At 47.6% G+C, this 115,343-nt stretch carries 87 protein-coding genes (2 of these 87 cut by a window edge); 74 read left to right on the top strand and 13 right to left on the bottom strand.

What is annotated here, in order from left to right; all coding sequences use genetic code 11:
- The 4 genes from FHS17_RS06090 to FHS17_RS06105 all read left to right on the top strand — a co-directional run.
- Window positions 1-1,748 carry the 3' portion of a sensor histidine kinase gene (locus tag FHS17_RS06090; RefSeq protein ID WP_167276661.1) on the top strand. Its footprint begins 1 nt before the window's first position, so only the last 1,748 of its 1,749 coding nucleotides appear in the window; only part of the start codon is in view: it crosses the left edge, with 2 bases visible at window positions 1-2; it ends in the stop codon at window positions 1,746-1,748.
- Window positions 1,741-3,381 (top strand): response regulator transcription factor, encoded by a 1,641-nt coding sequence (locus FHS17_RS06095; RefSeq protein ID WP_167276664.1) that lies wholly within the window; start codon window positions 1,741-1,743, stop codon window positions 3,379-3,381. Before FHS17_RS06090 ends, FHS17_RS06095 begins: the two co-directional genes overlap by 8 nt.
- A gap of 110 nt (window positions 3,382-3,491) precedes the next feature.
- Window positions 3,492-4,922, top strand: coding sequence for a glycoside hydrolase family 43 protein (locus FHS17_RS06100; protein WP_167276667.1), 1,431 nt, complete (start codon window positions 3,492-3,494; stop codon window positions 4,920-4,922).
- Window positions 4,923-5,004: 82 nt separating this feature from the next.
- Window positions 5,005-5,862 carry an AraC family transcriptional regulator gene (locus tag FHS17_RS06105; protein WP_167276670.1) on the top strand — a complete coding sequence of 286 codons (858 nt, stop codon included), beginning with the start codon at window positions 5,005-5,007 and terminating at the stop codon, window positions 5,860-5,862.
- Between the two features lie 155 nt (window positions 5,863-6,017).
- Here the strand turns inward: FHS17_RS06105 and FHS17_RS06110 are convergent, their stop codons facing one another.
- Window positions 6,018-7,178: an alpha-galactosidase gene (locus FHS17_RS06110; RefSeq protein WP_167276673.1), complete on the bottom strand. Its 1,161-nt coding sequence runs from the start codon at window positions 7,176-7,178 to the stop codon at window positions 6,018-6,020.
- 286 nt (window positions 7,179-7,464) lie between these two features.
- Between FHS17_RS06110 and FHS17_RS06115 the strand changes: the two genes are divergently transcribed.
- From FHS17_RS06115 to FHS17_RS06145, 7 genes are all read left to right on the top strand, one after another.
- Window positions 7,465-8,991 (top strand): glycoside hydrolase family 43 protein, encoded by a 1,527-nt coding sequence (locus FHS17_RS06115; protein WP_167276677.1) that lies wholly within the window; start codon window positions 7,465-7,467, stop codon window positions 8,989-8,991.
- Between the two features lie 3 nt (window positions 8,992-8,994).
- On the top strand, window positions 8,995-10,008 hold the full coding sequence (locus FHS17_RS06120) for an endo-1,4-beta-xylanase (protein ID WP_167276680.1): 1,014 nt from the start codon (window positions 8,995-8,997) through the stop codon (window positions 10,006-10,008).
- A gap of 311 nt (window positions 10,009-10,319) precedes the next feature.
- On the top strand, window positions 10,320-11,045 hold the full coding sequence (locus FHS17_RS06125; protein WP_243865256.1) for an ABC transporter ATP-binding protein: 726 nt from the start codon (window positions 10,320-10,322) through the stop codon (window positions 11,043-11,045).
- A complete protein-coding gene (locus tag FHS17_RS06130; protein ID WP_243865220.1) occupies window positions 11,008-12,066 on the top strand; it encodes an efflux RND transporter periplasmic adaptor subunit in 1,059 nt (352 codons plus the stop codon). Before FHS17_RS06125 ends, FHS17_RS06130 begins: the two co-directional genes overlap by 38 nt.
- A gap of 48 nt (window positions 12,067-12,114) precedes the next feature.
- Complete coding sequence (locus FHS17_RS06135; RefSeq protein ID WP_167276691.1) at window positions 12,115-14,982, top strand: ABC transporter permease; 2,868 nt, start codon at window positions 12,115-12,117, stop codon at window positions 14,980-14,982.
- A 3-nt stretch (window positions 14,983-14,985) separates the two neighbouring features.
- On the top strand, window positions 14,986-15,876 hold the full coding sequence (locus FHS17_RS06140) for an ABC transporter ATP-binding protein (RefSeq protein WP_167276695.1): 891 nt from the start codon (window positions 14,986-14,988) through the stop codon (window positions 15,874-15,876).
- 68 nt (window positions 15,877-15,944) lie between these two features.
- Window positions 15,945-18,620 carry an endo-1,4-beta-xylanase gene (locus FHS17_RS06145; RefSeq protein WP_167276699.1) on the top strand — a complete coding sequence of 892 codons (2,676 nt, stop codon included), beginning with the start codon at window positions 15,945-15,947 and terminating at the stop codon, window positions 18,618-18,620.
- Between the two features lie 124 nt (window positions 18,621-18,744).
- On the opposite strand, the gene FHS17_RS06150 is transcribed toward FHS17_RS06145, so the two are convergent.
- The gene (locus FHS17_RS06150) at window positions 18,745-19,500 is read right to left on the bottom strand and encodes a helix-turn-helix transcriptional regulator (RefSeq protein WP_167276703.1); all 756 of its coding nucleotides are present in this window, start codon (window positions 19,498-19,500) and stop codon (window positions 18,745-18,747) included.
- 259 nt (window positions 19,501-19,759) lie between these two features.
- On the opposite strand from FHS17_RS06150, the gene FHS17_RS06155 reads away from it, so the two are divergent.
- From FHS17_RS06155 to FHS17_RS06200, 10 genes are all read left to right on the top strand, one after another.
- Window positions 19,760-21,157 (top strand): ABC transporter substrate-binding protein, encoded by a 1,398-nt coding sequence (locus FHS17_RS06155; protein WP_341805782.1) that lies wholly within the window; start codon window positions 19,760-19,762, stop codon window positions 21,155-21,157.
- A 92-nt stretch (window positions 21,158-21,249) separates the two neighbouring features.
- Window positions 21,250-24,150: an extracellular solute-binding protein gene (locus tag FHS17_RS06160; RefSeq protein WP_167276706.1), complete on the top strand. Its 2,901-nt coding sequence runs from the start codon at window positions 21,250-21,252 to the stop codon at window positions 24,148-24,150.
- Between the two features lie 17 nt (window positions 24,151-24,167).
- Window positions 24,168-25,133, top strand: coding sequence for a carbohydrate ABC transporter permease (locus FHS17_RS06165; protein WP_167276710.1), 966 nt, complete (start codon window positions 24,168-24,170; stop codon window positions 25,131-25,133).
- On the top strand, window positions 25,130-26,008 hold the full coding sequence (locus FHS17_RS06170; RefSeq protein ID WP_167276714.1) for an ABC transporter permease subunit: 879 nt from the start codon (window positions 25,130-25,132) through the stop codon (window positions 26,006-26,008). Before FHS17_RS06165 ends, FHS17_RS06170 begins: the two co-directional genes overlap by 4 nt.
- 89 nt (window positions 26,009-26,097) lie before the next feature.
- Window positions 26,098-27,480, top strand: a complete 1,383-nt coding sequence (locus tag FHS17_RS06175; RefSeq protein ID WP_415639855.1) for a hypothetical protein — start codon at window positions 26,098-26,100, stop codon at window positions 27,478-27,480.
- Window positions 27,461-28,096 carry a YIP1 family protein gene (locus FHS17_RS06180; RefSeq protein WP_167276722.1) on the top strand — a complete coding sequence of 212 codons (636 nt, stop codon included), beginning with the start codon at window positions 27,461-27,463 and terminating at the stop codon, window positions 28,094-28,096. The genes FHS17_RS06175 and FHS17_RS06180 overlap by 20 nt, the downstream gene beginning before the upstream one ends.
- A gap of 224 nt (window positions 28,097-28,320) precedes the next feature.
- A complete protein-coding gene (locus tag FHS17_RS06185; RefSeq protein ID WP_167276727.1) occupies window positions 28,321-30,873 on the top strand; it encodes a DUF5696 domain-containing protein in 2,553 nt (850 codons plus the stop codon).
- Window positions 30,870-31,784 carry a carbohydrate ABC transporter permease gene (locus tag FHS17_RS06190; protein WP_167276731.1) on the top strand — a complete coding sequence of 305 codons (915 nt, stop codon included), beginning with the start codon at window positions 30,870-30,872 and terminating at the stop codon, window positions 31,782-31,784. The genes FHS17_RS06185 and FHS17_RS06190 overlap by 4 nt, the downstream gene beginning before the upstream one ends.
- A 16-nt stretch (window positions 31,785-31,800) precedes the next feature.
- Window positions 31,801-32,745 carry a carbohydrate ABC transporter permease gene (locus FHS17_RS06195; RefSeq protein WP_167278159.1) on the top strand — a complete coding sequence of 315 codons (945 nt, stop codon included), beginning with the start codon at window positions 31,801-31,803 and terminating at the stop codon, window positions 32,743-32,745.
- 91 nt (window positions 32,746-32,836) lie between these two features.
- The gene (locus FHS17_RS06200; RefSeq protein ID WP_208420250.1) at window positions 32,837-34,096 is read left to right on the top strand and encodes an endo-1,4-beta-xylanase; all 1,260 of its coding nucleotides are present in this window, start codon (window positions 32,837-32,839) and stop codon (window positions 34,094-34,096) included.
- Between the two features lie 179 nt (window positions 34,097-34,275).
- Here FHS17_RS06200 and FHS17_RS06205 read toward each other — a convergent pair whose 3' ends face one another.
- On the bottom strand, window positions 34,276-34,794 hold the full coding sequence (locus FHS17_RS06205; RefSeq protein WP_167276734.1) for an RNase H family protein: 519 nt from the start codon (window positions 34,792-34,794) through the stop codon (window positions 34,276-34,278).
- Window positions 34,795-34,998: 204 nt separating this feature from the next.
- On the opposite strand from FHS17_RS06205, the gene FHS17_RS06210 reads away from it, so the two are divergent.
- The 18 genes from FHS17_RS06210 to FHS17_RS06295 all read left to right on the top strand — a co-directional run bounded on the left by FHS17_RS06210 (window position 34,999) and on the right by FHS17_RS06295 (window position 60,337).
- A complete protein-coding gene (locus FHS17_RS06210; RefSeq protein WP_167276737.1) occupies window positions 34,999-35,799 on the top strand; it encodes an aldo/keto reductase in 801 nt (266 codons plus the stop codon).
- 6 nt (window positions 35,800-35,805) lie between these two features.
- Complete coding sequence (locus tag FHS17_RS31200) at window positions 35,806-35,967, top strand: aldo/keto reductase (RefSeq protein ID WP_424992009.1); 162 nt, start codon at window positions 35,806-35,808, stop codon at window positions 35,965-35,967.
- Window positions 35,968-36,057: 90 nt separating this feature from the next.
- Window positions 36,058-36,627 (top strand): SF0329 family protein, encoded by a 570-nt coding sequence (locus FHS17_RS06220; RefSeq protein ID WP_167276743.1) that lies wholly within the window; start codon window positions 36,058-36,060, stop codon window positions 36,625-36,627.
- Between the two features lie 301 nt (window positions 36,628-36,928).
- Window positions 36,929-38,926, top strand: a complete 1,998-nt coding sequence (locus FHS17_RS06225; protein WP_167276747.1) for an ABC transporter substrate-binding protein — start codon at window positions 36,929-36,931, stop codon at window positions 38,924-38,926.
- A gap of 119 nt (window positions 38,927-39,045) precedes the next feature.
- Window positions 39,046-40,044: an ABC transporter permease subunit gene (locus FHS17_RS06230; RefSeq protein ID WP_167276750.1), complete on the top strand. Its 999-nt coding sequence runs from the start codon at window positions 39,046-39,048 to the stop codon at window positions 40,042-40,044.
- 3 nt (window positions 40,045-40,047) lie between these two features.
- Window positions 40,048-41,193, top strand: coding sequence for an ABC transporter permease (locus FHS17_RS06235; RefSeq protein ID WP_167276754.1), 1,146 nt, complete (start codon window positions 40,048-40,050; stop codon window positions 41,191-41,193).
- Window positions 41,194-41,226: 33 nt separating this feature from the next.
- The gene (locus FHS17_RS06240) at window positions 41,227-42,300 is read left to right on the top strand and encodes an ABC transporter ATP-binding protein (RefSeq protein WP_279590335.1); all 1,074 of its coding nucleotides are present in this window, start codon (window positions 41,227-41,229) and stop codon (window positions 42,298-42,300) included.
- Window positions 42,275-43,294, top strand: coding sequence for an ABC transporter ATP-binding protein (locus FHS17_RS06245; protein WP_167276758.1), 1,020 nt, complete (start codon window positions 42,275-42,277; stop codon window positions 43,292-43,294). The genes FHS17_RS06240 and FHS17_RS06245 overlap by 26 nt, the downstream gene beginning before the upstream one ends.
- Window positions 43,284-43,859, top strand: coding sequence for an HAD family hydrolase (locus FHS17_RS06250; RefSeq protein WP_167276762.1), 576 nt, complete (start codon window positions 43,284-43,286; stop codon window positions 43,857-43,859). The genes FHS17_RS06245 and FHS17_RS06250 overlap by 11 nt, the downstream gene beginning before the upstream one ends.
- Before the next feature lie 18 nt (window positions 43,860-43,877).
- Window positions 43,878-44,924 (top strand): LacI family DNA-binding transcriptional regulator, encoded by a 1,047-nt coding sequence (locus tag FHS17_RS06255; RefSeq protein ID WP_167276766.1) that lies wholly within the window; start codon window positions 43,878-43,880, stop codon window positions 44,922-44,924.
- Between the two features lie 286 nt (window positions 44,925-45,210).
- The gene (locus tag FHS17_RS06260) at window positions 45,211-46,281 is read left to right on the top strand and encodes an alpha/beta hydrolase (RefSeq protein WP_167276769.1); all 1,071 of its coding nucleotides are present in this window, start codon (window positions 45,211-45,213) and stop codon (window positions 46,279-46,281) included.
- Window positions 46,282-46,336: 55 nt separating this feature from the next.
- Window positions 46,337-48,133, top strand: coding sequence for a cache domain-containing sensor histidine kinase (locus FHS17_RS06265; RefSeq protein WP_167276772.1), 1,797 nt, complete (start codon window positions 46,337-46,339; stop codon window positions 48,131-48,133).
- A 71-nt stretch (window positions 48,134-48,204) separates the two neighbouring features.
- Window positions 48,205-49,812 carry a response regulator gene (locus tag FHS17_RS06270; RefSeq protein ID WP_167276774.1) on the top strand — a complete coding sequence of 536 codons (1,608 nt, stop codon included), beginning with the start codon at window positions 48,205-48,207 and terminating at the stop codon, window positions 49,810-49,812.
- A 203-nt stretch (window positions 49,813-50,015) separates the two neighbouring features.
- Window positions 50,016-51,383 (top strand): ABC transporter substrate-binding protein, encoded by a 1,368-nt coding sequence (locus FHS17_RS06275; protein ID WP_167276777.1) that lies wholly within the window; start codon window positions 50,016-50,018, stop codon window positions 51,381-51,383.
- A 78-nt stretch (window positions 51,384-51,461) separates the two neighbouring features.
- On the top strand, window positions 51,462-52,346 hold the full coding sequence (locus tag FHS17_RS06280; RefSeq protein WP_167276780.1) for a carbohydrate ABC transporter permease: 885 nt from the start codon (window positions 51,462-51,464) through the stop codon (window positions 52,344-52,346).
- Between the two features lie 91 nt (window positions 52,347-52,437).
- The gene (locus tag FHS17_RS06285) at window positions 52,438-53,175 is read left to right on the top strand and encodes a carbohydrate ABC transporter permease (RefSeq protein WP_243865221.1); all 738 of its coding nucleotides are present in this window, start codon (window positions 52,438-52,440) and stop codon (window positions 53,173-53,175) included.
- Window positions 53,176-53,224: 49 nt separating this feature from the next.
- Entirely contained in the window at window positions 53,225-58,462 is a 5,238-nt protein-coding gene (locus FHS17_RS06290) for a cohesin domain-containing protein (protein WP_167276784.1), read from the top strand.
- Window positions 58,463-58,558: 96 nt separating this feature from the next.
- A complete protein-coding gene (locus FHS17_RS06295; protein ID WP_167276787.1) occupies window positions 58,559-60,337 on the top strand; it encodes an S-layer homology domain-containing protein in 1,779 nt (592 codons plus the stop codon).
- Window positions 60,338-60,495: 158 nt separating this feature from the next.
- Here FHS17_RS06295 and FHS17_RS06300 read toward each other — a convergent pair whose 3' ends face one another.
- Together FHS17_RS06300 and FHS17_RS06305 are read right to left on the bottom strand one after the other, a co-directional pair.
- Window positions 60,496-62,250, bottom strand: coding sequence for a sensor histidine kinase (locus FHS17_RS06300; protein WP_167276790.1), 1,755 nt, complete (start codon window positions 62,248-62,250; stop codon window positions 60,496-60,498).
- Entirely contained in the window at window positions 62,247-63,803 is a 1,557-nt protein-coding gene (locus tag FHS17_RS06305; protein ID WP_167276793.1) for a helix-turn-helix domain-containing protein, read from the bottom strand. The genes FHS17_RS06300 and FHS17_RS06305 overlap by 4 nt, the downstream gene beginning before the upstream one ends.
- A gap of 167 nt (window positions 63,804-63,970) precedes the next feature.
- Here FHS17_RS06305 and FHS17_RS06310 point away from each other — a divergent pair, with 167 nt between their 5' ends.
- The 3 genes from FHS17_RS06310 (at window position 63,971) to FHS17_RS06320 (ending at window position 67,149) form a co-directional block, all read left to right on the top strand.
- On the top strand, window positions 63,971-65,326 hold the full coding sequence (locus tag FHS17_RS06310) for an extracellular solute-binding protein (protein ID WP_167276796.1): 1,356 nt from the start codon (window positions 63,971-63,973) through the stop codon (window positions 65,324-65,326).
- 77 nt (window positions 65,327-65,403) lie between these two features.
- On the top strand, window positions 65,404-66,330 hold the full coding sequence (locus FHS17_RS06315) for a carbohydrate ABC transporter permease (protein ID WP_243865222.1): 927 nt from the start codon (window positions 65,404-65,406) through the stop codon (window positions 66,328-66,330).
- The gene (locus tag FHS17_RS06320; protein WP_167276799.1) at window positions 66,331-67,149 is read left to right on the top strand and encodes a carbohydrate ABC transporter permease; all 819 of its coding nucleotides are present in this window, start codon (window positions 66,331-66,333) and stop codon (window positions 67,147-67,149) included.
- A 70-nt stretch (window positions 67,150-67,219) separates the two neighbouring features.
- Here the strand turns inward: FHS17_RS06320 and FHS17_RS06325 are convergent, their stop codons facing one another.
- The 5 genes from FHS17_RS06325 to FHS17_RS06345 form a co-directional block, all read right to left on the bottom strand.
- Window positions 67,220-68,128, bottom strand: a complete 909-nt coding sequence (locus FHS17_RS06325) for an aldo/keto reductase (RefSeq protein WP_167276803.1) — start codon at window positions 68,126-68,128, stop codon at window positions 67,220-67,222.
- An 85-nt stretch (window positions 68,129-68,213) separates the two neighbouring features.
- Entirely contained in the window at window positions 68,214-69,119 is a 906-nt protein-coding gene (locus FHS17_RS06330; RefSeq protein ID WP_167276806.1) for an RraA family protein, read from the bottom strand.
- 33 nt (window positions 69,120-69,152) lie between these two features.
- Window positions 69,153-70,538 (bottom strand): mandelate racemase/muconate lactonizing enzyme family protein, encoded by a 1,386-nt coding sequence (locus tag FHS17_RS06335; protein WP_341805783.1) that lies wholly within the window; start codon window positions 70,536-70,538, stop codon window positions 69,153-69,155.
- 47 nt (window positions 70,539-70,585) lie between these two features.
- Window positions 70,586-71,329, bottom strand: a complete 744-nt coding sequence (locus tag FHS17_RS06340; RefSeq protein WP_167276812.1) for an SDR family NAD(P)-dependent oxidoreductase — start codon at window positions 71,327-71,329, stop codon at window positions 70,586-70,588.
- The gene (locus FHS17_RS06345) at window positions 71,326-72,123 is read right to left on the bottom strand and encodes an SDR family NAD(P)-dependent oxidoreductase (RefSeq protein ID WP_167276815.1); all 798 of its coding nucleotides are present in this window, start codon (window positions 72,121-72,123) and stop codon (window positions 71,326-71,328) included. Before FHS17_RS06345 ends, FHS17_RS06340 begins: the two co-directional genes overlap by 4 nt.
- A 249-nt stretch (window positions 72,124-72,372) precedes the next feature.
- Between FHS17_RS06345 and FHS17_RS06350 the strand changes: the two genes are divergently transcribed.
- The 7 genes from FHS17_RS06350 (at window position 72,373) to FHS17_RS06380 (ending at window position 79,618) form a co-directional block, all read left to right on the top strand.
- Complete coding sequence (locus FHS17_RS06350) at window positions 72,373-73,026, top strand: FCD domain-containing protein (RefSeq protein ID WP_167276818.1); 654 nt, start codon at window positions 72,373-72,375, stop codon at window positions 73,024-73,026.
- A 52-nt stretch (window positions 73,027-73,078) separates the two neighbouring features.
- Window positions 73,079-74,218 carry a helix-turn-helix domain-containing protein gene (locus tag FHS17_RS06355; protein ID WP_167276821.1) on the top strand — a complete coding sequence of 380 codons (1,140 nt, stop codon included), beginning with the start codon at window positions 73,079-73,081 and terminating at the stop codon, window positions 74,216-74,218.
- Between the two features lie 57 nt (window positions 74,219-74,275).
- The gene (locus tag FHS17_RS06360) at window positions 74,276-75,268 is read left to right on the top strand and encodes a mannonate dehydratase (protein ID WP_167276824.1); all 993 of its coding nucleotides are present in this window, start codon (window positions 74,276-74,278) and stop codon (window positions 75,266-75,268) included.
- A 185-nt stretch (window positions 75,269-75,453) separates the two neighbouring features.
- Window positions 75,454-76,407, top strand: a complete 954-nt coding sequence (locus FHS17_RS06365; RefSeq protein WP_167276827.1) for a carbohydrate ABC transporter permease — start codon at window positions 75,454-75,456, stop codon at window positions 76,405-76,407.
- A complete protein-coding gene (locus FHS17_RS06370; RefSeq protein WP_167276830.1) occupies window positions 76,404-77,240 on the top strand; it encodes a carbohydrate ABC transporter permease in 837 nt (278 codons plus the stop codon). The genes FHS17_RS06365 and FHS17_RS06370 overlap by 4 nt, the downstream gene beginning before the upstream one ends.
- A gap of 48 nt (window positions 77,241-77,288) precedes the next feature.
- Window positions 77,289-78,614, top strand: coding sequence for an ABC transporter substrate-binding protein (locus tag FHS17_RS06375; protein WP_167276833.1), 1,326 nt, complete (start codon window positions 77,289-77,291; stop codon window positions 78,612-78,614).
- A 125-nt stretch (window positions 78,615-78,739) separates the two neighbouring features.
- The gene (locus FHS17_RS06380) at window positions 78,740-79,618 is read left to right on the top strand and encodes a nicotianamine synthase family protein (RefSeq protein WP_167276835.1); all 879 of its coding nucleotides are present in this window, start codon (window positions 78,740-78,742) and stop codon (window positions 79,616-79,618) included.
- A 188-nt stretch (window positions 79,619-79,806) separates the two neighbouring features.
- Here FHS17_RS06380 and FHS17_RS06385 read toward each other — a convergent pair whose 3' ends face one another.
- Window positions 79,807-80,883: a LacI family DNA-binding transcriptional regulator gene (locus FHS17_RS06385; RefSeq protein ID WP_167276838.1), complete on the bottom strand. Its 1,077-nt coding sequence runs from the start codon at window positions 80,881-80,883 to the stop codon at window positions 79,807-79,809.
- Window positions 80,884-81,301: 418 nt separating this feature from the next.
- Between FHS17_RS06385 and FHS17_RS06390 the strand changes: the two genes are divergently transcribed.
- Genes FHS17_RS06390 through FHS17_RS06405 form a run of 4 tightly spaced genes read left to right on the top strand, consistent with a single transcriptional unit; the run spans window position 81,302 to window position 88,562 of the window.
- Window positions 81,302-82,231, top strand: a complete 930-nt coding sequence (locus tag FHS17_RS06390) for a glycoside hydrolase family 43 protein (protein ID WP_167276841.1) — start codon at window positions 81,302-81,304, stop codon at window positions 82,229-82,231.
- Between the two features lie 21 nt (window positions 82,232-82,252).
- Window positions 82,253-84,799 carry a glycoside hydrolase family 38 C-terminal domain-containing protein gene (locus FHS17_RS06395; RefSeq protein WP_167276845.1) on the top strand — a complete coding sequence of 849 codons (2,547 nt, stop codon included), beginning with the start codon at window positions 82,253-82,255 and terminating at the stop codon, window positions 84,797-84,799.
- A 37-nt stretch (window positions 84,800-84,836) separates the two neighbouring features.
- Window positions 84,837-87,887 (top strand): alpha-mannosidase, encoded by a 3,051-nt coding sequence (locus tag FHS17_RS06400; protein WP_167276848.1) that lies wholly within the window; start codon window positions 84,837-84,839, stop codon window positions 87,885-87,887.
- Between the two features lie 3 nt (window positions 87,888-87,890).
- Entirely contained in the window at window positions 87,891-88,562 is a 672-nt protein-coding gene (locus FHS17_RS06405; protein WP_167278164.1) for an SGNH/GDSL hydrolase family protein, read from the top strand.
- Window positions 88,563-88,650: 88 nt separating this feature from the next.
- On the opposite strand, the gene FHS17_RS06410 is transcribed toward FHS17_RS06405, so the two are convergent.
- Both FHS17_RS06410 and FHS17_RS06415 read right to left on the bottom strand, forming a co-directional pair.
- A complete protein-coding gene (locus FHS17_RS06410; protein WP_167276851.1) occupies window positions 88,651-89,733 on the bottom strand; it encodes a Gfo/Idh/MocA family protein in 1,083 nt (360 codons plus the stop codon).
- Window positions 89,734-89,735: 2 nt separating this feature from the next.
- Window positions 89,736-90,722 carry an MTP-1 family protein gene (locus tag FHS17_RS06415; protein ID WP_167276854.1) on the bottom strand — a complete coding sequence of 329 codons (987 nt, stop codon included), beginning with the start codon at window positions 90,720-90,722 and terminating at the stop codon, window positions 89,736-89,738.
- Window positions 90,723-90,866: 144 nt separating this feature from the next.
- Here FHS17_RS06415 and FHS17_RS06420 point away from each other — a divergent pair, with 144 nt between their 5' ends.
- The 21 genes from FHS17_RS06420 to FHS17_RS06520 form a co-directional block, all read left to right on the top strand.
- Complete coding sequence (locus FHS17_RS06420) at window positions 90,867-91,724, top strand: helix-turn-helix domain-containing protein (protein ID WP_167276859.1); 858 nt, start codon at window positions 90,867-90,869, stop codon at window positions 91,722-91,724.
- A 443-nt stretch (window positions 91,725-92,167) separates the two neighbouring features.
- Window positions 92,168-93,082 (top strand): ABC transporter permease, encoded by a 915-nt coding sequence (locus FHS17_RS06425; protein WP_167276863.1) that lies wholly within the window; start codon window positions 92,168-92,170, stop codon window positions 93,080-93,082.
- A gap of 13 nt (window positions 93,083-93,095) precedes the next feature.
- Window positions 93,096-93,992 carry a carbohydrate ABC transporter permease gene (locus tag FHS17_RS06430; RefSeq protein WP_167276867.1) on the top strand — a complete coding sequence of 299 codons (897 nt, stop codon included), beginning with the start codon at window positions 93,096-93,098 and terminating at the stop codon, window positions 93,990-93,992.
- 115 nt (window positions 93,993-94,107) lie between these two features.
- On the top strand, window positions 94,108-95,748 hold the full coding sequence (locus FHS17_RS06435; protein WP_167276871.1) for an extracellular solute-binding protein: 1,641 nt from the start codon (window positions 94,108-94,110) through the stop codon (window positions 95,746-95,748).
- Window positions 95,749-95,783: 35 nt separating this feature from the next.
- Window positions 95,784-96,548, top strand: a complete 765-nt coding sequence (locus tag FHS17_RS06440; protein WP_167276875.1) for a sugar phosphate isomerase/epimerase family protein — start codon at window positions 95,784-95,786, stop codon at window positions 96,546-96,548.
- Window positions 96,549-96,791: 243 nt separating this feature from the next.
- Window positions 96,792-98,786 carry a discoidin domain-containing protein gene (locus FHS17_RS06445; protein WP_167276879.1) on the top strand — a complete coding sequence of 665 codons (1,995 nt, stop codon included), beginning with the start codon at window positions 96,792-96,794 and terminating at the stop codon, window positions 98,784-98,786.
- 27 nt (window positions 98,787-98,813) lie between these two features.
- Window positions 98,814-100,856, top strand: coding sequence for a discoidin domain-containing protein (locus FHS17_RS06450; protein WP_167276883.1), 2,043 nt, complete (start codon window positions 98,814-98,816; stop codon window positions 100,854-100,856).
- A gap of 5 nt (window positions 100,857-100,861) precedes the next feature.
- Window positions 100,862-102,442 carry a galactose-binding domain-containing protein gene (locus FHS17_RS30445; RefSeq protein WP_243865223.1) on the top strand — a complete coding sequence of 527 codons (1,581 nt, stop codon included), beginning with the start codon at window positions 100,862-100,864 and terminating at the stop codon, window positions 102,440-102,442.
- A gap of 140 nt (window positions 102,443-102,582) precedes the next feature.
- Window positions 102,583-103,035 carry a signal peptidase II gene (lspA, locus tag FHS17_RS06460; RefSeq protein WP_167276888.1) on the top strand — a complete coding sequence of 151 codons (453 nt, stop codon included), beginning with the start codon at window positions 102,583-102,585 and terminating at the stop codon, window positions 103,033-103,035.
- 192 nt (window positions 103,036-103,227) lie between these two features.
- Window positions 103,228-105,249, top strand: a complete 2,022-nt coding sequence (locus FHS17_RS06465) for a beta-galactosidase (protein ID WP_167276892.1) — start codon at window positions 103,228-103,230, stop codon at window positions 105,247-105,249.
- 148 nt (window positions 105,250-105,397) lie between these two features.
- Complete coding sequence (locus tag FHS17_RS06470; RefSeq protein ID WP_167276897.1) at window positions 105,398-105,973, top strand: LysE family translocator; 576 nt, start codon at window positions 105,398-105,400, stop codon at window positions 105,971-105,973.
- Between the two features lie 24 nt (window positions 105,974-105,997).
- Window positions 105,998-106,777: an AraC family transcriptional regulator gene (locus tag FHS17_RS06475; RefSeq protein WP_167276902.1), complete on the top strand. Its 780-nt coding sequence runs from the start codon at window positions 105,998-106,000 to the stop codon at window positions 106,775-106,777.
- 418 nt (window positions 106,778-107,195) lie between these two features.
- Window positions 107,196-108,836: a type 2 periplasmic-binding domain-containing protein gene (locus tag FHS17_RS06480; protein ID WP_243865224.1), complete on the top strand. Its 1,641-nt coding sequence runs from the start codon at window positions 107,196-107,198 to the stop codon at window positions 108,834-108,836.
- A 27-nt stretch (window positions 108,837-108,863) separates the two neighbouring features.
- Window positions 108,864-109,826, top strand: coding sequence for an ABC transporter permease (locus FHS17_RS06485; RefSeq protein ID WP_243865225.1), 963 nt, complete (start codon window positions 108,864-108,866; stop codon window positions 109,824-109,826).
- Between the two features lie 13 nt (window positions 109,827-109,839).
- The gene (locus FHS17_RS06490) at window positions 109,840-110,715 is read left to right on the top strand and encodes a carbohydrate ABC transporter permease (RefSeq protein ID WP_167276905.1); all 876 of its coding nucleotides are present in this window, start codon (window positions 109,840-109,842) and stop codon (window positions 110,713-110,715) included.
- 6 nt (window positions 110,716-110,721) lie between these two features.
- Window positions 110,722-112,110: a hypothetical protein gene (locus FHS17_RS06495; RefSeq protein WP_167276909.1), complete on the top strand. Its 1,389-nt coding sequence runs from the start codon at window positions 110,722-110,724 to the stop codon at window positions 112,108-112,110.
- A 15-nt stretch (window positions 112,111-112,125) separates the two neighbouring features.
- Window positions 112,126-112,977 carry an NAD-dependent epimerase/dehydratase family protein gene (locus FHS17_RS06500; protein WP_167276913.1) on the top strand — a complete coding sequence of 284 codons (852 nt, stop codon included), beginning with the start codon at window positions 112,126-112,128 and terminating at the stop codon, window positions 112,975-112,977.
- Entirely contained in the window at window positions 112,974-113,702 is a 729-nt protein-coding gene (locus FHS17_RS06505) for an SDR family NAD(P)-dependent oxidoreductase (RefSeq protein WP_167276916.1), read from the top strand. Before FHS17_RS06500 ends, FHS17_RS06505 begins: the two co-directional genes overlap by 4 nt.
- Before the next feature lie 20 nt (window positions 113,703-113,722).
- Window positions 113,723-114,505, top strand: coding sequence for an alpha/beta hydrolase (locus FHS17_RS06510; RefSeq protein WP_167276920.1), 783 nt, complete (start codon window positions 113,723-113,725; stop codon window positions 114,503-114,505).
- Between the two features lie 21 nt (window positions 114,506-114,526).
- The gene (locus tag FHS17_RS06515; RefSeq protein ID WP_167276924.1) at window positions 114,527-115,147 is read left to right on the top strand and encodes a ThuA domain-containing protein; all 621 of its coding nucleotides are present in this window, start codon (window positions 114,527-114,529) and stop codon (window positions 115,145-115,147) included.
- A 153-nt stretch (window positions 115,148-115,300) separates the two neighbouring features.
- On the top strand, window positions 115,301-115,343 hold the 5' end (the start) of the coding sequence (locus FHS17_RS06520; protein ID WP_208420251.1) for a glycosyl hydrolase. The gene runs 1,349 nt beyond the window's last position; only the first 43 of its 1,392 coding nucleotides appear in the window; it begins with the start codon at window positions 115,301-115,303; its stop codon lies off the right edge, out of view.

The following is a 115,343-nucleotide window of genomic DNA, read 5'->3' on the forward strand; positions in this document are numbered from 1 at the left end:
TGTTTAGACTGCCAGCTCATTCATGGCGCAATGCACTGTTTGTCAGGCTGATTATCACGAATCTGATTGTGATCCTGCCGATTATTTTACTAGGAGTTTATTTGTATAACTGGAGTTATACAAATGCGAGCAATGAAATATCGAAAAACACAACTGCCCAGCTTTCCTATTATCTGGAAGACTTGAATCATGAGATAGAATGGCTGGAAATTCAACAATATGATATTTTGCAGGACACGGACATGGTTAAACTAGCGGTTACCTGGGATTTGATGGACAATGCCGACAGGAAAGAAAGCATCGATTATTTGCTCCACCGTTTTACTTCCATTAAAAACAGCAGCTCTTACATTAAAGATATTTATGTGCATGTACGTACCATCCAGAAGACTATCTCATCCAGTAATGGAGTTGACGATTTCAATCAACGCAGCTTTGACTATTTCCGTACAGAAGTGGATAAGAAGCAGGTACGCCTGATCCGATGGGATAATTCGCTTCATTTAAGTGCTGCCAAATATGGCGGCAAGGAAGGAGATCCTTTATTTATTGTTCAGATTGAGCTGGATATGGACAAGCTTAAGGAATCCTTGCAGCAAATCAGTGTCTATCCCGAAAGCGGCTCTTTTCTAATCTCGAATAAAACCGGCTTTACACTAGCCAGCAACGATGGCACATCAGACGCCTTAGAGAGTTATGTATTTGCTGCGCTTCGTTCCAAAGATAATACAATGGTCACGCGGTTAAATAATCGTAATTATCATCTGGATAAAGCCTACTCTGAGCCGCTCGGATTATCTGTCATCACCTATCTGCCTGAATCGGTTGTGAAGAAGCCGCTGAACGGATTTAATAACTGGGCTTGGGTGTTCGCACTGACCTCTTGCTGCGCAGTCGTTATTTATGCTTTATCTACCTATAAGTTTGTTCATAAGCCGCTGCTGCTGCTTGTACAGAGCTTCAGAAAGATGGAAGGAGGTGCATTGGACATTCATATTGACCATGAGCAGAAGGATGAATTCGGCTATTTGTATAACCGGTTCAACCAGATGATTAGGAAGCTGCAGACGCTGATCGACCAAGATTTCAAGCAAACAATGATGATGCAAAAGGCAGAGCTCAAGCAGCTTCAGTCCCAAATTAAACCACACTTTTTGTACAACAGCTTTTTTATTCTGAACTCATTGGCAAAAACAGGGGATTTAGAGCGCGTTGAGCTTTTCACGAATATGCTTGGTGAGTATTATCGGTTTATTACCCGCAACGGCGAGGATAATGTTCACTTATCGGAAGAGACTCGGCATTCCAGAATGTATACCGAAATTCAAAAGCTCCGATTCTCCAGAAGAATTAAGGTAGAATTCGATGAACTGCCTAAGGAGATGGAGCGGATTCGGGTGCCAAGACTGATTATACAGCCGATAATCGAAAACGCTTATGAGCATAGTCTCGAGAAAATGACAGATGAAGGCTTGCTCCGTGTATCTTTCGCTATGGATCAAGAGGAAGCAAGAATTGTGATTGAGAATAACGGCGATAATCCGATCAGCGATACTCAGATTGAAGCCCTTCAAGCAAGATTAAACAGCAGAGGAGAATCCGGTGAAATGACCGGCATGATCAACATCCATCGGCGTATTATGTTGACCTATGGAGAAGACAGCGGTCTGTCTCTGTCCAGAAGCGAGTTAAATGGCCTGAAGGTTGAGATTAGAATCAGGCTGAAAGGGGCCGGTGACATTGTATAGACTGCTGATAGTTGATGATGAAGATATTATTACGGACTCACTGTACGAGGTTTTTCACCGGCTGATCCCAGAGAAGCTGGATGTCTGCAAAGCCTATTCAGCCAAGGAAGCTTTGCAGTGGATGTCACGGACAAGGATAGATATCGTCCTGACTGATATTAGCATGCCAGGGATGAATGGTCTCGAGCTTTCCGATGAAATTCAAGCCTTCTGGCCCAGATGTAAAGTCATCTTCCTGACGGGATTCAGTGAGTTTGACTATGCCTATAAAGCGATTCAAATGCCGAAGGTCAGATATTTGCTGAAGACAGAGGGCTACGATAAGGTTACGGCAACGGTGCAAGAAGTGATTCAGGAGATTGAGCATGAGAATCAGATGAGCAAAATGCTGGAGCAGTCGCGGGAGCAGCTCTATGCCCTAGAACAGATGGCACAAGGAGATTACATCCGTCACTTGCTTCAGGAAAGCTTAAATCTAGAAGAGACTCGGCTGATAGATGAATTCCGTAAAATGAACATCGGCCTTAATCCGGAATTGCCTGTGCTTCTGGTCATCGGACATTTATGTTATCCGGATGGTACTACTTATATAGAAAAAAGCAGCTTGCTTACAAACGCAAGAATGATCTGGAATTCGTATTTGTCGGAGAAAACAAGGCATATCGGTATCCTAGATAAACAGGGTGATCCCTTATGGCTGCTTCAGCCTTCCGAGTCTGTCGATGAGAAGTTCTACAATCATCTAGTCCGTTATTTGGAAGGCACGCTGGAATTGATTCAAGAGACTTGCCTGCAATCTCTTGGACTGCCAATTGCCTTTACGATAAGCGGCACTCCCTGCGCCTGGAATGCGATGAACCGGCAGTACGAACGGCTCCGTCAGTTGCAGTTAATGAAGATTGATGGAGATGGAATGACCATTATTCTGACAGACCGCGGCGAGCAGTTAGAGGACTCCATAGAGCAGCTTCAAAGGAAAGAGGAGTGGCAAATCTCCTCTAAAGCAGAGATGCTTGCTGCATTTCTGGAAGCAGGCAAAGCAGACAAATTTGGGGAAATATTCGAAGAATTAAGCAAGAGCATGCTGCAGGTTAACAGTCCTGTCAAACGAACCATTGAAGTGTATTATTCTATTGCCCTGGTTCTGCTCTCTTATATCAACCGTTCGGGGCTATGCCGTGAGATTCATGATTACAGCAAGCTGATGCGCTTGGATGAGCACTCTTCAATGAAAGAGGCAGTTTACTACTTGAAGCAGGTCAGTGATCAGCTGTTTCAAGTGAAAAGCTCAGAGAAGAAGGAAAACACATCCAGCGTCATTGGTAACATATGTGAGTATATCAATGAACATTTAAGCGAAGATCTGTCGCTTGTCCGGCTGGCAGAGATCAATTATTTCAATCCGTCTTATTTGTCCCGGTTTTTCAAACAGGAGTGCGGCGTCAATTTATCTGAATTCATAGATAATTGTCGTGTGAGAAGAGCAAAGGAGCTGCTGAAAGAGGATGACCTGAAGGTGCGGGAGGTTGCCGCTCTGGTTGGCTATGAGGCTGCCCACTCCTTTACAAGATTTTTTAAGAAGGCTACCGGCATGACACCGCAGGAATATCGGGACGCACTTACTCAAACTTGATCATATCCCATCATTCGAAACGAATCAGCTTATGCTTACGATGCAAGAATCATCACGAATCGTCTAATCCTGACCATTTGTGTGATTATACTTTTAAGGAGGAATTACTAATGGAAGAATTACAGGTTAAATTGACCAGCGCAGTAGGTAAAATATCGCCTCAAGGCAATCCGCTTGTCTCGCACAAGTTTGGAGCAGACCCATACGCTCTTGTATATGATGGACGTGTCTATCTGTATACGACAAATGACGTGCTGGAATACAGCGAGGATGGCGCCGTGAAGGATAATACATACGGAAACATTAACAAGATCGGTGTTATTTCCTCTGCGGATCTAGTGAACTGGACGGATCATGGCATTATTAATGTTGCAGGTCCAGATGGAGCGGCTAAATGGGCGACACAATCCTGGGCGCCTGCTATCGCTCATAAGGTCATTAATGGACAAGACAAGTTCTTCCTTTATTTTGCGAATAATGCAAGTGGAATAGGTGTACTCGAGGGAGACAGTCCAACAGGCCCTTGGAAGGATCCAATTGGTAAAGCGCTGATATTAAGATCGACACCTGGAGTTGAGAAGGTTACCTGGTTATTTGATCCGGCCGTGCTCGTGGACGATGATGGCAAGGCTTATATCTACTTTGGCGGAGGAGTGCCGGAAGGCAAGGATGAAAGACCGGATACAGCACGAGTCATGCAGCTCGGTGAAGATATGACCAGCGTAGTGGGCGAAGCACAGGTTATCTCGGCTCCGTTTATGTTCGAGGATGCAGGCATCAACAAATATAACGGCACTTATTACTATACGTATTGCTCAAACTTCTATAACGGCGTTCGTCCGGAGGGAAGCCCTCCAGCAGGAGAGATCGCCTATATGACCAGTGACAATCCAATGGGACCATGGACATATCGGGGAACGATTCTAAAAAATCCGGGGCATTTCTTCGGAGTAGGCGGCAACAACCATCACGTCATTTTCGCGTTTAAGGATGCCTGGTATATTGCCTATCATGCTCAGACTTTATCAAAAGCGATGGGGGTTCCGAAGGGTTATCGTTCCACGCATCTGAATGAGGTCAAATTCCAGGATGCCGACCAGTCCATTCAAGAAATTACGGCTAATTACGAAGGTGTTTCGCAAATGCAATCTTTCAATCCATTTGAGCGCGTAGAAGCGGCAACGATTGGATGGAGTGCTGGAATTGCAACGGAGGCTTCTTCTGACGGCAGTGTGGCTGTAACAGATATTGACAGTGGCGATTGGCTCGCATTGTCCAAGGTTGATTTTGACAGCAACGGCGCTTCCGGGTTTTCTGCATCTGTATCGGAATCAAGCTCGGCTGCAGTTATTGAGCTGCGGTTGGATGCGGCAGATGGCCAGTTAATTGGGACCTTGCAGATTCCTGCTGCAAAGATGGAGGCAGCTGAATATCACACTGAGGTAACTGGTGCCAATGGTATTCATGATTTGTACTTACTGTTCAAGGGCAAGCCTGGCAGCAAGCTGTTCAAGCTGCATAGCTGGCAGTTCAGCCAATAAGTATGGTTTTGTGAAGCAGAGGATCGCGGCAAGAAAGAGCCGCGGTCTTTTTTGCAGGCCGGAAAGGATACGGATGTTGATTATGAAGCAGATTCGAATCTTTGATACCTTTAACAGTAGTCAGTTGATTTGCACCTACAGCGGTTATAAACCTGCCAATAGGCATAAGTGGGGGCCGGGCGTACGTGATATTTATGCTTTGCACTTCATTGTAAGCGGGAAGGGAACGCTGGAGACGCATAATCAGCGGTATCTGTTAACAGCAGGCGACAGCTTCATGATCTTTCCGCAAACGGAGATTCACTACTATCCGGATCCGGAGGATCCTTGGGAGTATGTATGGATTGAGTTTAAGGGGGATGAAGCGAAGCGTTTAGTGGCGATGACGGAGCTTGAGCCGGATAAGCCAGTAGTCACTGTATGTAAGGTTGATTTAAAGCCGTATTTCCCTGTGGTGCCAGGTGCTGAAGCGAGACCTTTTGAGAAGATGAGAACAGAGGCGCAATTACGTTTACTGCTCTCTTATTATGTGGAATTTTATCCAAGAGAATCTCCTTCGATCAATTACGTCCAGCTGGCGAAGGAATATATCATGATTAATTATTGGCGGACAACCTTAACCGTATCAGATATTGTCCATGCTGTCAGCCTGGAGCGCAGCTACCTGTTCCGCCTGTTCAAGGAAGCGGAAGGGATGTCTATATCAAGCTATTTGACTGCATACCGGATTGAACGAGCCTGCGAGCTGCTGAGGTCACCTGGATTGTCCATCAAGTCGGTCGCATGTTCGGTAGGTTACAAAGATCAGCTCTACTTTTCCAAGATATTTAAGAAAGCAGCGTCATATACGCCATCTGAATATATGACGCTGCATAGCCAAGACACGAATGCTTTAGCGGAAGAGGACGCAGTTGCCGGATTCCCGGAAATATCGAATTAGCTTCTCGATAGGCTCACGTCCGCAGTCTAGTTTGACCCCCAAACAATCAATGCATAAAAAGTGCTGAGCTGTTCTGGAGACAAGCTTCATATAGATCGCTCTGTCATCTGCCTGAAGGGGAGCCTGACAGGCCTTGCAGTCTTTACTATTCATCTTTATTTGACAAGCTTCGCCCGTACAATCAGGCAGTCATGTGCCGGCACAACGGGAGCGAACCGTTCCTTGAACACGCCAAGCTCCTTATGCTCCCAGCAGTCGTACATAGATAAGGAGAACCCGGAAGCGTAGGGAAGGCCGATATCCCAGAATTGCAGCGACAACTCTCGTTGACTATCGCTCAGATTAAAGAAGCCGATCGCTACGTCACCGTCTGTAAGTACTTTTACCAGCATAAAGACATCCTCAGCATGGAACCATTGCGGCTCTGGCTTGATCCGGTAAGCCCCACGGCTCTCGATATCTTGATTAATGGCGATTAAATCCGGGTTCAACAGTATATCTTTTGTCGCTTGATTAGCCGTACGGATATCGCAGCCGATCATGAGCGGAGAACCCATTAAGCTCCATAATGAGAAATGAGTTTTGTATTCATTGTCGTTGCAGCCGCCTATCTTACTGCCAATAAACGAGTTATTGCTGCCTCCATACATGCCAACAACGAGCATATCCATATCGTTATGACAGAAGGATCCGGTGTAGCATTCTTTGTCCAGCTGAGAGAGAGCAAGATTTTTGATAGAGTCCCAATGATCCTGAATATCGCCTGTTGACCGATACATATGGGCACCGGACTCACGTATCCACTGATAGACATTGTCCTCGCCCCAATTGCAGGCAGAGAAGAGGATTTCTCGTCCGCTGTTTTTCAGGGCAAGACTCATTCGTTTGTACAACAGTTCACCAGAGATATGCCGGGGCTTGAAGCAGTAATCGTACTTCAAATAATCGACGCCCCATTCGGCGAATAATTGAGCATCTTGAAATTCATGCTCAAAGCTGCCGGGATAACCCGCGCAAGTATGGGTGCCAACGCAGGAGTACATGCCGAATTTCAAGCCTTTCGAATGAATATAATCGGCGAGTGCTTTCATTCCGCTCGGAAACTTGGCAGGATCTGCAATAAGATTCCCTTGCTGGTCACGTTGTTTCAAGCTCCAGCAATCATCAATGACGATGTATTCATACCCTGCGTCCTTATAGCCCTCCGTTACGAATAGATCGGCAACATCACGAATTAACTGTTCGTTGATGTCCCAGGTGAAGGTATTCCAAGAATTCCATCCCAAGGCGGGAGTAAGGCCAAGCTGCTTGTCCACTAGTCATACATCCTTTCTTATGCCGAGAATTAAGAGTTTAATGAAAAGAGCTGTTTGTATTACAACATAAGCGTGCCTTATCAGCCTATAGCCTAATGATGCTTTTATATGGATTGTTGTTGTTTCTGATACAGCTATCATTCTAAAAGCTATTAACCTATAACTTGGCAGGTAATAAATCCGCAATCCAGCAGGTTGCTGGAGCCGTCGGCTAGAGCTACACTGTCCTTGTTGCGCCAATAAACAAGGGATAGCAATACCTTGATGAATGGAGAGGGAACTGCACATGAGCAGCATTGTTATAACGAACCCTATTATTTGGGCGGATGTACCTGATATTGATATGATTCGCGTAGAAGATACCTTTTATATGGTTAGCACTAGTATGCATTCGATGCCAGGGTGTCCGATTATGAAGTCTAATAATCTGAAGGATTGGGAGATCGTAAATTATGTTTTTGATACGATCGAAGATAATGATGCCCACAATCTATCAGACGGTAAAGGCATTTATGGGCAAGGCTCATGGGCTTCCAGCCTGCGCTATCATAACGGAACCTATTATGTATGCTTCTCCTGCAATGATAGTCAGCAGTTCTATATTTACCGGACGCTGGATATCCAGCACGGCACATGGGAGCGCTCGGTTATTAATGGGCTTCTGCATGATCCTGGACTACTGTTTGATGAAGATCGTGTCTTTGTATTCAGCGGCAACGGGAATATCTATATTACCGAATTAACAGCTGACGCTTCCGAGATCAAGCCTGACGGAATCCGTCAGCTATTAATTGAAGGGGAGCGTGAAGGCATGGGGCTGCGGATAGAGGGCTGCCATGCTTATAAGCTGAACGGTTATTATTATTTATTCTTCATAGATTGGCCGCGAACCGGTCATGGACGCCGCCGAGAGCTGTGTTACCGTTCGAAGGAGCTTCTTGGACCTTATGAACATAAAGTCATTCTCGATGATGATCTTGGCTATCACAACAAGGGAGTTGCGCAAGGCGGTATAATCGATACGCCTATTGGTGAATGGTTTACCTTCTTATTTCAGGATCATGATGCTGTTGGCCGGATTCCATGCGTGCTGCCGATGTCCTGGGAGGATGGCTGGCCGGTTATCGTAAATGATGGTAAAGCGCCAATCTCCTTCGAAGCAAATCTTCCGGAATCGGTTTCCAAGCCGATTGTCATCAGCGATGAATTCGACTATCAAGAGAACAAACTCGCTCTGAACTGGCAATGGAACCATAATCCCGACAACAAGCGGTGGTCAGTTACAGCCCGGCCGGGTTATCTGCGTCTGGAGACTAGTCAAATCACTGATCGTGTCGTGCTTGCCCGTAATACGTTGACCCAGCGGACGGAAGGTCCGGCATGCAGCGGGAAAACGGTATTTGATTTGTCCTATATGAAAGCTGGTGATCATGCTGGTCTTGTCGCCCTGCAAAGCGGATATGGTACGGTTGGCGTTCAAGCAGAGGATAACGGCGAACGTTATGTCGTAATGGGGATTAATCGTGGCGACGGCGGTATGGAAACGGTGGAAAAGCACCGGTACGAAGAAAGCCAAATTCATGTGAAAATTAATTTTGATTTCCGCGACAGCATTGATCTTGCCTATTTCTATTATTCAACTGACGGATTGGAGTGGACGCAGATCGGCCGTCCTCTGCAGATGAGATACACACTGGATCATTTTATGGGCTACCGGATTGGTCTGTATAACTATGCCACGAAGCAACCCGGTGGCTATGTCGACTTCGATTATTTCCGTTACAGCAAGTCAATTGAAGAAAAGGGGATATGATTCATGACATCAGATCAAAAACAGCTGCAAACAGAGGTTTCGTTAGCTAAAGCCTTCCAGGATGATTTTCTTATTGGAGCAGCAGTAAATAAACGGACAATCGTCAGTCAGAGTGATCTTTTGAAGGAGCATTATAACAGCTTAACCGCAGAGAACGAGATGAAGTTCGAAAGCCTGCATCCGGAGGAGCATCGTTATACCTTTGAGGAGGCTGACCGGATTGCGGGGTTCGCGCGCGAGAACGGCATGAAGCTGAGAGGACATACGCTTGTATGGCATAATCAAACGCCAGACTGGGTATTTGACGATGGCAATGGCGGGAAGGCTGGTCGTGACTTGCTTCTTGACCGAATGAAGTCACATATTGAGACTGTAGTATCGCGTTACAAGGATACGATCTATTGCTGGGATGTTGTGAACGAAGCGGTAACGGATGAGGGAGCAGAATGGATGCGTCCAACCAAATGGCTGCATGGCATTGGTGAGGATTACATCGAGCAGGCTTTCAGGTTTGCACATGAGGCCGATCCGCAAGCGCTGTTATTTTACAACGATTACAATGAGTGTAATCCCGGCAAACGTGAGAAAATCTACTTCATGGTCAAATCACTGCTGGAAAAAGGTGTTCCTGTTCACGGGATCGGACTTCAGGCGCATTGGAATCTGTATGATCCATCTCTCGGCCAAATACGTGAAGCCATTGAGCGTTATGCCTCACTAGGCGTAAAGCTGCAAATGACGGAGATGGATGTGTCTATGTTTGCTTTTGACGATAGACGGACGGATCTGACGGAGCCTACGTCGGAAATGATGCGTCTGCAGGAAGTAAGATACAAGCAGTTCTTCGAACTGTTCCGGGAATATAAAGAGGTCCTGACCAGCGTAACCTTCTGGGGGGCGGCAGATGATTATACCTGGCTGGATCATTTCCCTGTTAGAGGCAGGAAAAACTGGCCGCTCTTATTCGATACCGATCAGCGTCCGAAGGATGCGGTCAAAACCATCATCGGACAATAACAAATAGAGAGAAACGCGTTCCCTACGGGAGCGCGTTTTTTCGAATTCTAAGAATTTATAAGTTTCATTCTATAAACAGGGCTTAGAATTCTCCGGAATGAAACGCGCCCCGCTGCCAAGGACGGCGAAGCCGTTTCACCTTGTGTGAAAGCTGCCAGCGGTCATCCGGTTATTTCTATAGCTTGGCGGGTGTTCTACCAAAGAGCGACAGGTTGTTGCCTCTTTCTGTAAGCACTACACTTTTTAAGAAAGCAATTGCGGGGGTGTTGGCCATTAGGAAACAACGCATAGAGGAAAGGGAAATAGCTGTGCTGGCACTGGAGGAAGAGCAAATAGAAGCAGGTGGTCAGGCGCTTCTTACGGCAACGGGGATTAAGCGGGTATTCGGAAAAGGTAATACCGCTGTTACCGCGTTGTCTGATATTGAGCTTGATGTACCTGCCGGCTCGATGGTTGCCCTGAAAGGGCGGTCGGGCTCGGGCAAGACAACATTGCTCAATATTTTAAGTGCGTTGGATGAGCCGACAGAAGGCCAGGTTTTTTTTCGTGGTAAGGAAATTACCGGATTATCTGGTAAGGCGAGGAATGCATTGCGGCGTAAAGAGATCGGGCTGGTGTTCCAATCCTTTGGTTTGATCCCGCTGATGTCTGCTTACGAGAATGTTGAGTTCGGTCTTCGCATTGCGGGGACACCGGTCAAGGGCAACCGTGAAGCTGCGGAACGGGCGCTTGAACGGGTAGGAATGCGCGAGCGGATGAAGCATCGTCCAATGGAGCTGTCGGGTGGTGAGCAGCAGCGCGTGGCTATAGCCCGTGCAATTGCACATGAACCGGCGCTGCTAATTGCTGACGAGCCAACTGCTGAGTTGGACAGTCGAATGGGTCTGCAGGTGATGCGGGTATTCAGGGATCTAGTCAGACATGCCGGTATGACCATTCTTCTTACTACCCATGACCCGGGAATGATGGAGCTCGTTGATTATGTTATTGCATTGGAGGATGGGAAAATTGTTTCCAAAACAGCGAATCAATTCTAATTGGAAGTCGTTTGCAAAGCGGACTGCGGTCGTGGCATTCACAGCGATTGCCTTGTCCGGCTGCTCGCTTCTTCCCCGTGAGGAAGCGGCACTGCAGCCCCCACTAATTCAGCCGGTTCAGGAAAAGCTGGATCTGGTTGCTGTAACCCGAGGCAATATACAAACCTCACTGAAGGGCACGGCAACCTTTGTCTCCTCGAATGTGAAGACGCTGTCATTTATCGAATCAGGCGGACAGCTGAAATCCGTTAACGTTAAGCTTGGACAAGAGGTAAAGGCCGGTGAACTATTGGCTGAGCTGGAGACAGAGGATCTGGCACTGCAGGTTCGACTGCAAAAGCTAAGCGTAGAGCGAGTGCAGCTTCTGTATAAAGAAGCCGTGCAGGGCGGAGTGTCCGGGACGGAGAAACGGCTGAAAGAAATTGACCTTGAAAGGGAACAAATATCGCTGCAGGCGATGGAAGGCAAGCTTAACAAGTCGCAGCTGTACTCGCCAATCTCGGGAACGGTTATATACGTCGATTCTATTAAAACTGGCGACCGTGTAAATGCCTATCAAACGATTGTAACGGTAGCTGACCCTTCCAGCATGCAGCTGACTTATGTGGCATCGGATGCCAAAGATGTTCTTGGTATTGAAGCTGGCATGCCCATCAGCTTGAAGTATAAGGGGAAGGACTACACTGGTAAGGTGCTGCAGTCTCCATCGAGTGCACCTGTCAGTACAGATCAGTCAAAGGCTGACAGCAATGCTATAACAATCGTAATGGGGATAGATCATCCGCCGGAAGGGATTCAAATCGGCCATAGCGCCGACATGATGATTGATCTTCAGAAGCGGGAAAATGTCATCGTGCTGCCGCGGAAAGCGATCCGCTCCTATATGGGACGCAATTATGTGCAAATTGCAGACGGTGAACGTAAAAAAGAAGTCGATGTTGAAGTTGGCCTGACGACGCCAACTGAAGTGGAGATTGTAAAAGGCCTGGAGGAAGGACAACAGGTTATTCTAAACAACTGACGGTACTATGAAAGCCCGGGTGACAGGGCGCAAGAATGAGGTGTACGCATGGCATTATGGACAATGATTCTCCGCAAGATGGCAAATAACAAATGGCTGCAGTTGAATTTATGGTTTGGTCTTACCGTTTGTGTAGCTCTGTTCAGCTCAATGCCGCTTTATTCGGATGCCATCTTGCAGAGGACTTTGCAGAAGGAACTTCAGATGGTTCAAAGCAAGAACTCCGAGTATCCGGGTTATGTGCGGGTCAGCACATCGGTCTCCTCTTCCAAGATAGATCAGAAAACAGTAGAGGCGATTGGACGTGCGGACCGATTCATACAATCGATTCCTGAGCGCATGGGGCTGGAGGATCTATCTTTTTATCAACAGCGCTTCACCCAGAAAATGAAGGTATATGGAGCGGATGCATCGGAGCAGGAAATCAAGACACAGAAGACGACAGGCGGCTTCAAGTCACTGTCTGATATGGAAAAGCGGGTTCGTCTCATTGATGGCCGGATGCCGGTTGACCGTTCGGATGGTCTGTTTGAAGCGCTGGTAACGCAAAAGTTTCTTAACTCTACCAAGCGCGATCTGGGAGAGGAGCTTCTGGCAGAATCGGCGGATAAGCAATTGTTTCGAGTCATTCCTGTTGGGATTATTGATACGGACCCGTCAGCAGATCCGTACCTGCCTTTTTTGGTGACAGATGAACCAGACGGTTTTATGATACCCTTCCAGCAATTCGAGCGCGAATTCATTACGAAGGATGGCAAAGTAAGGGTATCCGATCTGGAATGGCGTTATGCAATGGACTATAAGCAGATGAGTATTGATAAGATCGAGGAATTTAATGAAGCCAACCGGGCGATCCGAAGCTACTTCCGCGGACGACTTGGTTCGGCAGAGGTTAATATTCCTGCGAATGAAACCATTGCTTCCTATCAAGGCAAGAAAGAAAAGCTTGATGTCATGATGCTGTCGCTGTATTCCCCCGTTATGCTCATGCTGGCATTCTATTTGTTTATGGCGGCTAATCTCGTAATTGAGAGGCAGAAAACGGAAATATCCGTGCTGCGAAGCCGCGGAGCCAGCCGGCTGCAGATCATGACTGCGTATACCTTGGAAAGCATGCTGCTTGGTGCAAGCGCACTTGCGGCTGGTCCGTTTATTGGGGTTACCTTTACCAAAGTGCTCGGGGCATCCAACGGATTCCTTGAATTTGTTCAGCGCTCGGCACTGGAGGTCAGTCTTAACAGCAGTGCATACAAAGTCGCTGTTACAGCAGTAGTTGGAGCCATTGTACTTATCTTGATACCGGCTTTTTTGGCGACCAGGGTATCGATTGTAAGTCACAAGCAGCAGGCGGCAAGGCTTACCAAGATGTCCTTTTGGCATAAGACGGGCATCGATATTGTACTTGTCGGTCTGGCATTATATCTACTCTATAATTTCAATAACCGGCAGGAGGATTTGAAGCGTCTGGCGCTGGATTCAGATGCCCTGCAGGTGGATCCGCTGCTGTTCCTGATGCCTGCTCTCTTCGCGTTAGGGGCCGGACTATTGGTACTTCGAATTTATCCATGGTTTATCCTGCTTGTTTATTGGGCGGGACGCAGGTGGTGGCCGCCAGCACTATACAACACGCTTATACAAATCAGCCGTTCATCAAGGCAGTATCTAACGATTAAAGTGTTTCTTGTGCTGACGGTGTCTACCGGCTTGTTCAGTGCCAATGCAGCCCGGACGATTAACGATAATATGGAAAGTAAAATCCAATATAACATTGGGGCAGACATAACCTTGACCACCCGCTGGGAAAGCGATGCACCTCCGCCAAGCCTGCAGGGGGGAGAGCCTCAGACACAGGCGGCGCAAGGCACGGGTGACAAACGGGTGCAATATACCGAGCCGCCGTTTCAGCCATTCCAAAATCTGAAAGGCATAGAAGCATCAGCTAAGGTATTCCGGAAGGATGGGGCAAGATTTAGTGCAGGCAGCAAAAATACATCCGGAGCAACTACTCTGGTAGGCGTCGACACCATGGCATTTGGTCAAACCGCATGGATGAAAGATGGTCTGCTGGATCATCCGATCAACAGTTATTTGAATCTGATAGCAACTAATCCGAAGGCCGTATTAATCTCGCGGTCGTTGGCAGACGCATCCAAGGTGAAACCTGGAGATCCGATTCGTATTTATTGGGATGGATTAGATGAGGCCATATTTACCGTTTACGGCATTATCGATTATTGGCCGGGCTGGAATCCACTGCCAGTTACCGCGGATGGAGAGGAGAAGGCCTCCAAGCCTAATCTAATCGTGGGCAATCTGAGCACCATTCAGAACAGGCTGGCTGTTGAACCATATGAGGTATGGCTTAAGCTGAAGGATGGCATTTCCAGCCAATCCATTTATGATCAGCTGACCACAGCCAAAATCAATGTTACCGGACTTCAAGATGCAAAGCAGGAGCTGATCACGTCCAGGAACGATCCGTTCCGCATGGCGATTAATGGCGTCATGACGCTGGGCTTTGTAATCTCCATGCTGATCAGCTTCTTTGGATTTCTTTTATTCTGGGTTCTGGCCTTGTCAGGCAGAACGCTGCAGTATGGTGTTCTTCGGGCGATGGGGATTCCGTTCCCACAAATTATCGGTATGCTGCTCAGTGAGCAGCTGCTTACCTCCGGCGCAGCAGTTATTATCGGTGTGCTGATCGGCAACATGACGAGTGAACTATTCGTACCCTTATTCGAAATGTCATTTGCAACGGCAGAGCAGGTTCCGCCATTCGAGATTGTATATAAGCTAAGCGATTATGTGCAGCTGTACACCATTATTGGCCTGACACTAACCATAGGTCTGCTTATTCTTGGATATCGGTTGTCTAGGACCAAAATTGCTCAAGCCTTAAAGCTGGGGGAGGAGTAAAGCATGATCAGATGCGAGGAACTTGTGAAAATCTACAAAACGGCCGATCTCGAGGTTGTTGCTCTTCAAGGGCTGGATATGCAGGTGAACGATGGAGAGTTAATGGCGATTATCGGCAATTCAGGAAGCGGGAAATCTACGCTGCTGAATATGCTGGGCGGATTAGATAAGCCGTCTGCAGGCAAGTTGTTTGTTGATGGTAAGGATTTGCTTTCGTTCGGTGAAAAGGAGCTTGTGAACTATAAGCGTGAAACGGTTGGTTTCGTATGGCAGAATAATGCCCGCAATCTGATTCCTTACCTGACCGCACTAGAGAATGTGGAGCTTCCTGTTCTCCTGAAGGGCAGAAGGTGCAGGGCGCGTGCCATCGAACTGCTTGAGGCAGTAGGTCTTGGCCATCGGTTTAAAAATAAGCTCAGTGAGCTGTCTGGCGGCGAGCAACAGCGGGTCGCTATCGCCATCGCATTGGCAAACGAGCCTAGGCTTCTTCTTGCAGATGAACCAACAGGTTCACTGGATACGAAGACCTCCGATCAGGTACTAGATCTGTTCCGTACCCTGAATCAGACGATGGGGATAACGATTGTGATCGTCACACATGATCCGCTGCTCGCCCGTAAGGTAGACCGGGTTGTCCAAATCAGGGATGGTAAAACCTCTGCTGAAATGATCCGCAGAGAATCCTATGCCGATGAGCTGGCAAGGCTTGATGCCGAGGATGCGATGTCTGGTCAGCAGGAGAGCCACATTGAGTACGCCGTGCTGGACAAAGCTGGCCGGCTTCAAATTCCGGCTGGCTATCTGGACGCAGATGGTTTCAAGGACAGCAATAAGGTGCGGGTGGAGATGGAGGAAGGCCGTATTATCCTCTATCCGCAGGAAATGATGCCATGATCCGCCCCGTAAGGGGTGTTTATATGGAATATTCAAAAAAAAGGGAAAAGTGAGGTGTATTAATGTTAATGAAGAAACTTGGATGGAAGCGTTCACTATCAGGCGTTTTGGCCGCTGTTGTAATGCTCGTGTCTTTGTCGCTTAGCGTACTGCCGAAACAAGCAGGGGCGGAAGCGGGAACAGAGCGAATGGCAACGGACTTTGAGGATGGCACGATTCAAGGATGGACTGGACGCGGGGGGAATGAAGTGCTGACTGCTTCGGAGCTTGCGGCCCACTCAGGTGCATACGGACTGCAGGTAACAGGAAGGTCGCAAAGCTGGAATGGTCCACAGCTGGATGTGACCTCCATTATGGCGGAAGGAAAAACCTATGTGCTTACCGCATGGGTCAAGCTTCCGGCAGGATCAGCAGCCTCATCCGTATCGATGACTGTACAGCGTACAACTGATGGCACGACTAATTATGAAGGGGTCAATGCCGGGAATGCAACTGCGGACGGCTGGGTGAAGCTTAGCGGTCAATATCTATTGAAGCAGCCGGTTCAGAGTCTCTCTGTTTATTTTGAAGCATCAGCAAACCCTACATTGGACTTCTATGTCGATGATTTCTCCATTGAGAGGCTTCCGGATCCGGAGCCGATTGTCATTGAGCAGAATATTCCTTCTCTCAAAGACGTATTTGCCGATGATTTCAAACTCGGTACAGCTATTCTCGTTAATGAGATTGAAGAGCAGAGCGGACCCGATGCACAGCTGATTAAGAAGCATTTCAACAGCTTAACGGCTGGCAATGAGCTGAAATGGGATGCTACGGAGCCACAGGAAGGTCAGTTCAACTTTACACGTTCGGATAAAATCGTTGATTTTGCCGTTGAGAATGGTATTGCCATGCGTGGTCATACGCTGATCTGGCATTCTCAAACCCCGAACTGGGTGTTCTACGATGAGAATGGTAACCTTGCAAGCAAAGAGCTGCTGTTTGCTAGGATGAAACGTCATATTGAGACTGTGGTTGGACGGTATAAGGGCAAGATCTACGCATGGGATGTTGTTAATGAAGTACTTGAGCCAGGTGATAATCAGCCGGGCGGTCTCCGCAACAGCTTATGGTATAAGATTGCAGGTGAAGAGTTTATTGAGAAGGCATTCGAGTATGCGCATGAAGCAGATCCGGATGCGAAGCTCTTTATCAATGATTACAATACGAATATACCGGATAAGCGGCAGGATTTGCATGACTTGATTAAGAGGCTGAAAGATAAAGGCATTCCTGTTGACGGCGTTGGTCATCAGACACATATCGGCATTGAAAATCCACAGGTTCAAGAGCTTGATGATATGATTCAAGCCTTTACTGATCTGAACATTGAACAGCAGATTACAGAGCTTGATATGAGTGTATACACCAATGACAATGATGCCTATGAGACATTCCCGCTAGACCTGCAGATTAAGCAGGCGAAAAGGTATAAGGAAATATTCGATGTGTTCAGAAAACATGCGGATCAGTTAACGGCTGTTATTTTCTGGGGCAAGGATGATCTGAATACTTGGCTGCGAACCTTCCCAGTCGACCGCAACAACTGGCCGCTGTTGTTTGATGAGCGGCTTCAAGCGAAATATGCTTATTGGGCATTGGCAGACCCGAGCAAGCTGCCTGTGGACATTCAAAATACAACAGCAGCGAATGCAGGTGCTGACATTGATGGTAAGCTGGAGGATGCTTGGAGCAAGGCTTCTGCCGTATCCATATTAAACGAAGGTGCAGCTGTAGCGAAGTTCAAGACCTTATGGGATACAGACCATCTTTATATTACAGTTGATGTATCGGATGCGAGCACAAACGGAAATGATGCAGTAGAAGTATTCATTGATGGCAATAACGGTAAGACAACAGCATACGAAGCGGATGACAAGAAATATACCTTCCGCCGGAGTGGAGCAAATCCCGGTAAGCCTGCTGCTTATAAAGTGATTAAGCTTACTGATGGATACCGGATTGAAGCAGCCATTCCGGTTGATCATGCATCGCTAAACGATAAGCTTGGATTTGATGTTCGTATTTTAGATAAGGCTGGCAGCACAGTAAAGAATACTTCATGGAACGATAGAACGGGTTCACAGGATACGGATACATCCAAATATGGCGTATTAACCTTAATTCAGGGGCCACAATATTCAGAAGCTCTGATGGGTGCGCCAGTTATAGACGGCAATATGGATTCCCTATGGAGCAAGGCAAATATTGTAACAACTGACCGCTGGGTACAAGGAACCAATGGGTCAAAAGCAAAGGTTAGAACGCTGTGGGACGCAGGACGTTTATACGTTCTCGCGGAAGTGACGGATTCACTGCTATCCAAGCAAAGTCCTAATGTGTGGGAGCAGGATTCACTAGAGATATTTGTTGATCAGAACAAAGCGGCGACTGCCAGCTATCAAGCAGATGACGGTCAATATCGGATCAACTTTGATAATCAGCAAAGCGTAAATCCGGTGGCGCTTGGTGGAAATCTGGTATCTGCAGTGAAACAAACGGCGAACGGTTATGTCGTAGAAGCTTCAATTAAATGGAACGGAACACCACCGGCAGCCGGGGACATCATCGGCTTTGATGTTCAGGTAAATAACGATGAAGACGGCGACGGGGACCGTGACAGTGTGGCGATATGGAATGACCGTTCCGGTCTATCCTACACGAATACTTCCGGCTTTGGACTACTGAAGCTGGGTGGGCAATAAAGCAGAACGGAGTAACGATCGCAACAAAGAAAACCGGTTAAAGTTCGGGACTTATGGATAAGTCCAAAGCTTTAGCCGGTTTATTTTTTATGACTGCAAGCGCTTTCCAAAAAGACATTTCGAACTATGCAATAACCGTGCTTTGCTTGCGATACTCATTAGCGCTTGCGCCGGTGTATTCCTTGAACTTCTTATAGAACCAGTCAATTTCCGTATATCCGACTTCATTGGCAATCTCATAGATTCGCATGTCTGTTCTTTCAAGCAGAATTTTTGCCTTCTCCATTCGCTGCTGAAGAAGATACTCGTTAAACGACATATTCTCCTGGTCTTTGAACTTCTGGCCAAGATAGGCACAGTTGAAATGCAGCAGGCTGGAGATTTTTTTTAAGGTAATGTTTTGATGTAACTGCTCCTGTACATATTGTTTGACGAGGTCAATGATGGACGGATTCAGATTTTTTTTCTTCTCATAACTTAAGGTTATCCGATGGGAGTGAACAGATTGAGCGTCAAGCTCTTTCTTCACCTTACGCAGGCTGGCAGCCAGATCCTCCGGTTGTACGGGATCCGCAATGTAATCGCTTACCTGAAAGGCCATCGCTTTCCGCAGCAGCTGGAAATCATGACTGCCTCCAAGAAGAATAATAGGTACCCGGCTATACTCACGGATCCGTTCACAGAGCAGCATGCCGCTGGACTGCGAGTGTTTAAGATCTATTAGAACAAGGTCAACTGACAGTGTACTGAGTATGTCTTGAATGTCAGAGAGAGAATACGCGTCGGCTTGGAGCATGAAGCCATGCTGCTCCCAATGAAACATAAGTCGGGTTTCTTCTCTGGAATAACGGTCAGGTTGAACTAGCAACGCCTTATACATAGGCTGAACCTCCCTTTCTAAGGAATCGTCTCTGACGGATTATGGTTTTTATTATTGTTCATTCAGTGGACAGGTGACAATGTGCATTTCTTTATCCATCATCCATTTGTTTACTTCTTGGTTTAATAGCTGGCTGACAATCCGCGTTATTCCTCAAAACCTATAAATTGACAGGTCATTGACCTATTTAAAGGCAGGTTGTTGGTCAGAAATGTAAGCGCTACACTTTTCCCTGTAAACCAAATTAGGGGGGACCAATGTGAAAGTAAAAAAGACGGTTATGATGCTTTCGACTTTGATGTTAGCTGCTTCATTAACGGCATGCAGCAGTAGCAGCGGCAGTAATGGTAACGGGAACAGCAATGCTAACAACACAGATGCGACGGCAAGCAATAATGCAGCCGCCTCTAATAACGCCGCAGCATCAAATAATGCCGGGAACGCTGAAGAGGATCCTTCATCGCCTGAGATGGACTTCGACATGGGCGGCAGAACAATCAAGGTTGTATCCTGGTGGGATATGACGATTGGGGAAGACAATCCGGACAATATCCAGCGTAAGAAGAACCTGGAGGAGCTTGAGAAGAAGCATAACTTCAAGATGGAATTCATTGCGGTTGACTACGGCGAATACCAGCAAAAAGTTGTTGCATCCCTGCTTGCTGGTGAGCCCCTTGGCGATATTGTGAGATTGGGTAAAAACTACACCATTCCGACCTTGGTGCAGCAAGACCTGCTATGGCCGGTTGATGAATATACGAAAAACACAAAAGTATTTAATCCAAAGGCTACAGAGTTTATGTCCTACAATGGCCGCGGTTACGCCTTCACTGAAGGTCAAGGTAACTTGATTACCGGTATTTTCTATAACCGTACTCTCCTTAACAAGCTTGGTATTAAGTCTCCCCAAGATTATGTGAAAGAGGACAACTGGAACTGGGATACATTCACTCAAGTAGCTAAAGATGCGAACAAAGATACGAATAATGACGGAAAGCTGGATACATGGGGACTAGCGTCAGGCGGATTTATGGATCCAGCTCTTGTATCCAATGAAACGAGCCTAACCAATGGAGATAAGCAAAATCTGGACGATCCAAAAACCGTTGAGGTATTTAATTTCCTCTCCAAACTGGCGACAGAGAAAGTGGCCCGCCCAACAGAAGGCGGCGACTGGACAGAACCAGGTCAATTCTTCCGTCAAGGCAATACGCTTATGTATGCCGGTGCTATGTATGAAATTGGCGGCTTGAAAACGGATATGAAGGACTACGATATCGGCTTTGTGCCATTCCCTAAAGGTCCAAGTGCTACGGCATACCATTCCTCTGAGGGTGCATTCCAAGCTCTGACCATTCCGAAGAGTGTAGAGAATCCTGATCAGCTGGTATATATCTGGGAAAAAATCAATGATATCGATTCGATCTACGACTATGCGGATCAAGCATCGCTTGAGAGCAACTTCACGGATGAGAACGATATCCAAAACGCCCGTGATGCAGGCGCAGGCATGCTGGTGCTGGACAGCGGCACATTCCCTAAATTCCCTTACTACGAAATGATTGGTGAGCTGACCTCTGGCAACTCGGTATCTACTGTCATCGACACGTATAAAGCACCGGCTCAAGCCGCAATTGACGAGGTTTACAAAAAGTAACAATTGAAGTTAATGCCGACAGTCCCCATTTCGAATATGGCAATGGGGACTGTTGCTAAAGTGAAATCTCTTGCCGCAGGAGGGGAGAAGAGTTGAGTAACAAAAGAAGAAAGCGCTACGGAATTGCCGTACTGGTTCTACTCGTATTTTTTTTGTCCATTTGGACTTTCTACCCTTCGGGTCAGCTGCATAACGGACGTGCTCAGGCGATGGGCGGATTTCAGGCGATTACAGATACGGATGATAAAGGCGGTTATAACGAGTATTTAAAAAGTTATTCTGCTGATGACAGACCTTCTCAAGTCATTCGTATAGAAGGCGAAAGCTTCGCTGAGAGCGATGGAGAAGGGTTTGAGGTGGACGATCATCCGGAAGGATTGAACGGAAAAGCAGTCATTACGCCAGATGCCGGCTCGATCAGCTGGAACGTTCCTATTGAGCAAGCCGGACTCTATAATCTTCGGATTCACTATTATCCAATTGAGGGGAAAAGCTCAGCCATTGAACGCAAGCTCACGATTAATGATGAGCAGCCGTTTACAGGAGCAGAAGATCTGTTGTTTGACCGGTTATGGGGCAACCGTGATGCCAAGATCGAAAGAGATGACCGGGGAAATGATCTTCGTCCAAGGCAGATTGAGAAGCCGGCTTGGCAGCTCAAGCCATTGATGGACAGTGAAGGTTATTATGCAGAGCCCTATTTATTCCATTTCGACAAGGGGACACAGAAGCTTACGCTGACGGCTTCCCGAGAGCCGATGGCCATCGACTATATCGAGCTGTATCAGGATCAAGCCATCAAGTCCTATGAGGACTTAAAGAAGGATTATGAAGCGGAAGGCTTAAAGCCTGCCAAGGATCAATCTATGATGATTCAAGCGGAGGACGCGATGCTAAAATCATCTCCTACGCTATATCCATTGTCTGACAAGTCAAGCCCTGCCGTTATTCCGTATGATGTGTCCAAGATCCGGATTAACGCAATCGGCGGCGTGAACTGGAAGCTGCCGGGGCAGTGGATGGAGTGGGAAGTGGATGTACAACAGGATGGATTATATCAGATTGCTTTAAAAAGAAAACAGGATCAGCTTCGTGGTGTATTCAGCACACGCAGTCTGATGATTGATGGCGAATATCCGTTTAAAGAAATGAAGCAGATTCCGTTTAATTTCGATATGGACTGGAAAATGGACGTCATGGGCGGTGATGAGCCTTATTTGTTCCATTTGACGAAAGGCAAGCACATGCTTCGTTTGTCCGTATCCCTGGGCGAGATCGCTCCGCTGCTACAGACGATTGAATCAAGCGTCCTGCAGCTTAATGAGATATACAGAAAGATTCTGATCATTACCTCCAATTCGCCTGATCCGTACCGTGATTATCAGCTCGAGAAGCGGATTCCGGAGATGACAGAGGTGTTCAAGACGCAGGCAGCTACGATAAAGAGTGTTGCCGATTATCTCGAACAAACAACAGGCGAGCAAAGCGATAAAGTAGCGGTTCTCCATACGATGGTGACTCAGCTTGAGGAGATGGCTGCAAAGCCTGAAACGGTTGCTAAACGGCTGACCGCTTTCAAGATTAATGTCGGCGGACTTGGTACTTGGATATTGAATGTCAGAGTACAGCCGCTTACGCTGGACTATTTAGTCGTATCTTCCCCTGAAGCAGAGCTTCCGCGGGCAAGTGCAACCTTTTTCCAAAAGGTTAAGCATGAGCTTGGAGGACTGATTGCTTCTTACACGGAGGACTACGACAGCATCGGCAATACAAAGAAAAGCGACAAGTCAATCACCGTATGGATTACGACCGGCCGGGATCAGGCGCAAGTATTAAAGAGCCTGATCGATGAGAGCTTCACGCCGGAGTCGAAAATATCCGTGAAGCTAAGGCTTGTTCCGGCTAATATTCTGCTTCCTGCGACGCTAGCTGATGAGGGACCTGATGTTGCCATGCAGATTGGGGAAGATGTGCCGGTCAACTATGCGATGAGGAAAGCTTCAGCGGATTTGTCCGAATTCCCTGACTTCAAAGAAGTTGCCTCCAGGTTCAACGACAGCGCTTTGGTTCCTTATAAATACAGCAATGGCGTATACGCCTTGCCGGAGCAGCAGACCTTCCCGATGCTCTTCTACCGGAAAGACGTGCTGGCAGAGCTTGGATTAACACCACCTCAAACCTGGCAGGAAGTATACAATATGATTTCCGTGCTGCAGAAGCATAATATGGAATTCTGGCTTCCAATCGACGACGTAAAGAATAATGCGAATCTGATACCGAACACAACTTTCTCGATGATGCTCTATCAGAATAACGGTAAGTTCTATACCGATGATGACAAGAAAAGCGCACTCGATTCGGACATTTCCATGGAAGTTTTCAAGAAATGGACGCAGTTCTATACCAACTATAAGTTTCCGCTGATTGCGGATTTCCCGAACCGGTTCCGTACCGGCGAGATGCCGATTGGGATTGCGGATTATACGACTTACAACAACTTGACGGTAATGGCGCCTGAGATTAAGGGGCTATGGGACTTTACGATGGTGCCGGGGACGGAAATGCCTGACGGTACGGTAAATCATGAAGTGGCCAGCCATACAACCGCTGTGATGATGCTGGAGAATGCCAAGGATAAGGATGCGTCATGGGAGTTCATGAAATGGTGGACCAGCAAGGAGACACAAATTGCATACGGCCGCGAGATGGAAGGACTGCTCGGAGAAGCCGCTCGTTATCCGACCGCTAATATTGAAGCACTCGAAGAATTACCATGGCCAGTCAAGGATTATCAGAACCTCCAAAGCCAGTGGCAATGGGTGGAAGGAATTCCTCAGGTTCCGGGCGGCTATTTCACCGGACGCCATCTGGATAATGCCTTCCGGAAAGTAGTCAACGGCAGTGAGAATCCTCGTGAAGCCTTATCGGATTATCTCTTGTATATCAATGATGAAATCGCAATTAAGCGAAAAGAATTTAAATTACCGAACTAGCTTGGGGGTGAATTCCGATGCCTGAAACGAGTCAAACCGTAATCGTGCCTGTGCCTGATCTCATTAAGCAGCCAGTCAAGGTATCAAGATTGGCGCAAACGTTCCAAGAGATCAAGAAAAACAAGCACTATTATATCCTGATGAGCCCTTACATGATTATTTTCACCCTGTTTACCATTATTCCGGTTGTATTCTCGATCTGTCTCAGTTTTTTCTATTTCAATATGCTCGAATTCCCAAGGTTCGTAGGATGGGACAATTATTCCAGGCTGTTTCTGAATGATGATGTCTTTATGATTGCCTTGCGGAATACCTTCATGTTCGCTGTCATTACAGGACCAATCAGCTATCTCGCCTGCTTCCTATTTGCCTGGATTATTAATGAGCTGTCTCCGAAAATCCGGGCGATTATGACTTTGATTTTTTATGCTCCATCAATTGCAGGAAATGTGTATTTCATATGGCTGATCGTATTTTCAGGAGACCGTTACGGTTACTTGAATGGTTTCCTGATCAAATTCGGCTTTATTCTGGAGCCGATCCAATGGCTTACGAACGAGAATTATATTCTGACCATCGTTATTATCGTTCAGTTGTGGCTGAGCCTTGGTACCAGCTTCCTTGCGTTTATCGCAGGGCTTCAGACGATTGATCGAACACTTATAGAAGCAGGCGCAGTTGACGGAATCCGGAACCGTTGGCAGGAGCTGTGGTTCATTACGCTTCCATCGATGAGGCCGCAGCTGTTATTCGGCGCAGTTCTTCAAATTACTGCTTCGTTCGCCGTAGCGGATGTTTCCATCGCGCTGGCGGGCTTCCCAAGTGTTAACTACGCAGCGCACACAATTGTCACACATCTGATGGATTATGGCACAATCCGCTTTGAGATGGGTTATGCCTCGGCCATTGCAACCGTTCTATTCCTGATTATGGTGGGTGCCAATAAGCTGACCCAGAAATTGCTTAGAAAGGTCGGTGAGTGACGTTGAACAGTTGGACGGCGGTTTTCCGTATTCAGAAAAAACTTAACCGGTCCCTTACCGTCAGTTTTTTACTCTTCCTGCTTCTTGCCGTGTTCGGCCTGTTTATGGCCATTCCGCTAGTCTACGCAGTGAACAATGCCTTCAAACCGCTGGATGAGTTGTTTATCTTCCCGCCTAGGGTAATGGTAAACAATCCGACGCTGGATAATTTCTTTGACTTATTTGCTCTAATGGGTAATTCCTGGGTTCCATTGTCCCGCTATATCGCTAATACGCTGGTTATTACGCTTGTGGGAACCTTTGGGCATATTCTTCTTGCATCAGCAGCAGCTTATCCGCTTGCCAAGCATAAGTTTCCAGGCTCCCAGATCATTTTCTCGACCGTAGTCTTGTCACTGATGTTCTCTGGCACGGTTACAGCCATCCCAAACTATATGATGATGTCTTGGCTGGGCTGGATTAACACGCATTTATCAATTATTGTTCCATCGCTTGCTTTCCCACTGGGGCTATTCCTAATGAAGCAGTTCATGGAACAGATCCCGGATGCGTTAGTGGAAGCTGCCAAGATTGATGGAGCAAGCGAGTACCGGATCTATTGGCAGATTGTGATGCCCAATGTAAAGCCTGCATGGCTCACCCTTATGATTTTGCAATTCCCTATGCTGTGGGGCTCTGACGGGGGCAACTTTATCTACAGTGAAAATCTCAAGACGCTTCATTACGCATTGGGACAAATATCTGCCGGAGGAATTGCCAGGGCTGGCGTTGGGGCTGCCGTTGCGCTCATTCTGATGGTCGTTCCAATCACGCTCTTCATCATATCCCAGAGCAGTGTCATCCAGACGATGGCCACTTCCGGGATGAAAGAGTAGAAGGGAGCCAAAGCATGATGTGGGTACAGAAAAAAATATACCTCCTCATTGCCCTATGCTGCTTAGTGGGTATAGGCGCAGGAGGAACAATGGTTCAGGCGGCGGATGGCGCAGAATCCTATAACTATTCTTATTGGGGGTTAACTACCGTTGCTCCAGCAGCCTATCAGGCAAATGTTTTGTGGAACGGTGAAAGTATAGGAGCAGGAGCTTTCAAAGAGCCAAGCGATTTTCATGTGACAGAGGATCAACAAATCTATGTGCTTGATTCAGGCAATAACCGAGTTGTCGTGCTGGATAACAAGTTCCAGCAAGTACAGACGATCAGTTCGTTTGTCCATGGCGGCAAAGAAGAGACCTTTAATAATCCCCAAGGATTGTTCGTTACCGGCAATAAGCAGCTTGTAGTAGCAGACACCGGCAATAAACGGATTGTCCAGCTTGATCAGAGCAATAATCTGATAAAAGTTATTGAAGCTCCAAAGTCAGATATGCTGAACGAGAAATTTGATTTTCAGCCGGTACGGGTTGTTGTTGATAAGGCGCAGCGGATTTATGTCATGTCCACTGGCGTGTACGACGGATTTATGGAATTTAGTCCGGACGGCACGTTTACTTCGTTCGTTGGAGCGAACAAGGTCTTCTTTAATCCGACGGATTATTTATGGAAGATGCTATCGACCAAAGCACAGAAAAGCCAGATGGTCATGTTTACGCCAACCGAATTTACGAATCTGGACATCGACCAGGAAGGCTTTATTTATGCAACGAACGGTCAGGAAAGCGGGAATGTCAAAAAACTGAATGCCCAGGGCAATGATATCTTACGGAGAAACGGATACTTTGCCCCCGAAGGTGACATTCGCTATAGGACTGCTGATGGACCATCCCGATTAATCGATATTGACGTAGGTGACAGCGAGATTTTCTCCATTCTGGACGGCAAACGGGGCAGAATTTTTACTTACGACGGAGATGGCCATTTGTTGTATGTGTTCGGCGGAATGGGCAATCAAATGGGGCAATTCAATACGCCGGTGGCTATTGAGCGACTTGGCGATGAATTCCTCGTGCTTGATAAAGCACTTGGTGAGATTACTGTATTCCAGACAACCGAGTACGGCCGCACGCTTAATGAAGCTGTCAGAGCTTATTACAATGGTGATGAAGATAAAGCCTATAGCTTGTATCAGCAGACAATCAACATGAACTCCAATCTGGAATTTGCGTATGCGGGGATTGGTAAGTCACTGCTGCGTCAAGGCGATTATCACGAAGCCATGAAATATTTCAAGGAGAGTATGGATCAGAAGGATTATTCCAAGGCCTTCCTGCTTTACCGCAAAGAAGTGCTCCGCGAGTATTTCCCCGGAATCATGACAGGCGTTCTTCTAGTCATTGTTTGTTGGTTCGGGATCAGCAAGTACCGGAAACGGAAAGGGGTGAAGAAGGTTGCCTTCATGGAACAGTGAGCTGTACAAATATCCGTTATATTTGATTCTGCATCCCTTTAATGGCTTCTGGGAATTGAAATATGAACGCAGTCGGAAGATGAATCTGGTCATCTCCTTGGTCATCTTGTTCCTGCTGATCGTCATGAAGATTATGAAGACCCAGTACAGCGGATTTCTTGTCAACATTGTATATCCGGACAGTATTAACAGTCTGATGGAGACGTTATATGTCGTGGTGCCTGTCCTGTTCTGGTGTGTAGCGAATTGGTCGCTGACAACCTTAATGGACGGGGAAGGCAAATTTGTCGATATCTTTACCTCGACTTGCTTTGCCTTGGTACCCCTCCTGGTCATTCAATTGCCATGGATCGGGCTGAGTAACCTCATTTCGCTGGAAGAGGTATCTTTCTATCAATTTTTCAATAGTTTGTCTGTACTCTGGTGCGCCTATCTCCTGTTTGTCGGCAATATGACAGTACAGCAATATTCACCGTCGAAGACAATCGGAACCATTATTCTCACTATTGTGGCCATGGCGTTTATGGCTTTCTTATGCTTATTATTCTTTAGTTTGATTCAGCAGATGATCGCTTTCGTACAAGTCATTCACCAGGAAATCGTGCTTAGGCGTTAGCAGCGCTTTCGAAGCAAGAATTGCTTCACAATTCTTTTGAGCTTACGAAGTATGAATCATCACAATGGCCTGAAGCTGGCCATTGGGTGATCATTCATGAGGCATATGCTTTCGAAGCAAGAATTGCTTCACAATTCTTTTAAGTTGATGCTTACGAAGTATGAATCATCACAATGGCCAGAAGCTGGCCATTTGGGTGATCATTCATTTGAGGAGGCAAGAAGATGAATAAGGCCAGAATGGCCCTGCTGACCGCATGCTGTCTGGTTGGGATCATGCTTGCCGGATGCTCGGATTCCACATCGGGCAAACAGGCGGGAGAAGCCGAGCAAGCCGCAATGGCGTTTACGCAGGGAAAGGCTTTGAGCGCGTCCTTCAGTGATCCCCGCTTTGCCGACATGAAAGGGGTGGCCGAGAATGATCAACTTCAGTTATTCGCAGATGATCAGACTGGTGCTATCGCTGTTCTTAATAAGCAAAGCGGAGATGTTTGGCGCAGTAACCCACCCGGCAGCAACGGGGATACTCTTGCTGCCGGGGTAAATAAGGACTTATTATCAGCTCAGATCAAGCTGGACTTCTACAATAATTTCGGTCAGCTTAACTCGATTAATTCCTATTCGGACAGCGTAGTTAACAAACAGATCAACATGGAGAAACTTCCGAATGGTCTCAGCGTTACCTATCAATTCGGCAAGGCGGAGAAAACGCTTGAAGATATGCCCAAGATGATGACTACTGAGCGGTTTGAGGCATTAAACAAGAAGCTGGACAAAACGGGACAACGTGCGCTAAAAATCGCCTATAAAGAAAATAAGGAACAGACGGCGTATGAACGAAATGACAGCGCGTTAAACGGGCTTCAGCTTGACCGGGCACTAAAAGCGATCGAAGCTGCCGGCTATTCGGAGGAAGATCTGAAGAAAGATATGGAGGAGCTTCATTTCTCTCAGGAGAAAACAGCCCCGAGAATATTCGAAGCTACACTTGAGTACACCTTGGACGGCAACAGTCTGATTGCTACCGTCCCGGTGAAAGATATTCACTACCCCAAAGAGTATCCGGTAAACAGTGTATCCTTCCTTAATTTCTTTGGAGCAGGCGGGACAGACGAGAAAGGAACGATGCTTGTTCCTGACGGCTCCGGTGCACTTATTAACTTTAACAGCGGAAAAACCAGATACCCTTCTTATCAGCAGCTTGTCTATGGTCAAGACAAAACAATGGCAAGAACAGAAGATGCTGCAAGAGAAGAGGCAGTCAGACTTCCGGTATTCGGTATCATTCGTGAGAACAGCGCTTTCCTTGGCATTATAGAGCAAGGGGAATCAATTGCAACGATTAATGCGGATATTAGCGGCAGGCTGAACAGCTATAACTACGTTTACCCAAGTTTTAATGTCGTCAATAAAGGCGAGGTAACGTTGGATGCCAACGGTCAGCAGCGTTCTCTTCCGAAGTTCCAGGAAAATCCGATGAAGTCTGATTTTGTTGTTCGATATGCCTTCCTGAACGGGAAGGATGCCACTTATCAGGGAATGGCCAGCTATTACAAAGAGTACCTGGTCAATAACAAAGCTTTGCCTGTTCGGGAGAAAGCTGCAGTTGAGGATAACATTCCATTCTACCTCCAACTGGACGGAAGTATTACGGATAAAAAGCATTTTATGGGCATTCCGTATCGTGCGCTAGAGACATTGACTACCTTCAGTGAAGCTAAAGCGATTATCAATCAGATGAAGCAGCTGGATATTCATAATATTAAGCTGAAGTATGCCGGATGGTTTAACGGGGGGCTTGATCATAAAGTGCCCAAATCTATTTCGGTAGACAGTGAGATCGGTGGAAGCAAAGGGCTGAAGGACTTGGCATCGTTTGCTGCAGGCAACGGGGTTACGCTTTATCCAGACGTAGCGCTCCTGACGGCAAATAGTGGCGCGGATTTTGATGAATCCAAATCGGCATCCAGAACGCTAAGAGGGAACCCTGCAGCGATTTATCCGGTAGACTTGGCTTTAAATCGGCGAGATATTAACAAATCTCCATCTTATATCGTTTCGCCTCGGCTTGTTGAGAGCTATGTAGATTCAACTTTGAAAGCGATCAGTAAATTTAATACGGATGGCATTTCGCTCAGGGACCTTGCCGATCAATTGAACAGTGATTACCGGAAGCATGATCAGATCGACAGAACAGAGTCCGAGAAGATATCCAAGGCGGCACTAGCGAAGCTGCAGGATGGGAATCTGCAGGTGATGGGTAACGGCGGTAATGCTTATGCGCTTTCCTACTTATCTGACCTTACTGATGCTCCGATGGGTAACAGCGGCTTTAAGCTGGAGGATGAGCAAATTCCGTTCTATCAGATGGTTGTCCGCGGATTTGTGGATTATACGGGAGCTCCTTATAACCTGTCCAATTATACCAATGAGAAGCAATATATTCTGCAGTGTCTGGAGTATGGCGCTAATGTGTATTTCGAATGGATCTATGAGCCGAATTATTCGGTGAAGGACACCGATCATAACGAGCTGTTTGCGGTGAACTACAAGCTGTGGATTGACAAGGCTGCAGGCATGTATCAAGAGGTGAACAAGGTTCTGAAGAGTGTCCAACATGAGCCGATTACAGGACATGAGAAGCTGCAACAAGGCGTTTATAAGACGGTGTATGGAAATGGCATGTATGTCATTGTCAACTATAACCACTCACAAGTGACGATAGAAGGCAAGACCATTGAAGCTGAGAGCTACATGACGGGTGGTGGCCAATCTTGAAACTGATATCCAAGCTCGGCATGAAGAATAGAACCTATGCAGAGCAAAAGGCGCTGCTCGGATTTCTGTTTGTATTGCCTTGGCTGCTAGGGTTCATCTTCTTCTTTATTATTCCGCTGGTCAACTCTTTCCGATATAGTCTCAGCAAGATTGAAGCAAATTCATCCGGTATGAAAATCAGTTTCATCGGCTTTGAGAACTATATCAATGCTCTGACCGTGAACACAAGCTTTAACCGTACGCTGACGGAGTCCATCATTAACATGGTTGTTAATGTCCCGTTAATTGTAATATTCAGCTTGTTCCTGGCCGTTCTGCTTAATCAGAAGTTTATTGGCCGTTCCATTGCGCGTTCGATCTTTTTCCTGCCTGTTATCCTAGCTTCCGGTGTAATTATGACGCTGGAGACATCAAGCCTGGTTCAAGCGGTTAACGATCAGAACCAAGGCTCCGGCGGTGCTATTCATGCTTTAGGCGCATATGAGCTGGCGGGACTAATGCTGGATGCAGGCGTAAGTGAGAGCATTGTTAATTATTTGACTAGTGCGGTAGAAAGAATCTACCTGATCGTCAGCCAATCAGGGGTACAGATTCTTATCTTCCTGGCAGGCATTCAGACTATCTCCCCGCAGCTGTATGAAGCTTCCAAAATGGAAGGGGCAACAGGCTACGAGGCGTTCTGGAAAATTACGTTCCCGATGGTCAGCCCTCTAATTCTAGTTAATATGATCTATACCATTATTGATTCCTTCTCTAGGAACGAAATGACAGATCTCATTAAAGAGACGGGGTTTACCAACTTTGACTTTGGACTTAGTTCGGCAATGGCTTGGCTTTATTTCGTGTCAATTATGCTGATTCTGCTGATTAGTTCCTATATCGTTTCGAGGAAGGTCTTCTACCAGGAATAGAAAGAAGGTGAGTTCGTTGATTATAGCCCGATTGTTATCCTTTGAAAGCTGGAAGCGCTGGATTTGGTCGTTCGTCCGACTTGTCTTGATTGCCGGACTTTCGTTTGTTATTTTATACCCAATCATTCAGAAAATATCTACTGCTATAAAAGCAAAAACGGATCTATATTCACCCATTGTCGTGTGGATTCCCGAGCATTATTCGCTTGAGAACTTCAAGAATGCGATCTCCATTATGGACTACTGGAAGACGCTCCTGAATACATTCACGCTGTCGGCTACAACGACAATTCTGACGGCTCTCTCTTGCGCGCTGGCGGGATATGCCTTTGCAAGATTGAAATTCAAAGGCAGTAACCTGTTGTTTGCCGGTGTTATCCTAACGATCATGGTCCCACCTACAACGATACTTATACCGATGTATCTGAATCTGAAAGACTTCAGTCTGATGGGGATTATTCCTCTTATTACCGGAAAACCTGTCAATTTGCTGAATTCCTATTGGCCGTTTATCTTAACCTCCATAACAGCAAATTCCCTGAAAGCCGGATTATATATTTTTATCTTTCGGCAGTTCTTCCGGGGCATTCCGCGGGAGGTCGAAGAAGCAGCTTATATGGATGGAGCGAGTGTCGGTCAGACGTTCCTGCGAATTATGCTTCCTAATGCGATTCCTTCCATTATTACGGTACTGCTCTTCTCGTTTGTTTGGCAGTGGAATGACAGCTTTTTTACGACAACCTATCTCACCTCGAGCAATGTCATGTCAACGCAGCTTTCGTCCTTGCCTTATAATCTGTCTATCGTTCTTGGGAATGACGCATCAGCGAAGGATCCGTTCTACTTAAGTATGGTGCAGGATACAGGGATTCTGCTTGCTATTCTGCCTCTTATCATTATGTATCTGTTCGTGCAGCGATACTTCGTCGAAAGTATCGAGCGGACAGGACTTGTTGGGTAAAATAGGGTTGGGGATTCACCTAGTGGGAAATGGCTGGACACAGCATTCTCACTAGGTGTTTCTTATTTCAAAAGAAGAAGGCGGGTTTCTTATGCTTCAAGTACGTAAGAAAGTTTTTTTTGCTATTATTCTCTCTGCAGCTCTCCTCGCTGTAATCCTACTAGTACTAGCGTTGAACAAATCCGGAGAAACCGATCAGACTGCTGAGGCTCCTGTTCAAACCACGGAACAACCAGATTCCGTAACACCACAAGAACCGAAACGCAGTACAGAGCCGTCTAAGCAGCCGGCTGAAGCCGCAGCGCCTTCCATTCAGAAGGATATACCGTCGCTGGCGGCAACCTTCAAGAATGATTTTGCCATTGGAGCTGCTCTTGAGCCGAATCAGACGAGCGGATTATCGGCAGATCTGATGAAGAAGCAAGTGAATATGCTAGTCGCCGAAAATGCGATGAAGCCGGCTTCCATCCAGCCGGTAGAAGGGCAATTTAAATGGGATCAGGCGGATCTGATTGTCGCTTTTGCCAAGGCGAATGGGATGGCTGTCCGCTTCCATACCCTTGTATGGCACAGTCAGGTGCCGGACTGGTTTTTCCTGGATACACAAGGGAAAGCGATGGTAGATGAGACAGATACCAAGAAGCGTGAAGCCAATAAGAAACTTCTGCTGGACCGCCTGGATGCTCATATCCAGGCCATTGTTAGTCGCTATAAGGATGATATTCAATATTGGGATGTCGTTAACGAAGTAATTGAGCCTGCAGATCCAGACGGCATGCGGAACAGCAACTGGTATAAAATAACGGGAACCGACTATATTGCGACAGCCTTCCGGGCTGCAAGGGAAGCGGGAGGTCCTGGAATTAAGCTGTATATTAATGATTATGGAACCGATGATCCGAAGAAGCGGGATCGACTGTATGCCTTGGTAAAAGAGATGCTCGATAAAGGTGTTCCGATTGACGGTGTTGGCCATCAGACCCATATTAGCATTTATAACCCGTCAGTAATGAATATTATTGATTCTATGAAGAAATTCAAGGAGCTGGGGCTCGATAACCAGATTACCGAGCTTGATATGAGCCTCTATAACTGGAATGACCGTTCCGATCTTGGAGCTGCTGTACCGGATGACATTCTCCAGAAGCAGGCACAGCGATATAAGGAGCTGTTCGAAGCATTAAAGACCAACGCAGGACTGGTCAGTGCCGTTGTATTCTGGGGGATCGCTGACGATCATACCTGGTTAAGCACATTTCCGGTCACTAGGACGGAAGCACCGCTTCTGTTTGACAAGCAGCTGCAGGCGAAGCCTGCATTCTGGGCGATCGTAGATCCTTCAAAGCTCTAGTACAAGGTGTGGCCGCTCCAAGAGGAGCGGCCTTTTTTGCTCGATTAGAAAGGTGAAAAGTAACGTAAAATTACTCATCATCTTTAAGAAACCAAACCTTCGTAATGATATCATCTTCTATTTCATACATGGCAACGGCCTCCAAACAGTTGCGATCATATTAGGGTATGTTATGATAATCAGGTTTTTAAGGCAGTTTCCCTAGCCGTATTGTGAGCCAGTCTATGCAAGTGGTTGTTTTTCTTATGTTTACTAATATATTTGATCTGAATATCAACCTCGGGATACATACGTTTGAGATTGTCTAGAACCGATAATAGTTCATCTCTTCCTTGTTTTTCAACGTGCTGCGAAAATTTTTCTTGATTTAAGAGATGCGAAATGCGGATACAGTCGGTAAATATGACGGCGATTTTTGGCTGATGTTCCACTAATGCTGCAGCAAGTGTTTCTAGACTTAGAATGATCGCCATTAATTCGCCGTAGTTCGAACCTTGATCCCGTGTAATCGGCAGTTTCTTGGCTGTTATGCTTATCACTCGATTAAACACCATACAACAAGCTGCTCCGTAAACGTTACGCGAAGCGAAGCCGGCGTAATCGCAATAAAGAAACATCGTTCCTTTATTTAAAATATATGGTCTCAGCTTAGGGCTCGTAAAGGCTTTTTTGACCAGCAGGTCATTCATTACATCCATGAGCAGCGTATCTCCTATTAATAGATGGAACAAGTAATTAGTACTCGATCAGCATAACCGAAGGTATACAATTTAAACCTGCGCAGTACAAAACCGATACACTGCTGGATAGCGGAATTAGATCCCGTTATAATTGGAATTATCAGTTTTTAACCAAGATGTCGTTAACATCTTACTATAAAAAGATAAATATGGAGGGAACTTATGGAACAGGTGAAGATACCAGGTACAGAGCTTACGAGTTCATCGCTCGCGCTTGGCGGTGTGCCGTTTGGCAGCACATTGGATGAGAAGAAGTCTTTTGCACTCATGGACGCGTATGTGGCAAACGGCGGGAATATGATCGATACAGCCGAGGTGTATGCGAATTGGCTGCCGGGTGAAAAAAGCATCAGCGAATCCACGATTGGCCATTGGATGAAGGTGAGAGGCAACCGTAATAAGTTGATCGTGACGACTAAGGGAGCGCATCCTCGTATGTCGACGATGCAGATCTCTCGTTTATCGCGTGAGGAAATTTCAGAAGATGTTGAAGGAAGCCTGAGGAGATTGCAGGTAGACACCATCGATTTGTACTGGCTGCATCGTGATGATCGAGATCGCAATGCTGGTGAGATTATGGAGACTTTGAATGACCTGGCTAAAGAGGGGAAGATCCGATATTTCGGCTGTTCCAACTGGACAACGGAAAGGATTCTAGAAGCTCAGCTTTATGCTGAATCTCATGGACTTCAAGCTTTTAGTGCGAATCAGCCGATGTGGAGTCTAGCTTCCGTTGATCCCTCAAAAAATGAAGATCCAACTTTGGTTGTCATGGATGAGAATATGTTCAAGCTGCATTGCGACACAGGTCTAACTTCCATTCCATATTCCTCACAAGCGCAAGGTTTGTTCACCAAGCTTAATGAAGGCCGGCTCTCCTTTAACAATGACAGCGTGGCAGCCATTTATCGATCGAATTCCAATCGAGAAAAATTTGATCGGATTCGTATCCTCGCGGAGTAGAAGGGAATTACGGTTAGTCAAGTTGCCCTAGGTTACATGCTGTCACAGCCGTTCCCAACTATTCCGATCATCGGCTGCCATACACATGATCAGCTTGAAGATTGCTTGAAGGCTGATAAGGTCCGCTTTACTGAAGCGGAGATGAAATACCTGAGCTTACGGGATTAAGGGATAACCGATGTGTTTGTTGTTGTAAAAAGGATATAATAGAATGACTGCCTTAATAGGTATTATTCTTATACATCATTGGAGGATTACATGTCCTGGAGTAAATTGAAGCAACAATTGGAGAGTTTTCTCTGTCCTGCATTAATTGGGAAGGTCGAATATACGGCAACCAGCTATCGTTATTCACCCGATAAAGCAGGTCATTGTTATATTGCCGTAGACAAAAAGAACGTACTTAATATGAGTGATGCTACGACATTAATCAGATGGTATCAAACGGAGATGGAAATTAAGAATGATCCAGATCTCTATATTCCTATTACCACTCAAGAAATTGAAGCGGTCAGAAAAGGTGCCAAGGGGCCGATTCCGGAGGATCGTTTAAAAATAATGGCTAGAGGCAGAAAAATATCTGAACTTGCAAAGGAGCTTATTTCAGCGCAGTCAACATTAAGTAAATCAAACTTTACAGTTGAAGCTACTAAGTTTCTAGCCAGTTCTATTGAGGAAAGCCTAGAGAGCAATAATATCTTGTTAAATATTCTGGCGTTAGTTGACAGACGAGTTGGAAAAAAGCGGATTGTAAACATGAAGGATACAATAAAGCTAAAGCATCCAAGTGTGCAGTATTTTTATGAACTACGACTTAGTACGTTTTGAGAAATCTATAAATGAACCTCTATGGAATGAGCCAATCGTTGTGACATCACAATGGTTGGCTCATTTTTATTGCCATGAATGATAATGGTTGGTTAAGCGCTTTATATTTTTTTGGATTCATATTTTAAACCGCTTTAAAAAATGACATTCTTTCAAATAAAGCGCATACAATTTACAAAAAATTAATATATCGGAGGTGAGCCTTGGGGTCTTACTAGCAGCCAAGAATCGGTTCATAGCAAGAAAGAAGGGGAGCGCAGCATAGTCGATACAAGCAAAGTTCACGAATGGAGGGGTTCATGTGAGGAGACAGCGGAAGCTTCTAGCTGTTCTATTAGTCATCCTTTCTATTATTTCGGCAGGGTGCACGAATAACAATAATTCACCGGCGCCGTCGAACTCGGCCGGAGAGCCGAGCAACGACAATAAGGGCACGAACAAGGAGGAAGACAAGGGAGGAGGCGGGGGTGCGGGCACGACAGCAGCCAAAGAAGCGCCAATGCTAGCCAAGCTCGCAGCAGACGGCACGCTCCCTCCGCTGGCGGAACGCCTCCCGGTCCAAGCAGACGTCATGGTAGAGCCCGTGGTCAACGAAATCGGACGGTATGGCGGCGATTGGACGATGGCCTGGACGGGGCCTGGCGACAAGTGGTCCGTCGGACAGCCGACGGAGGAGGCGCTTTTCCGTTTCAACAAGGATGGCAGCGGCGTAGAACCGAACGTAGCCAAAAGCTATGAGGTCAACGAAGATTCGACCGAATTTATTATTCATCTTAGAGAAGGTATGAAATGGTCCGACGGAGTACCTTTTACAGCGGACGACGTGTTGTTCTATTGGGAGCACATGTTGACAAAGGAAACCTTCGGCAAGGCGATCTATGATGCCTATTATTCGGTTGATCCGGTTACGGGAGATAAGGCTCTGGCCACGGTAACGAAGGTGGACGATTACACGTTCAAGGTTGTTCACAAGTACCCGAGCGTACAGTTTCTTGAACGTGTCGCGATCGACAACAAGTGGTTTTTCGCGCCGGCCCATTTCCACAAGACAATCCTGCCCGAGTTTGTCGGCGAGGACAAAGCACTGGAGATCGCCAAGCAATGGGGCTTCGAGGATACGACAGCCTTCCTGAAGGAAACCGGTTATTATTACTGGCTTTACCCGCAGATCCCAACGCTCCGGCCATGGGTGGCCAAGAACGATCCGAACAGCGATCAGTTCATCATGGAGCGGAACCCGTACTATTGGAAAACAGACAAGGAAGGCAATCAGCTGCCCTACATGGACCGAATCGTCGCAACGAAAATTCAAGATCCGAGCCAACGGGTTCTTGGCACGCTGGCGGGCGACTTTAACCTATCTACGTTCGGAGCGCAGGATTTCACCGTACTGAAGGAAAACGAGAAGAAGGGTGATTTCCGTGTCATCACTTGGCAGCAGCCGGCTTGGATGACTTCGGGTATCCAGCTCAACCAAACGATCGACGATCCAAATCTTCGTAAATTGTTCCAGGATATCCGCTTTAGGGAGGCTCTTTCAATTGGGGTTAACCGCACTGAAATTACAGAAATCGTGACGAATGGCATCGCGGATCCAATCCAGGCCTCCGTTCAGGAAGGGCTTGTCGGCTATCAGGAAGGCTGGGCGGACCAATGGTCAAGCTTCGACCCCGAGCGGGCTAACTCACTGCTCGACGAGATTGGATTAACGAAGCGCGACAAGAACGACTTCCGGTTGTTCCCGGATGGCAAGGATGTGACCCTCACCATTATGGATTCTTCAGAGGATAGCGCCAATTACACCGAGCTCCTCAAGAAGTATTACGAGGATATGGGCATTAAGACAAACGTGAAGCTCGTTGATCAGGCGACGCTGCAGGAGCTGAAATATTCGAATCAGGTGCCGGTGAGCATTGAGAACATTTCCGTTGTGAACGTCGCATACCGTCCCGACGCGCTTGTGCCGCTTCGAGTCCTGACCCCGTGGTATGGACAATACGGCTTGTACGTTTCATCGGGAGGTAAGGAAGGCATGAAGCCGGAGGGTGACATCGCCAAAATTCTAGAGTACTGGGATCAGATTAAGGCGGCAGGAACGACCGAAGAGATTAACAGGCTCGGCGACGAGATCGTCAAGCTGCATATGAAAAACCAATGGGTGATCGGATACGCCGGCCCGACGCCAACCTTGATCGCCGCTTCGAACAAGATGGGCAACATCCCGGAGGATCTGATCTGGGCTGACGAGTTCCGTTCGCTTGGAGCGGCCCACCCCGCGCAGTTCTATTTGAATCCATAACTTTATTTTACATGCATACCGCAAGGGGGAGCGGTGGCTTTCCCTTGCGGCGGCATGTTCATTCTAAAGATAATTCATTCAGGCAACGAAGAGTGGTGAAAGGGAAGGGAGGATAACAGGTGCTACAGTATACGTTGAAGCGTATTTTGCTGGCTATCCCGGTCGTGTTTTTCATCTCCGTTATCGTGTTCTATATCATACAGCTGCCACCCGGCGATTACGTATCCAATTACGCGGCTGAGGCTTCAGTTGCAGGAGAGATATTCACGCAGGAAGACATGGATGCGATGCGGGCGGATCTCGGTCTTGATCGTCCCGTTTACGAGCAGTACTTCATTTGGGTGAAGGACATCGTATTGTACGGAGACTTTGGGTTCTCCTTTAACTATAACAAGCCTGTGCTAGACGTGATTGAACAATATATGGGTCTGACGTTAACCGTATCTTTGGTCACAATGGCTTTCCAATATCTTGTGGCCATTCCGATCGGAATCTACTGCGCGGTCAAGCAATATTCGGTAGGCGACTATTTCTTCTCCGGGCTGAGCTTTCTCGGAATGGCGACGCCGCATTTTCTGATGGCCGTCATACTGATGTTCCTCTCCTATACCTGGTTTGGCGACCCGCTGCTCGGTTTGTTCTCCGCCGAATACGTAAATGCGCCGTGGTCAATGGACAAGGCTGTCGATCTGGCAAAGCATATGGTCATACCCGTCATCGTCATCGGGTTGTCTGGGACGGCGGATTTGATTCGCGTTATGCGGGGTCAGATGCTGGATGAGTTAAATAAGCCGAACGTCATTACGGCAAGAGCGAAAGGCTTATCGGAGGGAAGGATATTGTTCAAGTACCCGACAAGGGCTGCTCTGAACCCGATTGTCAGCACGTTCGGCTGGTCGCTTACGTCGATCTTCACCGGATCCACGATAACGGCGATCGTTCTTAATTTGCCGATTCAAGGGCCGGTCATGTTTAATGCCTTGCTTGGACAGGACATGTATCTGGCGGGGACTTGGCTGCTGTTCATGGCTCTCTTGACGGTGCTCGGAACATTGATTTCGGACATTTTGCTCGCATGGCTGGATCCAAAAATCCGTACAGAATTCAGGGGAACGTAGACAATGAAACTACTGCCGGTATTCGGAAGACGACAAGAGTCTGGCGATGAGCCAGCTGTGGACAAGGACGCGAACTATAGCTCGCAATGGCGGCTTATGTACGTAAGGTTCAAGAAGCATAAGCTCGCCCGAATCAGCTTGATCGTACTGGCGCTTTTATATGCGGGAGCGTTATTCGCCCAATTTCTAGCCCCCTACGGACTGGAAAACTACGACAGCAAATACGTAAACGCCTCGCCGATGAAGCTGCGATTCGTCGATACGGAAGGAAAGTTCCATATTCGGCCATTCGTATACGGGCTGAAGTCGGGGCGCGATCCAGAGACAATGCGCAAAATCTTTACGGCTGACACGAAGAAGAAGTATCCTCTTCAGTTATTTGTTAAAGGGGAGCGCTACAAGTTTCTCGGCCTCATACCTTCCTCCACGCATCTAATCGGTGTCGAGGAGCCCGGTCGTCTCTTTCTGCTCGGCACGGACTCGCTTGGCAGAGACTTATTTTCCCGCATTTTGCTAGGAAGCCAGGTATCGTTAAGCATTCCTCTGGTTGGGGTTGGCATCAGCTTTGTATTGGGCTTGATTATCGGCGGAGTTTCCGGCTATTTCGGAGGCTGGCTGGATGCCGTCATTCAACGGGTTATCGAAATTATACGCTCCTTCCCGACGCTTCCGTTATGGATGGCGCTGTCCGCGGCGATTCCACCACGCATTCCGGTCGTCCGAATGTACTTCTATATCGTTATCATCTTCGCGTTTATTGAATGGACGGGACTAGCGCGGGTCGTACGGGGCAAGTTTATCTCTCTTAAAAACGAGGATTACGTCGTTGCAGCCAAAATCGCCGGCGTCAGTGACGCGAAAATTATCGCCAAGCATTTGCTGCCCGGCTTTATAAGCTACCTGGTCGTAGCCACGACGCTGGCAATTCCCGGGATGATTCTGGCCGAGACCGCTATGAGCTTCCTCGGGCTTGGCATTCGGTCACCCGCCACCAGCTGGGGCGTGCTGCTGCAGGAAGCCCAGAAGATCGATAATATTGCTCTTTATCCATGGAAAATCATTCCGCTCGGCACGGTTATTCTCACCGTCTTGACGTTCAACTTTTTGGGCGACGGCCTGCGCGACGCGGCGGATCCATACAAAAGGTAGGTCAAAATATAAGGTTATAGCGAGGGGATACCTATGACAGCAGAAGCCGCTCAACCGCAAATGCCACTTCTCCGTGTTCGGGACCTGAAAATTCGGATTCAAATGGATAACGGAGTGATGAATGCGGTGGACGGGGTCGATTTCGAAATCCGCAGAGGCAAGACATTAGGTCTCGTAGGCGAGTCAGGCTGCGGTAAAAGCTTGACGAGCCGGGCGCTTATCGGCATTAATCCGAAGGAATGCGAGACGTCCGGGACGATCTCTTATCGGTCGTCGTCGATAGAACCCGAGGCGAAGGAGGAACCGCTGGATCTGCTTACGCTGGACCCAAACGGCCGTAAGATCCGTTCTATTCGCGGGCGGAGGATCGCAATGATCTTCCAAGAGCCGATGACGGCTTTCTCGCCGATGTACACGATCGGAAATCAGATTATGGAAGCGATATTGATCCATCGGACCAAGAACAAAAAGGAAGCGAAGAAGATTACGCTCGAGATGCTGAGCAAGGTCGGTATATCGGATCAGGAAAAGCGATTCGACCAGTACCCGCATGAATTCTCAGGCGGGATGCGCCAACGGGCGATGATCTCGATGGCATTGTCATGCAACCCTGAGCTGCTGATCGCCGACGAGCCGACGACAGCGCTTGATGTGACGATTCAAGCACAGGTGCTGGAGCTGATGAAGCGGCTGCAGCAGGAATTCGGGATGGCGATCCTGCTGGTGACGCATGATCTGGGCATCATCGCGGAAATGTGCGATGAGGTTGCCGTTATGTATCTTGGGAAAATCGTCGAGCAGGCGCCAATGAAGGAGATTTTCCGTAATCCGAAGCACCCTTATACGAAAGGACTCTTACGCTCGATGCCTAGACTTGGCGGCAATAAGACGAAACGGCTGGAATCGATCGAGGGTTCGGTTCCGATTCCGATCAATATGCCGCCGATGTGCGGCTTCTACGAACGCTGCAAGGACCGGATCGAAGGCGTATGCAATATGCGGTCCGTGCCCGTGACGCAAATTTCGGGCAGCCATACAGTCAGATGCTTCCTATATTCGGACCAGCAGGGAGGGGATAACGATGGCGAAGCCCATATTGGAAATTAAAAATCTCAATAAGGATTTCAAAGTAAAGTCCAAGAAGGCATTGTTCGCGAAACCGGTATCCGTGCGCGTACTGCAGGATGTTTCCTTTCAGCTGCTGGAGGGGGAGACGCTGAGCATCGTCGGGGAATCCGGCTGCGGCAAGACAACGCTGGGCCGGTGCATCGTGAGGGGCATGAATGCCACCTCCGGCGAAGTCGTCTACCGTACGGAGGGTGGAGAGGCCGTTGATTTTCTTAAACTAAAAGGCGCCGAATCGAAGAAGTTCAGGAAAGACGTTCAGATGATTTTTCAGGATCCTTACTCCTCACTAAGCCCGCGGATGAGCGTGTACGATATCATATCCGAGCCTCTGATCGCCAACTTCAAGCTGCCCAAATCGGAGGTAGAGCGGAAGGTGTCGGCCATCGCGGAGAAAACGGGATTAAACGTCAGCTATCTTAAACGTTATCCGCATGCCTTCTCCGGCGGACAGCGTCAGCGGATCGCCATTGCCCGGGCATTAATTACCCAGCCGAGGCTTATCGTATGCGATGAAGCGGTATCCGCGCTGGACGTGTCGATTCAAGCCCAAATCATTAATCTGTTGAAGGATCTGCAGGAGCAATATAAAATCACTTATATATTCATCTCGCACGATCTATCGATCGTCGAGAACATTTCTGACCGCGTGGCGGTTATGCATTTGGGCAAGGTGGTGGAGATGGCTGGCGTAGACTCCATGTTTAAGCAGCCCAGACATCCGTATACCGAGGCACTTCTCTCCGCCGTGCCGCAGCCGGATCCGGATCTGAAGAAGGATAGGATCGTCCTGGAGGGGGAGGTGCCTAATCCAGCGAATCCGCCAAGCGGCTGCCACTTTCATCCTCGCTGCGCATACAAGACGGAGAAATGCGTCAAGGAAATACCCGCATTGCGGGATATCGGAGACAACCATATGGCGGCATGCCATTACGCAGAACAATTAACATTAAGGGGGGCAAGGCATGAACGGTGAACTAGCGCTGAACAATGATCTGAAAGAACTTATTATTTTTCTTGATTGTGGAGATACGATTATCGATGAAGGAACGGAAGTGCGCGACGAGCACGGCACAGTTATAGAGGGGAAAGTTATTCCAGGAGCCGATGAGATGGTTAGAACTCTAGCGGAGCGTGGTTACCGGCTTGCGATCGTAGCCGACGGTTTGGCCCAATCGTTCAAAAATTTATTAACGATAAATGGCCTATACGATTACTTCGAAGTATTGATCTACTCCGAGCAGTTGAAGGTCGAGAAGCCAAGTCCGCGCATGTTCAGAGCGGCTATGGGCGCGATGGAGCTTAGCGAGCAGGATAGGAGCCGGATCATCATGGTCGGAAACAACTTGTCGCGCGATGTCAGGGGAGCCAATCAGGCCGGCATTACAAGCGTGCATCTGAACTGGACCTCACGTTACCCGAAGACATCGCTTGATCCCGCGGAGCAGCCGGATTACACGATCGAGCAGCCGCTTGCGCTCGTGGAACTTGCGGATCGTTTGAATGAGGAACTCGCTTTGAAGAAGCGGGTTCAGGCTTAAAGGGAGCAGCAGCTAACCATGGCGAAAATCGATGATGTGGCGCGTCTTGCCGGCGTATCCAAAGGAACCGTCTCCAACGTGTTCAGTCAAAAGAGGCCGACCAGCAAGAAAGTGACGGAAAGAGTGCTTAAGGCATCCAAGGAACTGAATTACGTTCCGAATCACATCGCGAGAAGCCTGGTGACAAAAAAGACGATGGCGATCGGGCTAACTATCCCGCACGGCAACTTCTTTTTCAGCGCCTTTCACAACCAATTTATTAACGGCGTCGTGCTGGAGGCCTCCCGGTTCGGCTACAGAGTGCTGCTCGATATGCTTCCGATGCTGGAGGTGAGGACGCCTTCCTTGGCCAGCTACCCCATCGACGGCGCGATTGTGCTTGGGCCGACGGAGGAGGATGAAAGGATTCGCTTGCTTCACTTTAACGGCATTCCCTTTGTGACGGTAGGCAAAATTTTTAATGCGCAGGTAGAGGAAGCTCCTACGGTAAACAACGATAACGCTCGGATCGTGCATGACATTTGCGATTATTTGATTGCCAGAGGACATAAGAATCTCATGTTTCTGAACGCATCGAAAGGGACGACCGTCTCCATGGAGAGAAGAACGGCATTCATGGAAGCGCTGGCAAAGCATCGGCTCCTTATGCGGGATTCTGTGCACCATTACAAGCCGCACATCCAATCGGATCATTATTTGCATTACGGCTATGCTGAGACGATCCGCGTTATCCGGGAAAGCAGCGAGAAGGTGACGGCGATCATTGCGGACGACGACCGAGCAGCCTTCAACGCCATGAATGCGATTAAGGATTTGGGCCTGCGCATCCCCGAGGATATCTCCCTGTTTGTCATATGCGGCGATCTTTCGATGATGCACCAGACAATGCCGCCGCTGACCGGTATGGATTTGCAGCCCTCCGAGCTGGGGGCGCAGTCCGTCAAGCTGCTTATGCATAAGCTTGGCATCAGCAACGAGGGCGATTACCCGGACCATTTAATCATCGAAAGTAAAATCGTCGAGGGAGCTTCCTGTTCTTCGATAGAAGGAGAGTGGCAAGGTTGAAACGGCTAATGGTAGGCGCCCGCCCATACGGGAAGCGGCGCAAGTCCAGGCGCGGAAGCCGGAGATGATGCTTGGTTTCCTAACTACATAGTTCAAGATTAACCGACCACTGTCTCTGACGGCGGGCGGTTTTTTTTGCCGCAATGTAAAAAAATCAATAATGCATGGAAGACTCCTTAATCGGGCTGCTGAACCGCTAGATATATAATTCATAAGGTTACATGTCTCTTTATCGACATGATAGTATTGATCTATAACAATGCGACCGAAGGGACGATAATGAACCATGAAAAATAGGAATGTAACGGCGGTGCCTGCCGAATATTTGAGGTCCGTTAATGAAGAGCTTCAAGGGACGATTCAAGAGGTTTCCTATGAGGTAAGCAACTATATTCATTTATCGCGACAGCTTGTAACAGATCGGAACATCGCTATAAGTGAAGCAGGAAGAGAAACCGTTAAAGGTGATTCCATATGGAAGAAATGCAACGTCTACCTGCCAGCGGGCTATGACCCGAACGACACAGCCGTCAGATATAATGTATTGTATTTACTTCATGGAGTCGGCGGGGATCATTATGAGTGGTTAAGCAGCAATGGTAAGGTTGACGGACGATTTATTATTTGCAATCTATTCGACAATCTTATTGCAAACGGCGATATCGATCCGCTGATCATCGTCTTTCCCAACGGAAGAAGCGCGCATGACTGGATGGATACTTCCTTCACTTCGGAGGGTACCAATATGCTGGGATTCTATTACTTCGATTATGAGCTGAGATATGATTTGATTCCATTGATAGAATCTAAATACAAAACCTACGCGAAAATAACAGACACATCACCGGAGGGAATTGTATATAATCGCAGTCATCGAGCGATTGCCGGGCTTTCGATGGGGGGAATGCAAGCTCTGAACCTGACTCTCGGAGGTTACAGATATGATTCGACACGATTTACTGGAACCAAGAGTATCTGGGACAACGGACTAGATAACACGGTGCTCGCGTCAGGCATGTTAGATTTGTTCGCTTATGTCGGAGCTTTTTCAAATGCTCCCACATCGAGTGACGGCAACGTTCTTGGAGCAAGTCTCGCATCATGCGATCATAAGCTTCATTTGCTATATATGACCTGTGGAGATGCCGATGGTGTCGCTATTGGCAGCTATGCAAAATCGATAGAAGGTCTATTAGAACAAGCGAGGAATCATCTTGGTCATTACTATCAAATTTTGATAAAGGATGGTTTCCATGATTTCAACGTTTGGAATAACGGTGCCTACAATTATAGTCGCTTGATATTTAGAAATAGCGATGAATATATGTCCGATATTGTTCAGAAGACGCTTACCTAATCATTCCTTCCACCATCATTTTTGTCGTATTGAAGAGAAAGGAAGTAATCGCGAGATGAAAGGGTTCTCGAAGTATATAGGCGGGATTTCCATTAAGAATAAAATATTCGTTGCGAATATTTTAATCATTGTCGTATTTATTTCCACCCAGTCGATCTTCGCCAACACGATTTCGCAGAAGGCTATTATAGAGAAAGCCATGAACAACTCATCCAGGGAGCTTGTGCTCATCAAAAACAACCTTCAAACCTTGTTATCCACCATTGAAGATTATTCCAAAATTCTGGCAAGCGATTATCGATTGCAGAGCGTGCTCTATAACGATTATTTGATCAATAATAAGGTTAATGCAGGCAAACCGGTTGAAGGATTAAATAACCTCTCGATGAACAAAACCCTTTCAGAGACGATTAGCAATATTGTGGAGCCTAATACAAAAATCAAAGCAGTCAGCATTCTTACCTCCAATCAACATTGGGTGGACGTTGGGTTTGCCGACAACGCCTACGCTTCCCGCCTATTCGGTTACGGTTATGGGGCGGATGACCAAACCTATTTGCCCATTTGGACAGGTTTGATCAAATTCAAATTCTTATATGAAGGGGAAGACAACGTATTTGCGGTTTCCAAAACGGTTATTCACAAAGATACAGGAAAAACGATCGGCCGAGTTTTTTTGTACGTGAAAGAAACGACCATTGCCTCGATTTACGAAGAGGGGAAAAATAAGGGCGGCGAGTTTTATATCGTCGATTCCGCCGGGCGTATTATTTCCTCACAGAATAAAGCCATGTTATACCGGTATTTCAAGGAAGCCGTCTCTATCAGCATTCCGGGGGACGGTAAAGACGCAAGCTTCATCCAAGGCAGCGGAAGGCAAGAAAAGCTGATACTCACCTACCGCTTTGAACCGTTGCAATGGACAATTGTAAGCGCTATCCCCATGGATGAGATTACTTCGGAGCGTGAGGAAATCAATCAATTGATTATCGGGCTTGGGGCTGCATGCTTGCTGCTGGCATTAATGGTGTCCTTCCTGTTGTCCCGATCGATCACGAGACCCATCTTCCGGCTTGCCAAGACAATGAGAGAAATCCGAACGGGAAAGATGCAAGTCAGAAGCTCGTACCAATCAACGGACGAGATCGGATATTTAAGCGAGGGCTTCAATAGTTTAATGGATCGCATTGAGGCGCTAATGGCCGAGAACGTCGAGAAACAAAGGACAAAAGCCGAAATCGAATTTAAATTGCTGCAATCGCAAGTGAAGCCTCATTTTTTGTACAACACGGTCGAAACCATTATTTCCCTTATCAAGCTGGGCCTTGGGAAGCAAGCCATAACGGCGGCACAATACATGGCGAATTTCTATAAGATCTCGTTAAGCAAAGGCAGCGATATCATTTCGATAGGCGAGGAGATGCGTTTAACGGAAAGCTATTTGGAAATTCAGCAGCTGCGTTACGTGGAATACATGGCTTACACGATGGAAATCGACAATGACATTTTGGCCTATTCAATACCGAAGCTAACCTTGCAGCCAATCGTTGAGAATGCCATCTATCACGGGTTGAAGCTCAAAAAGGAAAAAGGAATCATTCGCATTACCGGAAGGCGCTGCGGCAACAATGTGGAAATCGAAATTTACGATAACGGGGCTGGCATGCACAAGGATCAAACCCAGGCGATAATGGCAGGATCCGGGGTTCCCAATGAAGCCGGCGGTTTTGGGATCAGAAGCGTATCTAATCGGATCCGAATGCTGTACGGGGACAGATACGGACTGAAAGTTGAAAGCGAATACGGCGTTTACACGAAAATTATCATCGTACTGCCTCTTCATTCTCATTAGCTCCTGCAGCATTCATTAGGCTCATTTCTAATATTCGCATGCTAAGGATGAAATAGGACAGGAGGAAAGACATGTACAAAGTACTTATCGTCGATGACGAATATTATTTCAGACAAGCCTTGAAGATTTCGCTGCCATGGAGTGAGCTGGGGTTTCAAATCGCGGGGGAAGCAAAAAACGGGGCGGAAGCGCTGGAGATGATGCCTGAAGTTGAACCGGATGTCGTATTGGTCGATATGAATATGCCGATCATGGATGGTTTGGAGTTTATACATAAAGCCAAGGAACTCGGCCGGAAAACAAAATTTCTGGTGTTGTCGGGACACAGCGAATTCGCGTATGCCAGACAAGCCGTGCAATTAGGCGTGTTTAATTACGTGCTTAAACCCATTAACGAAGAAGAACTCCAAGGCTGTTTGCTGGATATGAGGGAGCTGATACGAACGGAGCGCCGGGGCGAGCTTGAGTTGGACGATTTAAGAAAGCAGGCGAGCGAAGGCTTGTCTGTCAGGAAGGAGCAAGTGTTAATCGGTTGGCTGCAAGGCAATGGACAAGATATCTCTGGAGCTGAGCAGGATCGGTTAAGGGAATTGGGAATAAAGCTGGAAGGACTGCATTATCGAGCGGTTGTCGTCGATCTGGATGCAAACGAGGAGAGGAATCTTGAGGAGGGTATGCCGATCCGCAAAGCCAAGGTGCAAGAAATTGCTCAACACCATATACAAAGCGCCTTTCCGTGTGTCAGCTGTCACGATCAAGATACGCGTCTAGTTTTGATCATTGGCTCCCCTGACGGCTCCTTCAACAGCTTGGAAACGATTTGTGAACGGATTCGATTAAACGTACAGAACGACATGGCCAGAACGGTAACAATCGGCGTAGGGAATAGCTGCGAAGCGTTTGAGTTCATTCCGGTGTCATACAAAGAAGCGTTAATCGCCTTGAAGCAACGTTTTGTATGGGGAGGCAACAAGGTGTTTGTTCATTCCATGCTTACGGAAACCGGTATGAAAGTCGGTTTGTTCTCGGTGGAAAAAAGAAGCGGCTTGCTGATGTTCATGAGAGTCGGAAATTTGTCCGAGACGGAAGAGTGGCTCTCCCGTTTTTTTCATGATGCTCGCGTTCAAAAGGCTTCCATGGAAATGCTGCTCCTCGCCGGGATTGAAATCGTATCCACCTGCCTTGAATTTTTGGCCGAAGCGTCGCAAAGCTTTGAAGACGTCTTCCAAAATACGACGCAACCCGATATGATACAGCACGTTCAGCGGATGAAAACCTTTAATGAACTGGAGAACTGGACACGTACTACAATTCTAAGGGCCATGAGCCATGTGCATAGTCGCAAGCCCAATAGAGCCGCCAAAGTCATAGAGGAGGTTAAATTGTATATAACGAGGCATTACGGCAACGAGGAATTGCGGATCGAAGATATCGCGAGAAGCGTTCATGTCAATTACAATCATCTTTGCTTCGTGTTCAAAAAGGAAACGACCTTCACGATCAATGACTACCTGACCGAAGTACGGATCATGAAAGCAAAAGAACTGTTTGATCAGGGAGAGAAGGTTATCCAAAACGTAGCAAACCGGGTGGGCTATGCGGACGCCAATTATTTCAGCAAATGCTTTAAAAAGTATATGGGAATCACGCCCAGCAAATATGTGAATCAAATCCAATAAAGCTATTTAAAGCAGGCGCTGGACGAGAGTGAGAACTTTCCTCTATCGTCTATTTTTTTGCCGTTAATTTTACTGCTGGCCCGAGAATACTCTCTGTACTAAATTTAGGAAGATTCGTAAAATTAGCTCAAGGTCAAGGTTGATACCGCTTTCAACAGCTAGACTCAACCAATATCCGTTTCGACAAATAGGGGAGGTTTACAATGAAAACGAAGTCAAAAGCAGCAGCTATGTTCCTTATGGCAAATATTCTTCTAGTTTCATCGGCATGCAGCAGCGGGAATGAAACAAAGTCCAACCAGCCGTCCAACAATCCGTCGCCTTCGGCAGCTAGTACGGAAGATAACAAGGAGACTGCTGCACCGGACGGCAAAAAAATCAAGATGAGAGTTATAACGATTACGACCGACGAGAATCGCAATAACATCATGGAAAAATTCATCAAGCCTAACATTGCCGCTGCGCTTCCCAATCTTGAAGTCGAGTTTGAGCCGGGCGGCGGCGGCGAGGATATGGCAAACAAATTGAAGACGTTGAATTCGTCCGGGGATATGCCGGACGTATTCTGGAACGATGCGGGCTACTTTACCCCGCTGAAGAACACGGGCAGCATTTTGGATCTGACACCCTATATTTCCAAAGACGGCTTCTTGGACAAATATGCGGTGCCGGATGCGTTAAAGCATGTCGATAACGGAATTTACAGCCTATCCTCCGGAGCCGACACGTATTTCACCCCCGTCATCTTTTACCATAAAGACATGTTTGAGGAAGCAGGGGTTAAGGTGCCGACGACGTTCGATGAGCTGATCCAAATCTCGAAGACACTCAAGAGCAAGGGCATGGTTCCAGCCGTTACTCCCGGCAAGGACGGGTGGGGTCCGAAAATCTTCATGCTGCAGCAAATGATTCAAATCGGGGATCCGCAGGCGATGGCGGACCTCGTCAGCAACAAAACAGACTTTACCAATCCATCCGTCAAGGAAGGGGCGGCCCGCATTGAAACGCTGGTCAAGGAAGGCGTGTTCCCAGACGGAATAGCCAACCTGGATTACGGTCCGGCGATGGAGATGTTTACGTCTGAAAAAGCGGCAATGTTATGGATGTTTACTTGGGAGCTGCCAAATCTGGCAAAAGACGAAACGGTTGATTTCTTCCCGTTCCCAAGCGCGAGCGATAAGTATGATCCTGCACAGACCGTACAGTTCTGGGGTTCTCCGGTTAACGGCTATGCGGTCAACGGCAAAACCGAGCATCCGGAAGAGGCCGTTAAGCTTGCCGAATTTCTGGCCATGGCGGATGCGTTATACTTCGAAACTACAGGAGCACCAATATCCTTGCAGACCGGCAACCAGGCAAATGACAGGAGCCCGCTCATGCAGAAGTTCGTTGACTGGTACAATCCAATCCCTAATAAAATCGCGTCCTTTGCTCTTAATTCGCTAGATGCGAGAACTTCTGCCGAAGTGTCTACGCAAGGAGCGAACTTATTGACGGGCGAGTACGCTGCCGAAGACTTTAATGCCGCGATGAACAAGATTTGGGGCGAAAATACGTGGTTTAACAAGTAAAAAAGAGGCGATAACAGCTAAATCCCCTTCGGCTAAACCCGGGGGGATTTAGACACAAATTAAATGGTGGAGAGAGCGATGAACAAGTACTTTAGCACCAAAATGTCCATATTTGTTTTTGCTTCCCCGGCCTTGCTGCTGTTTACTGTATTTTGCGTATACCCCTTGCTGCCGGAGATCTGGATGAGCTTGCATAAGCATGACGGATTTCGAAATTTGGGTTTTGTTGGTTTAGATAATTACAAAGACGTGATGGCTTCGCCATCCTTTTGGACCGCTCATAAAAATACGTATCTTATTGTAGCGATCTCCTTATTGCTAGGGCTGCCCCTATCCATGATGCTATCGCTTTTTATGGACGCTCAAACACCAAGGTTTCGTCGATTCTTCAAGACGGCGGCGATGTTCCCCGCTATCTTGTCGGTTACGGTTGTTGCCCAGATCTGGCTGGCGTTCTACGAACCAAATTGGGGATTGTTCAACAGCATTCTTCATTCTTTCGGTCTGAGCTCCTGGACGCATTCGTGGTTAACGGAAAAGAAAACGGTAATGCCCAGCATCGGGCTGACATTCTTATGGCAATATATTGGTCTCAACGCGATGCTGTTTTATACAGGTATCAAGACCATACCGAAGAGCTACTATGAAGCGGCTTTGATCGACGGCGCCAATTTTGTTCAAGTCTGCTTGCGAATTACGATCCCCTTGCTGCAGAATGTCATCAAATACGTACTTATTCTGTCTACATTAGGCTCAATGGCCTTCTACTCGCATGTGCGAGTCATGACGGCAGGAGGCCCGGGCGACCTATCCAGGACGGTCATCTACCAGATGTATTATACGGCATTTGATACTTCCGAGTTTGGCAAAGGTACTGCAATCGCCGTTATCTTTATTCTGGAATGCCTTTTGATCTCCTTTATCATCCAAAGGTACGTAGCCAGGGAAAAACTAGAGTTTTAAGCTAGGGGGGAGCTTTCTGAAAGTATTAAATCGAGTGTTTTGGGTAGCCGTCGGGTGCACGTTTCTGTTTCCCTTGTACTGGATGGTAACGATGTCGTTGAAGTCCAAGAGCGAAGCTTATGACAATCCTTTTGGCGTACCGTCTTCCTTGGATTGGCTGAACTTCAGCGAAGCGTTGTCCAAATATCATTTTTATACGTATTTCGAGAACAGCTTGATTTATACGGTTGGCACAATTGCCATAACGCTCGCAACGGGCAGCATGCTTGCTTATTGCCTCAGCCGCATGCAATGGAAACTCAATTCGGCTGTGCTGTTTTATGTATCTATGGGATTAATTGTCCCAATCGAGGTAGTCGTTATTCCTTTATTCCAGCTGGTTAAAACGCTGCATATCAAAAATAGCTATTTCGGTCTTATCCTGCCGTATTCCGGCTTCGCTATCGCTTCCTGCGTACTCATGCTGTATGCCTTTCTCCGTTCGTTGCCCAAGGAGCTGGAGGAAGCGGCATGCATAGACGGAGCGAATGTCTATCAAACGTATATAAGAATCATATTTCCAATCGTGATGCCAGCGCTGTTGACGCAATGCGTCCTTATATTCATTCGGATATGGAACGAATTCCCGCTAGCTTTTATTATTGCCTCCAAGGATCAATTCCGGCCGCTTACCGTGGGCTTGCTTGGTTTCTTTGTCAACGTGGGAGTTACGGATTGGGGGCTGATCGGGGCGAGTATGCTGCTGTCCAGTCTGCCTATGATTATCGTTTATTTGGTAGGCAACGAGAAGATCGAAAATGCTTTGACAGCCGGGGCTATTTTGAAGTGAATTAGCCGGCACATGTGTATAGTATTTTACTTACATCCAAGGAGGTTTTATGGAAGTGAGAAAAAGAGCATTCGTTTGGATTATGACTTTCGTAATGGTATTTTCCATGCTGCCCTTTTCAAGGTCGGTAGTCTCGGCTGACAGTGCGACTAGTACTACTATCTATGTTGCTGCAAACGGCAATGATAACACAGGTGACGGAACGCAAGGAAAACCGTACAAAACGATTGCCAAGGCAAAAGCGGAAGTAAGGACTCTGCCTAAGACCGGCGGTGATATTGTCGTTCAAATTGCGGATGGATTTTATTCGCTAAATGAAACCCTGGTTTTTACACAGGAAGATTCCGGAAGTGCAAGCAGCACGATTCGCTATGAGGCGGCACCGGGTGCGAAGCCGGTAATCAGCGCCGGTGAAATGCTGGAAAAAGGCGTATGGACAGAAGCGGTTGGCCTTACCCAGACTGGCGGCTTAAAGGCGTATAAAACAACCCTTAACCGAAGCGATAAGCTGCGCGCGATCTATGTAAACGATAAGCGCGCCAACATGACGACGAGCCCGCAAATCGTTTCAACGGGCAGAACCGTCACGGGTACCCCTACAGTCAGCTTTACCTCCGCTGATAACCCTTGGGCGTGGCAGAACGGCAGCAACATTCGGGCCGGTATCGTATTCGATGCCAGCGTAGGTCTGACGACGGAAACGAAAAACCCTCAAAACATCGAGGCCGAAAGCATGGGCGGCTCCACCGCCAGATGGGCGAGACCTTTTGTCACTTTCGCGTCGATCGAACAAGCGCCGGCAGCCAGCAACAAGCCCGGCGGTGTCATGCTCCGGTTCCAGATGCCGTATGGGGCGATTTCACAGTCTTTAGGCAATAACACGCAATACAATCCAGGTAACAATCAAGTCATCCGCAACGCCTTCGAGTTCTTCAACAAACGCGGCGATTTCTATTTCGACCAGGCAGAAAGCACGCTGTATTACATCCCGCTTGCGGGTGAGGATATTAATACCGCCGAGGTAGTCATTCCAAAGCTTGAGACGGTCCTCGACATTAGAGGAATCCCGGTAGGAGATCGGTTGAATCCTATTGAGGGCTCGGATGATGGACGCGTCAAAAACATAACCTTCAACGGGCTGACATTTGCCCATACCGACTACAAACTGTTTGAACTGACAGGCACCTACACACTTAGCGACGGATCCGGTCCAGTAACGACCAGCTCCCACGGCTATGCGTCCGTTCAAGGCTCAATCGTGAACAAAGTTTACTTCCCAAGCAGCATTAACTGGCATGAGACTTTTTACCGAGGGTATGACATACCGCCTGCAGTCGTAATGATCAACGCAGCGAGGAACATTAAGGTACTGAACGGCGAGATCGGGCTTGCCGGATTTAATGGCATCCATATTGAAAACGATGTCAAGGATATCGAGGTCACGGGCAACTATATCGTGGATACACTCGCTTCGGGCGTTGTAGTCGGACATCCGCAGCATATCTATGAAAACGATGAACCGATTAAGCATGAATCTAGCGTTTCCGTCTCCGGCACGCCAATAAGGAACTGGGCCGGCGTTAATAAGGAAAAGTTTACGGCGGGTACGGAAGCCGTGCCGGAAAATATTTATATTACCAATAACTTTTTGTACAGGACCTGCTACGGATTTCCGGGCGCCAATGCACTAGCCTCTTTCTACACAACGAACATGCAAGTACTGCATAACTACATTTACGACACCACTTACGGCGCCATGAGCATCGGCTGGGGCTGGGACGAGTACGATGGGTTCGGCTTTACCGCCCAAGGTGCGAACAAGACCGGCGGCCCTTACCATGGTACGCATGAAACAAGCGTCGCAAGATCTCCGATCATTTCCACAACCTCAAGAAATAACAAAATAAACTATAACCGGATAGAGGAAATTTGCACGGTAGTTAACGACTCCGGAGCCATTTATTCGCTGGGACGCCAAGGTGATCCGGGTAATTTGCCGGGCGGAGGGACATGGGACTCCGTCAATAATTTGACTAACGACCCCGTCACCGACAAGAACAGCAACTGGCATCCCGACAACTGGACGAATTTCACCGAGATGAACTACAACTTTCTTAACCCGAATCCAACTGACAAACCTACAACCTCCAACAACTGGACCAACGGATTCCATCCCGACGAAGGCAGCACGTTCATTAAGATGCTGGGCAACGTCGTGCAGTCAAAGCTCTCCCATGCCCCAGGACAAAGCCGTCTTTTTGAATTTAACAACTGGAAGCGCAAAAGCGATATGATTGCCGCCCAAGGTTACGTGGACGGGAATAACAATCAGAACGGCGCTCCTAGGATTATTAACGACAATTACAAAAGCGAAGCCCGCATTTGGCCGGTTAAGGGCAACGAAATCGTTTTGAATTCGGGTCTTGCGAACGAATACACCCATATGATCCCAAGAAGCCTCATTGCGGATACCGAGTTTGAGCTGGCTTCCAACGTCATCATGGGTAAAGGCGAGAAGCTGAACCGCAGAGGTCTGCTAAGTGCTCAAGACACGGTTTGGCTCGCGCCTGCGAACTCAACTCTCTTTAACGAAGGCAATACGATGACAAAAGCTGCCGGCGACGCAAAGTCGATCAAAGCACCGTCTGCCGCAGGTGAATACAAACTCTATATCCAGTACGGAGACGGCAGAGAAACGGCCACTTCCAAGTATACGGTATACGTCGACCAGAACGCGTCAGCGATCAATGTGGCAGACGGGGAAAATTACGAAGTTTCAGCGGTACGGCCTCTTGAACTAACTTTGAGTAAAGACTACACCTATACGCTGAGCGGCAATCCCGTTGTGAGCGGGTACAAAATCGCCACCGAAGGAAGCTGGACCTTGGTCGCCAGCACGCCGACGGAGCCAAATGCCATGACCGTCAACTTTACCACGACCGTATCGGTAGCCAACAGGCTGCTCCCGGCGGATGTATCGGTAGCTCCTGGCGGGCAGGTGAGATTTGCTCTCGATTTGGATGACTCGACTAAAAAGATATGGATATCCTCGTCGAGCGGCGGACATTTCGATGGAGGCGACGATGAAACCGTAGCTTCCGGCGACATGCTCGGGATGACCGCGCCCATGTTGCCTGGTCCGTACATTATTTACGTACTGGCGGCAGACGGAGAAGTACTGAGTCAGTCTCACGCTCGCGTTGTGGTGAGCGATAAGACGCCTGCCGATATTCCTAGAAATGGTCTTGACTTATGGCTTAAGGCCGATGAAGGCGTGGAAAAAGATAGCAGCGGCAACGTGACTGGATGGACAAATATGGGAAGCGTCTCAGCGAGGCTTGTCCCGGCGAACGTCCCTGGCAGCGGCGGCGATAATCTTGGAACACCATCCGGCAACCCTACGTTAAAGAAGGATGTATACGACTATATAGAATTCGCCGCGAACTCAAGGCCGCTGAAGGCTGCAGGCTTTAAAGATTATAACGGCAGTATGCAGATGACGATTTACACGCTGGTTAGACCAACAACCACAGCCAACAACTCCAGCGACCAAAATGGCCTTGTTTATTTCGGATTGAACGAGGCTTACCAAACATGGGCTGCCAACGACGGCTGGAGCGGCATTAATCTCGGTGTAGGAACAAACCGAGTTAACATCCGCTTTGGTAACGGGGATGGCGGCGTATCGGGCGGCGGGCAGCAAATGACAACCACAGCCACTGACGGCCTCGTCAGCGTTCGTGCTCAGCTAGACGGAACCAATAGAGCCGTTTATGTTGATAACAACGTCATCGGCACCCCTGGAACTAACGCTAAGGCGCTTTCCGGGAACAAATCGGACCTTGGCGTAGGATATACGATGGCGGCTGCAACACCTTTCCGCTTCATGGGCAGGGTCGCGCAGATACTCATCTACGACAGGGTGCTTACAGCTGACGAAATTACGAAAGTAGAAGCTTACTTTAACGAGGTCAAAGCCGGTCGTGGCGGTTCCGCGAACCCAACTACCCCAATGGCAGTCGACAAAATGCTGATGACCTCCTTCATAGGGACTGTCAACAATCTGGACGATACGCTTTATACCATCGATTCATGGAACAATTTCGCAAGCGCTTTAAGCGAGGCTCAAGCTGCCGTTTCGAATGGCGGAATCGGGCAGGAAGCAGCCGACAATTCCTATTACGCGCTGCGCAGCGCGTTCAAAGCGCTTCAACTGTCAGAGGAGCTGGAGGTTTCCGGCGAAGCTGGTGCGACTTCCATTACGACGAAAGACGGCACGCTGCAAATGCTGGCGAGAGTGCCGGTCGTATGGTCGGTAACCGCAGAAGACGGTTCGGAGACAAATGCGGCGATCATTAGCGAGACGGGATTGCTGTCGGCCAAAAAGAACGGCGTCGTGAAAGTAACGGCGAAAGCCGTCGGCTCCAGTTTGAGCGGCAGCGCACGGATCACAATCAGCGGTCAAGAAGGCGCGTTGCTGAGCGGAGCTGCTTCCGTCATATCCGGGGAACCATTCAAATTGAACTTTGGCTTGAACAACTTGACGTCCGATGTTTATGCGATTGATCTGACCGTTCGTTACGACCCTGCGAAGGTGGAATACGTATCGGGCATCTCTCTGGTGGATGGATTCTCGATCGTGCTTGACCAGGAAGGCACTTCGGGCGGCGGTGAAGCCAAGATCCGATTCCTTGCCGCAGGCGCAGGCCAGGCCATTTCCAATACTGACAATCTTCTGGAGCTGAGCTTCAAGGCCAAAACCGTCGATGCGACTGTCGAGCTTAACACCATCACGGTCGAAAATGTTATCATCTCGGACGGCGTCACCGAAACGCCGGTAAGCTCGACCAGCCATAATGTCGCGATCGAGGTTACCGACAAGACGGTTTTGAGAGCGGCCATTGCCACGGCCGACAGCCGCTTGACCGGCGCGATAGAAGGTTCGTTCATTGGACAATATGCGCCTGGTTCGAAAGCGCTGCTGCAAACGAAGCTTGGTGCCGCCAACACCGCGCTGGCCGATACGACCCTGTCCCAGGCAGGAATAGAAGAAGCTGCAGCGCAGTTGACAGCAGCGATAACCGAATTCGACGGATCGTTAAAAACGTTATCCGGATCAAGCGCGTTGACCGTCGGAGATTTGGCGGTTATCGGAAGATATTACGGGCAAAGCAGCGCGGACGTCAATTGGCCGCTGTACAAGGCGCTTGGCATTACAACGCCGCGTCCGATCGGGGTGCAGGATCTGGCGGCAGTAGCTTACCGCATCATGGGAAATCCGCAGTAAACGAATCAGGTCCATCATTTAACGATAGGCAATTTTGTTCGGGAGGAGGCGCTTACGCGCCTTCCTCCCCTATCCATTTGGAAAGGATGTTGGCAAATGATACATACAAAAAGGAAGAGCGCGCTGAGAAAGATCCAACTCGTCTGCGTAAGTCTTCTACTGGCCGGCTCGATTCTGTTAAGCGGGTTTTCCTTGGCGGCTGATGTCGCTTACGCCGCTCCGTCGTATACGCTTTCCGTTTCGAACAATGAGCCGGTCACCGGCCGTGAAGTGAGAGTCCAGGTGATCGGTCAGGAGCTGTCCGATGTGTACGCAACGGAGCTTCAAGCGACGTTCGACACCGATCATTTGCGATTCAAAAGCGCATCCAGCGACCGATTCGGTTATGCCGTTGCGCCTGCCGTAAAAGGCAGCCAAATTGTATTGGCGTTTACGAAGGTCGGACCGATATCCGGAGAGTACGGGACGGTCGTGCTGGCGGAAATGGTTTTTGAGGCGACGGCATTGGGAAGCGGAACGGTCGAGCTGAAAAAAGTAAAAACCGTGGACAGTGCAATGACCGTCGTCGATCACGACGCGAACGCAATTGCGAGCTTGAAGGTGGTCGCGGCGCCGAACGATCCGGGCCCGGGCACCGACCCGGGAAGCAATGGCGGCTCCGGAGGTGATACGCCTGTCGTCATTGCCGAAGAAGGCGGCAAAATCATTATCAAACCGACGCCAAAAGTCGACGGCTCGACGGGCCGGGTCGTATGGACAATTGACGAGTCGACCTGGTTGAAGGCTATCGCCAAGATGACGGCAGCGGGCGGTGGACTCAAAAAGATTCAATTGGCATTGACCGAGGTGCCCGGCAGCACATCTCATGCATTGGAACTGCCTGCTGTGGCGTTTAGTGATACCGCAGATGTTGTGCAGGTCGAGATTTCTACTCCGTTTGGCACGGTAAACGTTCCGAGCAATATGTTCCGGGACGGCAAGCCCCCGGCGGGGAATATCGAATTTCGCATCGAGCAAGCTGACATCGCCGGATTGGACGAAAAACTGCGCGCGCAGATCGGCGATCATCCCGTTATCGAATTGAGTGTTCGCAGCGGCGGACAGGAGATTTCATGGCGCAATCCCAACGCGCCGGCGACGATCAGCATCCCGTATCGTCTGACTGCGGAGGAAAAGGCAAATCCGGAGCATATTACGATCTGGTCTATTGACGAGCAAGGAAAAGCGATTGCGGTACCAAGCGGCCGCTATGATGCGGCGACGGGGTCCGTGCTGTTCCAGGCCACGCATTTCGGCAAATTTGCCGTCGTATTCGTGCAGAAGACGTTTGATGACCTGGGCAAATTCGCTTGGGCCAAATCGGCCATTGAAGTGATGGCTTCCAAAGGAATTATCAACGGTGTTTCCGTGACCGAATATCGGCCGGGGGCTTCCGTGAGCCGGGCGGATTTCGCGTTGCTGCTCGTCAGAACGATGGGCTTGCAGGGAGCGAAGGGCGTGGCGTTTTCCGATGTGGCGGCTGACGCGTATTATGCCGAGGCAGTAGCTGTTCTGCGCGGCATGGGCATCGCCACGGGCACCGGCGACAATGAGTTCCGTCCAAACGATGCCATTTCGAGGCAAGATATGATGGTGCTGATCACCAAAGCGCTCTCGAACGCGAACAAAGCCGTACCTGCGCCTGCGGATCCGTTAAGCGGGTTCACAGATGCCGGCAGCGTCGCCGGTTACGCCCGGGACAGCGTTGCCGGACTGATTCATGCGGGTTTGGTGAACGGGTCGAATCAGAACATCAATCCGAAAGCGTGGACGACGCGGGCGGAAACGGCTGTGTTGATGCATCGCCTGTACAACTATTTTTATAAAACACTTTAAATACGAATTACGTGACAACGAGCATGTAGATGTAATTTGCGTGACAATCGAGCATGGAAGAGCTTCGCCCGCGTTGAAACGTGGCGTGGCCTCTCCATGCTCGTTTTTTTTGCATGCTTAGGACTTACGGTAATTTTTATTTTATTTGAACAAGATGATTACAGGTTATTTTGGATCAGCTTAGGAAGCCGAATCGAGACACGGGTACCCCGACCAACTTCACTATCAATCTGTACGGACGCATGGCCTCCGAATAAATGCTCTAGTCGCCTCTTCGTATTATTGAGCCCGATGTGCCTCAGGCCGGTGGTGCTCTTTTTCTGCTGTGTTTCCCAGATTGTCTGCAGCCGTTCCGGCTCAATACCGACACCATCGTCCTCGATTGTGAGGAGGAGCAGGCTTTCAAATTCATGAGCGGCAATACGAATCGTACCGGGCTCGTCCTTTGGACATATGCCGTGGAAAATCGCGTTTTCCACAAACGGCTGAATCAGAATGCGCGGTACAAGACAATGAAGCGATTGATCATCTAACTCCCACTCCACCTTAAACATATCGGCGTACCTGTACGATTGAATGTCAATGTAATCCCTTAGCAGCGCGACATCGTCATGGAGCGGGACAAGCGAATCATCTCCACCCGTTCTCACCGCATCCTGAAGCACTCGAATAAAAGCGGCAACCATGCGGACGATATCTTCATTCCCTTGCTTTTGGGCCATGTAAATAACGGCATTCAGTGTATTGTACACAAAATGCGGATTAAGCTGCGACAGCAGTAGTTCCATTTCGAGCTCACGCTTGTCTTTCTCGTGCTGGATCGATTCTTCGATGTGAGTCCTGAGCTGGCTCGTCATTCGGTTGAACCCATTTCCCAGTTTTTCCATCTCATCACCTGTATTGATCTGTACGGATGTCTGCAAATTACCGCTCGATACAGCATTCATGGCGCTATACAGCCGCATAACCGGACGCGTAATGCGGAGGATGGCCGGAATCATAAGGGCAAGGATAAGCGTGGTGCTGACAAGCGTGAAGAAACCGAGCAGGTACAAGACGATCTTGGCCCGGTCGAACAATGACGATTGCGAGATGAAGGTGGCTAGCCGCCAGCCGGATGTTTCGAATCGGTCTACCAGCAGGTAACCGTTGTTCGCGCGGAATGCTCCTTCCTTACTCGCGGCATCATTAAGATCATTGACTAGGCTCGCAACCTCTTGGTTGTCGCCGTTTGGCTTAGCATACAACACGTTGCCGGAATCACTAAGCCAAGCCATGTTCACGAATGGACTGAAGTCGAGCAGCGACTGAAAATGGGTGTAGTCGAGATTGACGATAAACTTGCCAATCGTCTGTCCTGGTTTCTCGATGTCCCGCACCGTCACGACATAGCTGATGATTGTCGTTTCGGAAGTTGGTTTCTGATCTGCAAGCATAAGGTGGGGCTCGGTGAAGCCGTACTCAGCACCTGACTGGACGAAGTTCAAGTACCACGGCTCCTTCAAGCGCTCGCTAAAATACCCGTCGTTTCCAGCTGCGTTCCAAAACACGCGTCCGTCTGGGAGCACAATCGCGTAGCTAGTTACTTCCTTGCGGAGGCCTTTATAGCCATCGACGAACTTGAACGTGGTCTGCATCATCTTGAACTGATCAAACGTGTCAAGCTGATCATATGTTTTGTAGAACTCCTGCAGCTGCTCGGCAATGATAAGCGTTAATGTGAATTTGGAAATGTCATCGGACATATAGTCGAGCTGGCGAACTGTCTGGCTCAGCTTCGCTTTGTCCTCCTCCATCATTTGACCGATCAGGATATGATTATAGTAGTAGTATGTAAAGGCGATGGACAGCAGGAAACTGACGGCGGCGACGATAACGATTCTCCAAAAAATGACGGTGCGAAGTCTGGTCATCGGGCCTGCTCCTTCGCACGGAACTGATGGGGGAGAACGCCTGTCAGCCGTTTGAACACTTGACTGAAATGCTGGGGAGAACGGTAGCCGACGCGAGCGGAGACTTCCGCCATTTTGGCGTCCTCGTGCATGAGGATCAGTTTAGCTTGCTTAATTCGGTATTCGGTCAAGTAATCAAGGAAAGTGCGGTTTAGCTCTCGCTTGAATAGTTCGTGCAAATATCTAACGCTAATGCCGATTGCGAAAGAGACATCCTCTACCCCAATCTCACTTTGAAAGTTGGCATGGAGGTAGCGCAGCGCCTGCAACAGCTTCGGTGAGAGCTGTTTGTGGGCAGCCGATCCCTGCTCGCGCAGCTCTCCGAAAGCACGGATAAGCCGCTCGCGTATATCAGCTATATGGTAAAGGGGACCGGCCGTTCTTGGTTCGAGCGGATCTGCTTCGGGAAGTCCCGCTGCCGCAAGTCGTTCGCGATACAGGGTGGTCAGTGCACGGATGGCTTCGTACAAACCGTGCAAATCGCATTCCGGTCGCGATAGACTGTCGAACCACTCTTTGATAACGCTTTCAAAACTGCCGTAATCCTCCTGCATTAGAGAGGATGCCGCCGCGTCAAGCCACCGGCGACCACTATTCATATTTACAGGTGCCATTCGTGCCGGCAAAGGAAGATCTTCCGCACATGCTAGAGCACCACGGCCAGAGAATACGGTATGTCGTGCGGCGTCTTCCAGTTTACGGATTAAGTCAGGCAGCTGCGCTATATCGTTGCATTCAAAAGCGAAATAGAGCGAGAGGGTATGACCAAGCCGGACTTGAAGCCCTCGCTGCACGGCCGATGCAAGCGCGAAAAAGGCATCACGCTGCAACGGCGCGTTTTTGTCGCACTGTTCGAACAACGCAACCAGCCGACCTGCTCCATGCGTGAATTCTCCAATTAACTCCCAGTTCGCTGATTTCTCCACATGCTTAAATTCTTCCTTCCATCCCGTAGTTCCGTTCGTATCGTGAGTTGTCGTGACGGCTGGGATTGTCGTGAATGGCACATCTGCCTGCAAGAGGAGCGCGCAAAGCGGCGGCCGCGCAATATGTCCGCCGTTCCTGGTCGACTGACCGCTTGCGAAAAACGCTTCCTTCAGCTGCTCGGAGCGGGAGAGCTTACGCTGCTTTTCGCTCATCTCCCATGCGAGTTTTGCTTTCGCAAGCTCCAGTATAAGCTTATCTCGATCAACTTCGTGTTTGATAAGGTAGCTCGACACGCAGCCAAGCGAAATCGCCTGACGGGCGTAATTAAAATCCTCGTAAGCGCTCATTACAATGAATTTGACCCCCCAGCCGCGTTCAGCCACCGCGCGGATGAGCTCTAGCCCGTCCATGACCGGCATCCGGATGTCCACGATCATGATCTGGGGACGGTGCTCTTCACAGAGGCGAAGCGCGCTTCGCCCGTTTGTTGCCGTCGCTGCGATTTCATATCCGTTCTCTTCCCATGGGATCAACGTTCTAATATGATCCAGCGCAATACGCTCGTCATCCACCAATATGATCTTCATCGAGGGCAGCCTCCCATGTCATAAGTGACTCCATTATACTCTACATATTTGGGGCGGTGAAGCAAAGTGCAGGATCCCGACCAAAAGTGCAGTTTTGTATTGTTTACGCTTTCATAGAGACTTGTATATGATGAGAACGTAATCAAAAACCTAAGGGAGGCTTTCGGATGCGTCGTTTGAGATGGGGAAGAGGAATCGCGCAGGCAATGACTACTTTGATTCTAATCAGTTTGCTTGCCGCATGTTCAGGCGCGGGTGGAGGCAACAACGGAGAAAACAACAAGACAAGCACCCCAGCGGCAGAAACAGAGAATAACGCTGCTGTAGAAGACGGCGGCAATAAGGAGCTTTCAGGGGAGTTCGTGCTTTGGACCTGGGAGCCGGAACATCCAACGGCGATAGCGGCCTTTAACGAGAAATATCCGGGAATCAAAATTAAGCGGGTGCAGGTCGAAGCGGCGGATGTGCCGAAAAAGCTGCAGACGACGATCGCCTCAGGCGGCGAGCTGCCGGACGTTATTCGGATCGAGCGAGGGCAGAAGGCAAAGATTTTCAGCATGGATATTCTCGAGGATCTTGAAGCAGACCCCTATGTCGCGGATCGAAACGTGTTATTCGAGTATGACGCTCCGGCATTCTCCATGAACGACCATCTGGTTGCTATTCCGGACGATATGAGCGTTGCTGGCGTTGCCTACATCAAGCCGTTAGCCAAAGAGTATCTGGGTACGGACAATCCCGAAGAGATGGAAGCGATGCTGCCGAACTGGGACGCTTTCATCGATAAGGGCAAAGAAGTTCTCGACAAGAGCGGTGGTAAGGTCATGATGTTCCCGAGCCTTGGCGGGGTTTACGATATCTTGAAGGGCCAGCGGGATCAGCCCTACTTCGAGGATAACAAATTAAACGTTCAGCTGCTCCAAAGCGTAGTATCGCGGCTCGTCCAGTTCCGCGATGCGGGCATTGTAGACAAGCTTGACCAATGGACGCCGGCCTGGAACGCCTCTTTTGGCGGCGACAAATATTTATTTACGCCAAGCCCGGTATGGATGCCGCAATATGTCATCGGACCAAATGACAAGAAGCCCGATCGGTGGGCGCTTATGGTAGCTCCAGAGGGCGGCTATATCCGAGGCGGATCGTCGCACGGTATTCCAAAAGGCGCGAAGAACGCCGACCTCGCATGGAAATGGATCGAGTTTACTTCGATGTCGCAGGCAGGCGCGGAAGCGCAGAAGAAAGACGGTGTATTTACCCATTTCAAGGAAGCGTATCAAAATAAAGAGTTCTCCAATTGGACATGGGAGAACTTCGGCAGCCAGGATATTGGGGAGAAGTTCTTCGTTGACATCTCCGGGGTAACGACTGACGTAGCCGAGAGTGTGAACGATCAAGTGCTCGACGAAGCCATGAGCATTGTGCTGCAGACTCTAGCGAAGGATAAAAGTTTCGGCGTAGAGCAGGCGATGGACCGGATTCAAAAAGAGCTGAAGGCGAAATTGCCGGACATCACGTTCGGATAACGGCTCGCTGGATGCGGCAGAGACGCTGGGAGCGGCCGGGCGGCCGCTCTTTGCGCTTTCCGAAGGCAATTTAAACGATGGGAGTGAGAATGATGGATGCCGTGAAGCGAAGATGGGTGCCGTATCTATTTCTGTCGCCGTATATGTTGTTCTACGTGGCCTTTGGCCTAATTCCAATCCTGTTTTCGTTCTATGTGAGTCTGACGAGTTGGAACGGGATCGGTAAAAAATCATTCGTTGGACTGGACAACTATGCGTTCCTGTTTAACCCAGACTCTTATTTCTTCACATCAGTCGGGAATACGCTGCTGTTCGTAGGCGTGTCGCTGCCGCTTCAGATGGCCTTTGGCCTGGCGATCGCCGCGCTGCTCTACAGCAAATTCGTGAAGTGGAAGGCCTTTTTCCAGCTCGTTAACTTCCTCCCGTATATTGTCACGCCGGTTGCAGTTGGCCTCATGTTTAACCTGCTGTTCGATTGGCAGGCTGGCTTCGTCAACAAGCTGCTGCTTGAATTTGGTCTCATCGACGAAGGGATCTATTGGCTTGGCGAACCAATCTATGCGCGTATCGTCATCGTGCTGATGCTGTTCTGGAAGGGATTCGGCTACACGATGATCTTTTATCTCGCGGGGCTTGCAAACATCCCGAAAGATTTGCATGAGGCGGCTGCCGTCGACGGGGCGACCGGCATGAAATCATTCTGGACGATAACGCTGCCGCTGCTTCGTCCGGTTACAACCTTCGTTGCCATTACGGGGATTATCGGCGGCTTCCAATTGCTCGAAGAGCCGATGCTGCTGCTTGGCGGCGCTGGAATGGGATCGGCATCGGCGGTCATCGGCGGACCGGAACGCTGCTGCCTGACAACCGTCTGGAATATGTACGATACGGCATTCGGAAGCACGACCCGGTACGGATTAGGTGCGGCGATTGCTTATGGGCTTTGCCTCATTATTGCCCTGTTCTCGTTTATTGGCACCAAGTTCTACAGGGAGGACACTTAAATGACGACACGATCTCGTACCATTACGGCGACGGTCAGTATCGCTCTGCTGTCGATCGTCGCCTTGCTGCCGTTTTACATTATGGTTGTCATGGGCACCTACAGAAACGAGGATCTTTTTACGAAAATCGTACTCATCCCAGGAAACTACCTTGTGGAAAATTTCAAGACGGTAGCGGCGAGCCGGTTTGATCTGGCCTACTGGAACAGCTTTATCGTTTCGGCAGTCAGCACAGTGTTGTCGGTGTTCGTCAGCGCACTTGCGGGTTTTGCGTTTGGGAAATACGAGTTCCGGCATAAATCGAAAATATTCGGAGCCGTTCTGCTGACGATGATGATTCCGGGCCAGCTTGGCCTCGTTGCGTATGTCATCGAGATGCGCTATCTGAGCCTGTCCGATACCTTGATGCCGCTCATCCTGCCTTGGGTGGCAAACGCATTTGGCGTATATTGGATGACGCAGTTCATTCGCGGCGCGGTACCAGCGGAGGTGATCGAAAGCGCGCGGATCGACGGCTGCTCGGATCTCGGGATCTTCTTCCGGATCGTGCTGGCCTTTATTTATCCGGCAGTAACAACGTTGTCTCTGCTTGTCTTCCTCTGGTCGTGGAATAACTACCTGCTGCCGTTGATCGTCATCAACAAGCCGGAAATGTATACGATCCCGCTTGGCATCACGACGCTGGGTTCTGCATACAGAACCGATCTCGCGGCTCAAATTCTGGGATTGTCGATTGGAACTTTGCCGGTGCTCGTTCTATTCGCTATCGGCTCGAAAAGCTTTATTCGAGGTCTGACAGCAGGATCGGTTAAGGGTTGACGTGGAAGCTTCTTCTTATATAAAAATAAACGAGCCTCCGGAATCTAAATTCCAGAGGCTCGTTTATGATTTAATTCGCGATTGCCGTCCGCCCGACGGCATCCAGACGTTTCTTCGCTTCCTCGTAGATGTCGCTTGGAAGCGGGCCTAGATCGGCGAAACGAAGATTTTCCGCCAAGTGGGCGGGATTCTTGGTGCCGACAATTGTTGTCGTCATGGAAGGGTGTGACAAGGTGAAGCGCAGCAGAAACCCGGTACGCTGCTCGCCATGTTCCAATAAATCGTCGAGCTTTGCTTGATCCCATGCGCTCCAGCGATCCTCCGAGCCGCGCCCGATGCCCGGCTCGCCTTGGCCAACGCCGCCGCGAACGATAATGCCGGCCCCGGTATCCGCAGCTTTCGAAATCCATTCCTCGTGTTCGCGTTCCAGAGCGGAGTAGGGCAGCTGGAACGTATCGAACGTTCCCCAGTCCACGAAAGGAGGAAGGTTCGGAAGGTAAGAGGAGACGCCGATGTAACGGGCTTTGCCGCTAGCTTGAATTTCTTTCAGCACGTCAACCAGCGCGCCTTCCTCGGCTTGCTGCACCGTTGGTCCATGCAGCTGTAGGATATCGACATAGTCGGTTTTCATTCGTTTTAAGCTCGTATCGATATTATGAAGCAGATTATCACGTGTCCAAATATGGGACGTCTCGTCATGATCGCCGCGATCGGTGACGCAGCAACCGCATTTTGTTGCCAGAATGTACTCGTCCCGACGGTGGCTGATGAAACGGCCAATCAATTCCTCGCTGCGGCCGTAATCGTAAGAGGTATCGATCAGGTTGATGCCTGCGTCAAGTACGGCATGCAGAATACGTCCCGCATCAGCATCCTCAACTGGTCTTCCGCTCCATACACGCGGGCCGCGAATTTCCATAGCACCGTAGCTCAGCTTCGTGACTTGTAATCCGGTGCGGCCTAATATCGCTTTGTCCATCGTTGATGCTCCTTTTCCACTTTATAACATCTAAGCTGTTTATATCATTAGATTGATAGACTTGCAACTGCAAGTACTGGTTTTCTCACAATCGGACATCACTGGAAGGACCGTTGTTCTCGTTGCGGCGCGCTTCTTCCAGTTCTTGCTCCCATGTCAAATGCTGATAAGCTGCGGCGGCTTTGTCGGATTCGAACCATTGCATGAAGTCTTGCCACATGGCCGTTGTCCAGGCTGCATCGATTTGCGCCGTTGTATAAGTTCTGCTGTTCAAGCGGGCAAAGCCAAACACGTCGCGGACCTGCGACTTCTCCGCATGGGTTGCCGTTAATTCTGCCAAATGGGCCGGGATAAAGATGACACCTGCCGGCGTGCCAAGAACGATGTCGCCCGGGAGGCAGACGGCTCGACCAATACGGGCGGGAACGTTCATGCCAACCATCGTGACGTCGGCGATCGCAGTTGGGTCGCTGCCTCTATAGTAAACATTAATATTTTCGATTTGCTCAATTTGCTGATTATCTCGTATGCCGCCCCAAATGACGGCGCCTCCTGTCTTCGTGCGAGTAGATATAGCAGTGGAGAGGTTGCCTCCTACATAGGTGCCTTGATAGATTTTATCAAACATATCGATGACGACAACATCCTCTTCATCCAGCGAATCAATAACCCATTGATTGAAAAAGCCTCTGCGATCCTCTTGCTCATGACCGTAATTCAGTAGTGTGTCATGCAAATCCGGGCGCTTAGGCACCATAACGGCTGTAACCGCGCGGCCGACCATGATTTTGTTCGGATGAATGATCTTGAAATCACCCTCGAACTGATAATGATACCCTCTCGACCAGAGTGGTCCCCATGCTTCCTCAAGCGTAATTCTGCTTAATCGACCGAGCACGCTGGACGGCACTTTGGGGCGGCCATCCGGGAAGCGCTCTCCTTGCCACAGCGGTGATAGCTGGATTGTATCTTCGGCATTATTAAATTTCATATCGAACACCTCGCTTTTATCTTTTGTATTGCTTTAGCTCCAAAGCCGGTCGTTAGACCAAAAGCCGTTCCATTCGTCGGTAGGAAGCCATAGTCCAGGGATTTCCGGGTGCAGATGCTGTGCGATAACCTCGTCGTTAAGCTCCTCGATGCCAAGGCCCGGCGCATCAGGCACATGGATGAAGCCATTCTGGACCAGCGGCTTTGGCAGCTTGCTGACAATCAGATCGTCCCACCATTCAACATCGACAGAATGGTATTCAAGCGCCAGGAAGTTTTCCGTGGCAGCTGCGGCATGTACGGCTGCGAGGCAGGCGATAGGGCTCTCCGCCATATGGATGGCCATCGCAACGCCGTATTCCTGGGCCATGTCACCGATTTTTTTCGTTTCTAGAATACCGCCGGTCGTCAGCACGTCGGGATGGATGACGGATACGCCTCCGGATTCCAAGAGGGGCCTAAAGTTCTCCTTGAGATAGATGTCCTCTCCGGTACAGATTGGAGTTGTCACCATGCTAGCGAGCTGGGCATATTGATTCGTGTATTGCCATGGAATCATATCTTCCATCCAAGCCAGATTGTATTTTTCAATTCGACGGCCTAGCTTGATGCAATCCTGCAAGCCGATGTGTCCGAAATGGTCTACTGCGAGAGGTACCTCGTAACCGATGACCATGCGAACGTCGGCTACGTATTGCTCCAGCATGTCGAGACCTTTCTCGGTAACATGAATGCCGGTAAATGGATGAGCGATGTTATAAATATCGTAGTGACGATTACGTATTTCCCGCAGTTCATGCTCCGTGAAATTCGAATGCTTGCGGGAATACCAAGATTTGGACAGTGCTTTCTTTTCCTCTAGAAAGCCAAGCGGGGCATTTAATGTTCCGGGCTCATTAATAATCTGATTGATGCCAAGATCCATCTTCAGGAAGGTGTACCCTTGTTCCATTCTTTTTTGCAGCGCTAAGCCCATTGCTTTTCCCGTATCCTTGCCGTCGACGTCGGTGTCACAGTACATGCGGATTCGGTCGCGGAATTTTCCGCCCAGCATTTGATAGATTGGCATGCCGTAGGCTTTGCCGGCAATATCCCATAAGGCGATCTCAATGCCGCTCACGCCGCCGCCTTGCCGGGAATGTCCGCCAAATTGCTTAATTCTGCGGAACAGCTTGTCGATATTGCACGGATTTTCGCCTAGAAGTCTGCTTTTGAGCTGAAGGGCAAACATTCTGTCGGCGCCGTCTCGTACTTCGCCGAAACCAACGATGCCTTGGTTCGTGAACACCTTGATCAAGCTGCAGTGCATGGGAGCACCTGCAATATCGGCAAAACGAATATCGGTAATACGAAGCTCCGAAGGTTTGGAGTAGGTGTTGACGTAAGCTAACGTGCTTTCATAGCTTTCCTGTTGAGTCACGGGCATGGCTCCTTTAAGAGATATAGGTATTGGTCATTATTAATCAGTTACATTAACATGCCAGCACCATCCACACGGATGGTGGAGCCTGTCATAAACGAGGTTTCATCTGAGGCAATGTAGCAGGCTAGTGCTGCGACATCCGCAGGCAGTCCGACACGGCCAAGAGGGAATTTTTTTGGATTGGGATTACTATGTGATTGCCTGGACTTGCCGACGTCAATTGCGCCGGGCGCAATCGTATTGACCGTTATGCCATAACGCGCAAGCTCGATAGCGCTTTCCCTGCCTAGCATTTTGATGCCGCCTTTCGACATGCAGTAGACTGCATCGAAATCGGTGGGTCTTTTGCCATGGACGGAAGAGATATTAATGATGCGGCCGAAATTTTGTTTCTTCATATAAGGGATAACCGCCTGCATGCATTGCCAGTACCCTTTAAGATTGATGTTCATGACGCGGTCATATTGTTCTTCTGTATAATCGAACCAATGGATGTTAAGCTGCAGTGCAGCATTGTTGATTAGAATATCGATACCGCCAAGCTCAGCCGCACTAGTATCGACCATACGGAAGATATGTTCCCGATCAGCGACATCTGCTTGCACGGTCATACACAAGCCGCCGAACTCCTCGATTTGATGCTGCGTATCTTTGGCTCCGGCCTCGCTGGCATTGTAGTGAATGGCAACCTTCGCGCCTCGCTTTGCAAGCTCTATCGCAATACCTTTACCGATGCCCGTTCCCGCACCGGTGACGAGTGCCGATTTTCCTATTAAGCTTTGGCTCATTGCGATCGCGTCTCCCCCTCGGCGGGCTTGTTCATACGGTAATCCATATAATGCAGGAGGAAGCCGCCGTCCAGTCGGATATCTGCTCCGTTCAAATAGCCAGCTTCCTCTCCGGTAAGGAAGAAGGCAAGCTCGGCCAAATCGGTGGCCGTTCCAAGCAACGCCCCTGGCACCTTGTAACGGTAATCGTCGTAAAGTCCCGAAAGTTCACTTTGAAAAGTAACATCCGAACCTTCGATAGGGCCCATCTCAATCACATTGACACGGATGCCGAACCGGCCGAGAAACAATGCCGCTTCATGGGCAAGCATCTTCACCGCGCCTTGTGAGGCGCTGTAAGTGAAGGACGCTCCGGTTGGCTTCTCGTTGTGAATGGAGCTGACGAAGATGATGCTGCCACCGGCTCTAGCTGCCATCCGTCTGCCTAACGCTTGGGTACAGAAGAAGGCGGATTTGGCATTTCTTTGCATGATTTCGACAAATTCTGATTCCTCACAGCTTTCGACATGGGCAGGTCTTATGGCACAGCAATTGTGAATCATAACATCGACAGGGCCAAGCAGCTTTTCAGCCTGATCGAGCATAGTCGATAAGTCACGGCTGCTGCATAGATCCGCATGGGTAACGAGTACCTTAGAGCCTGCAGCTGTGCAGGAAACGAGCACGTCTTCCCATTCCTTGTCGTCTTGAAGACTGTTTAGAATCAGATCCGTACCACCCTGGATAAATCGTGCGATAAGGCCCTTGCCAGACCAGCTGTCGGCATCCGCGATGAAGACCACGTTCCTGGGCAAACCGTGTACACCTCCTCATAAATCTGGATTCTCTTCGGTTCCCGTTTCTCGTTACATGACCATCTTACCGAGCGATTGAAGCGAAAAGCGATGCCGTAAAATTATGATTTTGTTTGTTTTTTTACGGTTGATGCGACTGAAAAAAAGCTGATCATTTTCATCTTGACATTCCCGCTTGAAGCGACTAGCATCAGGTTATCGATTATCGATAATCCTAAAAAATACCAAATCCAAGGGTGGTGATAACAAGTGTCCATTGAAACAGCCAGTTCAGAGCAAAATCCAATCTCTCTTAGTGAGCATGTCTATATCACCTTAAAGAGGCAGATTATGAAGGGTGAACTGCTGCCCGGACACCGTATGATCGTTCTTGATATAGCCAAACAATTCAGCGTCAGCCAAGCGCCCGTCAGAGAAGCATTGGAGAGGCTGAAGCAGGAAGGTCTTATTGTCGGCAAAATGAATAAAGGCTCAGCCGTTTCTGAGATAACGGCCCAGGAAATACGAGACATATACTCGCTGCGCCAAATGGTCGAAGGCCACGCGCTTCGTGCAACGATGAAGGTGCTGGATGAGAAGGATATTACTTACCTTGAAGGCGTCATTGCCGGTATGCGGGAAGCAATCGATCAAGAGGATCCGTACCGTCTGGTTGAGCTGGATATGCTCTTTCACGGTTACTTTTATTTGCGTAGCGGGAATGAGCTGCTGTACAACATATGGAACAGCATTAAAACAAAGATTATGCGCTTTATTACCGTAACGAATCAAGATCACCCAGGCTATTCTCTTTCTGACTCACACACCGATATTTTGAATCTTATCAAATCGGGTGACGTCGATCTTACGGAAACGCTGCTGCTACAGGGATTGGATTTCTATAAAAATTACACCGGAGAATAGCACGGGAGCCATATTGACTTATTCATCCTTTCTCAAGAGAGGAGTGCCGATTATGAAGCAAGTGGAATTGGTTCGTGCTCGAACGCTGAATGAGCTGTTTCCCGGCATCGCCGGAGATATGAAGAGGAGCCTGGAAGAGAACGGTCTTCACGCTTTTTACGCTTACCCGGCTATAGCTTTGTTTAGCATTAGTACCCCAAAGGTGGATTTATGGTCCCGAAGATACGTTGTCGATGAACTGTATACTGTCATCAAGCGTTATGCGCCTGGCAACACGGCTATTCTTCCTGATGACAAGGGACATGTCGGAATCATTTTCTCGTGGGATGATCGCGAATCCCTATTAGAATTGTACAGCAGTATTTGCAACCAAGAGCATAGCTTCTCCCCTCAATTGATCTCACTTGGCATTAGCAATCCTTATCCGCAGCTATCTGATCTGCATCACGGTTACGAACAAGCCCTCCTCGCAATGAAATACCAATTCTACCAAGACCAATCACAGCCGATTTACTTCAGCAGCATTACTGAGTATGCAAGCGACGCCGAATATCCTGAAAATATGGAGGATGAACTTCTGCATCTTCTGACTAGCGACTCGATCACAGAATCTAGTACAATTCGTCAAGCGGTGGATGGCTTCTACGAAATGTTAACTCGGAATGGTCCGCTGCCAGTCAATAAAGTCGTTGATGCAACACTTCAGCTTCTAGTCAGCCTGCAGCTTCGGGTCAAATCCGCACTTGGTCAACCACATCTATGCAGTACGCCTGATATTACGGCACTCATGCAGCTGCACACGCTGGAAGAAATGAAAGACGCGGTTTGCGAGGCTTTAAAAGGGATGGGGGGAGTGTCTTATACCTCCGACTGCCTCAATCGCAACTTAATTAAGAAAGCGGTTACATTGATGGAGGAAGAGTACGATAGGGTATCCCTGCATTACGTCGCTGATAAAGTATTCATTACTCCAGCTTACTTAAGCTCCTTATTCAAATCGAAAATGGGTGTTACGTTTATCGAGCATCTGACTCGTATACGAATATCCAACGCTAAAAAGCTGCTTAAGCAAACGCATCTTAAAAACTATGAGGTCGCCGAACGAGTCGGCTATCAAGACTCTCGTTACTTTAGCCAAATTTTTAAAAAGAAGGTAGGTTTGTCGCCAAGCGAATTCCGGGATGCGAATTAAACGAAATAAACAACCGTAATGGAGGTTATTAACGAGAATGAAGGAGTGTGTTTGCTTATGAAATTAGCTGAGTTTTTCACTTCCTCTCCGGACCAGTTATGGCATTTGGCGAAGCAGATGGGCGTTGATTATGCTGTTGGCCCGCTGCCGAGGGAAGATAATGGCATGAAGCCCTGGGATTATATGAATCTGCTTCACATGAAGCAGCGCTATGAGAATCATGGTATTCAGCTGCTTGTCATCGAATCAGCGCCGCCGACGAATAAGATCAAGCTTGGCATGCCAGGCCGCGATGAAGAGATTGAATGGATGGGGCAGCTTATTTCGAATATGGGTGCTCTTGGCATTCCCGTTTTATGCTACAATTTCATGGCGCAATTTAATTGGTTCCGCACGTCGACAACGACGCGTACCCGCGGTGGAGCGCTCGTATCCAGTTATGATCATTCCTTGATGCAAAATGCGCCACTCACAGAAGCTGGCATCGTGACTGAGGATCAATTGTGGGACAATCTGCGTTATTACTTGGAAAGAATTGTGCCAATTGCAGAGAAAGCCAAGGTTAAGCTGGCACTACATCCTGATGATCCGCCTATAAGCCCGATTCGCGGCGTATCACGTATTCTCCGAAATGCAGAGGCATTGCAGCGTGCGATTGATCTTGTGCCAAGCGAATATAGCGGAATTACACTATGCCAAGGCACGCTTGCGACTGCAGGCGAGCATATCCCGGATGTCATCCGCCATTTCGCAAGACAGAATAAGTTATTCTTTGTGCATTTCCGCGACGTTGTCGGAACGCCGGACAAGTTCCATGAGACGTTCCATGATGACGGCAAAACCGATATGTACGAGGCCATGAAAGTGTATTATGAAGTTGGATTCGATGGTCCATCCAGACCGGACCATGTTCCGACAATGGAAGGGGAAGCTAATACGAATCCTGGATACGAAACGCTTGGACGTCTATATGGTGTAGGTTATATTAAAGGCTTGATGGAGGCGGCAATGGCAGAATCGAAGTCGTCTGCCGAGGTCAAGACGGGATAGCGGTTCTATAGAGGAAGGAAGCTATGTATGCTGCGGCTGCATAGCTTTTTTCTGTTAGATAGGTCCTTTTTTAGCCAAACAAGAGTGTAAAAAAACAAACAAATTCATAATTCTATCGCATGTACACTTGTAAGCGATTTCAATAAAATGAGCCTTATAGATGCTGTGAGGGAGATGAACGTGAGATGAAGGCGGAAGCTGTGTATAAGCCGGCGGCTGCAAAGCTGCGCATGACGAAGAAACTCAAAGGCTCGAACCATAATAATTTGGCAGGCTACATTTTCATTTCACCCTGGCTGATCGGTTTCTTGCTGCTTACGGTATGGCCGATCATCCAGTCTTTTTATTTGTCCTTTACGGAGTATTCGCTGCTTGAATCTCCGACTTGGACCGGAACGGATAACTACGCCAACATTTTCAAGAACGATACCGATTTCACGACTTCACTCAAGGTAACCTTTATTTTCGTGTTGTTTTCTGTCCCGCTTAAGCTTTTCTTCTCATTGATGGTCGCAATGATGCTGAACAAAAATTTGAAGGGCATAAATCTTTATCGGACGGCGATTTATTTCCCTTCTCTCATCGGCGGGAGCGTAGCCGTAGCGGCGCTGTGGCGCAACATGTTTAGTTTGAACGGTTATTTCAATCAGGTTCTTGCCTGGTTCGGCATTGAAGGCGTCGGTTGGATCACGAATCCGGATACCTCGCTCGCAACTCTGATTTTGCTTAATACGTGGCAATTTGGTTCTACAATGGTCATCTTTCTGGCCGGTCTGAAGCAGATCCCTAACGAGCTCTATGAGTCAGCGTCGGTCGATGGTGCCTCGAAGCTGCGGAAGTTTTTCCATATTACACTTCCGATGCTTTCGCCGGTTATGTTTTTCAACTTGGTGCTCGGCATTATCGGTTCGTTCCAAATGTTTACCGCCGCTTCCATCATTACGCAGGGTGGTCCGATCAATTCGACGTACATGTACGCACTGTTCCTCTACGACAAGGCGTTTAAGCATTATCAAATGGGATATGCTTCCGCTCTTGCCTGGATTCTACTCGTTATTGTAGCGCTAATTACCGCCATTAACTTTCTGGTATCGCGCTACTGGGTATTTTACGAGACGGATGGAGGGAAGCAAAAATGAACAATGCGCTTAGAAGTAACAAATTCACCAGCCATCTGCTGCTGATCGTGTTCTCTCTCCTGATGCTTTATCCGGTTATTTGGTGGATTGGCGCTTCACTCAAAACGACGGGCGAGATGAGCTCGCCTTCCATCTGGCCTTCCAAGCCGATCTGGGAAAATTACACACAGGGCTGGCAGTTTTCTCCAGAATTTACTTTTGCACGTTTCTTCGGAAATACGCTCCTTATGGAGTTTTGGAACGTGCTGGGCAGCATTCTCACAAGCGCGATCGTCGCATACGGCTTTGCACGTCTGAACTTCAAGTTCCGCGGCGTATTATTTTCGATTCTATTGCTCACCATGATGCTTCCGGGGCAAGTGACGATCGTTCCACAATATATTCTCTACAATAAGCTGCAGTTTATGGACAGTTATATTCCTCTAATTCTCCCGCATTTCTTCGGCGGCGGCGCATTCTTTATCTTTTTGCTGGTCCAATTCATAAGGGGCATCCCGCGGGAGCTGGATGAGGCTGCCAAAATCGACGGTGCATCGGTTTACGGTATTTTCTATCGGATTGTATTGCCGCTTATAAAGCCTGCTTTGGTGACGGTGGCGATCTTTACGTTTATATGGAGCTGGGACGATTACTTCGCACAAGTGCTGTATCTGAATTCGGTTGGCAATTTTACGGTCAATCTGGCTCTGCGCATGTACGTGGATCAGTTTGAAGTCCAATGGGGCAAGCTGCTGGCGATGTCGCTGGTTTCGGTTATGCCGTCCGTCGTTTTGTTTTTCTTCGCGCAGAAGCATTTCGTCGAGGGAATTGCAACGACGGGCTTAAAGGGATAACAACATGGCAGGTCCAGCTCAAACTATAAGGTAAAGGGGACAAAGAGGATGAGGCAAAGTGTTTACAAAGGATTAACGTTATTGACACTTGCAGCTACATTGGCATTAACGGCTTGCGGGAACGGCGGCGGGAATAATGGAGAGTCAAATGCTGCAAACAGCGGCGGTAAAGCAGATCCCAATGCTCCGGTAAAGCTTAAGATCATGTGGCAGGGACCGGATACCAGGCATCAGGCGATGCTGAAAACGCAGGAGGTGTATACGAAATTAAATCCATCCGTCACCTTCTCGCCTGAATATATGGCATGGGACGATTACTGGAAGAAGTTGCCGACGCTTGCTGCTTCCCATTCGCTGCCGGATGTCCTTCATATGGACGGCGCATACATTCAGGAATTTGCGACAAGAGGCACACTCGAGGATTTATCGGATATTGATCTTACCGGCATCATTGATGATAAGACATTGGAAAACTTGAAAATAGACGGCAAGCTTTACGGCATCCCGATCAGCCGTAATGCGCAAGGCATTGCCTTTAACAAGGAAGCGCTTACGGCTGCCGGCATCGAGCTGCCGAAGAAAGACTGGACGTGGGATGAATATTTTGACTTTGCAAGAAATTCGCGCGCCAAGCTTCCGGAAGGCGTCTATCCGATCGGCGACTCGACTACGTGGGATCATTACGAATACTATCAAATGTCGTACGGCAAAGGTCCGATTATTCAAGAGGATGGCAAGAAGTTTAATCTTGACAAAGAGCTGTTCATGAAGTTCTACGGCATATATGCGGAATTCCGCGAAAAGAAAATCGTTCCTCCTGCGGACATGGGCAGCGCCTTCAAGGACAATGATCCACAGGCCGATCCGATGGCAAGCGGCAAAGTAATGACACGAGGAGCTACGGTTGGTTCGGTAGGCGCGCTGGCGCAGTTAATGCCGGGGAAAGTGGGCATCGTCAACATGCCGGTCGGGCCGGAGGGCGGCGGATGGGCGCAGCCGACTATCTTCCTGAGCGTAAGCACCGATGCGAAGCATAAGGATGCAGCCAAGGCTTTCATCAAATGGTTCGTTACGGAAAAGGAAGCCGGCCAAACGTATGGGATGAATTTCGGCATTCCGATCTACGACGATATTTACGCAGCTCTTGAGCCTAATTTGGAAGAGAAGGATAAGCTCGGCAAGGAATTGTACGACGTAGCGAAGGATAAAGCGATGCCGTTCTCCCCAGCTGCGGCAGGATGGACAGAGTGGGTAGACAACTACAAGAAAACGATGGATGCCGTTATGTTTGGCCAGAAATCGATTGAAGATGCTTATAATGATATATCCAAATCAGGCAATGCACTCGCAGAGAAGTTAAGCAAAGCGAAATAATCGTTCGTTTACGAGAGTGATCGAGAACGGCCCGTTATTAACGGGCCAATCCCCAATAACCTTCTACATCCTTGACCGCTTGAATATATTTCGAGTAGATGTGGATTGAAGGAGGAAATGGGCAAATGGACGTTTATTCGAATGGTACTGTTGTACATACAGGCCGCTTGCCAAGAATGCAATTGGTGGAGGACTTCATCGCTTTTATCCAAGAAGCTAATGAGCTTCTTCAGAAGGAAATAGATCTGTCTCCTGTGAATCAATTAGTTACAAGTACCATCGGCCGCCTTTTCCTTCAACTGAGGTCTCGCTATTCACCGGAAGAAGTACATGCTGTTCTAAGCAATGAATACATTCAATTGAACAGACGAAATTTGCAGGATAAACTGTCGGAGGCTGAGTTTCTGGTAGAGCTAAGCGATTCTCGTCAGGTCTGCCAGTTTCCGGATTCCGTTTTGGATAAAGTGGAACAACTGCCTAATTGGAATACTTACATAGCTTTGGTTGGTGAGGAATTATCCACTCTTCATGGGATTGTTGAGCAGGCTAGGCAGTCTGACAATAAGCCGTTTGTCTTTGTTGGCAGCGGACCACTTCCGTTAAGTCCAATTCTTCTGCATCTTTTAAGTGATGTGAAGGTCATCTGTCTGGAGATGAATCCTGTGGCCTATGATGCATCATGCACTCTGCTTAATCGTATGGGCTTAAGGAACAAAGTGACTGTTGTAAACATAAATGGTTCGGATTTTGATTATAGCGCTTATGATCGAATCTTCGTTGCTAGTCTAGTAAGAAATAAACAGGCGGTTCTGGAGCAGATTAGCCGTACTTCAAAGGATCCTATTGTAGCTGTTCGTACAGCTGAAGGGATGAGGCAAATCATGTATGAAGCTATTGATGAGCTGCAGTTGAATAAGCAAGGGTGGAGGATTGAAGGGCGGACTTGTCCTGATGAAAAGCTGGTCATCAATTCGACCTTATTCCTGAATCGTTCTTGGAACTAGATTTAAATAAAGGAGTAAGGATATCGTAATGTTTATGTCGTAACGGAGCTAAAGGCTTGTCTGATTCGAAGCAGCGGCTGCAGCAAGAAATCCAAATCACTAAATAGAGGTGCAGGGATGATAGCTCCCCGCACCTCTGTTTTTTAACTTTGTTTATTTTATATATCGAATCTCTTTATTTTTGTCTATTAGACCGGTCTTACCGTGTCACGGTTAACTAGACTTGTAGGAAGCATTACTTTTTTGTTGCCATAGGAGTTACCTTCGCTGATTTCAAACAGCAGCTTGGCGCTCTCAAAGCCTAGAACGTCGAAATATTGTTTAACCGTACTTAATGCGACTTTAGCAAATTTAGAGCTTTCAAAATCATCGAAGCCCATAATCGAAAGCTGCTCCGGAATTCGAATGCCCCGGCTGGTTAACTGCTCTAGCACTTCTAGCGCACGTTTGTCATTCGCACAGAATAGCGCCGTAATGTCTCCCTCCTGAATTTGGCGGGTGAGTGCATCGTAATCCAATTCCTTCTCCAGAAATAGAAGCTTCTTGTTGGTAGGCAGGGAAGCATCAGCGATCGCGTTGCTATAACCGTTATAACGGTCTACCTCTGGACTGAGATGGAAATCGTAAGCGGCAAATCCGACCTTTGTATGTCCATTCCGGATCAAATATTCTACGGCTTCATAAGCTCCGTCGTGATTATTACAAGTCACTACATTGACGGGATACCCTGGAGGATACCGGTCAAGCATGACAAATGGAATCGATTTCTTACGAACATCATTAAGATAGCTTTTCGCTGCAACAGGATCTGAGGAATAAATAAGAAGCCCTCTTATACCCGACTGAATCAATTTCAGAATAAGCTCGCGTTCTTCCTCGAAGTTATTCTCCACAAATTCAATGATCAGTTTGCAATCGTGTTTGCCTAGAAAGGATTGAATGCCTTTCATAATTTGCATGTAGGAGCTGTCGTACATTTCAACGCCGGAGATAACAAAGGCGACCAAATTGGATGCTTTTTCCGATATGGTCGTTTGATTCGCCGCTACGAAACTTCCTTTTCCCCGTATGCGATAAATAACACCTTCATTTACAAGCTCGGAGAGTGCCTTTCTGACCGTAATAGAGCTCACATTCAACATTTTGGAAAATTCGGATTCGCTTGGTATACGATCATCCTTGGTGATTTCCTGATTCTCTATTTGAGCTAAGACATAGTCCTTAACGAGCTGGTACTTGGGCAGTGCCGTTTCTTTTTCACTCATTCTCGAGTCACCTCATAACAACATTTCCTTGATTATAACTTAACCAAAATGAAATTGGTATACTAACTTTTGTCCGAAAGTGAAATTAACCACACATTTCACTTTGTATTTTGGGAATAGAGTAGGAATATGCTCCTATTTGTACAAAAAGGTTTGAAATATTTAGGAGTTCGTATTACTATAGGTTCCAAGATAGTGTGTGAACTTGTTTTGCTTAGCATAATAAGTTTGGCTGTCATATTCATAGTATAAGAAGAAGGGAAGGTCAGTAGAAATGATTAGGTTTGTGTAAGCGCTTAACCCTATGGAGTAAAGTGGTGAGGAACTCACCTTCTATAAAAAAAGGTATAAACCGACGAATCTAATTTCTTCTTCTTCGTATACATACTTGCTTAGAACAGAATGGGAGGATTAATAAATGAATAATAGCATGTTAAGTGGAAACCCTGTATTTCCTGGCTGGTATGCCGATCCGGAAGCGAGAATCTTCGATGGACGGTACTGGATTTATCCGACGTATTCTGCGAAATATGAGGAGCAGCTTTTTTTGGATGCCTTTTGTTCGGATGATTTGGTTAACTGGACGAAGGTGGAACGGATACTTACTATTGAGGATTTTAAATGGGCGCATAAAGCGGTGTGGGCGCCATCGCCAATTGAGTGTAATGGAAAATACTATATCTATTTCTCAGCAAATGATATTCAGAGCAATGACGAACTTGGAGGTATTGGGGTCGGGGTAGCTGACCGACCAGAGGGACCCTTCCGTGATGCGATAGGAAAACCTTTGATCGACCAGTTCTACCATGGTGCACAACCAATCGATCCGCATGTTTTTCAGGATGAAGATGGTGAGAGATACCTCTATTACGGAGGCTGGGGACATTGTAATGTCGTCCGTCTTGGCGTGGATATGATTAGTCTGCTTCCTTTCGAGGATGGCAGTCTTTATCGGGAAGTGACACCGGAAGGTTATGTAGAAGGTCCTTGTATGATTAAGCGGAACGGCCAATACGTCTTCATGTGGGCGGAAGGTGGATGGGGCGGACCAGACTATCGCGTAGCATATGCTTTGGCGGATTCACCGGTTGGACCATTCGAGAGGAAGGATACGATTCTGCAGCAGGATCCTAACGTTGCAACTGGTGCTGGCCATCACGGCTTTATCCAAATACCAGATACGGATGAGTTTTATATTGTCTATCATCGTCGCCCTCTCACAGAAACAGCTGCGAATCATCGGGTAGTGTGTATCGATAGACTTATCTTTAATGAGGACAATACGATTCGTCCCGTAGAGATCAGTTTTGAAGGTGTCCAGGCCCGTACGCTCGGAACGAATGATTAACGATTAGGGCAGGTGATCGGGATGAATCAGGTCAAGAAGGCTTATTTCGTAGATGGCTATCATGGCGGTATAAAAGGTCATATGCCGCTAGGTTCTTGGGCGGATGTCATTCGACGTCTTGAGGAGAATCCGGCATGGAAGCTGTGCCTTGATATTGAGCCGATCTCCTGGGAAGCGCTGCGCCGGACAGATCCCCGTTCGTATGATGCAATTAAGAGCCATCTGCTGGACAACGCCGGTCGTGTTGAAATGGTGGCGGGCAGTTATGCCCAGCCTTATGGCTGGGTGATCGGCGGAGAGAGCAATATCCGGCATCTAATACGCGGTAAAGAGATTACTAATAAGCATTTTCCTGGAATTATCATAGATACTTATGCGACACAAGAGCCTTGCTGGAGCAGCAGCTATCCTCAAATTCTTCGTTCACTCGGTTATAAGCGTGCTGTGCTTAAAAATCCGGGTACGGGATGGGGCGGTTATGCTTCAGGGACAAATCACGAAATGGTGTTATGGGTTGGACCGGATGGATCATCGATCCCATGTGTACCGAGATATGCATGCGAAGAGCTTCTTAATTGCTGGGAGTCAGAAGCTGGATATATGAAGCCTGAATTTGTAGATAAGTGTATAGCGCAAGGGATAACAAATCCCGTTGGCAGCTTCCTGCAGGATCTTGGTTGGCAAGCGAGGCCGTGGCTTGAAGCGGATAATATTCAAAATGTAACGTGGCGCGAATATATAGATGAAATTGCGGCGAAGCCCTCCGAAGAATGGCATTTCACTCAGGAGGATATCCGCTGTACATTGCCTTGGGGTGAAGGGACTCTACAAAGAATGTCGCGAGAGGTGCGTTCGGCAGAGCAAGCGGTCCTTGCGGCAGAGAAGCTAGCTTCTATTGCTAGTGTGCTAAGCGGCTATTCATATCCAACGGATAAGCTTCGAGAGGCTTGGGATCAATTGCTCTTGTCCCAGCATCATGATGCCTGGATTTGTGCAACAACGAGAGTTGGACGAGACCAATGGGCGTGGCAGGCAGGAGCACAAAGCTGGATGGTTGAGCAGATTGCTAATGAGATTCGAGACCAGGCGATGAACAGTATTGGTCCGGAATCGAATGATGATGGAAGCGGAGCTCAAGGATATGGCATTCGAGTATTTAATACAGCTGGCACCGTGCGGAAGGAATTAGTCGAAATTGAAGTTCCGGCAGCGGGGTCAACGAATGCCGTTCTTGTGAAAGATACCGAAGGCAACCTGATTCCAAGTCAGATTGTTCCAACTCGGGTATCCCCGGAAGATGGCGCTCTTTATGCGTGTAAATTGCTTTTCGAAGCAGAGTCTCCTGCAATGGGCTATCGCGATTATGTTATTGAGCATGTGAAGCAGGCTGCTTCTAAGACAGATGCTTACCCTAAGCAGGATGATAACCACGCGAGTGTTGTTGTACATGACGATCATGCCGTAATCACGACCGATTTATATAAGATTCATACTGACTCGACAAGAGGCGGTGTCATTACAGCGTTATTTGACCGGGAACAAAACCGTTCAATCGCTTCTCCAGATCGTCCGTTTAATGAATTTACGGGCTATCTCATCTCCGAAGCGCGATGGGCAAGCAGCACGGAGTCTCCTGTTGTTGTAAATGTAAAAGAAAACGGTCCGCTCCGTGTTGTTATCGAGATGAAAGGGACATTCGCAGACACCGATTATGTAACAACGTTATCGGTTGCCAAAGGCAGGCGAACAATTGATTTCCATGTACGTTTTCATTATAAGAGCGATACTTGGATTGGTGACCCTTGGGAAATCGCACCGGAGAATCGAAGCACTGAACGCAGAAAATCACATCATAATACCCGCGCTAAGCTGCAGGCTCGATTCCCGATTGCTCTCAGCAATGGGAAGCTGTATAAAAACTCGGCCTTTGATGTAACGGAAAGCCGTCATTCGAATACTTACTATGAACGTTGGGATGAGATTAAGCATAATATCATCCTCAATTGGGTGGATGTATACGATGAGCAGAGCAATAGCGGTCTCGCGATTTTCTCCGATCATACGACGGATTATTCGCATGGGGAAGATGAACCGCTTGCTCTTACACTAGGCTGGGGCGGGGAAGGCGGTTTCTGGTGGGGCAAGCGTCCGCTTCAGGATGTTCAAGAGATGCGTTACGCGATCTTGCCGCATAGTGATCGTTGGGACCTCGCAGGCATTCCGCAGGAATCACAGCGTTGGACAGAACCACTCCTGCCAGTACATATTCGGTTATCTTCTAATAACGCTCAAGACATGTCGATTTTGCAGGTTACGGATCCTTCGATTGAAATCAGCTCCATGCAGCGGGACGATAAGGATATCCTCGTAAGATTATACAATTCGAGCTTAGAGTGTTCGAGCTTCTCGGTTATGATTGACGCCGATTCGTGCGATGTCACTGCAGCTGAGCTTGACGGAAAACATAAAGAAGCGCTTCAGCTCATGATCTTGCCGGACGGCAGATCTAAAGTTAGCCTGACGCTTCCTTGTCATGGACTTGCAACGCTGCGAATTTCTAACTTTTGATACAACAAAGACGAATCTATAGGATGTGAACCCGGATTTGAATACGAGAAAAGAGATTCAGTATCAACTTGAAAACCTGCTTAGGGCCAAGCAAAGGTTGATTTATAGAAAATTATCGTCTGTCGAATTTACCGGTTTTATCACGAAAGAACGCCTTTCCTATTCAGAGATTAGTGATTACGGGTTCGAGCCAATACATCCTGGTGATCGTTGGGGCAGTAATTGGATGTATCTCTGGCTGCGTGGAACCATTGTTGCTCCGAAGGAAGCGGAGGGTAAGCGACTGGTGGTCCTTGCGGACTTTGGCTCGGAAGCGACCCTCTACATTAACGGAGTTGTTAGCGGTGCAATAGATATGCAGCATCACGATGTGACATTGACTCGTAATAGCCGGGAAGGGGAACAATTCGAGTTCGTTGCTGAAGCTTACGCAGGTCATTCCGGCCAACAGCCCGTGTTTGGTGAGTCGTATTTATGTCTTTTTGAAGAGGATGTCTATCAGTTTTTCATAGACCTCGAATGCTTGTGGCAGGTTCTTAAGTTCACGGATGCCAACTCGCTGCGGGCTGCGGAAATTAACCGTTGTTTGACGGAAGTGATAGCCGCCGTTGATTTCGGACTGGAAGAGGAGGAGCTTGCAAATCATATGAAGTTCTGCCGAGACCTGATGCAGCCGCTCCTGGAATGTGTCAACGGTTCAACATCACCGCTCCTGTTCCTAATGGGGCAGTCTCATCTAGATATTGCCTGGCTGTGGCCGATCGAAGAGACGAGACGGAAAATTGCCCGCACGATGTCTAATCAGCTCGCACTTATGGATGAATATCCAGAGTATCAATACACTCAGAGTCAGCCTTATTTGTTCCAACTGGCCAAGGAGCTTTACCCGGAGATGTATGCACGCATCAAGCAGAGGGTAGCGGAAGGGCGGATCATTCCTGAAGGCGGAATGTGGGTGGAGTCCGATACGAATCTAGCAGGCGGGGAAAGCCTGATTCGCCAGTTCCTTCATGGCAAGCGGTTCTTCCAGGAGGAGTTCGGCAAGGATAACCAAATGCTGTGGCTGCCTGATGTATTTGGTTATTCCGGCAATATGCCGCAAATTATGAAAGGCTGCGGAATCAACTATTTTGCATCGGTGAAGATGTTCCAGACCTATGAAAATGTGGTAGACCCATTCCCGTACAACACGTTCATGTGGGAGGGTATTGATGGATCGGAAGTTTTGACACATCTGCTGGATTATGGCGACTATCCGATTCGGGTTAATCCATCGTTCCTGATCGGACAGTGGAACGACCGTGTGCAGAAGGACGGTATTTCAACCAGACTCGTGCAATACGGACATGGAGACGGTGGCGGCGGAGCTAACCGGGATGATATGGAATTCCTGCGCCGGCTCGAAAATCTGGAAGGTGTACCTCGGACGAGACAAGGCTCGCCAATTGATTATTTTGAAGATCAGATTGCTAGGGGTATTCCGGATGCGAAATACGTTGGAGAGCTGTACTATCCTGCCCACCGGGGGACGTATACGACTCAGGCGCAGTTGAAACGTTTGAATCGAAAAACGGAAATTGGCTTCCGTGAGGTTGAATTATGGGGTGCCGCGGCGGAGCTGCTTCAGACAAAAGCTTATCCGTACGAGAAAATGAATGATCTGTGGAAGCAGCTGTTACTACATCACTTCCACGATATTTTGCCTGGTACCTCTATTCATCGTGTTCATGAAGAGGCACAGGCTGAGCTGACCAAGCTGCATGGAACGATTCATGAAATGGCTGACGAGGTTAGAGCTTCTTTGGCAGTGAAAGAGTCAGCAGATGTGACCGTATTTAATTCGCTTTCCTGGGACAGGAAGGAACTTGTTGCCCTGCCGGATGGCGTTCGTGCGATTGCAGATTATACGGGGAATGTGGTGCCGGTACAGTGGCATGAAGGTGCTTTATATGCCGAGCTGGCGTCACCGTCTATGGGTTGGTCTACATATGGCGTCATACAAGAAGATCAAATGGTACCAGTAGTCGCATCATCAGCTGTTACGGCTACCGAGTCACACCTGGAAAATGAGTATCTGGCTATTGAAATGAATGATCGAGGCGAATTCATCAGTATCATAGATAAACAGACAGGTACCGAGTGGGCAGCGGATTCTTGCAATGTTATTGCGATGTACAGGGACCAGCCTTCCGCATTTGATGCCTGGGAGATTGATCGCCGTTATCAAGCGTCCAGAGTTGCGCTGGAGGACAAAGCTGAGATTACGGTCACAGCTAATGGACCACTCTTTGCTAATGTCCGTATAGAGCGAAAGCTTCATCAGTCGACGATTGTGCAGGATATCCGGATTCGTTCCGGAAGCCGGAGAGTTGAATTCCATACAACGGTGGAGTGGAATGAGAAGAACAAGATGCTGCGTGTTGATTTTCCGGTTAATGTTCATGCCAATGAATCCATGCAGGAGATTCAGTTCGGTTATGTACGCAGGCCTAATCACGCTTCCCGGCCGCATGATGCGGACCGGTTCGAGGTAAGCCAGCATAAGTGGACAGCGCTTGCGGAGACGAACCGCGGCTTTGCTCTGCTAAACGACTGTAAGTATGGGGTTGCGGTAAAAGATCAAACGATCAGTCTGACACTCCTTCGTTCACCGTCTTATCCGGATGAAACATCTGATCAAGGAACACAACAATTCACTTACGGCTTCCTATTCTGGGACGGGGCGTTCCACGACAGCCGGGTCATTCAGGAAGCTTATGAACTTAATTATCCGATGCATACTTTGCATGGAGCCAGCAGCCTGATCGAACAATCTCTCCTCCAAGTTGATCAGGCGAATATCATTGCAGAGACGGTTAAGCTTGCCGAAGATGGAACTGGGGATTGGATTATACGACTATATGAAAGCAAAGGGTCTTCGGTGTCTTGCGGCATTCGTGCCGGACTGCCTTATTCCACTCTGTTTGAGACCGATATGCTGGAAAATAACCAAACGGAGCTGCCTGTCATTAATGAACGAATTCATCTGCAATTCCGGCCATTTGAAGTGAAGACCATTCGTCTTGTTAAATCAAAGGAGGTATCTTAAATGATGAAGCTTGGACAAGGACAAAGGCTTGTTATGATTGGTGATTCGATTACCGACTGCGAACGTAAATTTCCGCAAGGGGAAGGACTATTTCAGGGCGTAGGTAAAGGTTATGTGGCCTTGGTGGATGCTTTGCTTGCGACTGCTTATCCGGAGCTGTCTATCCGAGTAACCAATATGGGGATTGGCGGCAATACTGTACGCGATTTAAAAGCGAGATGGCAGATGGATGTGATAGATCTTAAGCCGGATTGGCTGACCGTTATGATTGGCATCAATGATGTATGGAGACAATTTGATCAGCCGTTTATACCGGAATCACATGTGCTCTTGGAGGAATATGAGCAAACCTTAGAGGAATTGGTAATATCAGCAAAGCAAGGGCTGCAAGGACTTCAGGGAGTTGTCCTTATGACGCCATTCTATTTGGAGCCTAATTCTGAAGATTGGATGCGCAAACGGATGGACGAATTCGGTCAGGCAGCAAAAAGAGTTGCGGAGCGCTCAGGTGCCCATTTTGTCGATATCCAAGCGGCATTCGCTTCGCAGTTCAAATATATTCATCCTACTGCAATCGCCTCTGATCGTGTGCATCCTGGTTTGGCTGGACATATGGTTATTGCACGGGCAGTGCTTAAGGCTCTTGGGTTTGAATGGGAGCGAATGGAAGACTAGCAAATATGGCGCCATCGGGATTTCTCCCAATGGCGCCATTATCCGTCTTTTGAATCTATTAGATTAGATTAGATTAGATTAGATTAGATCAGAAAGGCAGCTCGATAGCGACTTCTCTCTTCAGAGCAGAGGAACGGAGTACTCCGTCGATAATCGCTTGCTGAATGACGATCTGCTCTCCAGGAATAGGAGCGGGACGGCCTTCCCGTACAGCCTCGGAGAAGTCACGAACCTTCTCAAAGAACAGGTTGGTATCCGAATTGGTTACAGGGATTGGAGTCTCTGTTTGCTTACCCATGAAATCATGGAACAGCTTCATATCGCCGACACGGCCATCCCAGACGCCCGACCAGTTCCCTGTACCAAAAGGATTTACTTTAAGACCACCTTCTGTACCAAGGAACATCGTGGAGCCGAGGGAATCCATGTGCATAGCCCATGAGATTTTGAACTGCAGAACCAGATCATTCTCAAAGCGGACAAGCGCTACTCCAAAATCCTCAACATCGAATTTGGCTGCTTCCGGATGATAAGTAGGATTGGTGCCGAAATGATTGGAGGTATAGGCTGATACGGTAAGCGGCTTTGGATAGCCAAGTGCATTGAGCGCCATATCAAGGGAATAACATCCGATGTCTGCCATGGCACCTGCGCCAGCCAGATCCTTGCGGATGAAGGTACCACCCGGCATACCGCGTCTGCGTCCGCCGCCAGTCTCTACATAATAGACTTTGCCCAGCTTACCAGATTGGACGATGTCGTTAATGACCTTCATATTAGGATCGTAACGAGGTTGGAAGCCAATTGTCAGCATGCTGCCGGATTCCTGGGAGGCATGGACCATATCAATCGCTTCCTGTAAGGTAACGGACATCGGTTTTTCAAGCAGTACAGCTTTGCCGGCACGTAAAGCGTCTACCGTTGTAATATGGTGTGACGCGTTTGGTGTACAAATGCTGACGCCGTCCAGATCAAGCTCCAGCAGCTTGCGGTGATCTTCAAAGGGACTTGCTCCATGCAGCTGCTCTTTATCAATGAAGCTCTCTGCTTTACCGGAGATTACATCAGCGACCGCTACAATCTCAACATCAGCCAGTTGCTTATAAGCTCTTACATGGGCAGCGGCAATTCCGCCGCTGCCGATAATTCCGATTCGTTGTGTTTTAGCCATTTTTAAAATTCTCCTTTTCTTATGTGAGCTTCATAGGTTATAGGGGGGAAGGTTACGATTGGCCCTTCCTGTTCGAACGGGTAATCAATGACGATACGTCCAGATTCGGTATCGCCGATCCCGCTGTAAAGATTGACCCTGCCGTCAGGCCGCATCTCGATGCCGGCTGTAAAGGCACAATCTGTCAGATTAGACTTTTTGGCAGGTCCTTCGGGATAACATCGGCGAGTGCCAATAATTTTAAGATCGGTGAACTGATTGGTTTGCGGATCCAATACGAATGACATATTCATATAGGCTAGCGTACCATTGTCTGATTTATAACAAATATGTCCAATGACACCGATTTTACCGCTCTCTAGAAGGTATGCTTGATTACAGCCGCCCCATTCATCCTTCTGGAATAGTCCAGGAATATGCGGCGCATTCTCAATAACCTCCGAGGACAGCTCATCAAGACTGTTGATGACGGTAAAGCCGATGAGAGATTCACTGCCGTATTTTTGACGTACTTCTTCACTCCGCGGTCTGGAGAATACGCCAATTTTTTGATCAGGAAGCTGGACAAGCCGGATATCCTTCATACGATCAGGACCCGTTGTGAAATAGAGGAGATCTTGAAGATCAGTTCCTTTATAAAAATAGCCGTAGAACGTATCCAATTGTCCTAGGTTGTAACGGACATGTGTGCCGCCTAGGACAAGCTGCTTATCAACCATGCTGATATAGGGATCTTCAAGCTGATAGATCATGCTGTCCGGAACTAGAGTCCACTCATCCGGACCGGTTTGTTCAAACAAACGTACCCAGGAACGGGCCCATTCATCTCGTTTTTCTACTCGGCCATATATAAAGCGCTTACCGTTCCATTCGAACGGAATCGATGGATTATAGACGTCGAAGCCAGGGATGCCTAGGAAGCTAAGCTTAGCGCTTTCATAAATGCGTTTGTTATCTTCGAATAACTGACGTTGTTCCATCAGATTCATTGCTTGAAATCTCCTTTCTATCCTTTGTCTAGTCAGGTTAATCGTAATAGAAGGAAGGACATAAAATCTTGTTTATATTTAATATATTTTATGGTATTTTGACATGGTATTTAACCGCATGCGAAAGAACAGGAGGTGGCAGCTATGTTAAAGCTTCTTGCAGCAGATGGGATAGACCCGGAAATTCAAGCTCACTATCGGTTAATCACTTCCATTAACGATACAGTTGGTATGCATACCCATGATTTTTTTGAGCTGTTTCTTATTTTAAAAGGCAGTGTTGTTCATGTGATAAACGGCACGCGGCAGCTCCTGCAGGAGAATACGCTTGTGTTCATACGCGACCGGGATGTTCATTGCTATGAGCAATCGAATGAAGGGGACTGCCAGTTCATTAATCTTTCTTTTTATAAAGAGGTTATTGATGAGCTGTTCACTTTCTTAGGGGCTGGATTTCCAAGTGAAAAACTGTTTGAACCTGAATTACCCCCAACAATCCTGTTGTCCAAGACGGAAAAGGAATATGTGCGTTACCGGCTCGACCAGATGAATGTAACTCCTTCGGACGAGAAGCTGGTTGTCAAAGCAGAGGTGAGGGCTTTGCTGACGGATTTATTCTCCCGTTATATAAGGATTACAGTTGAAAAGGATAATCCTTATGGACAACCGGATTGGTTTCTGGCGCTTTGCTCGGAGATGAGGAAAAAAGAGCATTTTACAAGGGGAACATCAGCCTTACTCCAATTGTCAGGCAAATCACATGCTTATTTGTGCAGAATGTTTAAGCTGCATCTGAAGACCTCACCTACGCAATTCATTAATGAACTGCGAGTGTCTTACGCTGAGAATTTGCTGCTTAACTCGGATATGGACATCCTGGATATTAGCTTGGACACCGGTCTTGAGAATGTCAGCTATTTCTATGAGTTATTTAAAAGAAGACATCATATGACGCCTTATCGATTTCGGCAATTCGGTAGAATGATGCGTGACAAAATGTGAGAAGCCTGATTCGTCGTCGAATCGGGCTTTTAGCCTATGTTAAAAGGTTGGCATACTAACTTATACTAACTTTAACTTAAATAATAGGAAAATGCAGGATAAAAACTGTATTGACGTCTCAAAAAGTATGTGTTAATTTTAACATAGTATAATAAGATTGGAAGGGGGAGATAAGCCGTTCCTATTGAATCGCATCCCTTAGTGGCCATGCTCCTTTCTATACTTAAATCATGTGGGTTTGCTTGTCATCACTTAAATATCGTGTAGGAGGCATCTTATACTGGCTCAAAATTGAATACGCTTCCAACCTAGGTAGTTTCCTAACTTTTCCAACTAAAGTATCGCATTAGGGGTGAATTTCATCTGTATGGCTTAAAATTGCAGTCGAAAAGTGGTTAGTTGGTATACTAATTTGAAAAAAAGGATTTTGAAGGGGTGTTTTTTTGGAGACAACCAATAGAAGCTTATGGTCGAGGATCATGAGACATCGATATCTTTACTTAATGGTTTTGCCAGGTTTTCTAACGGTCTTAATCTTTAGCTACTTTCCAATGTACGGCATTCTAATTGCGTTTAAAGATTATAGTGCGGCTAAAGGAATAATGGATAGCCCATGGGTTGGATTTAAATACTTTAACACTTTCTTTCACGATCCGATGGCGTTCAGGGTGCTCAAGAACACTTTATTGTTAGGGGTATTTACATTGTTCTGGTCCTTCCCTGCTCCAATCATTCTAGCTTTACTATTTAACGAACTGCGAAACAAGAGGTTTAAAAAAGTTGTACAAACCGTTTCGTATTTTCCACATTTTATTTCGGTTGTTATCGTTGCCGGCATGATTAAGGAGTTTACAGCGAGAGACGGACTTTTTAATGATATCATTTCATTTTTTGGCGGATCGCCAATCATGTTTCTGCTCGAACCAGATTATTTCAGAACCATCTTCATTTCATCGGGTATATGGCAAGGGATTGGTTTCGGTACGATCATCTACCTGGCTGCATTAAGCGGTATCGATCCTACTCTTTATGATGTAGCGGAAGTGGATGGCGCCAATCGGTGGAAGAAAATTGTACATATCACATGGCCGTCATTACGATCTACAACCGTCATCCTGCTTATCTTCGCTGTTGGCGGAGTACTCGGGACAGACTTCCAAAAAATTATATTACTCTATTCGCCTGAAACGTACAGCGTGGCGGATGTCATAGGCTCCTATGTATACCGACAAGGGATATTGGGAGCGCAATATGAGTACACGACGGCTATTGGCTTGTTCATGTCCGTTATATCCTTCATTGTTCTGTATCTGACCAACTGGATTAGCCGTAAGGTTTCAGATACAAGTTTGTTCTAGGAGATGAGAAGCAATGAAAAAGATGAGCTTTGGTTCCAGAGCGTTTGACACGGTTAACATTCTTATTATGCTGATGATTCTGGTCGCAGTGCTGTATCCGATCCTGAATATTATAGCGACGTCTGTGAGTAGTTCCCGATTCATCTCTTCAGGCAGTGTGACCGTCTGGCCTAAAGGCTTCAATATTGAAGCTTATACAACGGTATTCAAAGACCCCTTTATATTTAAGGGCTATATCAACTCCATTTTGTATGCTGTAGGCTCAACGGGTCTCATGCTGCTGTTTACATCCTTGTTTGCTTATCCGCTTACGGTTCAAGGGTTTGTCGGGAAAAAGTTTCTGACGATCTTTCTCATGATTACGATGTTCTTTGGCGGAGGCTTGATTCCTACCTATTTGCTTATGAGAAGCATGCATTTACTAGATACGGTGTGGGTCATGATTCTTCCAGGTGCCATTGGAGCTTATAACGTCTTTCTATTTCGAACCTTCTTCATGAATATTCCATCCGAGCTTAAAGAATCGGCTTTAATGGATGGTGCCAATGATCTTGTTGTCCTGTTCCGAATCATTCTGCCTTTATCCAAAGCACTGCTTGCTACGTTTGCTTTATTTGGACTTGTAGGAAGCTGGAACAGCTGGTTTGAGGCTTTAGTTTATCTTCAGGATCAGGATAAATATCCACTGCAGATGGTATTAAGAAACTATTTGTTCACCATGGATACCAATGCTATTGCAGGAAGGGTTGGCGCTGGCAACGTTGCGATTAATCAGGCGGGTGATTCTCTTGATCCGCAGGCTGTACGAATGAGTGTCATCATTATCACGATGTTCCCTATTATGTGTATTTACCCGTTCTTCCAGAAGCATTTCACAAAAGGGGTACTGGTTGGCTCGATTAAGGGTTAGGGGAATGGCAGGCGCTGTAGTAATTGGAATTCTACTTGGGAGGTGATGGCACCGCGTTGTATCTAGTAAGCCTCATTTCATGCTGTAAACCAATAATTATACAGGAGGGGTTTGTATGAAAAGAAAGACCACGTCTTTGCTTTTAGCTTCCATGTTGGCTCTCACAGTAGCAGGCTGTACCAATAATACAAATAATACTAACGCACCAGATACTAGTTCGAATACAGGTGCGACAGATAGCAAGCCTTTGAGCTTTTCGGTAGCGCTGCCATCTAATGGTGTAGATAACGAGAACAGCATGATGGGTAAAGAATGGCAGAAGGAAATGGAAGCGTACATGGGCAGGAAGGTTAATATCGACTTCAACTATATTCCTTCCTCCGAATACGATGAAAAGCTGAAATTAATGATTGCTAGTAATGATCTGCCGGACTTCTTCGTCACACCACTATTCTACGATACGACTGAAATGGCAGAGCAAGGCCAGATCCTGGAGCTAAGCCAGTACAAGGATCTTATGCCGAATTATATGAACTATTTGAGCAAGGTAAAGAATGGTCTGACGCGTGTAACGAATGCTGAAGGTAAAATGTATACCTTTAAAGAAACTTCAACGCCAAGGTACCCAGCTGATAAAGGTATGCTGATTCAAAATACATCCTCGTACCGTTATGATCTTTTCCAGCAAAATAATATTAAAATTCCTGAAACATGGGATGACGTTTACCAGGCCGCTAAGAAACTGAAAGAGCTGTACCCGGATAAATATCCGATTGCTACTAGATGGAACAGCTTACGTTCCTTATTCGCTGCGGATCATGTAAAGGATGATATTTATTGGAATGGCAGTAAATATGTTTATGGTGTCCTTGAGGACGGATATAGAGATGCTCTGCAATTTGCCAACAAGCTTTATGCGGAGAAGCTTCTGGATCCGGAGTATACCATCGATACAGACGATACGCTGAAGCGGAAAGCATTGAATGGCGATAACTTTATTTGGCTGGCCCAATGGTTTACGACTCCAGCGGAATATACGAGAACAGTAAATGACGGAAAAGTATTCGCGGTAACTCTCTACCCGGATAATCCGGATTACGGCAAATCATGGCAGGAAGTTGCAAACGGCAATACACCTGATCTAGGCTGGGCTCAGTTCTGTATCAATGCTAAAACAAAAGTTCCCGAAGATCTGATTAAGCTTATTGACTATCAATACTCGGATAAGATCATCAACCTCGTTACTTGGGGGCTTGAAGGAACGACGTATACAGTTGGAGCTGACGGTGTTCAAACCTTTAATGATGAATTTAAAACTGCACCAGATCCATGGTTAGTCGGCGATAAGTACGGGATCCGCGCAAGTAAAAACTATAACCCTGGTCTGCAAATGGTTAACGATTCCAGAGCATTCGTAGACTTCGCAGCGAAGGATTACACCTACTTCAATGGCAAATATGAAGAGGTTCCTATTGAGAAATCGCCTTATCTGACAAGCCTGCCAATGCCTAATAATGATTATGTTCCTTCGTCGTACAGCGAGCCTAGCATTCAATTCACGCAGGACGAAAGCCAGAAGATTTCCGAAATTATGAACCCGGTTAAAACCTTTGTAACGGAAGAGCAGGCTAAATTTGTGTCGGGCAAATCCAGCTTTGAGGACTGGTCCAAATTTACGGATAAGTTGAAGAAAATGGGCGATATCGATAAAGTACTGCAGATCTACAACGATGCCGCAGCGCGTGCAACGAAGTAATTCATACAGCTTCTTACAGATGGGAGTGAGAGATTATGGCCAAACCAATTATTGGACTTCAACTATATACTTTGCGTGATTTAACCGAAAAAGACTTCCTTGGAACTATTCGGAAAGCTGCGCAGTTAGGCTATAAAGCGGTTGAGTTTGCGGGATTTTACGATACACCTGCCAAGGATGTCAGAGCGCTGCTCAATGAGCTTGATTTGCTGGCGCCATCTGCTCATATCGGGATTAATTACGGAGATGCAGATGTACGATCCGCAGAGCTTGACCGCCAGATCGAATATGCTCAGGAAATTGGCTTGCAGTATATCGTTGCGCCATCGGCACCTCTGCCTAATCAGCCAACCATGGATGATGTGAAGAAGCTGGCTGCTATTTTCGAAGAAGTGGGAAGAAAAGTGTCAGAGGCAGGGCTGCAATTTGGCTATCATAACCATGATTTTGAATTTAAATTGGTTAACAACAAACCAGTCATGGATCATTTCCTTGAGCTCGTTCCAGCGCAATATCTTGTTGCTGAATTTGATTTAGGCTGGATTCATACGGCAGGATATACGCCTGTGGATTATGTGAAGCAATACAGCGGGCGTGTACCACTTGTGCATTTTAAGGATTTTGTGGAAGGTCATAGAGATACCGAGGTAGGTAAAGGCGCTGTTGATCTTAAAAGTGTCCTGCCAATTGCAGAGGCATCGGGTATTAAGTACATCTTTGTCGAACAGGAAACATTCTCCTCATCATCACTGGAGAGTGCAGCGATCAGCCTAGCGTTTTTTCATAAGAACGGCTTTTAATCTGCAAGAGCAGTAGAAGTAGTTCACGAAAATGAGGAGCAGTTTGCCGACAGCATGCTGCTCTTTTTCGTGAAAGAGGTTGGTTTATAACAGTAATGTAAGCGCTTTATTTATTTGGAATGCTTAAGGAGGTGATGCGATGAGCTGATGTTAATGATTAACAGAAACATGAGGAGGTTTATTCTGACATCATAGATGATGAGTTGCGATAGGGACATTATATGAAGCGGAGGATTATAACGTATGCAATTGAAGTTTCGGAGAACATCCGGGATTGTAGCCTCAATCCTGCTGAGCTTGGCTGTATTCCCGGGGACGATGGCTGCAGACACAGCTGCGCCTGTACCCGTGTCTAGCCAGGCCTATAACGAGCAGCTGCCTTTCAGTATTCAAGTTGTCGATTCGGAGACCGGACGAGGCATTCCAGCTGTGGAGCTGAGAACAACGAACAACATGATTTACTATACGGATAGTGCAGGATATGTAGCATTCAAAGAAGTTGGGCTGATGAATGATACGGTATTTTTCCATCTGTCTAGTGACGGCTATAAGGTGCCTCAGGATATGTTCGGATATTATGGGCAAGCCGTTGAGGTAACGCCTGGAGGAAGTATTAAGCTGACGATGGAGCGGGTGAATATCGCCGAGCGGCTGTATCGATTGACCGGTCAGGGTATTTACCGGGACAGCATATTGCTTGGCAAAACACCACCGATTGAGGAACCACTCCTGAACGGGAAGGTTATGGGTCAGGATTCCGTTCAAACGATCAAATACAAGGGCAAGCTGTATTGGTTCTGGGGAGACACGGATCGTGTAGCTTATCCGCTTGGGAATTTCCGTGTTACAGGGGCTACCTCGAAGCTGCCGGGGCAAGGCGGACTCGATCCAGATGTAGGTGTTGATTTAGATTACTTCACACAAGAGGACGGCTTCGTTAAAAGTCTTGTCCCATCGCTGTCTGATGGAGCTAATATCGCGTGGGTATTTGGTTTAATGACAGCTAAGGATGCAAGCGGAAAAGAGCGGCTGCTTGCTGGTTACAGCACGCATAATCCGGATCTGTCTGCCTTCGGCATTCTCCAGTTCAACGATCAGACGGAGCAGTTCGAGCAGCTTGTCCAGTTCCCTGACAAGAACGACTGGCGTCATCCGGGTGGTCAAGCGAGCTACTATAAAGAGAATGGCAAAGGGTATTGGGTATTCACTGAGCACCGGATGCCAAATCTGCGTGTGCCTGCGACTTACGATGCGATTAAGGACTATACGAAATATGAGTCTTTCACGGCGCTCAAACCGGGGACGACTTATGACGGTGCGAATACACAGCTTGAACGGGACGCCGCGGGTAAGCTTGTATGGGGCTGGAAAAAGAATACTCCACCGCTGAAGCAGGATCAGGAGAAGGAGCTCATCAGCCTGGGATTAATTAAGGCAAGCGATACACGTTATTACCAGCTGAATGATGTGGACACTGGCGCTGACGTAACATTAGCAGGCAGCTCCGTTGAATGGAATGATTACCGCCAGAAGTATGTCATGTTTGGACAGCAAATGGGCGGAAGTACATCAGGACTTGGTGAAATGTGGTTCGCGGAGGCACCTGCGCCGCAGGGGCCGTGGACAACGGCTAAAAAAATCATTACACATGACAACTACACCTTCTATAACCCGGCTCATGATGAGTTTTTCGACAAGGCCGGCGGCAGATACATTTACCTGGAAGCTACTTACACGAATACATTTACGGATAGTGAACCAACGCCGCGCTATAACTACAATCAGATGATGTATAAGCTCGATCTTGCCAATCCCAAGCTTGGGCTTACGCCGGTAGTGAGTGATTTGGCAAAAAGCAAAGCCATTACCTCTTCTTCGTATGAGAAGGATCATCAGGCCAATCTCGCTATTGACGGTAATTCTGCGACACAGTGGACTTCTGACTCCAAAAAAAATCCGCAATGGCTGAAGGTTGATCTTGGTGCTCCAAGTCTTATTCAACGAGTGGTGTTGAAATGGGGGACTGCGTACGGCAAAGCGTACCAGATTCAAGCTTCAAACGATGGAGTGAAATGGACCGATCTGTACAGCACGAAGAAAAGTGATGGTGGTGTTGAAGAAATAAAGCTGAAGGACACAAAGGCAAGATATATACGGCTATACGGAACATCAAGCGGTAGCTCTCATGGCTATTCTGTGCGGGATTTCGAAGTGTACGGAACGCCGCAGAATACCTAATAAATCTTGATTGGAGGAGAAAAATACATGGGATTTCATTTTCACAAAGCATCTAGACTAATGGCGGGAGTTATGCTGGCAGTGGCCATATTCCCTGGCACTATCGCATCTGCAGGCGCATCGGACGGTAATCCTGCAGGAAAGCCAGCGCAAAGTCAGGTTTATACTCAACAGCTCTTCAAAATTCACGTAGTAGACGCCGAGACGGGCAGAGGTATTCCAGCCGTGGAGCTGAAGACAACCAATAACATCCGTTTCTACACGGATAGTGCCGGTAATGTTGCTTTTGACGAGCCTGGGCTTATGAATGAAACCGTCTTTTTCCATCTGTCCAGCAGCGGGTATGAAGTACCAACGGACATGTTCGGCTATCGTGGTCAAGCGGTCAATGTAACACCTGGCGGGAACGTGACGATTCAGATGAATCGGATTAATATCGCTGAACGGCTGTATCGGGTAACCGGACAAGGGATTTACAGGGACAGTGTTATGCTTGGTGAGACAACTCCAATCGAAGAGCCGCTTCTTAACGGGAAGGTCATGGGTCAGGATTCGGTTCAGACGATCAAATACAAGGATAAGCTGTACTGGTTCTGGGGCGATACGGATCGGCCTTCCTATCCACTAGGAAATTTCCGTGTGACAGGTGCCACCTCGAAGCTCCCTAGCCAAGGTCTGGATCTCGATGTTGGTGTAGATCTCGACTATATTACACGTGAGGACGGCTTTGTGAAAAGTCTCGTTCCGCCTCTATCCGATGGAGCGAACATCGCTTGGGTTTTTGGACTAATGACGGTAAAGGACGATAGCGGTGAAGAACGGTTGCTGGCTGCTTACAGCACACATGATCCTAACCCTCATTCGTTTGGCATTCTGATCTTTAATGATGAGAAGCAAGAGTTCGAGCAGCTGGTCCAATTCCCAGGTGTCAGCGACTGGCGTTACGCGGGAATGGGCGGGCAAGGAACGTATTATGAGGATGGCGGCAAAGGGTATTATATATTCACTCAGCACGAGTATCCAAATATTCGGGTAGAGGCGAAGATGGATGCCATTGTAGAATACACCCAATACGAGTATTTTACCCCGCTTGCGCCAGGGACGACTTATGCCGGGGTAAACACACAGCTTGAGCGTGATGCTGATGGCAAGCTGGTATGGGGCTGGAAGAAAAACACGCAGATGCTTACGCAGGAACAGGAGAAAGAGCTAATTGGACTTGGTGTCCTCCATGCAGATGATGAGCGTTATTTCCAACTGAAAGACGTGGATTCAGGAGATGACGTTCAAATCGCTCAAAGCTCCGTCGAATGGAATGAATACCGCCACAGCTATGTGATGATTGGACAGGAGAAATTCGGCAAGACCTCATTGCTCGGCGAACTCTGGTTTGCGGAAGCACCTGCTCCCAACGGACCATGGAAGGTCGCGAAAAAAATAATTACCCACAACGAGTACTCGTTCTATAATCCTTCCCAGCATGAATACTTCATCAAGGACGATGGCCGTTACCTCTATTTCGAGGCAACCTTCACCAATACGTTTACGGACGCTCCGGCTATGCCGCGTTACAACTATAATCAGATGATGTATAAGCTTGACCTTGCTAACCCGGTGCTGAACTTGACACCGCCAACAGGTCCGGAACTTATTGAACTAGCTAAAGGAAAAGCAATTACTTCTTCTTCCTCGGAGAGTGCACACCAAGCTGTTGATGGCAATGATGGAAACAGCCAAACACGCTGGGCATCTGACTCCTCCGATCCGCAGTGGATTCAGGTTGATCTCGGCGCTCCTAGCCTCATCAGTCGTGTCAGACTGGAATGGGAGGCGGCTTATGGCAAGGGCTATCAAATTCAAGTGTCGAATGACGGGCAGAATTGGACCGATGTCTATAGCACGACTTCCGGAGATGGAGGTACTGATATCGTCAACTTCGATGAAACTGAAGCTAGATATGTAAGGATGTACGGTACATCCAGAGGTACGATGTACGGCTATTCGTTATGGGAGTTTAAAGTGTTTGGGCAGGCAGAAGATCAAGAAGCTCCTGAACGGGTGGTGGAGTAAATCGGATGAAAAAGAGGATAAAAGTGATGCTTACAGCCGTAATAGGGGTGACAACGGTATTGTCATCTGGCCTGGTTAATGATCCGTCTCCTGCTTCGGCAGCCGACCCTGTACTCTCTGCCTCAACGGCGGATAATTGGACCAATCTGTTCAACAGAGCAGGCTATTCTAACACTTGGCTAAATGCAGACGGTATATACTCTACACCTCTTAATGAGGTGGACTCGATTGGAAGTGCCAGCAGTAATTCCAAAACGTTTTTCATCTTTAGTGATACGATCCTTGGCTCTGCTAATGCTGCTGGTGCTATTAGTAATCTGACTTATCAGAACCATTCCTCGGCTGTTTTGACCGGAAACACTCCTACGGTTAGTAACATCAGCTTCAAGTATGGGGATAAGGCAAATATGAATACTTCCCAGGGGAACAACCTCTTCGGGTATACGGCCTGGATGCAGGAAGCTATTGCACTCGGAGGGAATGTGTACGTCTTTGGCATTCCGTTTGATGGAACCTGGAAGCCTACACAAGTTGATTTAATTACTATACCAGTCGTTAATAACGAGCCTAATTACGCCGGGTTTACCAAAACCTCGGCTGTCTCAAAGCTTTATTATAAGAATACGACCTACTTGTATGATTATGGTGTCGGCATCATGAATAACTCTTCCCAGGCTGGAGCGCCGAATCCCGACGGGTACATTTATCTGTATGGATATCGGGATGCGCTTATTGGGGGACAGAAGGATTTGATCGTCTCCAGAGTGCTCCGGTCCGAGTTCCCGAATTTTAACAATTTAAAATATTGGAACGGAAGCAGCTGGAGCTCCACCATAACGGATTCAGCAGCTCTGTTAAGTAATGTCTCGACAGAGCTTAGTGTTACACCTGTTACCAGCGGGCTGTATAATGGCAAATATATTGCTGTTTATACTAATGCCGTACAGAGCGCTGATATGATGTATGCCATAGGCGACAGCCCGACAGGTCCGTTTGCGCAGCCGGTTAAATTTTATACCGCACCTGAATATGAAGGAGTAGGCTCTGGTCAGCGTTACACCTATAATGCAAAAGCTCATCCTCACCTGTCGAGCCCTGGTCAGCTGCTTATCTCCTATAATGTTAATCGTATGGGCGGAGCAAGTAATACGAATGATTACAGACCAAGGTTTGTTAATCTAAATTTAGGGTCAAGCAACTTAGCCTTGAATAAAAGTGCAACAGCTTCGTCTACTGATGATGCCTCGAACCGTACGGCGGTTAAGGCTGTTGACGGTATTTCAGGTACCCGGTGGTCATCAGCATACAGCGACCCGCAATGGATTTATGTGGACCTCGGCTCTTCTCAAACGATCAACCATGTGAAGTTGAATTGGGAGGCTGCTTACGGGAAGAGCTACCAGATCCAGGTATCGAGCAACGCATCTGACTGGACGACTGTCTATTCGACTACAACAGGAGATGGTGGTCTGGATGACATCACTTTTAATGCAGTAAACGGCAGGTATGTCAGGATGTATGGAACGCAGCGAGTGAATGCAGGGTGGGGCTACTCTTTGTGGGATTTTGAAGTATACAATAATTAGACTTTAGAAAAGAGACATTCGATCCCTGTTGATTGGGGTTCGGATGTCTTTTTTTTACTTGACTGGCCCAACAGGATATCATTAAGAGGAGTAGAGGTATTAAATAGTGGGGTAAATGAACGAGGAAAGGCGAGGAGTCTATGCTTTTTTATATCATTGCAGCATTTGTTGTATTAGTTGATCAACTATCAAAAATATTAATCCGTATTCACGTAAAGATTGACGAAACTTATTCCCTATGGGGTATTCCAATGACTCATATTGAGAACAGTGGTATGGCTGGAAGCCATTTTCAAGGTTATGGTCGTCTCTTTGGGATCTTAGCTGTCCTGTTTATTGTGGTTGTGATCTACAATCGAAGAAAAGGGATGTTTAATGGGAAAACGTTAGAGATTAGTTTAGCTTTCCTAGTAGGCGGAGCGGCTGGAAATGGCATCGATCGTCTATTGTTTGGGGAGGTCACTGATTTTTTAGTGTCACGTTCCGGTAACGGTGTGCTCAATATGGCGGATCATGCGATTGAAATCGGAGTATTGCTATTAATCATTAGTCTGGTCATTCGACCGTTAAAGAGAGTTTTTAGTCATAGTTGAGATTATGATCCGAGATTATTCGCAAGATTTTATTCTTAATTAGTTATGGGTGTTTAAAATTTAGCTGTCTTTCAAAAGTTGGATGACAATATTTTGATACAGGTCGCATCTTTTTGTCGTTTAAACAAGTCAGCCCGTCCTCTAAAATGAAGGTAAGAGTTTACTTTACTTCAATAAGAGGAGAGCTCAAAAATGCAGCAATTATACTATGGTGTGGCTTACTACGACGAATATATGCCTTATGAGAGACTTGAAGAAGATATTCGAATGATGAAGGCTGCCGGCATTAATCTTGTCCGCATTGCAGAGTCGACATGGAGTACCCATGAGCCTCAAAATGGGATCTTCGATTTTACTAGTGTTGATCGTGTCCTAGATGCGATGTATGAAGCGGGCATTCATGTAATCGTCGGAACGCCAACGTATGCTGTGCCGACATGGATGGTTAAGGAGCATCCGGATGTACTGGCAGAGACATCAAGTGGGCCAGGGCGTTATGGGGCAAGGCAGATCATGGATATCTCTAATCCGACGTATCTCTTTTATTCAGAAAGAATCATTCGTAAGCTGATTGGGCGAGTATGCAAGCATCCCGCTGTAATTGGGTATCAGGTAGATAACGAAACGAAGCACTACGGGACGAGCGGGGCTAATGTTCAGCATCGGTTCATTAAATATATGAAAGACAAATTTGGTACAGTGGAGCAGCTGAATAAGGAATTTGGCCTCGACTATTGGAGTAACCGAATCAATAGCTGGGAGGACTTCCCTTCGGCTGTAGGTACTATTAACGGCAGTCTTGGTGCAGAATTTTCTCGATTCCAGCGTCAGCTGGTTACGGATTTCCTAGCTTGGCAAGTATCCATTTTGAATGAATATAAGCAGCCTGATCAGTTCGTGACGCATAACTTCGACTTTGATTGGCGCGGATATTCATTTGGTGTCCAGAAGGATGTAGACCACTTTGAAGCGGCAAAGGCACTCGATATCGCTGGTGTCGATATCTATCATCCCTCACAGGACGAGCTGACAGGGAAGGAAATCTCGTTTGGAGGAGACTCCACTCGTTCTCTCAAGGGGAAAAACTATTTCGTGATCGAGACACAAGCGCAGGCCTTTCCGAATTGGACGCCTTATCCTTGTCAGCTTCGGCTTCAAGCGTTTAGCCATCTTGCTTCAGGGGCTAATATGGTCGCTTATTGGCACTGGCATTCGATTCATAACTCTATTGAAACCTATTGGAAGGGTCTTCTCAGTCATGATCTGGGAAGCAATCCAACATACGAAGAAGCGGTAACGATTGGTCGAGATTTCAAGAAGTTGTCTGCTAACCTAGTTAATTTGAAAAAAGAAAACCGGGCTGCAATGCTTGTCAGTAACGAAGCGTTAACTGCTATCGAATGGTTCAAGCTGCCTGGAGGCGAAGTGCGTTATAACGAAATTGTTCGTCTTCTCTATGATCGGTTATATGAAATGAATATAGGTTGTGACTTGCTGCACCCAAGCTCTTATGACAGGTTCAAGAACTATGATCTGATTGTTGTTCCAGCACTGTATGCAGCTTCATATGATCTCCTGGAGAAGCTAAATCAATATGTGGAGTCGGGCGGTCATGTAGTTTATACGTTTAAGAGCGGGTTTGCTAACGAGCATATTCAGGTCCGAACGGGCATTCAGCCGGGTATAATCGAAAAGGCATGCGGCATTCAATATAGTCAGTTCGTAGAGCCCAACAAGGTTTCGCTTAAGGGAAATCCTTTTGAAGTTGAAGAGGAGTCTAATCAAGTTAAGGTCTGGATGGAGCTCCTTACACCAACAACAGCGGAGGTGCTTGCCTGGTATGATCACCCTCACTGGGGGACTTATGCAGCGATAACGGAAAACAAATATGGTCGTGGTACAGCCACTTACATCGGTTATGTGCCAAGTCCAGAGGTTGCAGGGAAAGTATTAGAGAGAGCTTGTAAGGCTGCAGGGTTATATGACCTGGATCAAGAGCTTCGTTTCCCGTTAATCGTTAAGTCGGGAGTGAATGAAGCGGGTAAGACCATTCGGTATTACTTTAACTACTCAAGTCAATCGGAGTCTTTCTCGTATCCGCATAGGAGCGGGATAGAGCTATTATCTGGCCGGAATATCCTGCCGGGTGAGCCAGTCGAGTTAGACCGCTGGGGTTTTGTCATTATTGAGGAGAGCGAAGCCTCTGTGAAATAAGTTAATAAGGCAGTTCGTTTAGGAAAGCCCAAACAGTGTCACATGTTTGGGCTTATTTTCATGCTAGAGGAACATCTGCAATAATGTACTATAGGCAATTCCTTTTCGGATGTAGGATATGAGGAGAGCATGAAAGGAGCGGCTTCTCATGGATATGACATCCTTTTTTCTTTACTGTATGATTGCTACGTTTACACCCGGGCCTACGAATATACTCATCTTGTCTACGGCGACCAATGCCGGGGCGAAGAAAGCGATGAAATTCTCGTATGGCTCGGCGATTGGTTTTTGTTTATTGCTTGTTCTCTCTGCTGCCATGAATACGATGCTCATGACAGTGCTGCCTAAGATCCTGGTGTTCATGCAAATAACAGGAAGCCTGTATATGGTTTATCTCGCGTATCGAATGATTAAGAAGAATACTTCACAAGCAGCGGTAAACCAAGAGGCAACATTTCGATCCGGCTTTGTGCTGCAGTTTCTGAATCCCAAGACCGTCTTGTTCGCGTTGACCGTTATCCCAACTTTTATCATGCCTTATGCCAGTGGGATCCCAATGGTAACAGTCTATATCGCAGGGATAACGTTAATCGGATTTTCTGCTTTTATTACCTGGGTTGTGTTTGGTGCCGTATTTAAGGAGTTTTTACATAAGCATCAAACGGCGGCGAATCTGATCATGGCTTTATTTTTAGCTTACGCAGCCATTATGATATGGGAATAGGTAACTTATGCAGAGGTGTGCGAAATGGAAAAATTTATATATAAGAAATCGGCAGGTATTACGGCGTTATCAGCAAGTATGACGGAGTTCAAGTATAAGAAGCATGCACACAAGGAGTACGCGATAGGGGTCACTTTACGTGGAATTCAACATTATCATTTGGACGGCAGTCTGCAATTATCCCATAAGAATGGCATTATGCTGTTTCACCCGGAACAGACTCATGACGGAATGGCACATGATAAGTCAGGGCTTGACTATGTCATGCTTTATATTAGTCCTGAGCTGCTATTACAAGTAATGGAGAAGAAGGATATCATGCGTTTCTCAAGTCCTGTCGTGTATGACCGAATGCTTGAACAAAAAGTATTAAATCTGTCCAATGCTATATTAAGCGAAAAAGATGAGGCTTTGTGCAGTGAATTATTCCTGTCACTCACCGATCGCCTTGATCACTCCAGTCTTTCAACAGACTACATGAGGAAAGATCATGTGTTAATCCGAAAAGCCAAGGATATGATTCATGCCGATTTGGAGCATGTTCTGAAGCTGGATGAGATATGCAAGGAGCTTCAGCTGTCCAAATATCAATTTATTCGTTTATTCAAGGCTCAGACAGGAATTTCACCCTATCAGTATTTTCTTAACTGCAAGGTTGAACATGCCAAGCAGGTCATTGAACAAAGCAAAGACATTTATTCTGCTGTAGCTGCCTGTGGTTTTGTTGATTTGACTCATCTGAATAAGCATTTTAAAAGTGTATATGGAACAACAGCATACGAGTATATCGCGTATCTAAAATAAAAATGGCTGAACAGGATCAAACCTGCTCAGCCATTTTTGTTTTTCTACTCCAGCTTCCGGTAAGCACGAGGGGAGAGGCTGGGCTGGGCAGCTCACATCGACATGTGTCAGCAGTTAGTGCTGAAAAAAATAGGTTATAAATTTCAACAAAATTAAACAAATTCAGGGATTTACTAATGGTTCTATTGGTATTTGGTGGTACTCCGGAAGTCCTAAACACAGATATTTAGGGATATAATCAGGATAAATGTCCTACGGAAAACGATTTTAAAATTATTTTTAATTAAATTAAATTTAAATGTTTACAATTGTTGAATCGTTAGGATATACTCTTTTTGGGAATGTAAGCGTATTCTTGTTGAAAATGTTGAAATGCGATGTCGCGCTTACCTTTACTAATCTTTTGGGGGTTATCGACTTGAATAAAACGATGCAGAGAACAATGCTGGCCGTTTCTCTGGCCGCAATAATGGCTGTGGCAGCATGTTCAAACGGAAACGAAAATACCAAATCCGATGCTGAGAATAAGAAGGCGACGAATACGACATCCAATGCGACATCGAATACTGAAACAGTTTCATCGGAACCTCTCAACGTTACTATGACGCTGATGGCAGGTTCCAAAACGCCGGATTCGTGGGCGGAGCATACGCTTGAAGAAGAGTTGTCGAAGGCGATGAATCGGAAGGTGGATGTTCAGCCGATCTTCCTCCCTGACTGGTCAGAGCTGAATACGAAGATCAACCTGATGATGAGTGCGAAAGATACGCGGCCTAATATTTTATGGACTGGTGATACGAAGGAATTCTCGAAATGGGTGGAAGCGGGGATTGCCCAGGATCTGACGCCATCGCTGCAAAAATACGGGAAAGACATTTTGGATTATTACACACAAGATACGATGTTCTACCACTGGGATAAGAGCGGCAAAATATTCCGAGTTCCCGGAGACGTGCCGGAAGCGAGCTATATGACGACGATTTTGCGTAAAGACTGGCTTGATAATCTCGGTCTTCAAGAGCCGAAGACACTTGATGAATATGTGAACGTACTTCGTGCATTTACGAAGGATGATCCAGATAAGAACGGCAAGAACGATACATACGGCTTGTCCGGCGATAACTATTACCGGAGCCTTGCGCCGTTCTTCTATGCTTATGGCATCGATGTGGAGAACTTTATGAAGCAGGATGATGGTTCAATCAAGTTTGGTGCACTCATGCCGCAAGTGAAAACAGTGCTTGAATTACTTCAAGGCTTGTACAAAGAAGGTGTACTCGATCCGCGAATGACAACGAGTGCGAACAATGATGATGGCAAGGTTAATGACATTTTTGCTTCTGGTAAAGTTGGTTCCTTCTATCGTTGGGTCGATTATTTCAATCCAGGCAACTCGACAACGATCTCGTTCAAGAAGCTGAATCCTACAGGTCAGTACATCTCAATTGATCCAATCCAAGGACCGGATGGCTTCAGTTCCGATATGCCAGATGCACAGATTGGCTGGTGCTACCTTATTGTAACCGACACGATCGATACCGACAGTGCTGTTCAAGTGCTGGATACAATGGCGAAGCCTGAAGTGTTCAAGCAGCTTGCATTTGGTAAGGAAGGCGAGCATTACACGATGAACAAGGGTGAGTTCGTGCCAACTATTCAACCAGAAGAAGGCAGTAAGCTTGGACTAGGCAACTTTGGCTGGATCATGCAGCGTAAGGACGCAGCAAACATTAAGAATACACCTGAAGTAACGGAGATGTTCACGAAGAAGATCGAGACTTCGCAGCCAATGCGCGACAAGATTGTCGTGTTCAAAGCGATTGATCGTCCAGAATGGGATAAATATTCGGCAGATATTAAGAAAGTTCGTGATGAATTGTTCTGGGGAATCATCACAGGCAAAACACCGGTATCTGCATTTGACGATTTCGAGAAGCAATATTTGAAGCTTGGCGGCAAGCAGATTGATGAGGAAGCAGTTAGCTTGTTCAACACGCAGCAGGAAGAACGTACGGCCTACGATGCGTGGTATGAAGCGAATATTGTTCCTTACAAGTAAACGCGGCATGAGAAAGGAGAGAAGCTCATGGAGCAACAAGCAGAGCTTGTAATGACGAAGCCAACCAGACATAGCTTGAATCGGAAGGGCACGCTGCTGAAGGATATCGTGCGGGATAAATACCTGTACCTGCTGCTGCTGCCCGGGCTGCTGCTCATTCTCCTCTTTCGCTACGGTCCGATGTATGGTGTTGTGATCGCCTTCCAGGATTACAACATCTACAAAGGCATCGGCGGAAGTGAGTGGGTCGGATTTGATCAGTTCCAGCGGCTGTTTCGTTCCCCCGATTTCACCGAGGTATTAACGAATACGATTGTCATAAGTCTCTACAAGCTAGCGGCATCGTTCTCACTGCCGATCATCTTGTCGCTCCTGTTGAATGAACTTAAGAACGTTGTGTTTAAACGAATAGCGCAGTCCATTATATATTTGCCGCATTTTATTTCTTGGGTTATTTTCTCGGGCATTATTATCACTTTCCTGAATCCAGTGGACGGCATGGTGAATGTTATCATTCGCAACTTTGGAGGAACACCAATCGATTTCCTTGGTGACGTACGTTATTTCCGTTCTGTGCTGGTGCTAAGCGATATTTACAAAGAAGTAGGCTGGGGGACGATCATTTACCTTGCCGCAATAGCTGGTGTAAGTGCAGATTTGTATGAAGCAGCGCGAATTGACGGAGCAAATAAATTAAAGCAGATGTGGCATGTTACGCTGCCTGCCATTCGCCCAGTTATTATTATTCTAGTTATTTTGAGCTTGGCCAATATTCTAGAAGCAGGCTTCCAGCAAATCTTCCTGCTCTATAATGCGCTTGTCTACGATGTTGCAGACATTCTGGATACGTACGTTTATAGGGTCGGTATTCAGCAAGCGGATTACAGCTATGCGACCGCTGCCGGATTATTCAAATCTGCCGTTGCGATGATCCTTATTCTGACTGTGAATAAGATCGTGAAGGCGACAGGACAGGATGGGCTATGGTAAGGAGGGATTCTGAATGGGCATGACAAGAGGCGAGAAATGGTTTATGTCAGCAAACGTCTTATTTTTTATCGTGTTAATGGTGATCATGGTCTATCCGTTCTGGTATATGATTATGGGCTCGCTTAGTGATTCTTCCCTGACGGCGGATGGGGGATTATTCCTCCTTCCCGCAGGTTTTTCCTTCTCGGCTTATTTGGCTGTATTCCAGAACGTATCGATCTTGTCCGGCTTTAAGGTGACGCTGATAACGACGGTTGCAGGTGCGTTTCTTGGGACGTTCTTGTCGGCGGCAATGGCGTATGCCTTATCCAAAAAACGGCTTCGTGGTCAGGGCATCGTTCTATTCCTTGTCTTGTTCACGATGCTGTTCAGCGGAGGGATGATTCCTTCCTATCTGCTGGTAAAAGAGCTTCATATGGTTGACAGCTACGGGGCGCTGATCCTGCCTGGATTAATGAGCGCATGGAACATATTCGTCATGATTGGATTTATGCGCGGACTTCCGGAAGAGGTTGAGGAAGCTGCAAAGATTGATGGAGCGAATGATCTAGGGATCTTTTTCCGAATTGTACTGCCACTTTCCAAGCCTGTGCTTTCAACCGTTGGTCTATTTATCGCCGTCGGCTATTGGAATGATTTCTTCTCTTCCGTGCTGTATGCGACAAATAAGGATATGTGGCAGCTGCAGATGGTACTGAAGGATTTGATCAGCAACACTTCTGCTGCAATCTCTCAGGCTGGTATTGCGATTAGTGTACAGCAAGAGGTGAATGCTTTTACCGTTAAGATGGCTTCCATTATCGTATCTTCATTACCGATTCTGATCGTTTATCCGTTCTTGCAGAAGCATTTTGTAAAAGGTGCACTAATCGGTTCGGTAAAGGGGTGATGAGGGGTGCAAACAGATACACAGCAAGTCGTTCGAGTCGATAGCGACAATGTACTTACTTCTTATTATTGTGGCGTCGGCTTCGAATGGGATCCGTCTGACGATCACGATTATACAGAAGAGCAGTGGCAGACGATATTTCGGCGGGTCGCGTACACGCGTGTTCCGATCATTCGGCTGATGCTGCGAGCGGCTTCCTATGTTACAGGCTGGGATGAAGCGGGTAATCCGATCTATGATTGGGAGTCCGCGCATATGCGCAGGGTGTATCGTATTCTCGACTTTTGCGAGGAGCATCGGATCGACGTCATTATCGGCGAATGGAGCCGTAGTCCCGAAATTGGTATTACTGTTTCCGACAATCCTGTCTGGGCAGAGTTAATCGGTGATTTTCTGGCGTATATGCTTGATGTTCGACGGTATACGGTGCTGCGTTATTACAATTTCATTAATGAGCCGAATGGCTATTGGGCAACGGAAGACGGTGACCGGTTTGCCATTTGGTCAAGAGGTTTGCGCAACCTTGAGGGTATTATGAGAAAGCGTCAGTTATGGGGCAGAATTGAGCTGCTGGGTCCGGACTCCTCTAATCAGGATGAGTGGGTAGATTGGTCTGTTCATGAGCATGGTTCGATCTTGTCAGCTTATGATGTACATCGTTATGTCATGGATGAGGATATTCGAAGTGGAGAAATGGAGCGGCAGATTCGAATGAAGCGCAGCTACATCGACGAGCATGATCCGGAAGGAGCTTCGAAGTCTTATCTGATGACTGAAGCGGGGATTGTGGAGGGGAAGGATGAGCTCCATGATCAGCAGCCACGTGTAAAGACGTTTGAGTACGGCGTCCTGATGGCTGACTTTACGATTCAATCTATTCTCGGCGGGCAAGCAGGGATGATTGCTTGGATGCTGGATGATTCGATGCATCGGGCACCGGGTTACACAAGAGGCTCGGGCGAGCTGAAAACATGGGGCTTCTGGAATACGATTGGTCCTGTAGAAGAGCAGGCACTTCGACCGTGGTATTATCCAATGTCGCTATTGTCCAGATACATGCCAAGAGGATGCCGAACCGTTCGTGTAGATCTTGGCAACAGACCGCTGGTGAGAGGTGCTGCGGCATTTGCGGATAATGGTGTAACAGTAGCAATTGTGAATGAAGGTTCTGAGTCTATGCAGCTCACCCTTGTGATGTCTGGCGTGCATGAGATTCGAACGCTTACGGAATATGTATATGCCGATTCATTGCGTCCTGCTGATCGAGATGGTTTTCCTGTTCCTGCAAGCCTGCGCAGTGATGTAAATCTGGATGCGGGCATCAAGGTCACGATACCGGCATGCAGCTTCGTTCTTCTCACTTCCATGTCCATTGCTGAAGAGTGGATGCAGTGAGGGAGGGGTGGGCTTTTGAAGGTTGCAGTTACAGGAGGTAATGGAAGAATCGGCAGTCAGGTCATTGTCGAATTGCTCGCGTTTGGCCATGAAGCTGTGTGTATTGACCGGGAGCTGCCAGTCAAACGGATTTGCCCAACGAAGATCGTAGATCTGACTAAGCTGGGTGAAGTGTATGGAGCACTGCGGGGAATGGATGCAGTTATCCATCTTGCAGGCATCAATGCGCCGGGCACTTATCCGGATGAAGTGGTATTTATGAACAATACACTTTCTACTTATCATGTACTGGATGCGGCGGCTGGACTTGGTATAAGGAAAGCGGCTTGTGCTTCCAGCGAATCTATTTATGGTTATTGTTATGCAGAAAAGAGGTTCGATCCGCGATTCCTTCCAGTTGATGAATCACATCCGCTGCTGCCGCAAGACAGTTATGGACTGTCCAAAATCGCAGGAGAACAGGCTGCTAGCATGATTTTTCACCGTACCGGCATGCAAATTGTGAATCTCCGATTCGGCCATGTTGCACTGCCTGATGAATACGACTGGTTGTCCACTTATACGCGTGCTGAGCGGTTTTTGTGGAGCCATGTTGATGTGCGCGATGCGGCAGCCGCATGCCGATTAGCTGTTGAGGCAGAAGGGCTTGGTTGTGAAACGATGAATATAGCTGCGGATGATACCTGCTCTTTGCTTCCTAATGCGGAGCTGCTTCATCGGTACTATCCGAATGTGACCGATATTAAACAAGACTTTTCCGGTCATCGGGCTTGGACGAGTAATGCAAAGGCGAAGAAGCTGCTTGGCTGGGCGCCGGTTCATAACTGGCGGAGCGGACAATTGAGCGGGAATGAGGAGTGTAAATGAAGGGGAAAGTCGCATGCGTAACTGGCGCAGACCGCGGGCTTGGCTATGAGCTGGCGATTGCGCTGGCTCGAAAAGGGTATATGGTATTCGCTGGCCGTTATATGACGGAATGGACAGCACTGGATCATATTCCGGCTGAGCTTAGTTCGTTGATCACGCCAATTTTATTGGATATTTCAAATGAATATAGTGCTTTGCGTGCCGCAAGTACAATTGAGGATCAGTACGGCAAGCTGGATTTGCTTGTGAATAATGCTGGGATTGCAGGCAACCACGACAGCTCTGTATTTGGCGGTATCGATTATGAGCTGATTCGCAGAATGTATGAAGTGAATACGCTTGGACCGCTGCGCATGACGCAGGCTTTAAGCGGCTTACTTGTGCAAGGTGATGACAAACTTGTCGTTAATATTTCGTCAGAAGCAGGCCAAATCAACCAGACCTGGCGGGAGGGCTGGTATGGCTACTGTATGTCGAAGGCGGCGCTGAACGTGCAGACGAACATCGTACATAATGAGCTGCGTAGTCGAGGTGGGAAAGCGATCGCCATTCATCCGGGATGGATGAAAACGTATATGGGCGGCAAACGCAATGAGAATGCCGCGATAGAAGCTGAAGAGGCTGCCAGCGGAATCGTGGATATTATTATTCGTTACGCGTTGGAGGAGAACGAAACCGCCCATCCGCCATTTGTTGATTATGCAGGCAATGAAATGCATTGGTAGTTGCTTAGGAGGGGATAGTGATGGCTTTTTTACAAGTTCAGTTTTTCTCCGAAACGCTGCGGCAGGGATGCTCTATGAATGTAATCTTGCCTGAGCGGTATCATCGTCCGTCTGAGCCATTTGTGCAGCCCTATCCTGTGTTGTACTTGCTTCATGGCGCATCAGACGATCATTCCGCATGGCAGCGTAATACTTCGATTGAGCAGTATGCAGCTGAAAAGGGAATAGCGGTAATTATGCCTTCTGTGCAGTACAGCTTCTATTCCGATATGAAGCATGGCTATGATTATTTTACCTATATAGCCGAAGAGTTGCCGCAGATCGTAAAATCGTTTTTCCCTATTTCAGAGCGGCGGGAGGATACATTTGCGATTGGTTTGTCGATGGGCGGGTACGGAGCATTTAAGTTAGGTGTTAGTTACCCGCAGAGGTATGCTGCAGTCGCCAGCTTGTCCGGAAGTCTCGATCAGCGTACGCGTCTTGAGGGAAAGGCCTTGTTCAACAATACGGTTTTCTCCAAGCAGGCTATGTTGACATTTGGCTCGTATGAGGAATATGTGGGCAGCGACAACAATATCGGGCAGCTGTTGGAGCGGCGATTGGCAGAAGGTGTGACAATGCCTTCCTTTTATCAGGCATGCGGAACCAATGATCATAACTACGAGATTAATCAGTCCTTCCACGAAATCTTTCATAACCGTATCAATCTATTATATGAAGTGGAGTCAGGTGCGGGTCATGATTGGGAGTTCTGGGACAAGTATGTGAGGCGGGCGGTGGATTGGCTGCCATTACGGAAGTAAGGGATGGGGGGATTTAAGGTTATGCGTGTTGGGGTAATCTGTCATGATGAGTGGCATCCAGCGGAGGTCGTTCAGCAAGGCTTCACCAAGCTTGCAAATGATCAATACGAGTTTGATTATATCGAGCATGCAAAAGATTGGTCGGAAGCATGGATGAATCAATGTGAGTTGATCGTTTTGGCTAAGTCCAATCGTGTTTCGGCCTCGGATCGTACGCCTTGGTTAACGATGGAGGTGCAAGGCTGTTTTCAGGCTTTTGTTGAAAAAGGGAAGGGGCTTTTTGTTATCCATGCGGGTACGGTTGGCTACCTTGAAGAGCCGTTGTTCCGTAGCCTAATCGGCGGAGGATTCCGTTCGCATCCTGCTCCCGATCAGGTTGTACTTCGACCTGCGGCCGAACTCGAGCCTTTCGTTGTCCATGATGAACATTACCAAATGGCATTTGAATCAGGAGACGTATTTCTGACCTCGGAATCTGCATGCGGCAGCTATCCCGCTGGATGGCGTCGCAAACAGGGGCTCGGGAGGGTCGCTGTGTTGACACCAGGTCACTATGTAGAAGTATGGCAGCATCCCTCTTATCAAAAGCTGCTGAAGCGTGAGCTGGATTGGTGCGCAGGTGAACGTCTGAATCGAAGTTGACTGGCTTTTATTGCAAATAACAAATAGCCCCCTGAGATAAAGCTTTATAGCTAGAAGAGAGGGGGCTATTTGCTGTGCTATTCGAAAGGAGGTGGTCTATGAACAGCTCAATTCGGATGTTTGTATGATTTTATCCTAAACGGAGGTGTAGCAATGATTAAAAAATTAGGTTTGACATGGGTCGTATTATGTTTGG

It is taken from the genome of Paenibacillus lupini (genome assembly GCF_011761355.1).
Lineage (GTDB): Bacteria > Bacillota > Bacilli > Paenibacillales > Paenibacillaceae > Pristimantibacillus > Pristimantibacillus lupini.

Bases quoted from the DNA above. Each gene is read 5' to 3' on its own strand.
- FHS17_RS06100 (WP_167276667.1), top strand. From the start codon at position 3,492: ATGGAAGAATTACAGGTTAAATTGACCAGCGCAGTAGGTAAAATATCG.
- FHS17_RS06105 (WP_167276670.1), top strand. From the start codon at position 5,005: ATGAAGCAGATTCGAATCTTTGATACCTTTAACAGTAGTCAGTTGATT.
- FHS17_RS06115 (WP_167276677.1), top strand. From the start codon at position 7,465: ATGAGCAGCATTGTTATAACGAACCCTATTATTTGGGCGGATGTACCT.
- FHS17_RS06120 (WP_167276680.1), top strand. From the start codon at position 8,995: ATGACATCAGATCAAAAACAGCTGCAAACAGAGGTTTCGTTAGCTAAA.
- FHS17_RS06130 (WP_243865220.1), top strand. From the start codon at position 11,008: ATGGGAAAATTGTTTCCAAAACAGCGAATCAATTCTAATTGGAAGTCG.
- FHS17_RS06135 (WP_167276691.1), top strand. From the start codon at position 12,115: ATGGCATTATGGACAATGATTCTCCGCAAGATGGCAAATAACAAATGG.
- FHS17_RS06140 (WP_167276695.1), top strand. From the start codon at position 14,986: ATGATCAGATGCGAGGAACTTGTGAAAATCTACAAAACGGCCGATCTC.
- FHS17_RS06145 (WP_167276699.1), top strand. From the start codon at position 15,945: ATGAAGAAACTTGGATGGAAGCGTTCACTATCAGGCGTTTTGGCCGCT.
- FHS17_RS06150 (WP_167276703.1), bottom strand. From the start codon at position 19,500: ATGTATAAGGCGTTGCTAGTTCAACCTGACCGTTATTCCAGAGAAGAA.
- FHS17_RS06165 (WP_167276710.1), top strand. From the start codon at position 24,168: ATGCCTGAAACGAGTCAAACCGTAATCGTGCCTGTGCCTGATCTCATT.
- FHS17_RS06175 (WP_415639855.1), top strand. From the start codon at position 26,098: ATGGTTCAGGCGGCGGATGGCGCAGAATCCTATAACTATTCTTATTGG.
- FHS17_RS06185 (WP_167276727.1), top strand. From the start codon at position 28,321: ATGAATAAGGCCAGAATGGCCCTGCTGACCGCATGCTGTCTGGTTGGG.
- FHS17_RS06200 (WP_208420250.1), top strand. From the start codon at position 32,837: ATGCTTCAAGTACGTAAGAAAGTTTTTTTTGCTATTATTCTCTCTGCA.
- FHS17_RS06205 (WP_167276734.1), bottom strand. From the start codon at position 34,794: ATGGATGTAATGAATGACCTGCTGGTCAAAAAAGCCTTTACGAGCCCT.
- FHS17_RS06210 (WP_167276737.1), top strand. From the start codon at position 34,999: ATGGAACAGGTGAAGATACCAGGTACAGAGCTTACGAGTTCATCGCTC.
- FHS17_RS06220 (WP_167276743.1), top strand. From the start codon at position 36,058: ATGTCCTGGAGTAAATTGAAGCAACAATTGGAGAGTTTTCTCTGTCCT.
- FHS17_RS06235 (WP_167276754.1), top strand. From the start codon at position 40,048: ATGAAACTACTGCCGGTATTCGGAAGACGACAAGAGTCTGGCGATGAG.
- FHS17_RS06240 (WP_279590335.1), top strand. From the start codon at position 41,227: ATGACAGCAGAAGCCGCTCAACCGCAAATGCCACTTCTCCGTGTTCGG.
- FHS17_RS06245 (WP_167276758.1), top strand. From the start codon at position 42,275: ATGGCGAAGCCCATATTGGAAATTAAAAATCTCAATAAGGATTTCAAA.
- FHS17_RS06250 (WP_167276762.1), top strand. From the start codon at position 43,284: ATGAACGGTGAACTAGCGCTGAACAATGATCTGAAAGAACTTATTATT.
- FHS17_RS06255 (WP_167276766.1), top strand. From the start codon at position 43,878: ATGGCGAAAATCGATGATGTGGCGCGTCTTGCCGGCGTATCCAAAGGA.
- FHS17_RS06260 (WP_167276769.1), top strand. From the start codon at position 45,211: ATGAAAAATAGGAATGTAACGGCGGTGCCTGCCGAATATTTGAGGTCC.
- FHS17_RS06265 (WP_167276772.1), top strand. From the start codon at position 46,337: ATGAAAGGGTTCTCGAAGTATATAGGCGGGATTTCCATTAAGAATAAA.
- FHS17_RS06270 (WP_167276774.1), top strand. From the start codon at position 48,205: ATGTACAAAGTACTTATCGTCGATGACGAATATTATTTCAGACAAGCC.
- FHS17_RS06275 (WP_167276777.1), top strand. From the start codon at position 50,016: ATGAAAACGAAGTCAAAAGCAGCAGCTATGTTCCTTATGGCAAATATT.
- FHS17_RS06280 (WP_167276780.1), top strand. From the start codon at position 51,462: ATGAACAAGTACTTTAGCACCAAAATGTCCATATTTGTTTTTGCTTCC.
- FHS17_RS06285 (WP_243865221.1), top strand. From the start codon at position 52,438: ATGTCGTTGAAGTCCAAGAGCGAAGCTTATGACAATCCTTTTGGCGTA.
- FHS17_RS06290 (WP_167276784.1), top strand. From the start codon at position 53,225: ATGGAAGTGAGAAAAAGAGCATTCGTTTGGATTATGACTTTCGTAATG.
- FHS17_RS06295 (WP_167276787.1), top strand. From the start codon at position 58,559: ATGATACATACAAAAAGGAAGAGCGCGCTGAGAAAGATCCAACTCGTC.
- FHS17_RS06300 (WP_167276790.1), bottom strand. From the start codon at position 62,250: ATGACCAGACTTCGCACCGTCATTTTTTGGAGAATCGTTATCGTCGCC.
- FHS17_RS06305 (WP_167276793.1), bottom strand. From the start codon at position 63,803: ATGAAGATCATATTGGTGGATGACGAGCGTATTGCGCTGGATCATATT.
- FHS17_RS06310 (WP_167276796.1), top strand. From the start codon at position 63,971: ATGCGTCGTTTGAGATGGGGAAGAGGAATCGCGCAGGCAATGACTACT.
- FHS17_RS06315 (WP_243865222.1), top strand. From the start codon at position 65,404: ATGGGAGTGAGAATGATGGATGCCGTGAAGCGAAGATGGGTGCCGTAT.
- FHS17_RS06320 (WP_167276799.1), top strand. From the start codon at position 66,331: ATGACGACACGATCTCGTACCATTACGGCGACGGTCAGTATCGCTCTG.
- FHS17_RS06325 (WP_167276803.1), bottom strand. From the start codon at position 68,128: ATGGACAAAGCGATATTAGGCCGCACCGGATTACAAGTCACGAAGCTG.
- FHS17_RS06330 (WP_167276806.1), bottom strand. From the start codon at position 69,119: ATGAAATTTAATAATGCCGAAGATACAATCCAGCTATCACCGCTGTGG.
- FHS17_RS06340 (WP_167276812.1), bottom strand. From the start codon at position 71,329: ATGAGCCAAAGCTTAATAGGAAAATCGGCACTCGTCACCGGTGCGGGA.
- FHS17_RS06355 (WP_167276821.1), top strand. From the start codon at position 73,079: ATGAAGCAAGTGGAATTGGTTCGTGCTCGAACGCTGAATGAGCTGTTT.
- FHS17_RS06360 (WP_167276824.1), top strand. From the start codon at position 74,276: ATGAAATTAGCTGAGTTTTTCACTTCCTCTCCGGACCAGTTATGGCAT.
- FHS17_RS06365 (WP_167276827.1), top strand. From the start codon at position 75,454: ATGAAGGCGGAAGCTGTGTATAAGCCGGCGGCTGCAAAGCTGCGCATG.
- FHS17_RS06370 (WP_167276830.1), top strand. From the start codon at position 76,404: ATGAACAATGCGCTTAGAAGTAACAAATTCACCAGCCATCTGCTGCTG.
- FHS17_RS06375 (WP_167276833.1), top strand. From the start codon at position 77,289: ATGAGGCAAAGTGTTTACAAAGGATTAACGTTATTGACACTTGCAGCT.
- FHS17_RS06380 (WP_167276835.1), top strand. From the start codon at position 78,740: ATGGACGTTTATTCGAATGGTACTGTTGTACATACAGGCCGCTTGCCA.
- FHS17_RS06385 (WP_167276838.1), bottom strand. From the start codon at position 80,883: ATGAGTGAAAAAGAAACGGCACTGCCCAAGTACCAGCTCGTTAAGGAC.
- FHS17_RS06390 (WP_167276841.1), top strand. From the start codon at position 81,302: ATGAATAATAGCATGTTAAGTGGAAACCCTGTATTTCCTGGCTGGTAT.
- FHS17_RS06395 (WP_167276845.1), top strand. From the start codon at position 82,253: ATGAATCAGGTCAAGAAGGCTTATTTCGTAGATGGCTATCATGGCGGT.
- FHS17_RS06405 (WP_167278164.1), top strand. From the start codon at position 87,891: ATGAAGCTTGGACAAGGACAAAGGCTTGTTATGATTGGTGATTCGATT.
- FHS17_RS06410 (WP_167276851.1), bottom strand. From the start codon at position 89,733: ATGGCTAAAACACAACGAATCGGAATTATCGGCAGCGGCGGAATTGCC.
- FHS17_RS06415 (WP_167276854.1), bottom strand. From the start codon at position 90,722: ATGAATCTGATGGAACAACGTCAGTTATTCGAAGATAACAAACGCATT.
- FHS17_RS06420 (WP_167276859.1), top strand. From the start codon at position 90,867: ATGTTAAAGCTTCTTGCAGCAGATGGGATAGACCCGGAAATTCAAGCT.
- FHS17_RS06430 (WP_167276867.1), top strand. From the start codon at position 93,096: ATGAAAAAGATGAGCTTTGGTTCCAGAGCGTTTGACACGGTTAACATT.
- FHS17_RS06435 (WP_167276871.1), top strand. From the start codon at position 94,108: ATGAAAAGAAAGACCACGTCTTTGCTTTTAGCTTCCATGTTGGCTCTC.
- FHS17_RS06440 (WP_167276875.1), top strand. From the start codon at position 95,784: ATGGCCAAACCAATTATTGGACTTCAACTATATACTTTGCGTGATTTA.
- FHS17_RS06445 (WP_167276879.1), top strand. From the start codon at position 96,792: ATGCAATTGAAGTTTCGGAGAACATCCGGGATTGTAGCCTCAATCCTG.
- FHS17_RS06450 (WP_167276883.1), top strand. From the start codon at position 98,814: ATGGGATTTCATTTTCACAAAGCATCTAGACTAATGGCGGGAGTTATG.
- FHS17_RS30445 (WP_243865223.1), top strand. From the start codon at position 100,862: ATGAAAAAGAGGATAAAAGTGATGCTTACAGCCGTAATAGGGGTGACA.
- lspA (WP_167276888.1), top strand. From the start codon at position 102,583: ATGCTTTTTTATATCATTGCAGCATTTGTTGTATTAGTTGATCAACTA.
- FHS17_RS06465 (WP_167276892.1), top strand. From the start codon at position 103,228: ATGCAGCAATTATACTATGGTGTGGCTTACTACGACGAATATATGCCT.
- FHS17_RS06470 (WP_167276897.1), top strand. From the start codon at position 105,398: ATGGATATGACATCCTTTTTTCTTTACTGTATGATTGCTACGTTTACA.
- FHS17_RS06475 (WP_167276902.1), top strand. From the start codon at position 105,998: ATGGAAAAATTTATATATAAGAAATCGGCAGGTATTACGGCGTTATCA.
- FHS17_RS06485 (WP_243865225.1), top strand. From the start codon at position 108,864: ATGGAGCAACAAGCAGAGCTTGTAATGACGAAGCCAACCAGACATAGC.
- FHS17_RS06490 (WP_167276905.1), top strand. From the start codon at position 109,840: ATGGGCATGACAAGAGGCGAGAAATGGTTTATGTCAGCAAACGTCTTA.
- FHS17_RS06505 (WP_167276916.1), top strand. From the start codon at position 112,974: ATGAAGGGGAAAGTCGCATGCGTAACTGGCGCAGACCGCGGGCTTGGC.
- FHS17_RS06510 (WP_167276920.1), top strand. From the start codon at position 113,723: ATGGCTTTTTTACAAGTTCAGTTTTTCTCCGAAACGCTGCGGCAGGGA.
- FHS17_RS06515 (WP_167276924.1), top strand. From the start codon at position 114,527: ATGCGTGTTGGGGTAATCTGTCATGATGAGTGGCATCCAGCGGAGGTC.